The following is a 101,602-nucleotide window of genomic DNA, read 5'->3' as shown; positions in this document are numbered from 1 at the left end:
AAGTGGCTGATTCCGTGCTATAAATGCTCTTGCCATGCGGATCGATCCCGACACCCTTCCGGCCGATGTCGAGGCCTTGCGCGCCCAGGTTCTGGCGCTGGTGGAGACATTGGAGGCCGAGCGGACGGAGCGCCGGCGGGTCGAGGACCTGAACGACCGGTTACGCCACCTCATCCACCAACTGCAGCGCATGCAGTTCGGCCCGCGGTCGGAACGTCTTGATGCCGACCAGCTCAACCTGGCGCTGGAGGATGTCGAGCAGGCCCGGGCTGAGACCGAGGCCGTGGCGGAGAAGGATGCCCCCGCGCTGAAGCGGCGGCGAACCGGTGAGCGCCGCAAGGCACGCGGGGCGCTGCCGCCGCACCTGCCGCGCATCGAGGTGGTGGTGGCGCCGGAGAGCACGGCCTGTCCCTGCTGCGCCGGCGCCCTGCATGTGATCGGTGAGGATCGATCGGAGCGGCTGGACGTGGTGCCGGCCCGCTACCAGGTGATCGTGACCCGCCGTCCCCGCTATGGCTGTCGCGCCTGTTCGGGCGCCGTGGTCCAGGCCCCGGCGCCGGCCCGGTTGATCGAGGGCGGCGTGCCGACCGAGCGGCTGGTGGCGGCCGTTCTGGTCGCCAAATACGCCGATCACGTTCCCCTGTACCGGCAGGCCCAGGGCTTCGCCCGGCAGGGGATCATGATCGATCGCTCGACGCTGGCCTTCTGGGTGGGCTACGCCGCCGCCGAGTTGACGCCAGTCTGGCGGCTGATGCGCGCCGACCTGTTGCGCTCCGGCAAGCTGTTCGTTGACGAGACCAGGGCGCCGGTGCTCGATCCGGGCCGGGGCCGGACCAAGAGCGGCTACTTCTGGGCGCTGGCGCGGGATGACCGGCCCTGGCGGGGCGGCGATCCGCCGGCGGTGGTCTATCACTACGCCCCCGGCCGGAGCGCCAAGCATGCCGCCGGCGTGCTCGATGGGTTCACCGGCGTCATCCAGACCGACGGCTATACCGTCTACAAGACGGTGGCGGGCCGCGCGGGCATCGGGATCGCGCATTGCTGGGCGCATCTGCGGCGGGAGTTCGTCGACGTCACCAAGACGGGGCCGGCGCCCATCGCCGAAGAGGCCTTGCGGCGGATCGCCCAGCTTTATGCCATCGAGGCGGAGATACGGGGCCGCACGGCGGCGGACCGGCGATCCGTCCGACAAACCCGGAGCCGACCGCTGGTCGACGAGTTCAAGCGATGGCTGGAGCAGCAGCTTGGACGCCTGTCCGCCAAATCGACCACGGCGGAGGCGATCCGCTATGCGCTTAACCAGTGGACCGGCCTCGTCCGCTTCCTCGACGACGGGCGGATAGAGATTGATTCCAACACGGTGGAACGGAGCATCCGGCCCTTGGTCCTCAATCGCAAGAACGCGCTCTTCGCCGGTCACGACCGGGGGGCGGAGAACTGGGCGGTCATCGCCTCGCTGATCGAAACCTGCAAGCTGCAGGGCGTGAACCCGGAAGCTTATCTGGCCGACGTGCTGACCCGGCTGGTCGACGGCTGGCCTAACGCGCGGCTGGTCGAGCTCACGCCGTGGGCCTGGGCCGAGGCGCAGGTCGTTGCGATGGGGCCCGCCGTGACGGAGCACGCGGCATGACCATCACCTCCTCATCCACCGCCTGGCTGAGCCTCCTCGCCTCGCCGGCGGCACCGAAAAGCGCGCTGTCGCCGCTGGCGCTGGAGGGGTATCTGACCGGTGTCGTGGTGGCGCCCGACCTGATCCCGCCCAGCCGCTGGATCGCCGCCCTCTGGGGCGACGAGGAACCGGTCTTCGACAACGATGCCGACCTCCACGCGGTGCTCGGCACGTTGATGACCCGTTACAACAGCCTCCTGGGCGACATCGACGCTGGCCTTGAACGGCTGGAAACGGAGCGGGTCTGCGACTACCGCCCGGCCTTCCTGGACGCCGGCGAAAAGCCCACCCACCAGGCCGTCCGGGAATGGGTCTCTGGCTTCTGGCGGGCCATGACCCTGGCGCCCGAGGGCTGGACCGCCTTTGCCGGGGATGAACGGCTGGAGGCGGTCATCACCCCCTTCGTCGGCTTTATCGACCTCGACGACGGCGCCTTCGTCCCCGCCGAGGACATCGATGAACGCCTCAATGAGGCCGCCGGACAAATCCCCCGCGCCATCCTCGTCCTGCACAAGATCGCCAAGATCAGGGCCGCACGCCCACCCGCAAAGCCAGCGCCCATCCGTCAAGCCAAGGTCGGACGCAACGACCCATGCCCCTGCGGATCAGGCAAGAAATACAAGCGCTGCTGCGGTGCCAACTGAACCGTCAACCGCCAAACCGGTGGGGGACGCGCACCGCTTACGCTCCGCAGCGTCAAAAATGACAGGATTTAGGATTACACCTGTGCATCGTCTATGCACGAAGGTTCAACGATGGGCGGTTAGGGTCTTGATTCGGAAGGGGGATTTTGCCTTTAAGCCCAAACCATCACCGGATAGTCTCATCAGGGTGGGCAGCTGTCAGGGGATAACCATCTCTGTGCAGCCGGCGAATAAACGTCGCGGCAAAGTGATCTACCTTGGCTCAATCTCAATCGCATTAATCAGAATATTATTGGTGCGGTCTTTATCACCAATATATTCCTTAACCTTTTCCCAGCATGTGGCCTGAATCTCCCCCAGAGCCCTCTTCCCGCCATTTGCGTATACAAATGATAACTTCCCCGAAGTGTGGGATTCCCCATTATAACTAATCGCAACGCTCTTAATAGAACTCCAGTCTAGCGCATAGAACTGTGGCCAAAACCGAATTAAAGGACCGTCATTCTGAAATTCTATATTTTGAGACCTTCCGTTGTCTTCCTTATCAGACAGATCGCGCATCCATATTGTTAATCGTTTATCATCAAGCGCACAATCCGTTTGCACATACTCATGCCGTCCTGACGACCACCCAACCGTCGCTCCAATAGCAACTACGAGAAAGGTCGACAACATCAACAATTTTACCATTATTTTTCTGCCTTCATAACATTGTAAATGTCGGTCGGCGAGAGTCCTGGCATATAGAACATACCTGGTATCGCGCCAGAATTACTGAGTGCCGTCATAGCTGCCGCAGCACAGTTCTGTGTATCAATACTATAGTGTAGACCATTAAAGGATTTCATGATCCCAACCGCCTTATAAAATACATCTGGACTAACAACAGTTTGCCTAACGGCAAAGTTATTATTTCCGCCTAATGCCTCCTTAAGAAGGGAAGTGTCGTCTCTTATCGCACCAGGGCCACCAAGGGCATTCACTAAACGTTCGGTAGGTGACGCTGTCGCCTCATTCGATTGTGGATAAAATCCCAAGGCAAACGGTTCTTCCCCAGGGGCCTCAAATCCCAAAAACGCATGCCCAACTATACTATGGGGGTTTTTCCGCTCGGCAACAAAGTCAATCACAAACCGACTTTGCGAACCTGAACCACTGCGGCCCGCTTGACTAGAATCTTGCGCCATAACCGCTGCCGCCTGGGCCTGTTGACGCCTCTCCAGCTGGCGATTATCACCACCCGTTCCATCTTTAAACGGCGTGATGCCATCCCCTGCGTAACTCCCGGAGCAGCTTACGCCCCCTGTCCGGCCGCAAGTATTTCCCTCGTTGGCCAATCCCAGCGGATCAAAACCCGACAGCGGGTTGTTCCCCACATAAGCATACCGGTTCAGCCCATCGACCAGCCCCGCCGGGTCCATCTGCAGCCACCTGCCGATGCCTGGCACGTAGGTGCGGTTGGGGGTGACGTAGAGCCCGATCTCGTCATACCGCATGCCGGCGTAGCGATAGGGCGACCCCGTCTGCCCGTCCTGCGCACTCTGGCCAAACTCGTTATAGGAATAGGTGCTCGTCGACTGGCCAGAGCCGTTCAACACCGCGACCACACTTCCCTGCCGGTCGTGCACCGTCAAGAAGCGGTTGCCGCCGCCGTCCACCCAGCCCACGACACCGCCCCCCCCGGGGCCTCCTGTCGCCGTAGAACGCACGTAGCGCCGAAGCAGCCCGCCGTTGCCGTCGTAGTCACCCCATTCCACCCCCAGCGCCTCGAACGTTAGGGTCGTCACCCCGTTCACCTGCTTCCACGCCCGGCCCCCCTCGGGATAGTAACCCATGGTCTGCACCGTGGCCCCCTGCGTGAACCGAGTCAGCATATTGCGACTATCGTAGGTCATCGCCGTGCTGTCGCCCGCGGAGGTCAGATTGCCACGGCCATCATAACCGTAGCTGTTGCCGTTGACCGAGGTGTAGCCGTTGATGGCATTGGCCGCGCCATAAGTCTGGGGCGCCCCCGCTGTCGGCAGAAAGCTATCGCTGTCCACGCCGCGCGAGATCACCTGCCCCGCAGTGTCATAGCTATAACTGTAATTCACCGCCCCGCCGTTCCAGCCACGGCCCAGGCCGGTCAGCCGGCTGGCCGCATCATAACCATAGGAACTGGTGGCCACGGCGGTGCCGTTATTGCCCTGCCAGGCACCGGTATGGCGGCTCAGCGTGTCGTAATTGTAATGTGCCCAGGTGAACGACCCCTCCGTCACGTCCGTCACCCGCGCCAAGCCATCGTAGACCCACGACACCGTTGAGCCGTCCGGGTATCTGGCCGACGTACGGTTACCCGCAGCATCATAGCCGAAGTTCATGGTCACCCCGAGGGAGCTTGCCCCCGGTCGCGGTATATAGGTGGTCGCCGCCGCCAGACGGCCAGCGCTATCATAGGACAGGGATCGCGACACCTCGCTGCCTCCGATCACCTGCCAGTACAAGCGCCCCATATGGTCATAGCCCAACGTCACCGTTTGCAGGCCCGGGCGCGCCACCGTCACCAAGCGGTTGGCCGCATCGTACGTCATCTGCGAGGTCGAGCCATCCCGCTGCGTCGCACTGGTCTGGTTGTCATTGGCGTCGTAGCCATAACTGTCAGACGCCCCGTCCGGGTAGCGCAGCGAGGACACCCGCCCAAACCCGTCATAGACATAGCTCAGCACATTGCCGCGCGGGTCCGTGATCGTTGAGACCAGGCCGTCGGCGTCATAGGCGTAGGAGGCTGACACCTGCTCCACCGCCGTACCCACGGCGCGACGCTCCCGCAGCTTCTGGCCAGCCGCGTCATAATCCGTCACGCTGACCCGGTTCAGCGGATCCGTCGTGCTGATTTGGCGATCCGCCGCGTCATAGCCATAGGTCGTCACCTGGCCCGCCGGGTCCGTCACCGTCGCCTTTTGCCCCGTGGCCGTGTAGGTCGTGGTCACCGTCGACCAGGCGGTATGGCCACTGTCCGCCGCCTGACGCTCCGTCAGCACCCATCCGACGGCGTTGTACGTCCATTCCGTCCGGGCGCCTTCTGGTAGATCCACCGAAATGGGCCGGCCGTTGCCGTCGTACGTGGTAGTTGCCGTCTTGCCCCGGGGGTCCGTCACCGTCGTCGCCTGCCCCTGGGCATCATAGCCGAACGTGGACGTGATCTTCTGGCCGCCGGCGTCCACGATCTCCTGCGTCGGGCTGCCGTTGGCACTGTCGTAAGCAAAGTCCGTCAGCATGTTCCCAGCGTCGCGCACCTCCAACAGCCGGCCCAGGGTGTCATAACCGAAGTTCGTACGTGGGCGAGTCGTCGTTGTCGTCAGGCCGCTGCTCGAATTCGCAATAGCCGCACCAAGCATGTAGGACAATTGGCAATTGCCATCATAATAGAGATCCGACGTATTCCCATTGGCGTCCGCCACATGCGTCGGCTTGTTGCAAGTCCCGTCCCAATCCACATGCGCATGCGAGGTCGACAGCGACGAGCCCGGCCGCGCAACGCGCCACATGTCGGTAGTGTTGTTGCGCGCGTCATAGCCGAACAACTGCTTGCCCCCGGCCGGATAGTCATACTCCGTCATCCGGCCGCGGCCGTCATATTGCGCCGTCGTCGTCCGCCCCACTTCATCTACATAGCGGAACGGCATGCCGTAAGTGTCATACATCACCTCATAACGCCCGCCGGCCGGGTCCGTCCGGAACCCCCGGATACCGTTGGCGATGCGGAAGCCCCAGGCGCCGCGCGCGCCCACTTGGACATGGTTCGCCGTGTCCTGCAGGCTCTGCGCGTCGAAGGCCCACACCACCCGGTTCAGGGTATCGTAGTTGTATTGCAGGAAGGGCGTATTCGGCGTGTGAGGATAATAGATCTGGTCCAGCAAATAGCGCCCACCCACCAGCCGCGCGTTGAATTTGTAGGTGTCCCAGTTCGTGCCGGTGTGCGTCGCCGTGCCTGTTCCGTCCATCGTGACGGTGACTTGGCGGAAGTCGCCCCCGGTGAGGGCATTATCGAAGCCACCATCGCCACTGTTGATAAAATGGATCTTGCGTCCCAGGTTGTTCGAGACGGAAACTAATTCTGGAATATTGCGACTTCCCGTTCCGTCATCATATTTCAACGTGATGGTCACCCCCTGGGGAAAGCTCCAGGACTCCAGGCGAAAACCGCGTAGACTGGAACAAGTGGACTCCGATATATTGTTAGTATAGACGAAACTCCACTGGTTGAAGGTCTGCACATCACCATTGGGGTTGCGAACTTTTATCGACATGCCCGCGTTGTTCCACCCCCGAGTCTGGGGCATGGTCGCCTGGGCTGACGTGTTGGTGCAATCGGTGTTGCGATAGGCCACGCGGCTACCGCTAACCGTCAGGCTAGCCGCCACCGCGGCGCCAGGGCTGATCCAGCTGCCATCGATAAGGCGTACGAACTGTGATGTCCCCACACCCACATTGGTGGTGATGACGTTGCCGATCATCTGATTGATCCACCAGGACCCCACCAGGACGCCCACCACCTCACGCTGAACGCTGGGGCTGGCGGTGTAAACATCCTGCATCGCAGCGAAGGCTGCGACCGAGGTTGCGGCCGCCCTCAGGTCCCCATCCTGCATCATCTCCAAAGCGCTGGAGGAGATAGATGCCATACTGTTCCAATTGGTGGTCCAGGGAGTCTGCGGCTGGGTGTGGATGATAGGGCCGAATCCGCTGGAAACTTGCTCGCCACCCCGCCAGATCAACTGCGCGCTCAACTGATAGGGAAACTTGCCACTGCCCACCTTGAGACTGGCCGGGCTGGTATAGGACAACGCGCCGGACTTGAGGTCCACGCCCAACATCTTTGAGCGGTCGACGAAGCGGGCCTTCAGCACGTCGGCCGCCGTCGACGGGTCATACTGCGACTGATGCTGCGCCTGGACACCGCCGCCACCGCCCTTGGAATTGGCGGTAGGCCCCACCATGATATGGGCGATCTCCAAAGGATCCCCATTGGCATTATAACGGGTCGCCACCAGGGCGCCGCCCCGCTGCTCGCTCTGGCGATGGGTGTAAGTTGTGGTGCTCCCGCTCACCTGCGGGACAAACGCGCCTGCCCGGCCCCCCGGCCCCAGGAACGCCTCTTCCGAGCTTACAACGTCAAAGCCGGCGTTGGTGTAGTTGGTGATGACGGTGGCGAGCGCTCCAGCCCGGCCATTCGCCTCTCCACTGCCGATGGTGACGTTATCGGCACCATGCTGACCGGTGGCGCTGGCATAAGCCGATGGCGCTTGTCCCTCCACCTTGGCCAAGCCCTGAGCCTGACCGGCATTGCCACTGTTAAACCTATAGAAGCGGCGTGCTCCGGCGTTGGAGGGATCCTCGCCATCCGTAGGCGGGGTGTTACCCCAGGCGAAGCGGGTGGCGGTCGAGTTGGTATCCGGTAAATCCGACACCTCGGCGGCCACAGCACCCTCTAACGCCTCCATGGTGGCGGCAATGGCGTGCAGAGCGGCGCGCCGGCGAGTGCCATCCGCCGATTTGCTGGTTAGGCTAATACCCGACTCCACATCGATGCGATCGAAATTGTCGGAGATGGAATAATAGAGTTGGTTGGTCGTCGACGACTTGTCGTTGTCCACAACGTTGATCTGGTTGTCCGCAGTGACAACGCCGATGGAATGGTGATGCCCGTAGGTGGACTTGGCGATGGCGGCGTGCAGCGAGGCCGCCTTGGCCGACTGCACGATCCAACTGGCCGCCAGCTGTTCACGGATGCCGTCGCCGGCGCTGCTGAAGAAATCGCTGCCGCACATGTCACAGCCTTGCCGCGGCAGAGTCGGCACGCTCTTGTCAATGCGCGAGCCCCACTTCTCCACCACCCCCTTGCTGCTGACATCGCCCCAGGCATGGACGATGGTAAATGGCGTGAGAACTTTGACCTTCCGGGTGACAACCGCATCCATATAGGTGCCCGTAACGTTGGCGCTACCGTCCGCAGCCGCAGCGTAGGGATGATTGACCGTCAGATTAATAGTGGCGTCTTGACGGTAGGCAATTTTGTCACCGATCGTCGTGCTTGTTACTAGTGCCTGCGCATTGCCGAACTCATCAACCAACTTCAGCGTGCCCACGAAGTTGTTGAGACTATCGACGTTCCTCCCAGGCCCGGTGAAATTGGTATCGTAGATCAGCTTACGACCGTAAATCTCATCCGCGAACAGGGTCACATCGGCCATCGTGACCGTGTCCAGCGAACCGGTCGTCAAATTGGCGACAGGTCTTGAAATCTGCACCCGCAGCGTGGTGCGGTATTGATCAGGGACACCACCGCTCCAACTGCGGGTGGCCTGCGCGGGATAAGGCAACGACGTCTGCCGTACAGGCCCTTCCTGGCGAACGATGGTGCCACCGCCGACCACATCCTGAATGTGAGCGCCGGAGATGTTGGCGTTGATGGCGTTCAGCAGGTTCTGGGCATACGCTCCGAGGTATAGGTTAAGGGCGTAGCTGTACAAGTTGCGAACGTAGGAGACGCCAGACGCGGTGCCGAATTCAACACTGTTTCCACCACCGGCGACGGCTTGGTTCAGAGGTTGGCCAACCTGCAGTCCCGCATTACCCGGCACGTCGATTCCCGATCTCCAAGAATAGGCCTTATAGCTGGGATCGAATAAAAAGGTGCCGCCGGCGACATTCGCGGAGACCCATATATGCGCCATCTGCACCGAGCTGACGGTACCGCTGACATTGCCGCAGTCCGTGCTTGTGGCGCCGTTGACGTTGCCCGGGATCCCGCCACTGGATAGAAGCTGACACGCGGCCGTGGCGTTGGTGATACCCGTCCAGTCATAGAACTGCTGGCCATTGAGGGTGATGGTGCCCGCCTGATAGCTGGCCGTATAACCGGACTGGCGCAGCAGCTCCACCATCAGCATCGCCTGGTCGAAGGGCGTGCCGGCCCTGTCGACCAAGGCGCCCAAGGCACCCTTTTGCAAGCCATAAAGGAACGTGGTGTCGACGTTGTTGCGGACGTAGTCGTAGATCAGATCCGGATCGTTGCGCAGGGCCAGCGCCAGCTCGATGATCTCGTTGGGTCGCGATACGCTGCCCAGCCCGTTGGTGGAATTGGTAGCAGAGCCGTAATAGCCGTCCGCCGAGGAGGGTGCCAGCAATGCCGCCGTACCGATCTTGACGGACGGCAGTGTATCTGCGCCAGAAGAAGTGGGAATGATGGCGAGAATTAAAAGGAAATAGCCTAAAAATTTAGATGCCAGCGCCCACATCTTCGTCATTAATTCTTTCTTTCGTCTTAGGTAATTTTATCTACCTGCGAGAATAAGCTCGATACATCATTCGCATGAGTGTCGGTGGATGGTGCATCCCGTGCAAGAACTGGCGCCATCGGAATAACCTGATCAAACCCGGGCGATGATTTATCCGAGTTAGTTTAAGCCTATTGGGACACGATGAAGGGCAGTGCCCCGCATCAGGGCCCATAAATCAAATTCAATTAAACAAATAGAGAGACTGCAACCGCGACCCCCAGCCATTGCAACCTGTAACATTTGACACCTCAAGCACCACCTGCTTCTGAGCCGACAATGCCGTGATAGCAGCGCTAAGCATCCCAACCCCACCGGGGCTGTCAAGCGGTATTACAAAATGATCTGTGTTGCATAACGTCGTGTTATTTACTTCTATTATAGCATATGAATACTGTCCAGAATCATAAGACCGAACACTTATGACGCTGGCTTTTGCCCCAGATGGCTCCGCGAGAGATTTTTGCGCCAGAAAAAACTGAGAAATTGCAAGCAAAAATACAAATGCCGTGATGCGTTTCATTTTTACACCCCGCTAAACGGTATATTTTCGCATTGAGAGTGGCTTGTTGATCGACGTTTTCAAATCACACTACCATCCTATTACTGACTTATCCGCAGAAAAATGTACCTCCCGAGACTACCGGCGGCACAAATTGCTTTCCCTGGCAATACCCCATCATGAACCTAGTGGATACAGAATTGGCAACCCATTCAACAGCGGCACAATAAATACCGACTTGCCATAAACGATACTTCTCAGTTGGTTACCACCAGCATCAAACGTAACGTGAGTGAGAAGTTTGCCGCCGGCATCATATGTGTACTGATCTTTCGCCCCGATGGAATTCAAGGTGATGCCGTTCACGGTGTTGAGGCCCGCGTTCAATACAGTCAAGGTCGCGTTCGCGAAACCGGCGACGGCGTTGTTGGCCCCCGACAGCGTAAGGCTTTCTCCGGCTGTCGCCATGGTGATAGTGCTGCCGTTACCATTGACCGTCGCATAGTTACCGGAATTACCCACCAACTTGAGCACGACGGTACTGGCGGAGATCATAGGGCCGTTACCGTTAATCGTGACCGTCGCGCCACCTGCAATCGCCACCGAATTGAAATCACCGTTGATCGTGGCAGTACCACTCACCGCGATTGAATTGCCGGCAGATGTGGTTAGCGTATTGCCAGCCCCAGAGAGGTTGATGGTGTTGCCCCCCGTTGTCACGAAGACGGTGGCGCCGGCAGCGTTGACCGTTTCAGTATATTTATCAGGAGTTGAAATCGTCAGTGTGGCCCTGTCGACGGTAACGTTACTTTGATTGCCGGTAATCGTCGCCGTAGCACCCGCCCAGAGATTCACTGTATTCTGATGGCCGTTAATGGTGGTGTTGCCATTTGCGATGACCAGCGTGCCACCCGCATTGGTGGTGACGACGTTACCGGTCCCTCCCATCCAAATGGCATCCCCACCGCCCGTCGCCAGAACGATGTTATTGTTGCCATAAACACCGATCTGATCGTTCGTGCCGATGGTGACGTGGTTGGAGTTGCTGCCCGGGACAAGATCCGCCCGGGCGTTGTCATCCAGAATAAGCGTGCCATTTGACATGGTGACGTAATTAATGGGGCCGCTCATTCCGTTGCCAGAAATTCGAAGCGTAACGCCCCCATTAGCAACCGTTATTGTATTTCCGCCACCGCTTCCCTTTATATATTCGGTAGAGCCTGAGGCAGCGTTAACGGTTATCGCCGTTCCAGAGACATTAAGTACGTCGCCATTCCCAACAACGATATATTTCTTTGACGAATCTGCAACGGTGTAATTATCGGCATTTATGGTCGTCGTCGAAGTTCCATCCGAATTACTCTGCGTGGTGGTATCCGGATAGGTCACCTTCACATTGATACGGTTACCTGCGGCATCATACTCATATTTTATGGCCGTTCCATCAGGGTATTTTGCTGAGGTCAGCCGCCCTAACGAGTCATAGCCATAGCTTACGCTTCCAGCCCATGCGGGAAACGCGCACAAGCCAATAGAAATGGATAGGAAATAAAGAACATCCGAATAAAATAACTTGGACCTTTTTCTCACATCCCCCCCCGAAAAAAATGATTAACATCGAAAAGCACGGCGGCACCGCGCCCACTTAACAGGATCTCACCCTTATATCTTCTGCCACTCACAAGAAATGAGCCTACAAAACAATACAGGCCGGTCCAGAAGCCTCAATCTAATATCGAATTTTACTGCGGCTTTCGGACATAAACGCCAATCACCTGGGGTCGATCGTTAACGCAACTATTAATGATTAAGGCAACCTCATGGTTGAGGGAGTAGGCAGCAATAATGGTTGATAGAAAGTGGTCGTTGCCAGGCAATGAGTCAGGCACCACATAGCCATCGGTAGAGGCACAATTTTCCGGATTCGCGACAGGTGCCTCGGTATAAAAGCGGAAAGTTTTGTCAACCCAGCCGGTTGCGATAAACGTGACCTTGGTCCAAGGGGTCTGAGTTGCGGCTTGCGCGGTTTTTGCTCCCGCAACCAGCGCAAGGACAACCGCAGCCAAGGCGGCCTTGTATGATCTCATTGCCTTCATGCCCCCAAGAAAAACCACGCGCAGGCGAGAACTTTGCCGTCGCGTATCTTATTTCTGAGTACCCCACAGGTATATCATAGCGGGTAAAAATGCCGCGTTCCAATGCAATCTTGCGATCGGCTTGAGGCGCACAGGGTGCCACTGTCGACCAAATCAAGCATTCACGGGCAATTCACCCCGCCGGTCGGTGCCGGCTTCAACCATTCCAGGATCATCCATGGCGGAGGAACGGGCCGCCCGTTTTCCCCGGGCAACCTCCGGGATACCCCCCGGAACAACGCTATGGTCCGAAACCGCTTGCCCGTCAGGACGTCGGTCGCGACGACCCGCACCATCGTGCCGACGATCAGGCCTCCGTTGGAGCCGAACCCGGTCGTGGCGAAGTCCTGCCTGGTCAGCGCCTCCTTGCCGCCGAACGGCCCGCGCGCATGGACCGTGCCCCATAGGAATAGACAGGCGCGAACCTCTGGTTCCAGGCCGGCGATGGCGTCCAGATCCTCTAGCGACCACAGCGCCGTCCGGCCGTTCATCGCCAGATTCGTGCCATCGGCGCCTGGCGGGTCCATGCCGCGCCATTGGGCGATCTGGTCGGCCGCCTGGGCGGCCCGCCGCTCCGGAAAGCCCAGGGATTGGATAGCTTCCGCCAATGCTCGGCGGGACAGACCATTCAAATCGATGCGCCCCGTTTCCGACATGGCTATCAGGCTCACCGTCTGACCATCCACGGTAAGCTGTCCGGATTTCGCCACCGGCGCCTTGCCCGACGCCGCCGTGCCGTCCAGAACCTGCCACGTGGCCAGGGCCGCCCGCTGACTGGCGCCCGCCGCCTGCGAGGCGGCACGGGTTAGCTTGCGCGCCGATAGACCGTTGCCCACCACCAAGTATCCAACCGCTGTGCCCACCGCCAACAGGAACAGGGTCAACAGCAGCGCGTATCCCCCCTGCCCCCGCCGATGGTCGGCACGGTTCTGGGCGGGCGCGCCATCAGGGTTTGGGCGCATTCGAGCCCGCCAACGCCTCCAGCCGGCCCATGCGGGCTTTAAGCGCCTCCGTCACCTCCCGGGCCTGGACCACGGTCCGCACGATGACCGGGCGCAGGAAGACCAGCAGTTCGGTGCGGCTATGGTCCGTCTTGTTGGTACCGAAGAGCTTGCCCAGTACCGGGATGTCGCTCAGATAGGGAATCCCGCTCCCAGATTTGCTTGAGCTATCACTGATCAGCCCACCCAGCGCCACGGTTTCTCCGTCCTGTACGTTCACGATACTGCTGATCTTGCGCTGTTGGATGGTGGGGCTGTCGATGCCCGAGGTCGTCGTCGTGGCCACGCTGCTGACCTCCTGATTCACGTCCAGGACCACCGCCCCGCTGTGGTTGATGCGGGGGGTCACCTCCAGGATCACGCCGGTGCTTTGGTACTGGACGGAATTCACCACGGCGCTGTCGCTGGTCAGCGTGCTGGTCGCCTGCTGCACCACGATCGGTACCTCATCACCCACCTGCAGGCGTGCTGTCTCATTGTTCAGAACCATCAGCCTCGGCGCCGACAGCACCTGCACGTCGGTGACACTGGACAGGGCGTTCAGCACCACGCGGGTATTGGGTGTGATGAAGGTGTAGTTGAAATTGGGGTAGCTGGCCCCAATGGTGGCGGCGCTACCGTATCCGGCGGTGCTGCTGCCCCGATCCAGGAACCACTGGACCCCAAAGTTGAGGTCGTTGTTCAAGGTGACTTCGGCGATGGTGGCCTCGATCAGCACCTGCTCACGGGGCGCGTCCAAGCGGCTCAGCGCCTGCTCCAGCATGGCGTACTGGCTTGCGGTGCCATAGATCAGCAAGGCGTTGCGCCGTTCATCCGCCACCACCTTGACGCCTTTCAACTCGGGAATGCCTTCGCCATCCCCCGCCGTATCCCCACTGGAGTTGGCGGCGCTGCTGGGCGTGATCGGGCTGGTCGGGCTGGTACTGAGCGCGCCCCCGTTTGACGAGGTCAGGCTGTTGCTTCCCAGGCTGCTGGATGTCTGCCCGAGGGAAGATGAGCCGAAGGTGGAATTGGTCGACCCGGTGCTGCGGGTCGTGGAGCGGCTGCTATCGCTGCCCTGCGTCCGGTCCGTGGACGATGCGCCACCGCCCTTTCCCATCAGTCGGTTCAAAGCGCCAGCCAACTCGGAAGCGGAACCGTTCTGCACATCGTAATAATGGACCATGCGGCCGCCGTCCGTGGAAGTGTGGTCCAGCCGCTCCACCCAGGTGCCGATCGTCGCCAGGAACTCCGGTCGCTTGGCCGCCACCAGCAAGGCGTTGAGCCGTGGCAGGGGCACGAACTCGACCATGCCCTGCAGCGGGCCGGAATTGAGCTGCAAGGCCTGGCGCAATTCCGCCTCAAGCTTGGCTGGCTCCACAGCCTGCAACGTGAACATGGAGAAGGAGAGGCCCGCCAGCCAGTCGACGTCGAAACTGGAGATCAACTGGGTGAATGACTCGATCTCATGCGCCGTGCCGCTGACGATGAAGATATTGCGGTTGGCGTCGGCCAACTGGATCAGACCGGGGCGGGTAAGCGGACGCACGATCTTGTCCAGGTCGCCAGCGGCGACGAAACGCACCGGCACGATGGCGGTGCTGAAGCCCGCCGCCTGCTCCGCGGCCGACAGCCGCTGGATGGGCGCCTGGGCGGGCGCCTCGGCAACGGGCACCACTTGATAGAAACCATCGCCGGAGATGATGGCGTAGCCTTGCGCCCGCAGGACCGCGTCGATCGCCGCCAACGCCTGGGCACGCGGCAAGGGCCGGGTCGTACGGATGGTCACCTGCCCCTGGACCTTCGGATCGACCGTGTAGTTGAGGTTGAGCATGCCGCCAAGGACGGCATCCAGCACGGATCGAACGTCGGCGTTGACAAAATTGACGTCGATCGGCTCGCCATCGCCAGCCGCCAGGCCACGCATCACCCCTGTCGGCCGCACGAACTCGCCACTGCCCCGCACGGTTTCAGGCGGCTGCCGTGGGACCGGCGCCTGCTGAGCGAACAAGGTACTGGTGGGGGCTGACGCCGGGGATGCGGGCGCCGTTGGCAAAGGGACGCTGGGGCCCGTGCCACCAGGCGTAACGGCGCAAGCGGTCAGCGCGGCGCCCGCCAGCACTGAAAAGGGAATGAAAGAACGGATCATGGCGTTGGTATTACCTTGGGGGCGGCGCCGGAGTGATGGGCGGAGGGGTGATAAGGGGATAGTCTTGGATCTGGTCGTCATGGCGTAGACGCAGGCTGGTCCTGGTGATGGCGTCCACCCGCCAATCCCCAAGAGTCTCACCCGTGCGCAGACGAAAGGGCTTCTGCACCTTCTTGTCGGTTCCCGTGGCGATACCGCCGGTGGCGCCGGCGATGATTCCAGTCACCGCCAATTCCGGTGCCGGAACAAGGACGGGCGGCGGCGGGGGAATGGGTTTGGGCGGCGGCGGACGGCGGCTTTGGGCGAAAAGCGGCCGGCGCAGCGCCTCACCCATTTGAGCTGATGGCTGAGCCGATGGTGGTCCTGGCGCCGCCGCCGGGGGGGGCGGCAATGGGGAAAGAACCGGCGGCGGCGCCTTCGACGCCGACAGCACCGCCGCCAGCGCCAAGACAACCCCGGCCACCAGGCCGATAGCGGCCAGGATCAGGGTTGGGCGATCAGGGTGTGACAAGATCGGCATAGGCATCGATGTCCAAATCCACGCTCAGTACCGGTGGCCCATCGCTTGGACCGGTCGTGGCGGCCTTTATGCGCACGTCGCGCGGCAACAACAGCGGACGGGCCGCTTCCAATTGAGCCAATGCGGCGTTGATGGCCTCGAACCCGCCGCTGGCGCTGACGTGCGTCGTCAGCCGGTAATGGGTGCCCCCAATCGTTTCCGTCCTGCTGTCCAAAGCGCGAATGGCCAGGCCCCCGCTTTGCGCGGCGGCGCGGATCGTGCCCTGCACGCTCCCCTGCACCATGTCCGCTGACGCACCGTGATTGAAGAGCGCCCCTTCATCCACGCGGTGTTGCAGGAAGCTGACCCGGCGCTCCAGTTCCTCGCGCTGGGCCGCCGCCGCCCGGGCCATGGCCAGTTGCGCCGCCCGGGCCTGCCGGCGCTCCATCGCGACGGTGGCCCGCTCGAACAACGGGACGGCGGCGGTGTAGACCAGGGCCGACACCACCCCCACGATCAGGAGAATCGCCACCCCCGGCCGCAAGTCTGGACGGGCCATCACCGCATCCCCTTGACTGGGGATGTATCGCTCGGGGTGCCGCTCCCACGCGCTTCCGGGGCCCCATCCAGGCCGCCGGTCCTGGCGATGGAGAAGGTCAGGCTGAAAGCACCAGCCCCATCCACGCCGGCAGGCGTTGAGAGATGGACATCGGTGAACAAGGGCTCATCGCGGAACCGCGCCAACACATCCTCAGCGTTGGCGCTCCGCCCCTGCAGAACCAGGCCATCGGCACTCATGGACAGTTCCTGCAGCCAGGCGTCATCAGGCAGGACGCGCGCAACTTCGTCCAACAGCCGACCGCGGGAAGGCTGCACCAGCAGGCCACCGCTATGGTCCAGCACGTTGCCCAGGACTTCAGCGCGTTCCCGCAACATGCGCACCGCCTTGACGTCTTCCGACAGGGCCTTCAGCTTCTGCTCCATGTGTCTTGTCTGCTGATCCAGGATCCAGGTGGCCAGCAGCAAGGGCACCGGGACAGTCAGCACGGGCACGGCCAACAGGATCAGGATGCGCAGGGCCCGTAGCCGCAGCCGCCGCGGTTCCAGACGCAGAAACTGCGGTTGGGGGCGAACCCCATCCGTGGTGACCTCGATCACCCCGGTGTTGCTCCGCAGGGCGGCATCCAGCACGGCGCGCCGGACCATGGAAACGCGGGCGAACCGTTGGCCTGCCTCCCGCAGTGTCACCAGGTCCCACGCCAAGAGGGCCGGCTTCAAGGGCATGAACCGATGGGCCTGCATTCGCGCCTGCGCCCAAGGATCAACCGAGACGCCGCGCGGCAGTGGCAGATCAATCGTATAGACGTCCTGGGCATCCAGGACCAGCCGGGCCGGCCCCCGCCCGACGGAACCTACCGCCCCCTCCCCGCCCGGCGGCAATCGCACGACACGGGGCAGCAGGCCCAAATAGCGGCTGAACCGTGTCGGCAGGGCCCAGGCGAAACCATCGGCGACGCCATCGACCGTCGATGCCAGCAGGGCCAGAAGGCGGGCGCGTTTCATGTGCCCCCCTGGCGGCAAACGTTGGCGATCGTGTCGAAGGCGCAAAAGACGCCGCCCGCCAGCATGGGGGCGGCGATCAAGGGGGGCCACCAGCCGGTGCCCGGCATCTTCACATCCAGACGGACGAGGTCAGGCAGCGCGTCGGGCGTCGACCATCGCCCCGACCACGTGTTGGTCTTGCGGTCAAAATAGGACCAGGCCAGAGAGGTCGCCCCCTCAATCAACAGTCCTTCGCTGGCGGGGGGGCCATCGGGGCGCAACGGCGTCACCCGCAGCCGTAAAGCTTGGTGGTCCAAGCCACCCTCCGTGCTCATGACAATGCGGTACATCCCCCCCGTGCCCAGGCCCGACGGCAGCGGGGCGAACAGCTCCAACTGACGGGCATCGGCGGTCAGCGGCGGCAGTTCGCCGCCGACGCGGCCCAGGTCGCCCTGTCGAACGGCGTTTTCCACCACGAAGCGGATGAAATCATGGGATCGCCCCATGGCGGCCGCGCCCCGTTGCAACGTGCCGCTGCGGTCGGCCATCCGGCTCATTTGCGGCAGGAGTTCCACCCCGGCCAGTGCCAGCAAGCCCAGCAACATAAGAGCCACCAACGCCTCGATCAGCGTCATGCCATACTGCGCCGGCGTGCGGAAAACCAAGGCCGTCATGGCTGGCTCTCACTGACCGAGCGCGTGATGACCGTGGCCAAGGTCTGGTCGGCCTTTGTGCGCACCTCCACCCGGTACGCCACCCCGCCCGCCTCGACCAAGCGGTCACGCCGGATGCGATAGGGCAAACTGTCAATGGCCGGATCGGAGGCCAGGGCACTCGTCCCCCCTTGAGATGGTAGGGCGCCGCCGGCAGCCGCCACGGACTGCGCCAACCTCAGGGCGGACGTCTCGGCCCAGCCCTGCTGGGCCGCCCAGACGCCGGACCAGGTGGATTGCAACAGCAACGCCGTGCCGAGCCCAAAAATGGTCAAGGCGATCAACATTTCCAGCAGGGTGAAACCGCGGGCCCCCTTCATGGTCGCCGCTCCACCTCAACGGTACCCAAGGGCCAATCGACCCGCACCACCTCTTCGCGGCCACCGTCCTTCAGCGATACCCCCCCCCCCAGGGACCAGCCCCCCGGCAGGAAGCGAACGACGTCCGGCATGCGCGGGTCGGCGCCAATGATCCGCACATCCACAGCCGCGATGCGGCGCAAACGGCGCCCTTGAGTCGTAGTGGCGATGTGCTCCAGGTCAGCCATTGAGAACGTCATTTCACGTCCCGACACCAAGGCCTCCACCTGACGGTTGCGCAGTTCCTCTTCCATGGCGGAAACAGCCGCGTCAAGGCGCAACCCCGGTAGCCGGTTTTGCACCCCCAAGGCCAGAACGCCCCCCGCCAGGCCGATGATCATCAGCACGACCAGCATTTCCACCAGGGTGAAGCCGGCAGACCGCATGGGTCACCAACTCGTCACGTCACGCGCGTCGCCTTCGCCGCCTTCGGCGTTGTCGCTGCCGTAGGAGTACAAGTCATAGGCGCCATGCTGCCCGGGCGCTTTGTAACGGTAGGCGTTGCCCCACGGATCGATCAACGCCTGGCGCTTGCGCAGATAGGGGCCGCGCCAGTTGGGATCGCCGGAGGGGGCGGTCATCAGCGCCTCCAGCCCCTCACTTGCCGAGGGGTATCGCCCCATATCGACGTAAAACAGGTCGACGGCGGACACCAGCGTGTTGATCTGCGCTTGCGCGGCCTCACCCTTGGCCTTGCCCAAGCGGGCGACAAGGTTGGGGGCGACCAGCAGGCCCAGTAGACCGATGATGACCAGCACGACCAACACCTCCACCAGCGTGAACCCGGCTTCGGTATCACGCGGGGCGTAAACGCGCTGGCGGCGGTCAGCGACCCGGAAGCCCCGGGGCAGATCAAATAGCGATGTCATTCAGACTCATTATTCCCGAAATTAGGGCCGCGAATATGGCACCAACCATTCCACCGAGTATGAGGGTTAGCACAGGCGTCAAAAGGGACAAAGCGCGGTCCAACGCCATGCCGCGTTCTCGTTCCAAGACCTGGGAAAGGTCCAGCAAGGCCCGTGGCAGGCTGGCGGTCTGTTCCGCCATGGCCAGCAGTCTCACCAGGCGCCTGGGGAACAGCGGTTCCGCTCCTGTGGCGTGGCTCAAGCTCTCCCCCCCGCGTACCCGCAGCCGCACGCGATCCGACGCGGCCGCCAGGGCGTGGTTGCCCAGGCAGGCCGATGCCGTGGCCAGCGCCGGCGCCAACGGCACCCCACCGCTGAGCAGGCTGGCCAGCGTGCGGGTGTACAGCGCCAACTGCGCGTCGCGCACCAAGCGCCCCAGCGGACCCAGCGATAGGACCAGCCGGTCCACCCGGGCGCGCACCTCACGGTATTTAAGCGCCCGCAGGAAAATCAGGATGCCGCCAGTGGCCGCCGCCAGGAAAAGGGGGCCGTATCGCCCCAGGAAGTCGCCCACCGCCAGGACGGCCAGGGTGGCCGTGGGCAGCTTGGCCTTGCTGCCGGCGAACAGGTCCTGGAACTGCGGCAGGACATACCCCGCCATCACGCCCAAGGCCGCCAGGGTCAACAACGCGATCAGCGCCGGATAGATCATGGCGCTGACCAGGCGCTGACGGAAATGCGACCGCGCCTCCTCCAGCGCCGACAGGTGACCCAAGGCCTCCGCCAGCGACCCGCCCTGCTCGCCCGCCGTCACCAGGCCCAAGAATTCTGGTGGGAACACTGTGGAATAGGCGGCCATGGCCCGGCCCAGCGTTTCCCCCGCCCGCACCCGCTGCCGCAGGCCGGCCACCAGTTCCATCGCGGCCGCCCGGGGCATCTGGTCGCCGACCAGACCCAGGGCCGGCTCCAGGGCGAAGCCGGCCGCCGCCAGGTTGGCCAAGTCGCGGATGAAGGACAGCCGCTCCCCCCGCGTCAGGTCAGCCGAACGGCGCCACCGGCGCCCCGTCGCCTCCGCCTTGAGGGTCAGCGGCGTCAGCCCCCGTTGCAGCAACTGGTCCACCGCCCCGGCGTCGTCGACCGCGTCCAGCCCCCCTTGGCTGCGGCGTCCCTCCGCCGATACCGCTTTGAAGACATATCGGACCATGTCTTAGACCGCCTTCGTCACGCGCAGGATTTCCCCTTACCTGGCTTTACGATGGCCGAACAGCAACACCAATAATACTCGGCCTATCATTAAAGCAGCCTGCGATGGTCAATTGAACCTGATGACCAAGAGAATAAGCAGTAATTAGCGCGGAACTAAAAATGTTAGCCCCACCAAGAGAAGGGTCAATTACATATAAATCTGACAGTTTGCACCCGTCAGGATTGTACACACTGCCCGTAGCAGGTGTTATACTAAATTGTGCACTATACCAACCAGCCCCGAAGGTTCCTATTTTCACCCAAGGAACAACTTGTATTGAAGCATAGGAGACATTTGGCAATGCCAACATCATTACAGACACGAGAAGAGAAATAATATTTTTCATTGACCCGCTCCTTTTGTTAACTCTCAATTGAAAATATACTAATCGGCCTTCGTCACGCGCAGGATTTCCTCCGGCGTGGTGATGCCCTCCAGCACCCGCCGCAGCCCGTCCTGGTACAGCGGCACCATGCCGCCCATTTCCACCGCCGCCGCTTCGATCTCCGCAGACGACGCCCCCTGGCGCACCAGCGCGCGCACCTGGTCGTTGACCGGCAGCCACTCGGCGATAGCCTGGCGGCCGCGATATCCCGTGCCGTTGCAGGCGGCACAACCCACGGCCCGATAAACGGTGGTGGGATGGGCCGGCAGGCCCAGGGCCGCCGCCGCGTCCGCCGCCAACTCGTAGGGCTGGCGGCAGCGGGGGCACAGCGTGCGCACCAGGCGCTGCGCCAGCACGCCGTTGAGGGTGGAGGCCAACAGATAGGGGTCCACCCCCATGTCCATCAGGCGCGGCACGGCACCGGCGGCATCGTTGGTGTGCAGGGTGGACAGCACCAGATGACCGGTCAGGGCCGCCTGTACCGCCACCCTGGTGGTCTCGCCATCCCGCATCTCACCCACCAGGATGACGTCCGGGTCCTGCCGCAGGAAGCTGCGCAGCGCATGGGCGAAGGTCAGGCCGATGCCCGGCTTCACCTGCGTCTGGTTGACGCCGTCCAGCAAATATTCCACCGGATCCTCCACCGTGAGGATCTTGCGGCGGGCGGCGTCCATGCCGCGCAAGCCGGCGTAAAGGGTCGTGGTCTTACCGCTGCCGGTGGGGCCGGTGACCAGCACGATGCCGTGCGGCCGCTCCAACTCGGCGGCCAAGGGCTCCGCCACCCAGGCGGGCAGGCCCAGGCTGTCCAGCGTGCCGCCCGCCGTTTCCTGGTCCAGGATGCGCATCACCACATCCTCACCATGCACCGTGGGCGTGGTGGAAACACGGAAGTCGATCTCCCGGCCCTGCAGGGTCTGGCGGATGCGCCCGTCCTGGGGCAGGCGGCGCTCACCGATGTCCAGCCCGGCCATGACCTTGACGCGGGTGACGAAGCCGGCCGTCATGCGGCGGGGCAGAACCTCCGCCTCGCGCAGGATGCCGTCGACGCGGTGGCGGACGACCAGGCGGTCGGCCATGGGCTCGACATGGATGTCGGTGGCGCCGGCCGCCAGCGCCGACTGGATGGCGTTGCCCACCAGGCGCACCACCGGCCCCTCGCTGGCGAGGTCGCGCAAGCGCTCGGCATCACCTTCCAGCAGGTCGGGCATCTCCTCAACGGTGGTGGTGGCCGGGACCGCCTCATACAAACGCTCCAGCGCCACGGTGATGGCCGTGCCGGTCATGACCACGGGGCGCACCGGCCGGCCGGCCAGGAAGGCGGCCGCCACCAGCGCCTGGCGATCCAGGGGATCGGCCATGGCGAACACTGCCTCCGCCCCATCAGCGGATAGCGGCAGCAGCAGCTTGGCCTTGAGGAAGGCCAGGTTGGCGGTTTCCATCATCACCGGCACTTCGGGCACCTGATCGGCCGGCCACAGCGCCAAGCTCAAAGCTTGGGCGTAGGCCGCCGCCATGCCCTCATCCGACACCAGGCCCAGGTCCATCAGCCGCCGGTCCACCCGTCCGCCCGCCGCCTGCGCCCGGGCCAGGGCCCCCGGCGTCAACTGCCCGTGCGATGAGAGCACCGCCAACACCCGCTCAAGCGCACCCCCCGACATACCCCCGGGCGACGGAGGCTCGACGGGGCTGGAAAGACGGCTCGAAAGAGGCATGCGCTATATCGAACGATAGGGAGGACCATCCCCCCAAAGAGGTGGAACCTTACCTTATTTCGCCTATCGCCCGCTAGACGGTTGAGCGTGAACCGGCGCAGACGGACATGCGTGCTTACGGTCACGTGCAGAGATTTTAACCCGATTGGGTGCTGCCATGAAAAAGTAGGCAATTGCCCCAAGGGGATGGCTACGCCGCGTGCCCTGCGCCGGCAACGTTTGCAAATCTGCGGTCGGCTTGAACACCGATCGGCATAGGGACTGTTTGATTTCCTTAAATTCGACGGCGTAGTTTGATCACACCGATTTACACTGGCTCATCTATAAGAGTCCGTCCGCGAAGTTCCCTATGACTTTCTGTGTCTTGCGATCCTGCGCAGCATGAGCCGGATCAGGGCAAGTCCAGATCGATTTTTTGTCTCGCGCGCTCGGCAAATGAGCCGGGCGGAGAAGCGGGCGATGATCCGTCCCGGGCACCCCGCCCTGTCAATGGCGCGGCAATGCGCGCTGACCGCTCTCAGCCGGTCCAGCTTTTATTACCGGCCGGTCAACGACAATGCGTCGGATCTGGCGCTGATGGAACTGATCGACTGGCAGTTCCTGGAGACCCCCTGCTATGGTTCGCGGCGAATGACGGCGGTGCTGCGCCGGGCCGGTCATGCCGTCAATGGAAGCGGGTGCGGCGGCTGATGGGGGTGATGGGCTTGCAGGTGATCTGGCCCGCGCGTCCGCCGGGTTGAACGCGCGGCATCATGTCCGACATCATAGGCCGTAGCCCGGCCCATGAAACCACGCCTTCCACGCGGCCCCCAGGGAACAAGGTACGGCACCACCGTATTAGCGCGGCGATGCGATCGGCCAGGATATCGCGGTTCTCCCCATTGTATTCCGCGGTGCCGGCGATACGGAACCGTCCAACGCCCAAGCGGCTTGTCACAATTTTTGTGGCATCGTCCGGCAAGCTGACCCCAGGTGGTGTAAACCGGCGCCGAAAGGGAGCCCCGAGCTTGCTCGCGGCCAACAGCCTGCCAAATCAGCAGAAATTGTATTGAGTGCAGAGTCCCCGACCCTGCTGCCGATCTCTGTCAAAGAAATAGGTCCTCCAGATCTGCCGATTCAGCCCCGGGCCCAGGCCCCCTCACTGGCGCCAGGTTCCTTCCAGGAGCAAACCGCTCCAACACCTGACGCTCCCGAGCCATGGTGTAGCTGCTTCCCATCAGGGCGATCAGCGGCTCCGCCTGTTCCGGAACGGCGCCGGATTGAAGCCCTGGAGCCAGGGACGCGAGATCAGTCGCGGCCTGCCGCAACACGGCGCCGATTTTACCATGCGTGGCTGCCCGATCCACCGTGTCCCGCAGCAGGCCCACTACCATCTCGCCATCACGCTTGAGGGTTTGCAGCGCGGTGGCCAAATTATGCCCCGCAGCCCCCAGCCGGTCGATGGACCGCGCCATGATGTCGGCCATGGTCACGGTATCCGCGGCGTTGGTGTCGCGCGCCTGTCCTGACAGGCAGGCGGCGATGGCTGCAATCTGCTCCAGTTCATCCATGACGCCGCTGGCCTCCACGGCAATCTCGTTGGCGTAAACGCGCAATTCCTGCGCAATGATCGACAGTGGTCGGCCAATGGCTCCCAGACGGCCACAGCGAAGGCTGGTGTTCAACCCCATGATGCGAATGTCGGCCTCAAGCGCACGCATGATGCCGATCTGACTGACCAGCCGCGCAGTCGCCTCCGACACCGATGCGGAAACCTCGTCGGCTTGGCGCCGCGCCGCGCCATAGCCATGCAATAGTGCGTCGACCTCCCCGACCTCCCCTTCCAATTCCCCCACGAAGGTACCCTGCTGGCTGCCGGAGGCACCGAAGGCGTCGTGGCCCAAGTCCAAGATGTCCCGCGCGTCGCCCGCCAGCGCGCGCAGCGAAGTCAATATCTCACCAATCTCCAGAGCCAGTTCGTCCGCTGTATCGTCCAACTGCGCCGCCTGCAGGCGACAGCAGAACCGGGCGGCTGCCGCCACGCCGTCGGAGGCGAGGTCGTCGGCATCGTCCGACCAGGGATGGCTGGACTGGCGCACCATTTCCGCCACTAGGCCCAGGGCGTAATCGACATGTTCCATGCGCTGGCGCGTGATGTCGCCCACCTGCAGCGCCATGACCGCCGAACCAATGCGCTTGGCGATATCTTGTGATCGCTGGCCAACGGTTGCGGCAACGGCCGCCGCCCGCCGGCCGCGGTCGATGACCGTGCCGATGCTGTGGGCCAATCGCTGGGGAACGGTGCGGACGGCCGTCGCCTGTCGCACATCCAATGCGGACTGGTCGGCCGCCGCCGCCTGCAACCGGTGGCCGACACCCGCGAGGTCCGCGGCGAATTGGTCCAAGCTGCTCTGCGCCAACCCGAGGGTGCGCCGGATCTCAGTAGCGAAGTTCATGAATTCGGCACTGGTGTCGCCAATGACCGCCGCGGCGATCTTGGCGTTGGTGGCCAGCATGCCAACGCCCTTGATCGATTTGTCCATGCGCACAAGCCTGCTGCCAATGGCAGTGACCAGCCCCGCCAAGGCGCGCAGGGATCCGGCCTCGTCGCCCTGGGTCAAGGTCGAAACGAAGTGTGCCACCTGCGACAGATCCTGGGTGGCCAGGCGCAGGGCCTCCCCCCTCATCTCGTCGGAGAGCGTGTCGAAGGTGTGGGTCAGCGCCGTCAGGATGTCGACCGAGGTTTCCAGGCGATGGCCGATATCCAGGAAACGCGTGTCGGTTGATGTGGATGCGGCCCTGATAGCCTCGGCCACGGTATCCAGATCCCTACCCATGCGTATCCCCAATCAATTTTTCGGCGTGCTGGAGGCCACTTTTCATTAAACAGGTAAATTGGTGGTTAACCCTGAGGCAACCAGTCACCCTCACGGCGATGCAGCGCCATGATGCACCCGCAGACGTTGGATGGCGGCACATCCGCCCCCGTCCGATGAGAGACATAGGCTTGAATATCAACAATGTAAAACGATCGCCTTAAATCGGTAGACATCGATCAGGCACGCGCCATTAATTCCGTATTTACATTGTATTTTATCAAAAATTTCTTTCCTCTGAATTGATGTATGTCAGTTGATTAGCCGCATGGCATTTACACTTTATAAACCAACTACCCATAAGGTGCACCTGTTCGCCGGATTTTGGCGTCAATTTATTGGGGAAATATTCCAGATGGGGAATTTTTCTCACTTTCCAATAAGTTGATGCCTGCCGAATACAGACCGCTACAGGCGGATGCATGTTTTACAAAGTCAACTCGAGCGGGGGTTCATGATGCCGAATGCGTCGGACGACGATGTCGGAAAAATCACTCTTGCGGGCTGCCACACACTCCGCAACGCCGAAGAGACACGCGGCGCCCTCCTGAACGCGATGAAGTCTCATAACGTTCTGGAAATTGATTGCAGCGCGGTAGCTGAAACCGACCTCAGCTTTGTCCAACTGCTGCTCGCCGCACGGAAAGGTGCCAGGGACACCCAACGGATACTCAGGCTGGCTCAGCCGGTTTCCGGGACCCTACGGGAAACACTTCAACGGGGCGGTTTCCTCATGACTGCAGAGCTGGCGGCCGGCATTCCGGCCCCCGCCGATTGCGATTTCTGGCTTCACACGGAGGCACGATGATGGCCAAGACCGTCCTGAGCGTTGATGATTCCCCCAGCGTGCGCCAGATGGTGAAGCTGACCCTGGCGGGCGCCGGATATAACGTGCTCCAGGCCGGTGACGGCGCCGAAGGGCTGGCCAAGGCCAAGGACACGGCCGTCGATCTGGTGGTCACCGATCTCAACATGCCGGTGATGGATGGGCTGGATCTCATCAGGGCGCTCCGTCAGTTGCCCGATTACCGTGGCGTGCCCATCCTGTTCCTGACCACGGAGTCCGATACCGGCCTGAAGCAGGCGGCCAAGGCGGCGGGCGCCACCGGCTGGATCACCAAGCCCTTCCAGCAGGAGCAGTTGGTCGCCGTCGTGCGCAAGGTCCTAGGCGCATGAGCGCGCTGGACCCGTCCGAGATCTTCCGCCAGGAAGCCCAGGAACTGCTGGAGCAGTTGGAGCAGGCTCTGCTGGACCTGGAGCACACGCCTGATGATGCGGACCTGATCAACAGCGCCTTCCGCGCCCTTCATACCGTGAAGGGGTCGGGGGCGATGTTCGGCTACGACGCGGTGGCGGCCTTCACCCATCACGTGGAGACGGCGTTCGATCTGGTGCGCAAGGGCAGTGTGGAGCCGAGCCGGGCGTTGATCGCCGTGGCGCTGGCGGCCAAGGACCATATGCGCCTGCTGATCGAAACACCCGATCTGGCCGAGGCGGCGGACGGGGTCGCCATCCTGCAGACGCTGAAACAGATCGTGGGCGATCCATCGGCGCCGACGGCGCCGGATGACGCGGCCCTACAGGATACGGCCGATGCGGACGCGGCGGCGGAGATCCCAACCACGTGGCGAATTCGCTTCCGGCTGGGCCGTGAGGCCATGGCGATGGGGACCAACCCCCTGCTGTTGCTGGATGAATTGCGCGGCCTGGGTATGGCCACGGTGGTGGCACGGGCCGAGAGCGTACCCCCGTTGGAGGAATTGGCCCCCACGGATTGTCACCTGGCCTGGGATGTCGTGCTCACCACCAGTCGCCCGCGCACGGCAATCGAGGAAGTCTTCATGTGCGTGATTGACGACATGGAGTTGTCCATCGACGCCATCACCATGACCGGTGAAGGCAACCGTATCGGTGAAATCCTGGTGGACCGGGGGGACGTGGCGCAGCATGCTGTGGACGCTGCGGTGGCCGCGCAGATGCCGCTGGGCACCTTGCTGGTCAAATCGGGCGACGTCTCCCCCGATACCCTGGCGTCGGCCTTGGCCGAACAACAGCATGTGCGCGCCGGCGCTGGCCTTGGCGCCGGCGCGGCCTCCGGGGCCAAGGCCCCCGCCAAGGGTGCGGACAGCATCCGGGTCCCGGCTGAGCGGCTGGACGAGTTGATGGACCGGGTTGGCGAACTGGTGATCGTGCAGTCACGCCTGTCGCAGGTCGCCGCGTCCAGCAATGACGTCGAGGTGAAGGCGATCGCCGAAGAGATCGAACGGCTGGCGCATGAACTGCGGGATACCACCATGGGGGTCCGCACCGTGCCCATCGGTTCGCTTTTCGGGCGTTTCCGCCGGCTGGTCCATGACCTGGCCCACGAACTGGGCAAGCGGATCGAACTGGTCACGGTGGGTGAGGAAACGGAACTCGACAAGACGGTCATCGAACGCCTCAACGACCCGCTCATCCACCTGATCCGCAATGCCATCGACCATGGCCTGGAGACGCCGGAGGGGCGCAAGTCCGCCGGCAAGCCGGCGGCGGGATGCATCACGCTGACCGCCTGCCATGCCGGGGCCGAGGTCATGGTGTCCATCAGCGATGATGGCCGCGGGCTGGACCGGGCGCGCATCCAAGCCCGCGCCGAAGACCAGGACCTGATCCCGGCCGGCGCCAAGCTTTCCGATGCCGAGCTGTTCCAGCTGATCTTCCAGCCGGGCTTCTCGACCGCGAAGGAGGTGACCAGCCTGTCCGGTCGCGGGGTGGGCATGGACGTGGTGAAGCGCGCCATCGAGGGACTGCGCGGCAAGATCGACATCGCCAGCACACCCGGGGAAGGCACCCGGCTGACGCTGCGGCTGCCGCTGACGCTGGCCATCATTGACGGCTTGCTGGTCCGCGTCGGCACGGGGCGCTACGCCCTGCCACTGTCGGCGGTGGAGGAGTGCGTGGAACTGTCGCCCGAAGAGGACGCGCGTTCCCGTGGGCGCAGTTTCCTGAACATACGGGGCGACCTGGTGCCGTTCCTGCGCCTGCGGGAACTGTTCCAGGTGTCCGAGCCCCCGGACCGCTATCAGAAGGCCGTGATCGTTTCCTTCGGTGGCCGCCGGGTTGGGTTGGTGGTGGACCAGGTGATCGGCAATCACCAGACGGTGATCAAGTCGCTGTCCAAGTTGCATGCCGACGTCGAGACATTCGCCGGCGCCACGATCCTGGGCGACGGGGCCGTCGCCCTGATCCTGGACATCGCCAATCTGGTCAAGTTGGGAATGGCCTACGAGGGCCGTTTCAAAGCGGCCAGCTAACGGCAAGGGAAACATCATGACCGCGTGGAAAACCGATACGCCGATGGAAGTCCTGACCCTGGGCCTGCAAGGCGAAGTCTTTGCCCTGGAGGCCACGCATGTGCGCGAAATCCTCGACCTTGTCCCCATTACCGGGGTCCCCAACAGCCAGCCCTTCATCGGCGGCCTGATCAACGTGCGCGGCAAGGTGGTGCCGCTGGCTGACCTCTGCCTGAAGTTCGGGATGGAGCTGCAGCCGCCGACCATCGACACGCGCATCGTCGTCACCGAGGTGATGATCGACGGTGACCCCGTGATCGTCGGGATCCGCGCCGACAAGGTATACGAAATCACCCAGGTGGCGGCATCCGCCCTGGAGGAAACGCCGCGCATCGGCATGCGCTGGCGGCCGGAATACATCCGCTGCATCGCCAAGAGAGGACCCGAATTCATCGTGGTCCTGGATCTGGAACGCATCTTCTCTCGCGGGGACGCGCGGGACGACGCGGCCGGCTCATCCCAACGCACCGCAGCCTGACGGGAGAAACTGACATGCGTGCCACCATCAAGCTGAAGCTGGCGTTGACCTTCGCCCTTATCATCGCGCTCAGCACCGCAACGGTGGGGCTGGGCATCAACAGCCTGGCCGCCGTCAACGCCGACATGCGGCACATGGTCAGCGGCCCCGTGCAGAAGCTGCAGTGGGCGGAAGAGGTGCTGGTCGACATGGTCCAGTTGGTGCGGGCCGAGAAGAACATGATCCTCTCGACCAATCCTGAACAGATCGAGAAGTATGACCGCGAGATCATAGGCTTCCGCCAAAATTTCGCCGACCTGGCCGGAAAGGTGATCGCCGTCAGCAGTGTGGAGGCCAAACCGAAATGGCAGGCCCTGGATGGGACCTGGCAACAGTTCCTGGCGGTCGATGACCGGATAAGGGAATTGGCCAAGCGTGGCGAGCAGGCCAAGGCCCAGGAGCTGTCAGTGGGGGCGGCCCGGCCGCTGGTGGAGGAGGCGCAGCGGCAGCTGGCTGATATTATCGAACTCTATCGCACGCAGATGGCCCGCGACGAAGCCGACGCCGTGGCCCAATACGAAAACGCGCGCCTGACACTGGTGATCGCCACGCTGGCGTCGCTGCTGGTCGCTGTGGCGGCCGGGTTCTGGATCGCGCTGGGCATCAGCCGCGGCCTGAACCAGGCGGGCGCCCTGGCCCAGGCCGTCGCCGGGGGCGACCTGACCCGTACGGTCGAGGCGACGGCGCACGACGAGGTGGGGGACCTGATGCGCCATATAAACACCATGGTGGAGAAGCTTCGCGAGGTCGTCGGGGAGTCGACGATGGCGTCGGAGAACGTGTCGTCGGGCAGCCAGGAACTTTCGGCGACGGCGGAAGAGCTGTCGCAAGGAGCGACGGAACAGGCGTCGGCGGCGGAGCAGGCGTCGGCGTCGATGGAGCAGATGGCGGCGAACATCAAGCAGAACGCGGACAACGCCAGCCAGACGGAGAAGATCGCGCGCCAGTCGGCGGCGGATGCGCAGATGAGCGGCGAAGCGGTGACGCGGGCCGTGCAGGCGATGCGGACGATCGCGGACAAGATCACGATCGTGCAGGAAATTGCGCGGCAGACGGACCTGCTGGCGTTGAACGCGGCGGTCGAGGCGGCGCGGGCGGGTGAGCACGGGCGGGGCTTCGCGGTGGTGGCGTCGGAGGTGCGCAAGCTGGCGGAACGCAGCCAGACGGCGGCGGCGGAGATCGGCACGATGTCGTCGCAGACGGTGCAGGCGGCGCAGGAGGCGGGCGAGATGCTGACGCGGCTGGTGCCGGACATCAAGAAGACGGCGGAACTGGTGGCGGAGATCAGCGCCGCGTGCCGGGAGCAGGACATCGGCAGCGAGCAGATCAACCAGGCGATCCAGCAGCTGGACCAGGTGACGCAGCAGAACGCCAGCGCGTCGGACCAGATGTCGGCGACGTCGGAGGAGCTGGCGGCGCAGTCAGAACAGTTGCAGGCCAGCATCGCCTACTTCCGGGTGGATGGGGCGTCGCCCGCACCGGTCGCGGCCGCCCGCCGGCCGTCGCGGCCCGTGGCCAGCGCCGCCAAGCCAGCGCCTTCCCCCACGCGCCCGGCGAGACTGCGGGCGGCGAATGGGCACGGGCCCGGACACAATGGCCGCGTGGTCCCGGCAGCCGGGCGCGTCGGGGCCGGCCGCAAGGCCGCCGCCGCCGGCTTCGCCCTGGACCTGACCAACGGCGCCGGCGATGCCCGCGACGCCGAATTCGAGAAGTACTGAGGTCCCGCGCCTATCATGAACAGCGTGAGCAAAACCACCCGGGAAGCCCAGTTCGTCACGCTCGGCATCGAGCGCGAGATCTACGCCGTCCCGGTCGAAGCCGTGGTGGAAATCCTGGACATGCGCCCGGTGTTCCGTATTCCGGAAACGCCGACCTACCTTGTCGGCTTGATCGACGTGCGGGGCCGGGGCGTGCCGGTGATCGATCTGCGGCTGAAGCTGGGCCTTCCGCCCAACGCCACCTCCGAACATAGCCGCATCCTGGTTCTCCATGTCACCATCAATGGCCGGGAGACGGCCCTGGGCCTGATGGCCGATCGCGTGTTCGAGGTCATGCCCCTGGACCTGCGCCAGTTGGAGGCTCCGCCGGACATCGGGGTGCCGTGGCGGTCCGACTACATCCGGGGCGTGGGCCGCCGCGGCGATGGCTTCGTCATCGTCTTCGACTTGGCGACCCTGTTCACCGCCGACGAGGCGTCGGTCATCAGCCGCAAAGCCCTGTCCGACCTGGCGGCTGGCGCAAGCATTCCGGCCGGTGTCCCGGCACACCCCCTGCCGACAGCCGGCGCTCTCTAAACAATTCGACGATCAAGGATTCTTCGCGATGCGCCTGACCATCAAGTTGAAACTGGGACTGACCTTCGCCGTCATCGTCGCGTTGTCGACCGCCAGCGCCGTTCTGGGCATACAGAAACTGGCGGCCCTGGATGAAAGCCTGCACGGCATGGTCCAAGGGCCGATGCAGCAGATCAAGGTTGCCCAGGACCTCTACACCGACCTCATGACCGTGACGCGGTCCGAGAAAAGCCTGCTACTGTCGGACAGCAAGGACATGGTGAATCAGTATGAGGCGCGGATCGGCAAGGAGCAGCAGGCCCTGGAGGCGGATCGTGCCAAGCTGGACTCCCTGACCACCGGCGAAAGCAACAAGAAGGTGGCGGCCTTCACCGCGGTGTGGAAGCAATTCCTGCCCCTTCAGAATCGGGTTATCGCCCTGGCGAAGGGTGACCAGCGGGACGAGGCCATCCGCCTGTCCCGCGTCGAGGGGCGGCAGGTGCTGGACAGTGCCGACGCCGCGCTGGACGAGGTGGTCGCCCTGGCCCAGGCGAACCTGACCCAGACGGAGGCCGCCGCCACGGCGCAGTATGAAACCGCGCGACAGATTCTGTTCGCCACGGTGGCCATCTCGCTGCTGGTTGCTCTGGCCGCTGCCACATGGATCCTGATCAACATCAGCCGGGGGCTGCAGGGGGCCATCCGCCTGGCCAATGGTGTCGCCCGAGGCGACCTGGAGCAGTCGTTGACTGTCAAGTCGGATGACGAGATCCGGGATATGGTGAGCGCGCTCAACAGAATGATGGACAATCTGCGGGCGACGGCGGGCATCGCCGACACCGTGGCCAATGGCGACCTGACGGTGGAGGCTCAACCCCTGTCCGACAAGGACACACTGGGCATCGCGCTCAAGCGCATGATCGGCAACCTGCGGGCGACGGCAGGGGTGGCCGACACGGTGGCGGACGGCGACCTGACGGTGGAAGCCAAGCCGTTGTCGGACAAGGACGTGCTGGGCCTGGCGCTGAAACGCATGGTTGAGAGGCTTCGGGAAGTGGTCGGGGAGTCGACGATGGCGTCGGAGAACGTGTCGTCGGGCAGCCAGGAGCTTTCGGCAACGGCGGAGGAGCTGTCGCAGGGGGCGACGGAGCAGGCGTCGGCGGCGGAGCAGGCGTCGGCGTCGATGGAGCAGATGGCGGCGAACATCAAGCAGAACGCGGACAACGCCAGCCAGACGGAGAGGATCGCGCGCCAGTCGGCGGCGGATGCGCAGACGAGCGGCGAAGCGGTGACGCGGGCCGTACAGGCGATGCGGACAATCGCGGACAAGATCACCATCGTGCAGGAAATCGCGCGGCAGACGGACCTGCTGGCGCTGAACGCGGCGGTCGAGGCGGCACGGGCGGGTGAGCACGGGCGGGGCTTCGCGGTGGTGGCGTCGGAGGTGCGCAAGCTGGCGGAACGCAGCCAGACGGCGGCGGCGGAGATCGGCACGATGTCGTCGCAGACGGTGCAGGCGGCGCAGGAGGCGGGCGAGATGCTGACGCGGCTGGTGCCGGACATCAAGAAGACGGCGGAACTGGTGGCGGAGATCAGCGCCGCGTGCCGGGAGCAGGACATCGGCGGCGAGCAGATCAACCAGGCGATCCAGCAGCTGGACAAGGTGACGCAACAGAACGCCAGCGCGTCGGAGCAGATGTCGGCGACGTCGGAGGAGCTGGCGGCGCAATCGGAACAGTTGCAGACCAGCATCGCCTACTTCCGCGTGGAGGCATCGTCGCCGGCCGCCGCGCGCCGGCCGTCCCGGCCGGCGACGGCCAGCGCGGCGAAGCCGACGCCATCGTCGGCGGGCGCCGGGCGCCAGGGGGGCGCGCGGGCTGGGAACGGGCATGGCCACAACGGCCGGGCGGTTCCGGCCGCCGTACGTGCCGTGGGCGGCCGCAAGGCTGCCACCGGCGGCTTCGCCCTGGATCTGGCCAACGGTGCCGGCGATGCCCGCGACGCCGAGTTCGAGAAGTACTGAGTGTTGGCCGACCAAGCGGAGGGGGCCTCCTGGACGGCAGCGGTCGCTGCCGTCGACGGCCTCAGCGCGCGGGATTTTCGCCGGCTGGCCGCGTTCATCCAGGACTACAGCGGCATCAAGATGCCGGAGTCCAAAAGGACCATGGTCGAGGGGCGCCTGCGCAAACGCGTGGCGGCGACGGGCGCGGCCGACCTGGCGGACTACTGCGCGCGCCTTTTCGACGACGGCGGTCTGGCGGACGAGGCCGTCCATCTGATCGACGTCGTCACCACCAACAAGACTGAATTCTTTCGCGAGCAGGAGCATTTCCGTATCCTGGAGACGGTGGCGCTGCCACGGTTGCTCGCCGAACGGCGTGCCAGTCCCTATACGACCCTGAAGGTCTGGAGCACCGCCAGCTCGATCGGAGCCGAGCCCTACACCCTGGCCATGGTCCTGGCCGACGCCAGCCAGCGCCACGGCGGCTTCCGGATCGACATCATCGCGACCGACATCTCAACCCGGGTGCTGGAGACGGCGGCGGCCGCCATCTATCCGGAGGAGATGATCGCCCCGGTGCCCCTGGAGATGCGCCAGCGATATCTGCTGCGGTCCAGGGACAGGGCCCAGCGCCTGGTCCGTGTCGTACCCGAGCTGCGCCGCCTGGTCCGCTTCGGCCGGCTGAACCTGATGGATGCGACCTATCCCGTAGACCGCGACCTGGACGTGATCTTCTGCCGCAACATCCTGATCTACTTTGACAAGCCGACACAGCAGGCGGTGCTGGCGCACCTGTGCGATCACCTGCGCCCTGGAGGTTACCTGTTCCTTGGGCATTCGGAATCGGCGGCGGGGTTTGGTTTGCCCATGAAGCCGATGGGCGCCAGCGTTTTCCGGCGGGAGTGATCCATCATGCCGCGCAAGATCCGCGTCCTGGTCATCGATGATTCCGCATCCGTGCGCCAGGTCATGACCGACATCCTGCAGTCCGATCCGGAGATCGAGGTTATGGCGACGGCGTCGGACCCCTTCGTCGCGGCGCGTCGCATCCAGCAGGAGGTGCCGGACGTCATCACCCTGGACGTGGAAATGCCGCGCATGGACGGCATCACCTTCCTGCGGCGGCTGATGGCGCAGCGGCCGGTTCCGGTGGTCATCTGCTCCTCGCTGGCCGAGGCCGGATCGGAAACGGCCAGCCAAGCTTGGGACGCCGGAGCCGTCGACATCATCCTGAAGCCCCGCGTGGGCACGGCCGAGTTCCTGCAAGAAGCGAAGATCCACATCTGTGATGTCGTGAAGGCGGCGGCCCGGGCCCGGCTGAAGCACGTCCCCGCCGCCCTGCGGGTGCGTGAGCCGGAGCGGAAGCTGACGGCCGATGTCGTCCTGCCACCCCCGGTAGCCCGCCACCATGCCATGGCCCGGACCACGGAAACCGTGGTCTGCATCGGCGCATCGACGGGGGGCACGGAATCCCTGAGGGTGGTGCTGGAGAGGCTGCCGGCGGCCAGCCCCGGCATCGTGGTGGTTCAACACATGCCAGAAAAGTTCACCGAGGCGTTCGCCCGGCGGCTCAACGGCCTATGCGAGATGGAGGTGAAGGAAGCGGAGGACGGGGACACGGTGATGCGTGGGCGCGTGCTGATCGCGCCCGGGAACCGCCACATGCTGCTACAGCGCAGTGGCGCGCGGTATTACGTCGCGGTCAGGGACGGTCCCCTGGTATCGCGCCACCGTCCATCCGTCGACGTGCTGTTCCGGTCCGCAGCGACCCATGTCGGCCCGAACGCCGTCGGCATCCTCATGACCGGTATGGGCGACGACGGCGCACGCGGGTTGTTGGAAATGAAGGGGGCCGGTGCCCAGACCATCGCCCAGGACGAGGCCACCTCCGTCGTCTTCGGCATGCCGAGGGAAGCCATCGCACTGGGCGCGGCCGACAAGATCCTTCCCCTCGATCAGTTGGCCATGGAAATCATCCGGACGGGTAATCGGTGATCGGTGCACCGCTCGTAGCGGTCCACTTCCGCCAGGGAACCCGCCGGCACCAGGTGCATGAAACGCAGCCCAGTCCGACAGGCTGCGCCGCACGTTCTCCGCCCCCTCCCCATCGCCATGCACGATGACGGAATAGAGGCGCCCCGCCAGATGGCGGGAATAGGCGTTCCCGTCGTGATAACGTAAAAGTGCCTCACTTACGTCCCGTAAATTCGCTATAGAAAATATCTTCTCGAATATTACCTCGATCTTATCATAAATATTACTTACCGCGCCGAGGCCACTGCGGAAAGGCGCACGGCGAATTATCCAGTCTAGATGACTTATACCAAAGAGCGCTGACTATGACCCATGTGCCACTGCCGCAGTCCAATGGACATGATGCGGTAAGGCTGTTCGACGAGTTTGTTCCATGCGTGGCAGCAGTGGTCGACGATGTCGTCATAGTTCTGGAAGATGCGATTTGAGAGCCAGTTGTCGCGCATGAACTGCCAGAGGTTTTCGACGGGGTTAAGTTCCGGGCAACGGGGCGGCAAAGGCATGAGCGTGATGTTGTCCGGGACGATGAGTTCGGCCGAGTGATGCCACCCCGCCTGATCAAGGATGAGGACGGCCTGCGCGCCGGGCGCGACGTGGACGGCGATTTCCTGGAGATGGCGGTTCATCGCGGCGCTGTTGCAGCGGGGCATGACGATACCAGCCCCTTTGCCCTCGGCGGGGCAGATCGCACCGAAGATCCAAGCCGAGGCCCGGCGCTGATCCTTCGGGGCTGATGGCCTGGTGCCAATCCTGGCCCAGCGCCGGGTGAGTTCGGTCTGCTGGCCGATCCGGGCCTCGTTCTGCCACCACACTTCTATCGGCGTTCCCGGCGGGAAGTGGCGCCGGATGCCCGCCAGTCGGGTTGCGAAGGCTTTTTAAAATCCGTGATGTCTTCGGGCTTCTGACCGCGATGGCGCGGCCGGGCCGAGAGCTTGCGATAGCCCAACGCGCGCAATTCGCGGCCAAGGGTGAAGCGCGTCACCGACACGCCGAACTCGTCCCACAACAACTGGGCCAGGTCGACAAGCCGCCAGCGAACGACGCCGTGTACGGCCGGAATGGGCCCGGCCTCGACGGCTGCGGCCAAGCGCGCGCGGTGCGTATCGTTCAGCAGCGATGCCTTGCCGGGCGCCTTGCGCGTTGCTAAGCCATCCGGGCCACCCGCATTGAAACGAAGGACCCGGTCCCGCACGATCTGCAGCGTCACACCAGCCGTCCTGGCCGCTTCACACCGGCTCCGACCGTCGAGGATCTGCGCCAAGGCCAACAACCGCCGAACCTGATCGGCATCGCCGCACCGGCGGGCCAATTGGCGCAGAGCCGCTGCTGAATAATCCGAACGAACCGCGACTGCCGAACCCATCGCAAGCCTCCTCTGTGCTTGCCCTGGTGAATCAGAAAATCAGCCCGATGGTTGGTATAAATCGGCAAGATCAAATGATCCTGCCGACCTCAATAAAATCAACTGGATACCGCGCTGATCAGCATCCAAACTGGGCTTTGACGCAAACTTGGTGATGGTCAGATCGTCCAACGCTGACGACGCAGGCCTGGAGCAGGTCAATTTTCCCACGGCCATACATCTGGCGTTTGACGAGTTTGAGCTTGTTGAGCTGGCGCTTGGTTTGCCGATTTGACCAAGGACTCGGGGCGGTTCACTTGATGCCCTTCGCCATCCAGCCCACACATTTTACATCTTGCAGACCAACCCGAGGTGGCACAGTGTCGTGTGCATACGCTGATCCACAAAATCCAGCGCCCAATAGCCGTCATTTGCTGTCGCTCAAGTCATCACGCAACTTGATAGCCGGCTAATCGGCCACCGATGATCGCCTCCGCGTCCGCAATTATCCGGTCCATGAGTTCCTTCACCGTGGGGATGTCGTGGATCAGGCCTTGCACCATGCCAGCCCAGAAGATTCCCCGGGAGAGGTCGCCGCTTTCCAGCAGCTCGCGCCCCTTGGCGCCGCTGACCAGGTCGGCGACAACCTCGAACGTCGCGTCCGGCTCGGCCAAGCGGCGGACGACCTCGTCCGAAACGGCGCTCTTGCCCACACGGGCGGTGTTACGGAGCTTCCGGAAAATCAGGTTGGTTCCACGCTCGTCATTGTCCAGGTAGGCCTGTTTGACATTGGGGTGGATCGGCGCCTCAACCGTGGCGCAGAAGCGGGTCCCCATGTTGATCCCTTCCGCCCCCAGTGCCAGGGCCGCGACCAGGCCGCGTCCATCGCCAAAGCCACCGGAGGCGACAAGAGGGACCTTCACCTGGTCCGCCGCGGCGGGGATCAGGATCAGGCCCGGAATGTCATCCTCCCCCGGGTGGCCGGCACATTCGAAACCGTCGATGGACACGGCGTCCACCCCCTTGCGTTCCGCCGACAGGGCATGGCGAACGGAGGTGCACTTGTGGATGATCCTGATGCCATGGGCCCTGAACATCTCCCATATCTCCGCCACCGCGGGCGTGCCAGCGGTCTCGACGATGGCGATGCCGCTGTCGATGATGGCCTGGGCGTAGGCCTTGTAGTCCGGCGACCTGGTGGTGGGAAACACCGTAATGTTCACACCAAAGGGCTTGTCGGTCATTGTCCGGCAACGGGCGATCTCGGCCGCCAGGGCCTGCGGTGACGGTTGCGTCAGCGCCGTCAGAATGCCGAAGCCACCGGCGTTGGAGACGGCGGAGGCCAGTTCGGCCACACCGACGCCCTGCATGCCGCCCTGAACGATGGGGCGTTCCACGCCCAGAAGTTCCGTCAGACGCGTCTTGATCACCTGTCCCTCCCCCTGTTCGCCGGTGTGCGGCCTTGGCCCATTCCTAGGGGAGGGGTGCCGCGATGCCAAGGCCGTCCCAGCATGCGCGGTCGCGCTATCGCGCGTGCGATGGACCACCCCGCATCCACCGGACATCGCCGTCGATCAACGTCGCCGTCACCGCCATCCGGTCTGGACTTTCCGCACCCGCCAGCAGGCAGATGTCAGCGGGGTCGCCCGGCATCAACCGCCAGCGCGGCGTTGAGGGATCATCGGCGCGCCCAAGGTACAGGCCCAGCGCCCGCCGCAGGTCCACACGCTCCGCGCCGCCGAGAACCATGCCGCCGCTCGTGCATCGGGTCATAGCCGCCCGAATGGCGACCAAGGGATCGAAAGCCCCATAAGGCGCATCGGATCCTCCCGCCATCCGCACGCCATGGCGAAAGAGGCTGGCCAACCGGTAGAGATCGCCCCGTTCATCGGCCTCGACCTCGCGAAGATAGCGGTCGCCCCGATCATGGATGAACGCCGGTTGCGTGACGATGGTCAGGCCCCGGTCGGCGATGTCCGGCAGCAGCCCCTCGGGGATGAGGGCGCCATGTTCGATGCGGTCGCCCCGTCGGGCTCCGCCGGCGGCATCAAGGGCAGCAAGATAAATGGCCAATTCGGCCACCGTGACACAGTGGGCCGCGACGGAACGGCCCAGTTGCCTGGCCGTCCCGATAACGCCCGCCACCTCCTCGACCGGCGGCAGGTTCCGGTCATCATAGAGTATCTTCACCGGGCCGACCTCATAGCCGGCGCCCGGCGGCAAATCCGGGCGGCCCATCAGCACCAGGCGTTGCGGCATTTCCCCCCGCGCCCGCGCCGCGGCCAGCACGGCGGCCTCGGCCCAGCCATTGCCGGCGCCGGCATCGGTGACGCCGGTGATGCCACATCGGAGCATCGCGGCCCCCAAAGGCGTCAGGTTCGGCAGTTGGGCACCCAACCTGTCGCGCAGCCAAGCATCCTCGCGCCAGATACGGCCCGACAGGCCGCCGTCCGGCAACCGTTCAACCCCAGACGGAAAAGGCGCCGGCCCCAGCCGGTCAAGCGCCAGCTGGTTCAGAACCCACAAGGCACCCGTCCTGTCCTGCACGCGAACCGCATGATGCGGCACCCAGACCGACAGGCGGGCGGCGTCGGGCAAGCCCGCCGACCGCTCATCATAGCCAATGGCGCGAATCCAGCCTCCCGGCGCCGTAAACGCCGCCGCCTGTCGCAGCGACGACACCACGGATGCTTCGTCCACGCAAGCCGACAGGTCGACGGAGGCCAGTCGCGCGGCCGTCGCCAGCAGGTGCAGATGATGATCGTGGAAGCCCGGCAGCACAATGCCGCCACCGCCGTCCAGCTCAGGTCCCGTCCAGCCCCGTTCACCGCCCCAGGCCAGGACGCGACCGTCATGGATCGCGACCGTGATGCCTTGGCCGTCAATATCAACGACGTTGCGGATGACCAGATCGACCCGGGTCACGGCTCCCGCTCCGCCAGCCGACCAGCGATCCAGGCGGCGGATCCGCCCAGAGACACATCCAGCAGCCCGCCCTGCCCCGCCCGCCGTGCCTCCAGCGCTACGACCGCCGCGATCAGACCGGTGCAGGGATCGGCCAATGCATCCCCCAGGAAGCGGGGCGCCCCGTCGTCCCATCCCAGCAACCCGCCGGCGGCGGCGCAATCGTCCCCGAAGCCGACACGCAAACCCGCGTCACCCATCCAGCCATGGGCCGTGATGGCGATCCACAGCAGGCCGGGATTGGCGGAGAACAGCCGTTCGGGCGTCAGGCCCGCGCGGGCCAAGGCGTGGGGGCGTCCGGCGGTGATCAGGACGTCGGCCTCGTCGATCAGGCCCTGCACCGCCCGGCTGGCCAGGGCGAGGTGCACCCGCCGCTTGCCGCCATTGAGCCAGCGGTCCAGCACCGGGGTTCGCTGGGATGTCGGATCCGGTCGGGCGGAGCTCTCCACCTTCACGACATCGGCCCCTGCCGCCGCCAGCAAGCCGCCGGCAAGCGGCCCGGCCCAGAGCGCGGACAGGTCGACAACCTTAAAAGTGCCCGCTGCCCTTGGCCGCGCGTGGCGCAACACTGGCCAATCGGCCATCGCCTCCCCCACCCGCGTGACCGGCAGGTGCAGCAGGATGGCCCGCGCCAACAGGTCCGTCGTCGCCCGGGTGGGCAGTACGCTGTCAACGGCGGTCCAGGGGTCCATATCCGGCACCGTCTCAAGCCAGGCCGGCACCGTGTCAACGTCCGCCGCTCGGGCGAGGTTGACCGCCAGCCAACCGTCCCGGGTCGCGACCAGCCGGCAGCGGCGGTTGGGCGACCAGCGCCCCGGCAGGCCCAAGCCCAGGCACACGTCCCGGCGCAGCAGCTGGTCCGGCTCTATCGTAGGTCCGCCCGCCTGCGCCAGCTGGCCCGTCAGTTCCGCCAAAACGGAGCGCAGGATCGGCATCATGAGGGCAAAACCCGATGGACCAGGCCCCAGGACAGGGCCCGTCCCACGGTAAGGCGCGCGCCTGACAGGAACATCCAGACGGCGCGATGTCGGCCGATAGCCCGGCTGACGGTGACGGTGCCGCCAGCGCCAGGGATGAGGCCCATGGACAATTCGGGCAACTGAAAGAAGGCACCGCACCGGGCCGACCGGCGTGCGGCGGCGGCGGGCACTTCAAGCCCTGATCCGACGCAGGCGCCATGGAACACCACTTCCAGCCGGCCGCCTAAGGCATGGCAAAGCCGGGCGTTGGCGTGCAGCGACCGGATGATGTGGGCGGCGGCCAGATCCCGGGTGGTGCCGAACTCGGCCAGGCTGCCGCCCGTGGAAAAACAGCGGCCGTCCGCCCGTAGGACCACGTTCGGCAAGCCGGGGTCCTCCAGCGCGTTGGCCAGCGCGGTATAGAGCGCGTCCCGCATCACGGCGGTCATGGCGTTGCGGCGCGGCGTATCGGCCAGGGTCAGGATCAGCGTCTCGCCATCCCTCTCGACCCGGATGGGATCATCCACAGGGGTCAGGGGGGCCTGCGGGGGGCGCCGGGCCAACCAGTCCGCGAACTCACGGCCGCCCAGCAAGGTCGAGTACGCCAGGGATTCCACCAGGAGCGCGTCGTTGAAGGGCAACCGTTCCACCGTCCGCAACACCTGGCACCCGATGGTCGCGGCGAAGGGCCACCTCCCGACCCGATCGGCCAGGTTCTGGGCGGCGGTGACGGAGGCCACACCCACCCACGGCGCGGGCGGCTCCGGCGCCGTGGTCAGCAGCACATCGAAATCGGCGGGATTGACGGCGGGAAGGGCGCCCGCCCCGTCCACCCCGATGACCACGGATTGAAGAGGAACAGGGCCACGCCGATAGTCCGCCGCCGGCACCACCCGGCACGGCGCCGCACCGAGCGCGGAGAATTCGGCAACGTCCAGCAGGTTGGGTTCCCTCATCCGCACGAGCCTATTCCCGCCCCAGCCCTGTTGGAAGTCCGGCCTGGCCTCCTGGCGCGGAACGACGCCCGGGCGATATGAGCGGGCAGGCGCCGTCTTCGCCCTGCTTCCCAATTGCGCCAGCGGAACGATCCCGAAAACATGGCCCGCGTCGACCGTGGGGGAAGGGATCTTCATGACTACCGAATTCGATGAAATCGTGGATTTCCTCATCATCGGCAGCGGCGGAGGCTCGATGTGCGCGGCACTGGTCATGCGCGACGCCGGCAAGTCGGTGCTGATCATCGAAAAATCCAGCCTCGTGGGCGGCACGACCGCCAAGTCGGGCGGGGTCATGTGGATTCCCAACAATGTCTTCCTGAAACGGGACGGCATCGAGGACAGCGCCGAGAAGGCGATGACCTACCTCGATCACGTCGTCGGCGATGCGGCCGATGCGCCCGGGGCGTCGCGCGCGCGCCGGGAAACTTATGTGCGGCAAGCCCCCCGCATGGTGGATTTCCTGCTGCGGCAGGGTGTTCGCCTGAACCGGGCCAAGTACTGGCCGGACTATTATGACGAGCGTCCAGGCGGCCTGAAACCGGGCCGGACCGTGATCGCCGACCTGTTCGACATCAACGAACTGGGCCCTTGGAAGGCCAAGATGAGGCCAGGCTTCATGCCGGTGCCGGCGACGCTGGAAGAAGCCTTCCTGATCCCTTACATGCGCCGCAGCTGGGCATCCCGCCGGATCCTGGGACGGATCGCCCTGCGCGCGCTCAAGGCCAAGCTGACCGGCAAAAGCTATGTTTCCGCCGGCGCCGCGCTGCAGGGCCGGATGCTGCAGGCGGCGCTTCGGGCCGGCGTGGCGATCCGCACGGAATCCCCCGCCCTCTCCCTGCTCACGCAGGACGGCAGGGTGACTGGGGCCGTCACCAGGAAGGACGGTATGGAGTGGCGCATTGGCGCGCGGCTGGGTGTCCTGGTCAACGCTGGCGGCTTCGCCCGCAACCAGGACATGCGGGACCGATACCAGCCCGGCACGCGGGCGGAGTGGAGCAACGTCATCGAAAGCGACACGGGCGAGATGATCCAGGAGATGATGCGTATGGGCGCCGCGGTGGCGCAGATGGAGGAAATGGTGGGTTATCAGAGCACCATCCCCCCGGGGCAGGAACGGGCCGATATCAAGCCCCCGGCCCAGAGCCTGACCGGCAAGCCCCATGCCATCCTGGTGGACCAGTCGGGCCAGCGTTACCAGAACGAGGGCGGATCCTACATGGCCTATTGCAAGGCCATGCTGGAACGCCACCGGCAGGTGCCGGCCGTGCCCAGCTGGGCCATCTTCGACAGCCAATATATCGCGAACTACATGCTGGCCGGCACCATGCCCGGCCGCAAGAAGCCCGACGCCTGGATCGAGAAGGGATATCTGCGCCGCGCCGACAGCGTCGAGGCGCTGGCCATCCAGATCGGAGTGGCACCCGCCGCGCTGGCCGCCACCATCCGCCGCTTCAACGGCTTCGTCGACCAAGGGCGGGATGAGGATTTCCATCGGGGCGAGCGTGCCTACGACGACTGGCTGGGGGATCCCTTCCACAAGCCATCCAAATCACTGGGCCGCATCGACGTCGCCCCGTTCTATGCCGTGCCCGTCGTGCCCGGCGATGTTGGCACCTATGGCGGCGTCGTCACCGACAGCAACGCGCGCGTCCTGCGGCCGGACGGCACCATCATTCCGGGTCTGTACGCGACGGGGGTGTCCACGGCTTCGGTCATGGGCCGGGCCTATCCAGGCGCCGGGTCCAGCATCGGCCCGTCCTTCACCTGGGGCTATGTCGCGGCCCTGCACGCCACGGGCCTGCGCCAGACGGAATGAGGGCCATGGGGGGGCGTCCCGGGCGGGTCAAACAATGGGAGGCGCGCCCGCCGCCACGTCCGAGGGCGCGCGCGGACGGACAGAGCCGAAGGGCTGCTCAAGCCGGCGGCGAACGCGGGACCGTTCCATGGGCAGGTTGAAGGCGTCCGCCTCCCGCTGTGTGGCCAGGTCGGCCTGAGTGAACCGCGCCCGCATGCGCAGATAATCCCCCCATGTCGGACAGTGATATCGTTCGGTCCACAGTTCAGCGTTGCCGATGTCGCGCGCCAGGGACCAGCCGAAGCCACCGTTGCGCAGCCGCGTCCCCTCCACCTTCAGCATGGCCGCGTAAAAATCCACCGCCCGGTCTGGGCTGACGCGATAGTCGATTTCCACTACCAGGGGCCCGGACCGCAGCGCCAACTCCAACGCCAGTTCCGGCTCGTTCCGTATCGCCGCCGGCGACAGGTCGGCATAAGCGTTACGGACCAGGGGGAACACCAGGCCGACCAGCGGCGTCGCCAGCATGACGGCGGCGGAGGCGAACAGGGCGATGTCGACACCCGCTCGGGATGCCACAGCACCCCAGATCCCTGCACCCAGAGTGATGCCACCGGTCAGCGCGCATTGGAACAGGGACAGGGCCCGCGCCGCCACCCAGCGCGGCGACGCGAACTGTGCCGTGACGTTCAGAAGCGCGATGGTCAGGATACTGGCGGCGCCTATGATGAAAAGCCCGAGGCAGGAAAGGGCCAAGCCCCGACTGAGCCCGATCTCCACCAACGCGCCAGTCGTCAGCAAAGCGCAGATGCGCACCGTCGTTTCGATCTCATGCCGGGCCGCCACCCGGCCGACCAGCAAGGCGCCGACGACGGCGCCGCAGCCACTGGCGCCCAGCAACAGGCCGAACGATGCCGCGTCGCCGCCCAGCAGGTCGCGCGCGATCAGGGGCGCCAGCGCCGCCGACGACGCGCTGGAAAACCCGAAAAGGAAGGCGCGGCCATAGACCAGGCGCAGCGCATGGGAATGCACGGTGTAGCGAAAGCCCGAGATGATGGCACGGTCGATACGTTCCGGTGGCAACGGCGACGCTATGGCCGGCCGTCGCCAAAAATAGAAGGCGAGGAACAGCGGCACATAGCAGACCATGTTGAGTCCGAAGGCGGCCTTCGCGCCCAGGGCCAGGACGACAATGCCGCCGATGGCCGGACCGATGCTGCGGGCGATGTTGTAGCTGATGGTGCCCAGCGCGATCGCCGCCGGCAGCCGTGCGGCATCCACCAGTTCCGGTAGCGTCGCCTGCCAAGCCGGAACATAAAAGGCCACCCCGGCGCCGATCAGGCCGCAGAAAAGCAGCAGGATCATGGGGCTCGTCAGCCCCAGCGTCGCCAGAAGGGTCAGGGTTCCGGAAGCGCAGACGGCGAAACCCAAGCCCGTCAGGGCCACGCGCCGGCGATTGAACATGTCGGCGATGGCGCCGGCGGGCACCGCGATCAGCATCATCGGCAGCATCAGGGCGGATTGGACCAGGGCCACCATTCCGGCCGAGGTGCTGAGCCGCGTCATCTCCCACGCCGCGCCGACACCGAGGATAAGTTGTCCGAAGTTGGAGAGCAGGCTGGCCAACCATACCCGGCGGAACAAAGGCGCCCGTAAAGGCGCCAGGATCCCACCACCATCCCCCGTCCCCCCAGTCCCCGCCGCCACGCCATCCCCCGTCCATTCCGCATGTCCCGCGACCCAATCTAGCGCGGGGGTCGCGCCCCGCCATGACGTCCAGGAAAGCGCCAGGAATCAATCGCCTGGGCGATACGGGTCCGTGTGGCGAATCCCAGGCCGCCGTGCCATATCCGGACCCTGGAAACACAAAAATCGGGGAGATCGCATCATGGCCGACGCATTCATCATCGACGCCGTGCGCACACCGCGGGGTATCGGCAAGATGGGCAAGGGCGCGCTGTCCCACCTGCATCCCCAGCACCTGGCCGCCACCGTCCTGAGCGCGCTGCGGGTGCGCAACGACCTGGATCCCGCGGGCGTGGACGACGTGATCTGGGGCACCAGCGCCCAGTTGGGCCTACAAGGCGGCGACATGGGGCGCATGGCGGCCTTGGATGCCGGCTTCGACCCGCGTGTCAGCGGCGTGACCCTGGATCGTTTCTGCGGCAGCGGCCTGACGGCGACCAATTTCGCCGCCGGCCAGATCATGTCGGGGATGGAGGATCTGCTGATCGCCGGTGGTACGGAGATGATGTCCTACATCAACCAATACGGACAGGAACTGCGCACGGCGGGCGTCAAGTCGCCCGGCGGCCTGGGCAGCGGCAATGCGCGCCTCGCCGCGAAGCACCCCCAATCGAACCAGGGGGTCTGCGCGGACGCCATCGCCGCCTTGGCCGGCATCGGCCGGGAAGCGCTGGACGCCTACGGCGCCGAAAGCCAGCGCCGGGCCGGCGTCGCCATGGCGGAAGGGCGCTTCGCCAAGTCGACCGTCGCCGTCATCGGTGACGAGGGCCAGGTGATCCTGGAACGTGAGGAATATCCGCGCCCAGGCACGACGGTGGAGCAGCTGGCAACGCTGGCCCCAGCCTTCGCGGCGGTGGCCGACATGCCGGGACGGGCGGACGGCACCACCTTCCGCCAGCTGATCAACCTGAAATACCCCGATGTCGCCATCGCGCCGCTGCATCACGCCGGCACCTCGTCCGGCGTGGTCGACGGCGCCGCCGCCCTGTTGCTGGCGTCAGAGGCCCAGGTGCGCAAATCCGGCTTGAAGCCCCGTGCCCGCGTCGTGGCCATGGCCAATGTCGGCGACTGCCCCACCCTGATGCTGACAGCACCGGTCCCCGCCGCGCGCAAGGTACTGGCCAAGGCCGGCCTCGCGATCGAAGACATCGATCATTGGGAGGTGAATGAGGCCTTCGCCGTGGTGGTGGAGAAATTCATCCGCGACCTGGACCTTGACCGCGCCAAGGTCAACCCCAATGGCGGCGCCATCGCCCTGGGCCATCCCGTGGGCGCCACCGGGGCCATCCTCATCGGCACGGCACTGGACGAGCTGGAGCGCATGCGCGGCCGCTATGGCCTGATCACCATGTGCGCGGCCGGCGGCATGGCCCCGGCCATCATCATCGAGCGGCTTTAATCCCTGTCCCGTCGGCATTCCCTTCCTTTTGCGCCCCCGAACGCTATGGTGGCCCGAGGAGGGACAGGCATGAGCAATGAACCGTTTCCGGGACGCGGCTTCGGCATTCGGCGCGATCTCTCGATCAAAATCATCGTGATGGCGCGGACGTTGAAAAAGCGCTTCGACCAGCGGGTGGCCGACCTGGGCGTGACCCGGTCGCAATGGACGTTGATCGCCGCCGTCGCCCGCTTTCCCGGGATGACCCAGCGGACCATCGCGGAGGCGCTGGAGATCACCGAGGCATCGGCCGGCCGCCTCATCGACAAGCTATGCCAGGAAGGCATGCTGAGGCGCACCCCCCGCAACGATGACCGCCGAGCCTACAATGTGGAGATCACGGAAGGAACCCGGCCCCTGCTCGACCATTTGGGCACGGTGGCCGAACGCCTGGAATACGAGACCTTCGCCGGCCTGAGCGATGCGGAACTGGCGCAGTTGAGCGTACTGTTGGGCAAGATCGCCCACAATGTCGCGGACACCTGGCCGACAGGACCGCTGCACCCCGACGACCTGTCCGAGACATGAGCGCATCCATCAGCGTGACAGTCAGCGGGGCTGCATCCGGATCGCGCCATCCAGGCGGATGGTGGTGCCGTTGAGATAGCCGTTGCGGACGATCTCCAGCGCCAAGCCGGCATATTCCTCCGCCGCCCCCAGCCGGGGGGGAAAGGGCACCATGGCTCCCAGGGCCTGCTTCATCTCGGCGGGGACCCGCGCCATGGCCGGGGTGTCGAAAATACCCGGCTGTATGGTGCAGACGCGGATAGCCTCGCGCGCCAGGTCGCGGGCGATGGTCAGGGTCATGCCGACGATGCCGGCCTTGGCGGCGGAGTAGGCGGCCTGCCCCATCTGCCCTTCCGTCGCCGCGGCGGAGGCCGTGTTGATCAGCACCCCCCGTTCCCCGTCCACCGGATCCAGGGTCATCATGCCCGCCGCCGCGCGGGTGACACAGCGGAAGGTACCCACCGTGTTGAGCTTCAGGACCCGTTCGAACTGATCCGACGGGAACATCCTGATCTCTCCCGTCGCCTTGTCCCGGCGCACGGTGGGAATGGCATTGCCGCCCCCGGCGCAGCAGACCAGAACACGCTCCTGTCCGTTGACGGCACGTGCCGTGGCGAAGGCGGCGTCGACCGAGTCATCCGTCGACACGTCGCATTTCACGAAGGCGGCGCCCGTCGCTTCCGCCGCCTGCCGGCCCGTCTCCTCGTTCATGTCGAAGATGGCGACGCGGGCGCCCGCGTCACGCAACGCCCTGACAGTCGCGAGGCCCAGGCCGGACGCGCCGCCGGTGACGATCGCCGAAACGGAAGGATCTATTTTCATTCTGGCCTCGCGCGGGAAAGCGGGAAAAGGCGCACAGCCATAATCAGCCCTGGGCGCCATCGTGTCGTATGCAGCATTCCCTTGTTCGATCCACGCACTCAACATGCCAACGCCAATAGAAGCCGAATATCGCCGTGGCGTTAGGTCAGGCGATACCGCCCCCTTGGACGCCATTGCGCTTGCCAAGCAACAAGCGGCACGACCATTTTTCAACAGTTTGGCGACGGCAAGCGGCGAAAGTCCGCGATGTTCAACGGAATACGGGAAGTAAACACCGATGACACAGGTGATGAAGGGGATCAGGGTGCTGGAGGTGGCGCAGTACACCTTCGTTCCGGCCGCCGGCGCCATTCTGGCCGACTGGGGTGCCGACGTGATCAAGATCGAGCATCCATCGCGCGGCGACGCCCAGCGCGGCTTCATCAACCTGGGCGGCATCAAGATCGACCCGAAGCGCAACGCGCTGATGGAACATCCCAACCGGGGCAAGCGCAGCGTCGGGGTCGACATCGCCACGCCCGAAGGGCAGCGGGTGATCTATGAGCTGGCGAAGTCGGCCGATGTCTTCCTCACCAACTACCTGCCCGGCGCGCGCGCGAAACTGAAGATCGACGTCGCGCATATCCGCGCCGTGAACCCGAACATCATCTACGCCCGGGGCAGCGCCTTCGGCGACAAGGGTCCCGAACGCGAGGTCGGCGGCTTTGACGGCACGGCCTTCTGGTCGCGCAGCGGCATCGCCCACAACATGTCCCCGGCCGAGCTTGAGGGGCCCCTGGCGCAGGGCATTCCGGCGTTCGGCGACAGCATCGGCGGCATGAACATCGCGGGCGGCATCGCCGCCGCCCTGTTCCACCGCGTCCGCACGGGCGAGGCGATCGAAATCGACGTCTCGCTGCTCAGCACCGCCTGGTGGGCGTCCGGTTCCGCCATCGACAATTACCTGGAAACAGGCACCGTCATGCGCAACCGCATGCCCCGGTCCGGTGGCAATGCCGGCAACCCCTTCATGGGCAACTTCCGTACGGCCGACGGCGGCACCATCAATCTTTGCACCCTGCAGCCGGGCCCGCACATCCGCAGCCTGTTCACCCACATCGGCCGGCCGGAACTGGCCGAGGACCCCCGCTTTTCCGAAGCCCGCGCCCTGATGCAGAACTGGGAACCGGCCAGCGCCATCCTGGTGGAGGCATTCGCCTCCCGGCCTTTCGACTATTGGCGCCAGCATCTGAGGACCTTCTCCGGCCAATGGGCTCCGATCCAAAGCCTGCTGGACCTCACGACCGACGAACAGGCGCTAGCCAACGATATGCTGTTCGAGGTGGAGGCGGCCGACGGCGGCAAACCCCTAAGGCTGGTGCGCGGCCCCGTGCAGTTCAACGGCGCGCCGGTGACCAGCACCCGCGCCCCCGAGGCGTCGGAACACACCGAGACCGTGCTGATGGAGATCGGCATGGAGTGGGATGAGATCGAAACACTGAAGGCGTCGGGCGCCATCGCCTGACCGCCCCCAACCGAAACGAGCCGACGGCTACGAACCGACGGAACGAGGCGACATGAAACCTGGCATGAAACTGAAAAGCGCCACCTGCGATACCGAGGTGATGGTCATCAAATGCGGCCAAGGCACGGTCGAATGCGGTGGCCTGCCCATGGCGGTGGACAGGCCGCCCGAGCCCGACCCCATCGATCCGGCGCATGCCGCCGGTACAGTGATGGGGAAGCGGTACGTGGATGCCGGCGCCACATTCGAACTTCTCTGCGTGAAGCCGGGCAAAGGCTCACTCAGCATCGACGGGGCACCCCTGACCTTGAAGGACGCCAAGCCCCTGCCCGCGTCCGACTGAAGGGACGTGGCCCATGAACATCTCAATCATCCTGCAGATGGCCGCGGACGCGGCGGAAGATCGCGTCGGCCTGGTCTGCGGCGGGCGGCGCTGGACATACGGCGCCCTGCTGGCCGCCGCCCGGGGGGCGGCCAGCCTGATCCGGGACAGCGGCGCCCGTCATGTCGCGCTGCTGGATGAAAGCAGCGAGGCCGCCGCCATAGCCCTGTTTGGCGCGGCCATCGCCGGAGTTCCCTACGTGCCGCTGAACTATCGCCTGGCGGATGCCGGCCTCGGTCCCCTGATCGACCGCATCGCCCCAGCGCTGCTGATCGGCGATGTGGCGCGGGCGGCCGGGGCCTGGACCCAGGAAGGCCTCCTGCCGCAAAGCCGCGACGCGTTCGTCCGGGAGGCGGAGGGACGGGGAGCCCCGGCGAAAGATCACAAGGAATCCGACGGCGAAACGATCGCCATCCAGCTGTTCACCAGCGGAACCACAGCGGCCCCCAAGGCCGCGATCCTGCGCCATTCCAATCTGCTGTCCTATATCCTGGGAACGGTGGAGTTCGCGTCCGCCGATGAGGCGGAGGCGGCGCTGGTCAGCGTGCCGCCCTATCACATCGCCGGCATCGCCGCCCTGCTCAGTTCCATCTACGCCCAGCGGCGCATCCTGCTGCTGCCCACCTTCGAACCGGCGGCCTGGCTGGCGCTGGCGGCCAAGGAGGGGGCGACCAACGCCTTCGTGGTGCCAACCATGCTGGCCCGCATCATCGAGCATCTGGACAAGACGCCGGACGCCCCGATCCCGGCCCTGAAAGCCATCGCCTACGGTGGTGGACGCATGCCGCTGGAACTCATTCATCGGGCACTGGACCTGTTCCCGGGAACCGGGTTCACCAATGCCTACGGGCTGACGGAAACCAGCTCCACCATCGCCATCCTGGGGCCGGAGGAGCATCGCGCGGCGCATGCGTCCACCGACCCGGCGACACGTGCCCGGCTGGGGTCGGTCGGTCGCCCCCTACCGACGGTCGAGATCGAAATCCGGGATGAGGATGGCCGCGTCCTGCCCACCGGCGAGCGGGGCGAAATCTATGTCCGCGGCGACCAGGTCTCCGGTGAATATCGCGAGCGGTCCGCCCTGGACGCCCAAGGCTGGTTCCCCACACGGGACGCCGGCTGGCTGGACAGTGACGGCTATCTCTTCCTATCCGGCCGGGCCGACGACGTCATCGTCCGGGGTGGGGAGAACATGTCGCCAGGCGAGATTGAGGATGTGCTGCTGACCCATCCCGCCCTAGCCGACGCCTGCGCCGTGGCCATCCCATCGGTCGAGTGGGGAGAAGCCGTGGGTCTGGCGGTGATCGTTCGGGGTGACAAGGCGGCGCCCAGCGACACCGAACTGCGCGACCTGATCCGCAGTCGCCTGCGATCCTCCCGTGTGCCGGAGCGCATCCTGTTCGTCGACGCCCTCCCCTATAACGAACTCGGCAAGCTGTTACGGCGCGAAGTGAAAACCTGGTTCAAGGATTGAGACGATGACGACCCTGGGGGAAAGGGTCGCCGACGCCCTGCGCCGCCATACCGGCCCGGCCATCGAATTCGGTGATGCCTGGACCAGCTGGAGCGAGATTAGCACCTTCGCCGATCAGCTGGACGCGTTGACGGTTGCGGGCGGCGCCGACGCCACCGTCGCCTTCGTTCCCCGCAACCGGCCCTCTTCGCTGGCGGCGCTGCTGGCGCTGCTGCGCCAGGGCCGCACCATACGCATGAGCTACGCCTTCCAATCGCCGGCCGGCATTGTCCGGGATGTCCTGCGCGGGGCGTCTGCCTTCGCCGTGCTGGACAGCATGGATGTCACGGAGGAGGTCACGGCCCCTCTACGCGCCGCCGGTATCGGCCTGATCGCCATCGACACGCTCGCGGCGCCAGTCCTGGTTCTGCCGGCGGCTTTGGGGGCCGCCACCGGGCCCGCGCCGGACGAAGCGGAGATCGAGATCCTGACCAGCGGCACGACTGGACCACCGAAGCCGTTCGCCGCAACCCATGCCATGATCGCCGACCATATCGTGGGCCGCAGCGCGCTCGCGGCGGTGGCGCCGGCGGCGGTATCCGCTCTGCCCCCGGCCCTGCTGTTCTTTCCGATCGGCAACATCTCCGGCATCTACTCGACCTTGCCCCCGTTGCTTCATGGGCAGCGCGTCGTACTTTTGGAGCGGTTCTCGGTCCAGGCGTGGCGCGACTATGTCGTGACCTATCGCCCTCCCCAGGCCGGGATGCCGGCTGCTTGTGTGCGTATGGTTCTGGATGCCGACATCCCCAAGGAAGACCTGGCCAGCCTGAAGGGATTGGGAACGGGCGCCGCGCCGCTGGACCCCGCCGTTCACCACGCGTTCGAGGACAAGTACGGCATCCCCATCCTGTTGTCCTACGGCGCCACGGAGTTCGGCGGCCCGGTGGCGGCGATGACGCCGGCCCTGCACGGCCGCTGGGGCCGGGAAAAATTCGGCAGCGTCGGCCAAGCCATCGGTGGCGCGCGCCTGCGGGTGGTGGAGCCCGGGACCGGCGCCCCCCTTCCGCCCGGAGCGGAGGGCCTGCTGCAAGTGGTATCGCCCCGCATGGGCCCCGACTGGATCACGACCTCCGACCTGGCGGTCATCGACGCCGATGGCTTTCTGTTCCATCGGGGGCGGGCGGACGGCGCCATCATGCGCGGCGGCTTCAAGCTCTTGCCGGAAACGATAGAGCAGGCGCTGCGCCTTCATCCCGCCATCGCGGACGCGGCTGTGGCCGCCCTTCCCGACCGGCGTCTGGGAGAGGTTCCCGGCGCGCTGGTGCAGGTGCGAACAGGGTATGAGGCGCCCGGCGGCGCTTCCTTGGCGACCCATCTGCGGGGGCACCTGCCCGCCACCCACATCCCTGTTTTCTGGGGCTTTTGTGCCGACCTGCCCCGCACGGCATCGCACAAGACAGACAGGGTGGCGGTCAAACGCCTGCTTCAGGGAATCGCTGGATAGCGTCAGAGATTTTCAGCCGGAACAGGGAAACGTTTTTGCGACGCACCAAAAAATGAGACACTATCATTTTTTGTTGACTCGACCCAAAAATGAGCAGACTATCCCAGTAAAACATGGGAGGACTGCGGCATGACCCTTACTCAGGTCGGCAACAAGGCGAAGATCGCCAAGCGAGTCGTCGACATATTTGAATTCATCGATGATGAAGGTCGTGAGGTCACGGTAATGGATATCGTGCGCCGTTATGATTGGCCGCAGTCAAGCACATCTGAATTGCTTGCCAGCTTGGTTGATCTCGGTCTTCTCTACAAAAATCCACTATCAAGGACCTATTCATTGTCCCAGCGGGCGGCGATGCTGGGTTCCGGATTCCAGCCCGCGATCGTGCGCGACGGCCGGCTGACGCACCTGATCGACCAGCTGGTCGTGCAAACCGGCCTGACGGTGGCGACCTTCGGCATCGTCGGCATCCGCTCTCAAATCTTTTCCTGGCGCAGCCGCACCGGCAATCCCTCGTCCGGCGCGCTTTCCAATCTCTACGGGGGTGTGCAGGAGCGCCTGACCGGTTCCGCCGCCGGATGGTTGCTGCTGTCGACCATCGCGCAACCGCGACGGGACGGCCTGATCCGCCGACTGCTGGCCGACCAGGAGGGGGAGAACAAGCCGACCTTCGCGGACATGGCCAGCCGCGTCAGCGCCTGCCAGGCACGCGGCTATGCCCATGGCCCCGTCGGCTGCGGTTCCACGGCCGAGGTCATGGCCCTGCTGCTGCCCGGGCAGCCAGAACGGCATCCACTGGCCATCGGCTTCGTCTATGAGCCGTCCCTGCAAATCGACCAAGCCGCCTTGCTGCAGTGCCTGCAGGAGGCTGTGGAGCCCTATATCCAGGCCGGCGACAGCCGTCCGATCCCGTTCCCCCATCCCACCCGCCCGACCTATTCCGAGCCGGAACTGAAGGCCGTCTGACCCTCCATCTTCTTTTCACGCAGGCACGAGAACTTAAGGGCGCCCGTTGAGGGCGCCCTTTTTTGTCAATGTTCCTTGTCTCCAATGTTCCTTATCCGCCCCCAGGAAAAAGGGGGCGCCAAGGCCCCCTTCCCCGTCATGACGCTGGCTGAGCCGTATCAGGCCGCCGTCTTCTTCGAGTGATGCGCGAACATCTTCATCAGGTCACCGGAGGTGATGGGGCGGGAAACGCCATCCTCCACCGGCTTGGCGCCGCCCGACGATTTCGTGGAGACATCAACCCCGGCAGCCGCGGCGGCGGCCCGCAACGCGCCCACCGTGAGCTCCTCACGTTTGTGATGCTTGAACAGGTCGAAACGGAAGAAGCGCATGGCGTTCTGATGCGTGATCTTGTCGATCTGGGTTTGCGTCAGGTGCTGAACCGAATCCCAGAGATGTTCCGGCACCTCGGGCCACAGGGAGTCTGAATGCGGATAATCGCATTCATAAGCGATGTTGTCCTCACCGATGGCATCCACGTTCTTGAGGCCGAAGCGGTCGTCGATGAAGCAATTCAGGAAATGCTTCTTGAAGATGTCGCTGGGCTTCACCTCCCCCTGGAACACGGAGTTGGTCCAGGCCCGATGCCGCCAGTTGGAAAAATCGGCCCGTTCCATGAAATAGGGAACCCAGCCGATGCCGCCCTCGGAAAGGGCGATGCGCAGCTCAGGATAATCGTGAAGGGCCTTCAGCTGCAGCCAGTCGGCCGCCCCCGTCGAGATCGACATGGGCATGGTGGTGATCCAAGCCTCGATCGGGGTTTCCATTGAAGCGTGCGGCGCCGGGTTGCCCGCCCCGATGTGGGTGCAGATGGTGATGTCATGCTCAACGATGGCCTTCCAGAACGGCTGCCAATAATCATTGTGAATGCTGGGCAGGCCCTGGGAGGTCGGGTTGTCGCTGACCGACACCGCCGTGCAGCCCATGCCGGCAATGCGTTTGATCTCCTCAACCGTGGCGTCCATGTTCCAGGTGGGCAGCAACCCGCAGGGGATGAAGCGCCCCGGATAGGCGCCGCACCAGTCCAGGATGTGCCAGTCGTTGTAGGCGCGCAGGTGGACCAGGGCCGCGTCCTTGTCGGCGGCCTTGTGAAAGCGATTACCGTCGAAGCCGACGCAGCTGCCGAAGTTCAGCGAGGCGGCGATGCCGTTGACATTCATATCCTCGATGCGGGCATGCACGTCGAAGCAGCCAGGCCGCAGCTGCTCCAGCGAGGTCGGCTCCATGCCATATTCCTCCAGGGGGCGGCCGACGACGGCGTTCAGGCCCACGGACGGCAGGTACATGCCCTGGTAGGACCAGTAGCTGGTGCCGTTTTCCGCGACGCAGAACTTGGGCGCGGACGCCAGGGCGTCACCCGTCAAATGGCGTTCGAACATATCGGGCGGCTCGCTGATATGGTCGTCCACGCTGATCAGAATCATGTCATCCATGTGCATCGTCTATCTCCCTGATGTTTTGATTCTCAATCTCTGGCCAAAAGCAGGGCGGCCGCCATGGGACCGCCGCCGGACGTGGCGATCGCCACCCGCGGTGCCCCCGCCACCTGCCGCGCGCCGGCATGACCCCGCAATTGCGTCACCGCCTCATGCGCCATGCCGAAGCCATGCAGCCGCCCGGCGCCCAATTGCCCGCCGCCTGTGTTCATGGGCAACGCGCCGTCCAGGGCGATGCGCGCGCCCCCCTCGATAAAGCGCCCTCCCTCACCGACCTCGCAGAAGCCCAGGCCCTCCAACCAGGTGATAGGCTGGAAGGCGAAGCCATCGTAGAACTGGACGAGGTCGACGTCCGCCGCAGTGTAGTCGGTCTGACGCCACAGGTCCCGGCCAGTCGCATAGGCGCCGGCCCATTCGGCCTGGTCCCAACTGTAGCGGTCGACGGACCCGGCTGTGGCCGCGACGCGGACCGGCACGCCCGTGACCTCGTCCAAGGCGTCGCCGGCCGAAACGATGATCACCGTGGAGGCGTCGGTGAAACGGTCGCAATCATAGAGGCAGAATGGCGTGGAGATCATCCGGGCGGACATGTAGTCGTCCAGGCTCAGCGGCTTCTTCACGATCGCCCGGGGGTTGCGGGCGGCGTTGGCGTGGGCGTTCAGCGCCACCTGCGCCAGTTGTTCGCGCGTCAGGCCATAGCGCTTCATGTGCCGGGTGGCGAACTGAGCCGTCCAGTTGGCCGCCGACAGGGCGAAATAGGGCGCCGTCCATTGCGAGGCGCCATCCACCTCCTTGCGCCGCAACGGGGGATACTCCTCCGGGCGGGCCAAGGCCGCGGCCTCGTACACCGTGCGGAAACAGATGACGTGGCGGGCATGGCCGGCCCGCACGGCCGCCGCCGCCAGGGCGATGGCGCCCAACTGCGCCGTCATCTCTCCGCCCCCCGCATGCCACCGCGTGCGCAAGCCCAGCGTTTCGATCAGATCTTCCGTACCGACAGGGGAGAAGCCCAGGAAAGCCGGCATGCGGCCGGGATATGTGGCGACGCCGTCGATCTGGTCGAAACCCAGCCCGGCGTCGGCCAGGGCCTCGCGCACGGCATCGACCGTCAGCCCCAGGGGCGAACGAGACAGCCGCACCCCAACCTCGGAAAGGCCGATGCCGGTGATATAGGCTTCGTGGCGCATCATGGTCAGACGGCCTTCCCGAACAACGGATACCAGATGTCGTCCTGCTGCTCGAACCTCACCTGGACAGCGTCGCCGATATCGACGGCGTCCACCGGGCAGCCAACGATGTTGCTGGTAAGGTACACGCCGGGCGCGTCGTCCAACGCGACGCGCGCGATGACGAAGGGCGTGTCCAGCCCTGGCATCCAGGGCTGGTGGTTGACGGTGTAGCTGTCGACGCGGCCTGTGCCGGCAACGGACTTGGGGGCCACGTTCTCGGACCGGCAGTGCCGGCAGACCGGCCGCGGCGGGTGGGTGAATTCACCACAGTCCGCGCAATGGGTAATATTCAGCTTGCCCTCCGCCCCCCCGGTCCAGAAGGCGCGGTTATCGGCATCCAGCTTCGGCCTCGGCCGCGGCACGCTCATGCACCCATCCTCCACTTCCGGCCGCCGGCGAACGGCACCGTTCCTGGAATTCATGGTGGGGGCCCGCCCCGGGGGAGACAATGCGGGGATGCGCCGGTTTCCTAGATATCGCGCGAGCGATTGAACCCCGCGTCCGCCCATCGCCCCCACGATTTAGGCACCGCCAGGTTGATCGCCCGCCCGGCCCAATGTTTATTGGTCGCGGACGGGGCCATGAGAGAACCCCGGGGACACAGGGACAAGCCCCAACAGGGATACGCCCCACGAGGGACACGCCGATGAAAATCCGCATTCAGAAATCCGCCTGCGTCGGCAACGCGCGCTGCGCCGCCGTATCGGAGGCGCTGTTCCAGCTGGACGGGGATGGCTACATCGCCACCGACAGCATCGACGTGCCGCCCGGGATGGAACAGTTGGCCAAACGCGGCGCCCGCGCCTGCCCCGAACGCGTCATCACCATTGTCGAAGACAATCCGGAATAAGAGCCGCCTACGGCCCAACCGCCAACAGGAAGAAAGCAAGATGTCAGACCTCCTTGGCTACAAAAATAAGCGCGTCATCGTCAGCGGCTGCTTCTCCGGCATGGGCGAGGCGACGGCCCGGCTTCTGCTGGACCAGGGCGCCGAAGTCCATGGGTTGGACTTCAAGGACTGCGCTCTGGACTTGGCCTCTTTCCACAATGTCGATCTGAGGGACCCCGCTTCCATCGAGGCGGGTGTGGCGGCCATCGGCGGCAAGGTGGACGCGCTTTTCAACTGCGCCGGCCTGCCGCAGACCTGCCCGCCCATGGATGTCATGAAGGTGAACTTCATCGGCACCCGCCACCTGACCGAACAGGTGCTGCCCCTGATGGGGCCGGGGTCCGCCGTCGCCAGCATTTCCTCCACCGGCGGCATGGGGTGGAGCCGGCGCGTGCCGGTGATCATGGGCATCCTTCAGACCCGGGGCTACCAGCAGGCGCTGGACTGGTGCGAGGCGAACAAGGACACCGTGGCGGAGGGCTATTCCTTCTCCAAGGAGGCCGTCAACGTCTGGACCATGCTGTCCGGCGCCCATCTGATCAAGAAGGGCATCCGCATTAACTGCACCATGCCCAGCCCGACGCAGACCCCGATGATGTCCGCCTTCGAGGCGGCCACGCCAGCTGAGGTGCTGCAGGCGGCGACCCAGCCCATCGGGCGGCGTTCCACGCCCGAAGAACAGGCGTCGGCCCTGGTCGTGCTGAACAGCGCGGCAGCAGGTTTCATCAACGGCGTGGTGCTGCCGGTCGACGGCGGCTTCATGGGCGGTGTCGCCACGGGCCAGGTCGACCTCAGCGCCATCATGCGCCGCGCGGCCGGCTGACGCCGCGCGGCGGCGTCCATTCCATCCCGTCATACCCGCCGGCGCGCCAACCCGCGCCGGCGCTGGGTTCGTGCACCCTTCGTGAACGCCGCGACGCGTCGGGGCGTTCATCCCACCCACGCTCACCCCGACAGCCGACAGGGTCTCCGCCCATGAATTTCGCTCTACCCGAGGATCAGGAGATGATGCGCGAAAATTTCGCGCGCTTCCTGAACAAGAACAGCGGGATGGATCGCGTCCGCGCCGCCCGGGAAACCGGTTTCGATGCAGCACTGTGGCGAGGCCTCGCCGACCTCGGCGCTTTCGCCATCCGGGTACCCGAGGAAAAGGACGGCCTGGGGCTGGGCCTGATCGTCGCCACCACCCTGATGGAAGAAGCCGGCCGTACCCTGGTATCCGGCCCGCTGGCAGAATGCCTGGTGGCCGCACGGGTGTTGGCGGCCAGCGAGCATGCCGCCGCCGCCGCCATGCTAGCGGCCGTCCTGGCCGGTGACGCGGTGGTGACGGTGGCCTTGCGCGACGTGGACCGGGAGCCAACGCAGTGGGTCGCCGGAGGCGCAGTCGCGCGGGCTATCGTCGCGCGCCGGGATGAGGAGATCGAGCTTTACGATCTTTCCGAAGCGGCCGCGCAGGGCGAGGCCAACCTGGATGCCAGCACTTTGGCCGAGATCGCTTTCGCCGATCTGCCCGCCACGGTCATCGCCAGCGGCAGCGGCCCCTTGGCCACCTTCGACAGCGCGATCGAGGAGTGGAAGCTGCTCATCGCCGCCGGGCTCTCCGGCGTCGCGCGTGAATCCCTAAGGCTGGCCGCCGCCTACGCCTGCGAGCGCAAACAGTTCGACCAACTGATTGGCGCCTACCAAGCCATTTCCCATCCCTTGGCCGACCTGCTCTGCGATGTCGACGGGGGCAAGTTCCTGGTCTGGAAGGCCCTGCGCGACATCGCCGATGGCGCGCCGGACGCCGCCGCCACCGTGTCCCTGGCCGCCTGGTGGAACATCGACGCCGCGGCCCGCGCGGTGGCCCAGTCCCTGCACACCTTCGGCGGCTATGGCCTGACCACGGAATACGACATCCACCTGTACAACCTGCGCGCCAAGGGCTGGCCGCTGGTCTGGGGCGATCCCCGCGGCCTGCTGGAGGAAGCGGGACGACGGCTCTATGCCGGGGAGGCGGCGGCCCTGCCCGATGTAGGCGATGTGCCCATCGACTTCGATCCCGGCGAAGAGGCCCGCGCGTTGGTGGCGGAGATCGACGCGTTCTTCGAACAAAACATGACGGACGAGATTCGCGCCCAGGCCCATTACTCCTGGGAAGGGCACAACCCGGCCTTCCACAAGAAACTGGCCCAAGCCGGCCTGCTGTTCCTGGGCTGGTCGAAAGACATGGGCGGCCGCGGTTCTTCCCCCTATGCCCGCAACGCGGCCATGGAAGCGTTCGAGCGTCACGGCTGGAGCAACCCTGTCGCCAACGTCGCGGGTATGGTGGGTGCCATCATCCACCGCTTCGGCAGCGAAGAGGTGAAGCGCGAGGTTCTGGACCGCATCCTGTCCGGCGACGCGATCTGCAGTCTGGGTTATTCCGAGCCCGGCTCCGGGTCCGACGTCTTCGCCGCGCAATGCAAGGCCACCCCGGATGGCAACGGCTGGCGCATCGATGGCACCAAGATGTTCACCAGCGGCGCCAACCTGACCGATTACGTGCTGATGCTGACCCGCACCAACCCCAACGTGCCCAAGCACAAGGGGCTGACCATGTTCATCGTACCGCTGAAGGCCGCCGGCGTGACCGTGCAGCCCGTCCACACCTTCCAGGACGAACGCACCAACATCACGTTCTACGACGGCGTGAAAATACCGGACAGCTATCGCCTGGGCGAGGTGGACGGCGGTGTCAAAACCATGAGCGCGGGACTGGAGTTGGAGCATGGCGGGGGCTTCGCCAAGGTGCAGCGGGGGATGCTGCACGCGGCTGAAACGCTGTGCCGGGAGATCCCGTCGGCCGGCCGACCGCTGATCGACCAGCCGCAGGCCCAGATGCGTCTGGCCCGCACGGCGGCCAACGTGATGGTTTCCGATCTGCTGGCGTGGCGCGCCATCTGGGCCGGGGTGAACAAGGTTCCCAACCTGGCCTACGGCCCCATGGCCAAGATGTTCTCCTCAGAGAAATTCCTGAGCGACGCCCGCGACCTGCTGGACCTGACCGCGCCCCTTTCCCTGTCGAAGCGCGAGGGTGCCGCGGCGTTGATCAACCAGTGCTATCGCCATGCCCAGGGCACGACCATCTACGGCGGCACCAGCGAGATCCATCGCAGCATGATCGCGGAGCGGGCGCTGGGCCTGCCGCGCACGCGCGCTTGAGGAGAGGTCCCATGTCCCAGGAAACCCACCATCTTCTGACCACCGTCAGCGAAGGCGTCCTGATCGCCACGCTGAACCGTCCGGAAAAACTGAACGCCCTGTCCGGACAAACCATGCGGCTGTTCGAGGGGGCGCTGCACCGCTTCCGCGACGATCCCGCGCTGAGGGTCATGCTGATCCGGGCGACGGGCCGCTATTTCTGCTCGGGTGCCGACCTGCGCGACCGCAGCGACGGCCCCCCCACCCTCCTGCGTTCGGCCACCGCGATCCGGGAGAACCATCGTCTGCGCCTGCACGGCATGCAGCGTATTTATGACGAGATGGAGCATGTGGAAAAGCCCATCGTGGCCGCCATCCACGCCCCCTGCGTCGGCGGTGGGCTGGAGATGGCCCTGTCCTGCGACTTCCGCCTGGCGGCTGCCGGCGCCTCCTTCGCCTTTCCGGAAGGCCTCATGGGCGTGCTGCCGGCCTCCAACGGGGTCAGCCGCCTGACCAGGATTTGCGGTCCGCACTGGGCCCGCTATCTCATCATGGCCAACAAGCCGGCAACGGCGGAGCGCGCACTGGCGATGGGCCTGGTCCACGAGGTTTATGCCGACGACGGCTTTGAGGAGGAAAGCCTGGCCTTCTGCCGCCACCTGGCCGGGCAGAGCGCCGAGCAGATGGGCGCCGCCAAGATCGCCATCGAACTGGCGTATGAACTGGGCCGCGACCAAGCCCGCCAGGTCGAGCGCATGGCCAACAGCGCGCTCATGCTGAACCCCGCCTACCTGGCACAACTGGAAGGCTATATCTCCAAGATCGGCAAGAAGGCGGACTGAACGGCCCTCATCCCCCGGCGGCGCCGTTCGCCGCATGCCGGCGCAACTCACGGATGCCCAGTTCCATCAATTTCGCCTCCGCCTCGATACGGCGCAGGGCGAGCTGTTCAGTCATCGAGCCGTCGAAGAAACTGACCAGGGTGGTATCGGTCACGATGGTGACGACGCGTTCCACCCCGGTCAGCAATACGGTGGCCATACTGAGGGCGGGTGAATCGATGATCGTCGGATCACCGTCCATCTGACGCACCAACATCGTGATCAGGGGTCGAGCCGCGTCGACGCGTTGCCGCATCATGCGTTCGTCGTATTGGTCCGCCATGCTGTTGCGCAAATGCAGAAGGAAAGAATGCTCCCGCCAGAAGGCGAGATAGGCGTTCAGGAAACGCAGGCAGCAGGCGTTCAAGGCTTCATCCGGCCAGCGTTCCCGTACCAACGACAGGTATGCGGCCTCCGCCGTCTCCATGACCGGTTCCAGGGTGGCCAGCAGCAGTTCCGTCAGATCTTTGAAATAGACGTAGAGCGAGGTCATTTTGAGCTCGGCCTCACGGGCCACGGCGCTCAACGTGATCTGGGTGGAACGCGGACCGGAAAGCAGACTCTGGGCCGCCGCGATGATGCGCTCACGCGTGTTGCGACCCTTCCGACCCAGACGCTGGCCGTTCAGGTTGAAGTTGTCGATCTGCTTGGCCACCGTCGCTGACGCGGCCTTGCGGCCACGTCGCTTCGGCTCGCTGTCGCCACCGGCTTGGCCATCCGGCTCCCGTCCCATGCCCTTTACCTTGTCCCTGCTATCATACCCTGAGCGCGATGACTTTGGATTCGAGGAATTCCTCGATGCCCTCGACACCCCATTCCCGACCTATGCCGCTACGCTTGTAGCCGCCGAACGGCAGATCGCCGGCTATGCACAGGCCGCCGTTCACGCTGACCGAACCGGTACGGACACGCCGCGCCACGCTGATCGCACGCGCCTCTGAACCGGCGACGCCCCCTGATAAGCCATAGTCGCTGTCATTGGCAATGCGGATGGCGTCCTCATCATCCTCATAGGGGATGACGACCAGGACGGGCCCGAAGATCTCCTCACGCGCGATCCGCATGGAGTTCGTCACGTTCACGAAGCAGGTCGGTTCAATGAAGAAGCCCCCGCCCTTGTCGGGGCGGGCGCTGCCGCCGGCCAACAGCGTCGCCCCTTCCTGCTTGCCCAATTCGATATAGGACAACACGCGATCGAGCTGCTTTTGCGAGACGACCGGCCCCATGACCTGGCCGGGATCCTCAGGATCGCCCCATTTGGCCGCGAAGCCGCCGTAGGCCATCTTGAGGGCGCCCAGCGCCTCCTCATACCGGCTGCGCGGCACCAGCAGACGCGACTGCACGGCGCAACCCTGGCCGGCGTGGAAGACCAGCAAGGACTGCATCACCTCCATCGCGAAGTTGGGCGCGTCGTCCAGGACGATCTTGGCCGACTTGCCGCCCAGTTCCAGGAACAACCGCTTCAGCGTGGGCGCACCCTTTTCCATGATGCGCTTGCCGACGGCCGTGGACCCGGTGAAGCTGATGACGTCGACGCGCGGATCGGTCACCAGAATCTCGCCCGCCATCACCGGATCGGCGCTGGTCACCACGTTCAGGACGCCCGCCGGGAAGCCGGCCTCGGCCGCCAGCACACCGAAGATGGCGCCCATGCCCGGCGTGTCGGGCGCCGGCTTCAGCACCACGGTGCAACCGGCCAACAGGGCGGAAACCACCTTGCCCACGTTGACGTACAGCGGCACGTTCCACGGTGTGATGGCCCCAACCACGCCGGCCGCCTCATGGACGACCGTGCGCTTGGAGGTGAAGCCGTAACCCTGGGCCTGGCCGTAGTCCTTCTCCCACGCCAGGCGCGGGAAGACCCGCAGCAGGTCATCCCAGCCGGACAGCGCCGTGCCCACCTGCGCCTTGTCGACGGCGCCCAGGGCGGACCCAGCCTCAAACCGCGCCAAGGCCACCAGCCGGGGCCGATTGGCCTCGAACAGGGCGCGCAGCTTGGTCACCAGCTCAAGCCGCAGCGCGTGGTTGGTCGACCAGTCGGTCTGGTCGAAGGCGCGGCGGGCGGCGGCGATGGCAGCCTCGACGTCGGCGGACGTAGCGTCCGCCGCCCGGCCGGCCACGTCGCCGGTCCAAGGATTGATCACATCGAAACCTCGATCCCCTTCGGCCGGACGCACGATACCGTCGATATAGAGCTTCGCTTCGGGCAGGATGGTCACGGGGGTGGTCCTCACGGCTTGAATTGGGGATGGTCAGGGGACCCGCGATCAGCGGTGCCGCGCCTGCAGATGGACGAATTCAAGGTTCAGGTCGGGCGGCAGGTCGATCAGCTGGCGGAAAATCTTTGCCGGCGACGAGAAATGGGAGATCGGCCGCGACCGCAGGTCCAGACCGGCCCGCGCGCAGGCCGCGCCAAAACGGGCGGCCACCTCGGGCGTGATGTTCCAGGTCATGTCCTCGCCCATCATCTGCCCCGCCCGCACGGTGGTGACGCGGATGCCATCCACCGCCAGCTCGGCCGACAGCGCTTCGGAAAAGCGCTCCAGCCCGGCCTTGCTGGACTGGTAGAGGGAGAACATGGGGAAAGGCAGGCCAACGGACTCGCTGGACACGTTGATGACGTGGCCGCCCTTGCCCATCATCGGGATCGCCGCCCGGACGCAGTAGATCGGGCCGACATAGTTGGTCATGACGGCCGACAGGATCTGCTCGTCCGACGCGTCCTTAACCAGGAAAGGCTGGTAAACCGCCGCATTGTTGATCAGAACGTCGATAGCCGCGCTGCGCCCGGCGATCACGGCGAAGGCGTCGCGGACAGAGTCGGCGGAACTGACATCGCATGCGACGGCATAGGCCCCGCCGCCGATCTCGGCCGCCACCTTTTCCAGTTTTGACAGGGTCCGGCCCAGCAAAACCAGGATATGGCCGTCGGCCGCCAGCTCACGCGCGACCTCACGCCCGAGACCGGTGCCGGCACCCGTGATCACGATGGTCTTCGCCATGTCCCCCCCGCTGTTATCTTGTTTGATTACGCCCAGGCTGCACAGGAAGCACAGGAACCGCAACGGCATCGCGTCGGCGATCCTTCGCTCCCCCCTGAACCGCCAGCCCCCCTAATCCAACGCTTGCGGCGCACCAGTGCCCATATATTCCGCCAGGACACGATGGAAGTTCGTCACGCCCCGTTCCTGCTGCGGGTTGGGGCGGGCCCCCGGGAAACCGCGAGATTTCATGCCCCGCTGCACCTCACCCATATTGGCGAAGTCCTGGCACAGCACCTTGCGCCAGGTCGCCTCGTCCCGGCTAGGCTTGAACAGGTTCTCCGGCTTCGGCTCCTGCCCCTCGGGGTAGCGCTCGATGACGTAGACCTCGAAGACACAGCTGTTGGGATCGAAACCATTGGGGCGCGCACGGTAGCACAGCGCGAAGGTCGGCCCCTGGATCACCACCGTGTTGGGGAACAGATGCCAAACGGTTCCCGCCTTCGCGAAATGCGCGGGATCGATCCGGGGCCACACCACTCCACGGGCGGCATCGTCCTTGGCCGCCTGCGTCATCAGGTGTGCCTGCACCTGCATGGGTGGCGTGCCCGCCGGCAATTCATCCACCAGCCGCTTGGCGGCGTTGACGATGGTCTGCGTCGTCGTCGCGTTCACCTCTTCCCACAACTGGCCGATGACATCGGCCAGGGCGACACGCATGTCGATGTCGCCGGAAACACCACCCGAAGCCCCGCCGAAGCCCTTCTGGGCGGCTGGGCCGAAAACGCTGTGGCGGCCATGGGCCTGGCTCCACGTCGCCTTGGCGCCATACTTCGTCAGCTGGGGGTGGGTGCCGGGAACGTGGTACCCCTCCACGAACGCTTCAATCGCCACCTTCCAATTGCAGGGGAAGGTCAGCCATTGCCGCCAGCGATAGCGCATCCGGTGCAACTCGAACGGGTCGAGCATATCGGCCGCCGTATCGAGATAGGCGCGCAGCGGCGCGCAGTCAGGGTCCATGTTGATAAAGACCCACCCGCCCCAGATGTCCGCCCTCACCTGCCTCAAGGTCAGGTTCTCGTCGGTCAGGGCCCCTTCCCAATCCTCGCGCGCCAGGCAGTCCACGTTCTTGCCCGCCAGATCCCATTTCCATCCGTGGAACCTGCAGGAAAAGCGCTTCGTGTGGCCGCAACCATCTATCAGCCGCCGCCCCCGGTGCAGGCAGACATTGTAATAGGCGGCAACGCGGTCCTCCGCCACGCGGACGACGATGATGGACTCGTCCAGGATGTCGTAAGTGACGTAGTCGCCGACCTTGGCGATCTCCTCCTCCCGGCAGGCGACTTGCCACACCTTGCCCCAGAGCTTCTCGTCCTCCGCGCGGGCATACTCTTCGGAGACATAGGCCTCGATGCCGATGACGACCGGCCGGTCGGTGATCGCCCGCTCGGCCATGCTCATTTCATTCATTGTTGCGGTCTCCCTTCCCGCGCCTCCAGCATTTGGCGAAACCGTAGGCTGCGGCCGGACGGATGAAAAGCGGACGGCGGCCCTGAACGGACGATATCGCCAGGGCGGGTTTTTCGTCGCCCCGCTTTACGCGAACGCGCCGCCTCCCCTATTCCTGGCTTCGACGCCAGCAACGAACGCGGGGGAGGGCCGGCCGATGGGGGGAAGCGAACGAAGCACTTTCCGTGGCCTGGGCGTGGACCTGGCCGCCGACGTGGCCGGACCGACCAGCGGCACGCCCGTGCTGTTCCTGCACGGCAGCGGCCAAACCCGGCGGAGCTGGGGCAAGGCGCTCAACGAGGGCGCGCGCCGGGGCTTCCGCGCCGTCGCCCTGGATCTGCGCGGCCACGGTGACAGTCAATGGTCCCCGGATGGGCGGTATGATCTCGGCCTGTTCGCCGATGACCTGGCGGCCGTGCTGGAACAGTTCCCGGCACCCCCTATCGTCGTCGGGGCGTCACTCGGTGGGCTGGCCGGCATGCTGACGGCCGCCGCCACGCCGCGGCTGGTGCGCGCGCTGGTACTGGTCGACATAACGGCCCGGATCGAGTTCGACGGCACCAAGGAAGTGATGGACTTCATGGGCAGCGGACTCAACGGCTTCGCCACGCTGGACGAGGCGGCCGACGCCGTCGCCGCGTATCTACCGCACCGTGAACGGCCCAAGGACACCCGCGGGATCGCCCGCAACCTGGGCCTGCGCGACGGCCGCTACTACTGGCACTGGGACCCCGCCTTCATGCAGATGGGGAAGGACGCGGCCCAGCGGCGGGGCGCCCCTGACCGGCTGGTGGCGGCGGCCCGCGCGCTGACCGTCCCCACCTTGCTGCTGCGCGGCGGGCGCAGCCGCATCGTTTCCGACGCCGGCGCGCGGGAATTCCTGGAGCATGTCCCCCATGCGGAACATGTCGACATCGCCGACGCCCATCACATGATCGCCGGCGACGCCAACGACGCGTTCAACCAGGCCGTCTTTGATTTCGTCAGCCGCCACTGAGCGATTCACACCCGCCCAGTGACCGGCACCAGCGCCCCGGTCACGGCGGCGGCGGCCGGCGACAGCAGGAAGGCGATCACCGCCGCCAACTGGCCCGGCGCAACCCAGCGTGAGAAATCGGCGTCCGGCATGTCGGCGCGGTTCGCGGGCGTGTCGATGATGCTGGGCAGCACGGCGTTGACGCGGATGCCGGCGTCCTTCTGCTCCTCGGCCATGGCCTCCGTCAGCCGGGCGACGCCGCTCTTGGCCGCCGCGTAGGCGCCCATGCCCTTGCCGGCCTTTATCGACGCGGCGGCACCGACGTTGACGATGGCGCCACCGCCCTGCAACAGCGGCAGCAGCGCCCGGGACGCGACCAGCGTGGTCTTCACATTCATGGTGTAGAGCCGGTCCCAGGTCGCCCCCTCGCCCTCCGCCACCGTTTCCCAGCTGAAGCCGCCGGCGATGTTCACCAGCCCGTCCAAACGGCGGTGGACTTTCCGGATGTGGTCAGCCGCCCCGGCCATCTGCGCTTCATCCGTCAGGTCGACGCCGCCAAGCGCGGGGAGCATCCCGGCGCCCTGCCGCAAGTCGGCACGGTCGATGCCCACGACAACCCACCCGGCCCCGCGCAGCACGTCTACGGTCGCACGCCCCAACACGCCAGCGGCCCCCGTCACCGCGACAATCCCAGCCATGTCCGCGTTCCCCCGTTTGATGTGTCAGCAAATCTCATCGAGCGGAATCCACCAACCCTCGATGGATGATAGGCGCGCGGCCTCCAGAATCCGCTCCACCGCCCAAGCCTGGCCGAAATCCGGCCCGGCGCCGCCCGCGCCCCGGCCGCCGCCAAGGATGGTGTCCCGCATGTGCCGCATGGCGATGCTCATGCCATGGACCGCCTGGGGCTGAGCCTCAGGATCGACATGGATCCCATCGGGCCACATCAGCCGGGCCGGAATTTCCACCGGCTCCAGCACGCGGCTGCCCAGCACGCCGGCATGCAGCGTCGTATCGGAACTGTTGGGAAAGGTCGGCGCGGCCATGACAAGACGGCCGCCGCTGCCGAACGCCTCCAGATGCCAGCCACGCCCAACGGTAGCGCTCCACGACACCTGCAGCTGCATGACCATCCCGGTCCGGAAGCGCAAGGTCAGGTTGGCGAAGTCATTCGTCTGTGGTTGAACGACCGAACCATCGGGGAAGCGCCACTCGGACAGCAGGCGCCGGTCATCAGCCATGACCTCGGCCACCTCGCCAAACAAATGGACCAGCATGTGCAACGCGTGGCTGCCCAGGTTGCGCAGCGCCGACACGCCGTGCCCGGCCTCCGCGAACCAGTTGTAGGGGAACCGGGGATGGGGTTGGTTGAAAAGCCCGAGGTTGAAGATGCAGGTCCCACCGAATGGCTTTCCCAGAAAGCCACTGTCCAGCATTTCCTTCGCCAGGCGGTGCGCCGGCAACCACTGGGAATATGCGTCGACCGTCGCCACGGCCGAACCGACTTTCCAGGCGTCATGCAGTTCCCGCGCCCGGTCGAGATCCGCGGCGAACGGGATGCCGTTGTAGACGTGCTTGCCCGCAGCCAGCGCGGACAGGACCATGGGATGGCGGGTGCTGGGCCGGGTGCCGCAATCGACGATGTCGATGTCCGGGTCGGCGATCATCTCGTCGGCCCGCCAGAAGGCGCGCGGCACCCCCAACCGGGCGGCGGCGGCCTCCGCTGTTTCCCGCCGGGAGGTGCAAATCCCCGCCACCTCGATCCCGGAAACGGCGCGCCAAGCCGGCAAATGCGCGACGGCCCCCCAATTCGCACTGATGATTCCGACACGAAGCACCGCTCCCTCCCGTCGCTGGCCGTTCGCCCATCCCCAGAACTATCAGCCCTGTCCCCATCCACGGCCCCTGACGTTAAGGAGGGCGGTCATTTATCGGTGGGGCGATGGGACTTAAAGAAAGAGAAACGCCCGGCCCAGGTCGATGCCGGGGCCGGGCGCTCATTCCGTCCTTTCAGGCAGGCATATCATCAGTGTCTGCCCAGGACCTCCTTCTTCTTCAGGCTGGTGACGACCTTGCCATCCGCCACCGACAGCGTCGCCGCCGGCACGTTATAAAGCTTGCCGTCGACGATCACCTGAACGGAGCCGTCGTCGCCCACGCGATAGACAGGACCGATGCGGTCACCGTTCGCGTCGACCAGCGGCTTGCCCGCCCCCACCAGGGCGGTGTCGGACGGTGCCTGGGCGAAAGCCGGGACGGCAAGGCCCAAAGCGATCGTGAGCAGGGGCAGAATCTTTTTCAACGTCGTTACTCCTGAACCACGGCAGCCCTCCGGGGCACGGACCGTGTCGTTAATTACTAACCTAGGTTAGTATATGCCGTTGGACTTGTCAAACCCCTTTGCCGTGGTGCAGCAAAGCGGCCCAAGCCCGCTGGCGGCGGCGGGCTGGTGAACAGACTTTTCCACAGATCGGATCAGGTGGGCCGCCGCGGGTCGCAGCCGGGATTCAGGCGCGGCGCCTCAAGCCCTGTCGCAGGCGATGCGGGCGTCACGCAGTTCGTAACTCATCAACGCCGGATTCCAACTCATGTCCGGCACGCGTAGCAGGCGCAAGCCCGGCGTGCGGAATAGACGATCCAGGAAGACACGGGTCTCATGCAGGGCGACCTGGCGGCCGGGACAGGTATGGGGACCGTCACCAAAGCTGAGAGACGCGCCGCCCTGTCGGCGCTGACGCGCCCGCGCGGGATCGATGCGGTAGGGACAGGCGCCTACCGCGGCCTCATCCGTGTTGACGGCGCGGATGTCGATGGCGACCCGCTCTCCCGCCGCGACGGCGGCACCGCAAGACGACGGCGGGTCCGCTTCCATCCGTCGCTGGATCATGGCAGCGACGGGTTCGAGGCGCAGGATCTCCTCCAGAATCTCGAACTGGCCAGCCTCATCCGCGTTCACGAACTGAGCCCTGAGGTCCGGCCGATCAAAAAGATGCCAGGCCGCCATCACAATGAATTCCCGGGTCGTCACCATGCCGGCGGTCGCGTAGGTCATGCATTCGATCAAGATCGCGCGGCCGGAGTAGCCCTTGTCCAAGGTCTGGGAGATGATGTCATCCCCCCGCGCCATCCGCCGTGCCCGAACGGCCGGCCGCACGTCCATCAGATAAAAGCGCAAGGCGTGGAAGGCGCTTTTCGCTTTCAGGACCAGGCCAGGCTTCCCCGACACGCTGCCCAGTGTGCTATCCAGCAGGACGGCGATGCGCGGCGCCATGCGATGGGCCGGCTTCTCCGTCAGACCGACGATTTCGGCGGCCACGGCGACCGCCAGTTCAAAGCTGATCTCATCCAGCCGGGCCTCACCCCGGGCGCGGAAGCGGGCCAGCAGGCCTTCCGTCGTCTGTTCCATGATCCGGCGATAGCGGTTGGCCACCGCCTTGGGCGTGAACAGGCCGGCGATGGCGGAACGCCGTTTGCGATGCGCCTCGCCATCCAGATAGAAGACGGGCACATGCTCCGGATCGCCGACATCCACATACGCCGCCCCTGCCCCATCCTGCCGCGCGGCCGGGCTGCGCAAGATATCGCGGGCGGCGGTGAAACTGTCGACACGGCGCATTCCAGGGTCAACGGCCAAGTGCCGCGCCGCCAGGCCCGCGGATTTGCGTTCGTCTTGATTCCCGTCGATGATCGGGACCATGACATCCTCCCTTGGGCTCGCTTGGCAAGAGTTATGATATACAGTGGATCATAAATTGCCCCGTCAATCACGGTCAATCCAAAAGGACGCCCGGGTCCGGCGCACGCGTGACTCGTTGCGCGCGGCGCTGCTGGCCCTGGTCGAAACCAAGCCGTTCGAAAAGATCACCATCCGCGACATCTGCGCCCAGGCCGGCACCGGCTACGCGACATATTTCCGACACTACCCGGATACCGACACGCTGCTGGATGATCTGGCGGCCGAAGAAATCGCGCAGTTGTTGGCGCACGCCATGCCCATCACCATGTCCGTGGACAGTCGCGCGGGCTGTCGCGCGCTATGCCAATATGTGGCGGGACATCGCCAGCTTTGGTCGACGTTGCTGACTGGCGGCGCCGCCAGCCGCCTGCGAGAGGAGTTCATCCGCCAGGCCCGGTTGGCCGTCCCCGACGCCACGCCATCCCCAGATTGGCTGCCCCTGGATCTGGCCATCGTTGTCGGCACCTCGAGCGCGATCGACGTGCTGGCTTGGTGGCTGGCGCACGGCCACGATCTGTCGATCGAGCAGATCGCGGAAATCCTCGACCGGCTGGTCGTCGCCCCCATGACGAAAGGATGATTGGCTTGCCCACAAGTGCGTTCCGATGAGCGCCTCTGGGGAAACCACTTTAAAATCAATTGATTGCAATAAGCCCCCAATAAACAACAGGCCCTCATTTTTATTGACGCCGACGCAAGCATCGGCAAGCCTCTCGCAAAAATCCGAGGGGGACGGCGATCGCCCCCTCCCCACCCTTGCGACCCAAAGGGGCTTTAATGTTCTCCGCCATCCTGATCACCAAGGACGACGACGGCCAACGGGTCGGCGTCACCCAGCTCGACGAGTCCGCGCTGCCCGAGGGCGATGTGACCGTGGAGGTCGCGTATTCGACCCTCAACTACAAGGATGGCCTAGCCATCACCGGCAAATCGCCTGTCGTCCGGAAGTTCCCCATGGTGCCGGGGATTGATTGCGCCGGTACGGTGGTGGAAAGCACGCATCGCGATTGGAAGGTCGGAGACCAGGTCGTCCTGAACGGCTGGGGGGTCGGCGAAAGCCGCTGGGGTGGCCTGGCACAGAAAATACGGTTGAACGGCGACTGGCTGGTGCCGCTCCCCAGCGCCTTCACCACGCGACAGGCCATGGCCATCGGCACGGCCGGTTACACGGCGGCCCTGTGCGTCGATGCGCTGCTGGCCCAGGGCGTGACCCCGGAACAGGGGGAGGTGCTGGTGACCGGCGCCACCGGCGGCGTCGGCAGCGTCGCGGTGGCAATCCTGGCCAAGAACGGCTTCACCGTCGCCGCCGCGACCGGAAAAGCGTCGGAAGATGATTATCTGAAAGCACTGGGCGCCGCCTCGGTCATCGACCGCGCGGCTCTGTCAGCCCCTGGCAAGCCCCTGCAGAAGGAGCGCTTCGCCGCCGTCGTCGACAGCGTCGGCAGCCACACCCTGGCCAACGCCTGCGCCCAGGTGCGCTACGGCGGCCTCGTCGCCGCCTGCGGCCTGGCGCAGGGCATGGACTTCCCGGCGTCGGTGGCGCCCTTCATCCTGCGGGGCGTCGGCCTGCTAGGCATCGACAGTGTCATGGCGCCGAAGCACAAGCGCCTGGCCGCCTGGTCGCGACTGGCTAAGGACCTGGATCCCGGCTTGCTCGACACCATCGCGACCGAACTCAGCCTCGACCAGGCCATCGCCGCCAGCGCCGACCTTCTCGACGGCAAGATCCGGGGCCGCCTCGTCATCGACGTCAACCGCTGACCGCCTGGAACCAAGACATGATCGACGAAACCACGAAACCCGCCCTGGACACTAGCGACGTCGACCAGTGGATCGGCAAGCCCATCGTCTTCGCCGAGATGTGGGACCCCTGCAACGCCACGGACGTCCGCCGCTGGGTGCAGGCCATGGACTATCCCAACCCCATTCATTGGGACGAGGAGTTCGCTCGCCGGTCCAAGTTTGGCGGGATCATCGCGCCACAGTCCTTCACCGTCGCGATGGACTACGGCCACGGCTGCCACCCGTCCTGCATCGGCAAGGTGCCGGGCACGCACTTGATCTTCGCGGGCGAGGAATGGTGGTTCCATGGCGTCCCCGTCCGCCCCGGCGACAAGCTGTTCCAGGAACGGCAGTTCGCCGGCTACAAGGTGGTGGAGACGGGCTTCGCCGGCCCGACCATGTTCGCGGACGGCGACACGGTCCACCGTAACCAGAATGGCGAACTGGTCGCCAAGGAGCGCGCCACCTCCATCCGCTATCTGGTCGACGAGGCCAAGAAGCGCGGCGTCTACGGCAAAGAGAAGCGCGCGCCCAAGGAATGGACGGATGAGGAACTGGCGGAGATCCACCGGCTGCGCCATGAGTGGATCCTGTCGAACCGTGAGGGCATCTCGCCCCGCCACGCCGTCGTGATGGTTGGCGACAAGCTGCCGCGCCGGGTCGTCGGCCCCCATTCCATCATCAGTTTCGCCAATGAATGCCGGGCGCACCGCCAGAACATCTGGGGCACCTGGCGCTGGAATGCACCCGAAGGGGTTCGCGACCCCGCCACCGATGACGCGGGCTTCGGCCAGGACATGACCTATGATTTCGAGGCCCGCAAGATCGACCCGCGCAGGGGCGACGGCCTCTATTACGGGCCGTCCAGCGGCCACATCAACAAGAAGAAGGGCGAGAACGTCGGCTTGGGCGGGGCCTATGGCTACGGCTCATCCATGAACGCCTGGCACCTGGACACTATCGCCTACTGGGCTGGTCACGACGGCTATATCTGGCATTCCAAGACCCAGTTCCGCAGCCCCGCCTTCGAGGGCGACGTGACTTATGTGGATGGCGAAGTCATCGAGAAGCGGGACACGTCGGACTATGGCTGTCCCATCGTCGTCGTCCAGATCCGCATGACGACCCAGAACGGCGACACCATCCTGACCGGCAAGGCCGACGTCCAGTTGCCCGCGTGAGTGGAAGGGTAAAGGCATGACCAGCGTAAGCGGCCCTGTGGATGATAGCCGCCCATCCATCGTACACGGCGCCCCCCTGGGGGAGGAACCCGGACTGGGTCCCTTGACCATCCCACGCTATGTGCGGGAAGTGACCCACCGCCATGCCGGTCGGGAAGCGGTGGTAATGCATTCCCCCGCCGGTCGGCTTTCCTGGCGTTACGACGATCTGTGGGACCAGTCCGTGGCGGTCGCCAAGGCCCTGATCGCCGCTGGCGTCGGCAAGGACGACCGGATTGGCATCCTGATGACCAACCGGCCGGAATATCTGGCGTCGGTCTTCGGGATCGCCCTCGCCGGCGCGGTGACCGTCTCCTTGAGCACCTTCTCCACGCTGGCGGAACTGGAATACCTCCTGCAGGCGGGCGCCGTCTCGATCCTGCTGTACGACCGGCAGGTGCTGAAGAAGGATTTCGGCGCCATGCTGGCGGAGTTGGAGCCAGCGATCGCCACGGCGGCTCCCGGCACCTTTCGTTCCACCCGCCTGCCCTTCCTGCGCCGTCTGGTCGCCCTGGACAATGTGACGGGCGAAAACACCGGCACCGATGGCACCGCAGTGGAACGGTGGGCCGACTTCCTGGGACTGGGGCGTTCCATCCCCGAAGACTTGGTCGAAGCCCGCGCCGCCGCCGCGAAGCCCGGCGACATTGGCGCGATCTTCTTTTCGTCGGGCACCACCAGCCTGCCCAAGGGCATCATCCACACCCATCGCGCCTTCGCCCTGCAATGGTGGCGATGGCCCCGCATCATGGACATCGACGCCGAGCGCTTCCCCGTGCGCTGCTGGACCGGGAACGGGTTCTTCTGGTCCGGCAACATTTCCATGGTGGTGGGCAACGCCTTTTCCAGCGGAGGTGCCGCCATCCTGCAGCCCATCTTCCAGGCGGACGAAGCCCTGGACCTGATCAAGACCGAGCGGATCAGCTTCCCCATCGGCCGGCCGCACCAGTGGGCCCGCCTGGAAGCGTCGGAGAAGTGGGCAACGGCCGATCTCAGCAGCCTGCGCTACGTCACTTACGGATCGAAGCTGCTGGACCACCCCACCGCCTCCACCACCTGGACGCAGGGCCCCGCCTTCGGTACCACCGAAACCCTGACCATCATGACCGCAGTCCCCGCCAACACGCCCAAGGAGGCCTATCGCGGCAGCTTCGGCCGGCCCCTGCCCGGCAACACGCTGAAGATCGTCGATCCGCTGACCGGCGATGTGGTCCCGCTGGGACAGCGGGGCGAAATCGCCATCAAGGGGCCCACTCTTATGACCGGCTATGTCGGCAAGACGCTGGACCAGTGCTTCGACGCGGAGGGCTATTACCGCACGGGCGATGGCGGCCATGTCGATGACCAGGGCTATCTGTTCTGGGACGGCCGGCTGACCGACATGATCAAGACCGGCGGCGCCAACGTGGCACCGCAGGAGGTTGACGACGCGCTGGCCAACTATCCCGGTATCAAGCGCGCCCAGACGGTGGGGGTGCCGCACGACACCCTGGGAGAGATGGTGGTGGCCTGCATTATCCCGCAGGAAGGCGCCGGCCTCGACGAGGCCGCGCTGACGGCCTTCCTCAAAGGGCAGCTGGCCAGCTTCAAAGTGCCCCGGGCCATCCTGTTCTTCCGGGAGGAGGAGTTCGCCGTCACCGGCAATGAAAAGGTGAAGACCGGAATCCTGCGCGACCTGGCCACCCAGCGTCTGGCCGGCACCGACCTGATGAAGGTGGCATGAAACCTAGGGTCTTTCCGGCTTTCGTTGAATCGCCGGAAAGCCTCCAAGCTTTTGGTCCGTCGGGCGATCCACGGTTCAGATGCTTTCATCTGAACCGATCGCACCTTAGGGCTGCTCGGCCGATGGCGCGGAGCCGTCCAAGCCGGCCAACGGTCCGGGCCCGCTATTGAAGTCGCGCGTGGTCCCGGTGACGTACCGGGCCTCGGGCACAGTCTCCGGCTGGAAGGTATAGCATTGGCCGAGAGGCAGCCGGCTTTTGTCCGTGCGCTTTTCAAACGCCACCACCCGCCCATGGGCCAGCATGGTACCCCAGCGCAGCAGCCGCGCCCATTCCCGCTCCGCCGGGCCAAGTCCGGAAATCCAGGGCCCGATCTGGTCGAGACGCATCCCGGCAAGGGCGTCCGGTGCGGTGAAGGCGCCACGGGACAGGGTCCAGGCCATGACAGCCCTTCCCCCCAACCGCAGTTCCGCCTGAACCACATCGTCGACGGGATCTGAGACCAGGATATCGTACACGGTCGGCGCGTCATCATAGGCGTGCGCCGCCGCCAGCAGCGCCAGGTCGAAAAGATGAGTGCAGTTGCTCAGCTTTTCCCCCCGCTGGACGAAGCCTGCCAGCGCCACGCCGGTGAAGGTGCGCTGGATGACAGCCGCCGCCCCGGGACACGTGGTCCAGGGCACGCGGCGCATCGTCGCCTCCACCCGGGTCGCCACGCCATGGGCATGGTGGAGGATGATGCCCATGCAATGATAATCGTCCTCCACATCGCTCTCGACCCTACCCGGCAGCGGCCGGACGATGAAACGCCGGCGGAAGCCGGGCAGGATGTTGGCGGCGGACATCATGTCCTCCCTTTGCCCCCTTAGGCGTCCCAGAGCAGCCAGAGGGCGTCCGGCCCGACGACATGGCCGCCGTGGTAACGCACCGGCTTCGCGGGATCGAGGCGGAACTCCGGCAGTCGGGCCAGCAATTCCTCGTACAGGACCTGCAACTCGATGCGCGCCAAGTGCGATCCCAGGCACCGGTGCGGCCCGGTGCCGAAGGCGATATGCACCTTGTTCTCACGGTCCAGGTCATACCGTTCCGGCCCTTCGAACTCCTTGGGGTCCAGGTCGGCGGCGGGCAGGAACAGCATGACGCGCTCGTTCGCCTTCAACGTCACGCCATGGAACTCATGGTCCTTGGTGACGCGGCGGGGTGGCACGGTGAAGGTGTAACGCCGCAGCAGTTCCTCGGCCGCTTCCGCGATCAGCTTGGGGCTCTCGCGCAGCTTGCGTTGAAGATCCAGATCCACCGCGAGATGGCGCACGCCGTGGCCCATGCCATTCATCACGGTGTCCAGTCCGGCGAGGAACAGAAGGACGCAATAGTTCTCCATGTCCTCAATCGTCGTCGGCTCGCCACCGATATTGGCCTGCCACAGCAGGCTGATGAGATCGTCCCGGGGGTTGAGTTTGCGCTCCAGGACGGTATCACGCATCACCGCCGTCACCTTGACCAACCGGCGTGCCATTTCACGCGGATCGTTCTGACCAGCCGACAGATGATCCTTCACGAGCGCGCGGTATTCGGCCTGCCGTTCGAGGGGAAGGCCAAATATCTTCAGGAAGACCTGGACCGGCAGGGGCTCGGCGACTTCCGCCATGAATTCAGCGCTCCCCTGCGGCTTGATCTTTTCGATCAGCTCCGCCGCGAGCGCGCGGATACCGTCCTTTAACGCCAACATCGATTTGGGTGAAAAAGCGCCCTGTAAAGGAACACGGTATTGGCCGTGCTCCGGCGGGTCCACGTTGATGGGCACGGGTTGCGGGATGCGGGGGGCACCGGGTGGCAACGCCGCCATCATGGCCTTGATCTGCGCGCGCGGCACGATCTCACTGGAAAAGGTCTCGGGGTCGCGCGACGCTTCGAAATTGGCCGCGTGACTCATCAGCATCCAGTGCCCGCCATTACGCGGCGTCCAGAAAACGGCAGGAACCTTGCCCGCCATCTCCAGGATGCGACGGTGCGGATCCGCCAGATACTCCGGATCATGGAACATGTCGAAATCGAAAACAGCCCAATCCGGCACGTGGTCCGGCTTCGGGACCGCCTGGCTTATCGCCGCTACATCCGTCATCGTGGCCTCCCAGCTGTCAACGTGCCACGGCATTCTCCGCGCCGCGGTCATCGTTCCCACTCCATATACTAACATAGTTTAGTATTTCTAAGCCGAAGTCCCGCCCGGCGCCGCCCCAAACTGGGCCGGAGTCCCGTCGGCCACGGCCATCAGACCATTGATCCCCGGGGCGATGTTTCTTGGAACCGTTCGTCGACCAGTTCCTCGCTGAGGCGCCACAGCGCCCGGGCCCGGGCGGGGTCGACGGCATAAGCGGCGACACCCGGCCCCATGGGTCCGGTGACGGTGCCGGGTGGCAGCACCGGCGCCACTTGGCAGTCCTCGCAATACTGGCCACCCACCTCCGCCGCTGGCGCCACGGCGGCGGCCCAGACCGTCGTCGCCGCCCCCTGCGCCACGGACTTGCGCTGGAACGTCCAGCCACCTGCGCCAGCCGCCGCCGTCAGCTTCTGCCGTTGCGCATCCCGCGTGGCCGGATCCATGTGGCGGCCCAGCCCGGTTTCGACGCCGCCGGGGTGGACCGCCACCGCACGCAGGCCATGATTCCGATGGCGTCGGTCGAATTCGACGGCGAAAAGGATGTTGGCGGTCTTCGAGCCGCCATATCCGGCATAGGGCGTGTAGTCCCGTCGCTGGAAATTCGGATCGTCCAGGTCGATGTCGGCGATGTGATGCGCCGACGACGCCAGGACGATGACCCGCCCCCCGTTGCGCATACGGGGCGCCAGCCGATTCGCCAGCAGGAAGTGGCCCAGATGGTTGGTGGCGAATTGGGTCTCGAAGCCCTCACGTGTCCGGCCCAGGGGCGGCCCCATTATACCCGCGTTGGCGATGATCAGGTCGAAAGGCGCCTGTGCCGCGAGGCGGGCGGCGCAATCCCGCACGCTGGTCAGGGAGGCGAGGTCCAGTTCCTCAAGGTGAAGGGGAACGGTGTTGGCGATCCGGGCCTTGGCCACGTCGCGGGCCGTCCCCACGACCGTGGCGCCATGGTCGACCAGCGCCCGCGCCGTCTCTATTCCCAGGCCGGAGGAAACGCCGGTGACAAGCGCGCGGCGGCCCGTGAGGTCGATACCGGCGAGCACATCCGCTGTGGTCGAGGTGGCGCCGAAGGCCGTCGTCATGCGCCGTTCCCCCGCACCGTCCCCATGAAGCGGGGTGGCCGCTTTTCGGCGAAGGCCCGCGCGCCCTCTCGGAAATCCGCCGTCATCAGACCCGCGACCTGGATGCGGTTTTCCAGCTCCATGGCGGCCTCGCATCCCGTGGCTTCCAGATTGGCCCACATCACCCGCTTGGTTTCGCGAATGGAATAGGATGCGTGGGCGGCGATGCCGTGCGCGATGGCCAGCGCCTGCCCGAAGACCGCACCATCGATCACCACACGGCTGACCAGACCCATCTCGCGCGCCTCGGCCGCGCTGACCGGCCGGCCGGTTAGCATGATCTCGAAAGCGCGGCCGGCGCCCACCAAACGGGGTAAGTGATAACTGATTCCGCATTCACCGGCGGAAAGCCCGATTTTCACGGCCCCGACGTGGAAGGCGGCGGATGCGGCGGCGACGCGCACGTCCGCCGCCAAGGCCAGACCGAAGCCGGCGCCCACCGCCGCCCCCTGCACAGCCGCGATCACCGGTTGGGGCAGGCGGTGCAGTTTAAGGATGGTGCCGGCGAACAGTTCCTGCAGCGCGACGCTGTCCGCCACCCCTTCCGGCGCCTCATCGCCAAAGAAGGCGATCTTCAGGTCCAGGCCAGCGCAAAACGCCGTTCCATCCGCCGCCAAGACCACGACGTGGCAGCCGTCGTCGGCCGCGATGTCGTCGAGGATGCTGTCCAACTGCCGCATCATGCCCAAGGTCAGGGCGTTGCGCGCCTCTGGCCGCGCCAGGCGGATGACGCGGATCCCGGCCTCCACCGTCCCGCACGTGATGAGCGGCGTCATTCGGCGGCTTCCGATCCCGCACCCTGCTTATGATCCCGGGCGCAGGCGGCGATGTCGTTAGCGGCGATGAAGCCGAACACCATGGCCGGCCCGATGGTGCCGCCCGCCCCTGGATAGTTCAGGCCGAAGGGGCTGCCGGCGGCGTTGCCGGCGGCATAAAGGCCGGGGATGGGCCGGCCCTGGCCGTCGAGTACCCGCGCCTTGTGGTCGGCCTTCAGCCCACCCTTGGTGCCCAAGTCGCCCAGATGGATGGGAATGGCGTAGAAGGGTGCTTGGGAGATGGCGCCCAGCGCAGGATTGGGCGTGCAGGTCGGGTCGCCGAAGGCCTTGTCATAGATGCTGCCGCCACGCCCGAATTCGTCATCCCGGCCCACCCTGGCCGCCTCGTTCATGCGGGCGACCACGACCTCGACCTTATGCGGGTCCAGCTTCAACTGCTTGGCCAGGTCCGCGATGCTGCCGGCCTTGAAGATGTAGTGCCCCCACCAATCCACCGGGATCGACCGGTCGGGCATGACGGCGGCCGGCAGGAAACCGCCGGCGGTGAACTTGGCGCGGAAGACGGAATCGAAGATCAGCCAGCAGGGCAGGTTGGCCCCCGTCCTCTTCTGATCCTCGACCATGCCGGCGCCGAAACGATCGTAGGAGCAGCTCTCATTGACGAAGCGGTCGGCCCGGCGGTTGACGCAGACGCTGTGCGGCCGCCCGACATCGAAGATGGCCTGATGCACCTCCTCGAAATTCGACGCACTGGCGCTGGGCATGATCATGGTGGGCGCCCACCACCCCTCTTCCGTGTGCTCGGTCGCGGCACCCACCGCCTCGGCCGCGAGCAGCGCCTCACCCGCGTTGGCGCCCTGGGGCGTGGACGACCACCAGATCGACGTCTTCACCGGGTAGAAGCGGTCCCGCAACTGCTGGCTCCATTCAAAGCCACCGGCACAGATGACCACACCGTGGCGGGCGGTGATGTCATAGGACCTGCCGAACCGGCTGACCCTGACGCCCGTCACCCTGTCGCCGGCCAGCAGCAGCTCATCAAGACGGGTCTCCAGACGGATTTCGACGCCCAGGGTGTCGAGCTGCTTCAGCATGGGGCCGATCAAGGCGTTGCCGGAGGTGAACAGGCGATCGCGCTTCGTCAGACCACGGGTGGAGAAATCGACCCAGTAGCGCCAAATCACCCGCGCGAGCATCAACTTCCACCCCTTCGCCCGGGCGGCAATGGTGAAGGTCTCCTCCAGGTTCATGGAATAGCGGTTGAACAACTTGAAGCGGGGAAACTGCTCGCGCACCAGAGGGAACTTGCCACCCAGCTGGCGCCCATCCCACATGGGCAGAACCAGCGACCGGTCGGTGCGCGAGCCCGGCCGTTCGGCGAAATAATCGGGCCAAGGCATGGGGATGAAATTGATGCCCAGCTCGCTCATGTACCGCAACAAGTCGGCACCGGAATCGACGAAGGCCTCAAGCCGCTGCCGGTTCACCGGCTGCCGGATCACGGCGTCCAGGTAGGTCAGCGTCTGCTCACGCGTGTCGGTCGTCCCGCCCAGGCCATGGTTGGGAATCCAGGCCACGCCACCGGACGTGGCCGAGGTGCCGCCGTATTTGTGCGCCTTCTCCACGACCAGCACCTCCAGGCCCAGGCTACGCGCCCGCAAGGCCGCGGTCATACCGGCGGCGCCGGATCCCACCACGATGACGTCATAGGTCTCGACCATCTCTCCCTGCCCTTTTCTTGTTGGCGGACCCGAGAGTAGCGGCGCGGCCGGGAGACTTCGACGCCATACGGGCCGACTGCGAAATCCGGCTTGCCGTTGTTCTGTCAGGGACAAGCGCTGGAAACGGAGTGGGAGTATGTCTCTTCCATCGCCAAGAACGGGGGCCCACCTTGACCGCGTTGCGTACGATCAGGATCATCGAGCTGGCCGAAGGCGTGGCCGGCGAATACTGCGGCAAGCTGCTGGCCGACTTCGGGGCGTCGGTCATCAAGATTGAGCGGCCCGGGACCGGCAGCCCCACGCGGCATATGGGACCGTTCAAGGACGACGTGCCGGGGACCGACACCAGCGGCCTGTTCGCCTATCTCAACACCAACAAGAAGTCCGTGACGCTGGACCTGGCGATCGAGGCCGGCGTAACCGCCCTGCGGACGCTGCTGGACCACGCCGACGTGGTGATCGACGACCATGACCCGGAATGGCTGGCGGCTATGGGCCTCGACCCCCGCCATCTTGCCGATGCCCGCCCCGGCCTGATCCTCTGCGCGATCACGCCCTTCGGCTTTACCGCCCGGGACAGCCGGCACCGGAATGCGACCGACCTCACGGTTATGCACGCCAGCGGCTGGGCCTATCATACACCCAGCGGCGAGACGGACCGCCCCCCCTTGAAAGGTGCCGGACGGTTCCTGGCCAGCTATGAAGCCGGGCTGGAGGCCGCGATGTGCGTGGCCGCCGCCCTGCATGACGGGCTGGGCCGGTTCATCGACGTATCGGCGCAGGAGGTGATGGCGTCCCGCGTGGACTATGTCCTGGGTCAGATGGTGGCTGGCGACATGGACGTGGACGCCCGCCGCACCCGCTTCGATCTGGGCGGGCCCGCCGGCATCTTCCCGTGCCGCCAGGGCCACGCCTACGTCTGGATGTCAGCGCCATCGCACTGGCAGGCCATCCGCCAGCTTCTGGGCGACCCGGACTGGGTCCGGGCCTTCCCCGACGACTGGCTGGAGCGAGGCCTGACGCCGGAGCGCATCGCCGAATGCCGGACCCGCCTTGGCGACTGGCTGCGGAGCCAGGACAAGGACGAGGTGTCGGCGCGCGCGCAGCAGCGGGGCCTGACCATGGTGCCGGTGAACGATCCGGACGACCTTCTGCGCTCCCCCCAATTCACACACCGCGGCTTCTTCAGGGAACTGGATCATCCTGCCCTGGGCCACGCGGTCTATCCGACCGTGCCTTACAAACTGAGCGCGACCCCTGCCCACCTGGCGGCGGCGGCCCCGCTTCTCGGCCAACACACCGCTGAAACCATAGGGTGAATCATGAGCCATCATCGGCGAGGCGGCCCCCTGCAGGGCGTCCGGGTGCTGGAGCTGACCAAGGTCTGGGCGGGTCCCTATGCCGGCAAGCAGCTGGCTTTCCTGGGGGCGGAAGTCATTCGGGTGGAAAGCCGTGGCTCGCTGGACGTCACGCGTAGCTACGGCGTCCAAGATATCGACAAGGCGCCCGGTTTCATGGCGGTCAACCCGCAGAAGCTGAGTGTGCAGATCGACATGAAGTCCAAGGAGGGCCTGGCGCTGTTGAAGGATCTCGCGGGGAAGTGCGACATCCTGATCGAGAACCTGCGGCCGGGCGCCATCGAGCGGCTGGGCATCGGTTATGCCGAGCTGAAGCGGGAACGGCCGGACATCATCTTCGTGTCCATGGGGATGTACGGGAACACCGGTCCGCTGGCCTACCAGACGGGCTATGCCCCCTGCTTCGTGGCGCTGGGTGGCCTTAGCTCCCTGGTCGGCTACGAGGGGGAAGCCCCACGAGGCATGAACATCCGCTACGCCGATTCAACCTTCGGCACGGCCGCGGCCTTCGCGACCCTCGCCGCCTTGAATCACCGCAAGCGCACGGGCGAGGGCCAGTTCATCGACGTCTCGGCGGTTGAGACCATGACCAGCATGATCGGCGACAGCATCATGGACCACAGCCTCAACCGCCGGGTCGTCGCCTGCGACGGCAACCGCCACGCGGAGATGGCGCCGCACGGCGCCTATCCGTGCGCCGACGGCGACTGGATCGCCATCTCCATCCCCACGGACACCGCCTGGGCGGCACTGGCGGGGCGGATGGGCGTGGCGGACGGCCGTTTCGCCACCCTGGCCGGCCGCAAGGCGCATGAGGCGGAACTCGACCGGATCATCGCCGCCTGGACCGCCGGCCAAACGGCGGCCACCCTGGCGGAGACACTGCAATTCGCGGGCATCGCCGCCACGAAAAGCGCCAACTCCGTCGACCTCGTCTCCGACGCCCACCTGTGGGAGCGGGAGTTCTTCCGCACCGTGACCGACGCGGACGGGGAAAACCGGGTGATCGTCGGCCCTGGGCACCGCATGACCCACGGGGCCGCCATCACCGATGGCGCGCCGAAACTGGGTCAGCACAACGCCTATGTGTTCGGCGACATCCTTGGCCTGTCCGTGGAGGAACAGCGCCGCCTGGCAGACGCCGGCGCGATCCGGTGATGCGCGCCGCCTTCGCCCGGGGTGGCGCCGGCATCGGGTCGGTCGAGATGCGGCACGTGCCCGTCCCAGACCCGGGACCGGGAGAGGCCTTGGTGCGGATCACCGCCGCCACCCTGAATTACCGCGACCTGATCATGCTGAAGGGGCTGCTGCCCGGCCTGACGAAGGCGCCGGACTACGTGCCCCTGTCCTGCGCCGCCGGGGTGGTGGCCGCCACCGGCGACGGGGTCACCCGGGTCAAGGTCGGCGACCGGGTCAGCCCACTGCTGGCCCAAGGCTGGATAGACGGACCGCCCGATCCACGGCGCATGCTGGGCGCCTCACTGGACGGTGTCGCCCGGCCGCTGGCGGTGTTCGATGCCGAAAGCCTGCTGCCCATCCCCGACACCTTGACCGACCAGGAAGCGGCCACCCTGCCCTGCGCCGGCCTGACCGCCTACAACGCCCTGTTCGATGACCAGGCCCTATCGTCCGGCCCCCTGCGACCCGGGCACTGGGTGCTGGTCCAGGGCACGGGCGGCGTGGCCATCGCCGCCCTGCAATGGGCCAAAGCGGTCGGCGCGCGGGTGGCCATCCTCTCAGGCTCCGACGAGAAGCTGGCCCGGACCGCCGCCCTGGGTGCCGATCTCACCATCAACCGCCACGCCACACCCGACTGGGCCCCCGCCGTGCGGCGCAGGCTGGGCCATGGCATTGACATTGTCGTGGATGTCCTCGGCGCTGGCAGCCTGGATGCCGCCGCCCGCGTGCTGACGGAGAACGGTACCATCGCCGCCATCGGCATGCTGGACGGCCCCTTCAACTGGGGGCGCCAGAGCCACGAGGGCCGACGTATCCGCGCCGTCACCCTGGGCGACCGGGCCCGGCATGCGGCCATGCTGGCCTTCGCCGCCCGGCACGACGTCCATTCCATCGTGGATGCGGTTTATGACCTTGAACAGCTGCCCGACGCGCTTCGCCACCTGGAAAGCGGACGCTTCTTCGGCAAGATCGGCATTCAAATCAAGGAACAGGGAGAACGACCATGACCCAACAGGCGGACCGCCCGCCGGCGGAGGATATCATCCTTTATGAGAAGGTGCCGGAGACCAAGATCGCGACCATCACCTTCAACCGGCCGGACGCCCTGAACGCGCCCACCATCGCCGCCCGCCAGCGCTACGCGCAGCTGATCCATCGGGCCAACGTGGACGACGACGTGAAGGTACTGGTCGTCCGAGGCGTCGGCAGCAATTTCGGCGGCGGCGCGGATTTGGGCGAGCAGGCCGACATGCTGGGCGACAACCCGGACTTCTCGCTGCTGCATGAGTTCGGCATCGGCCCAGACGAGGGCGTCAAGTATCCGCCCAAGGGCTCCTACCGCTATCTGGCGCAACTGACCCAGCTGTACGCCAACGCCGCCTTCGGCTGCCGCAGCCTGCAGGACTTCAAAAAAATCAGCATCGTCGAGACCAAGGGCTATTGCTACGGCTGGCACTTCTACCAGGCGGCCGACGCCGACCTGGTGGTCGCCGCCGACGACACGCTGTTCGGCCATCCCGCCTTCCGCTATGTCGGCTGGGGTCCGCGCATGTGGCAGTGGGCCACGATGATGGGCATCCGCAAGTTCCAGGAAATGGTCTTCACCGGCCGCCCCTTCACCGCCCAGGAGATGTACGACTGCAACTTCGTCAACAAGGTGGTCGCCCGGGCCGAGCTGGAGGCGGAGGTGGCCAAGTACGCCCAGGCCTGCGCCAACACCCGGCCGACCGACGTGGTCTACATGCAGAAAACCCTGTTCGAGGTGATGAAACAGCAGCAGGGCGAATACATGGGCAGCATCATGACCGCCTGGCTGGAATCGATGCTGCCGCTGGTCAGGAACGACGGACAGGAAGTCACGCTGGGCGATGAGGCCTTTGACAAGGGCATCAATAACGTCGTCAAGGACAACGACACCCTGTACCCGCCCGACTGGCGCCTGAGCAAGGGGGGCCGCCGGCAGTCATAAGGCTGCGGCCGCACGGGACGGATGGTCACGGGCGCATCCCGTGCGCCATCCGTTCCCACCTCATACCAACGGCATTTGATCGTGACCTCAAACGCCCCCTCAATCGCCGGGCGCCGCCATCCGGCGGCTTGGCTGATCCTCGATTTCCAGTCCGCCTTCGGCTCCCCAGAAATCTCCGGCGCCCGCAGTCGCGGGCTACCGCGGCACGAGTCAGAAACTCGTGCCGCCAGTATCATGCGGCCAGAAGGGCCGCCACCCGCTGCCGCCAGGCGGCTACGCCCGCGTCCTTCACCGGCCCGAAGCCGGCGATCAGCCGGGCGGCGCCCGCGATCTCCGCGGCCCGGTCCACGGTCACGTCCGACAGAGATTCCGCCAGCGACCACGCCAGATCGCGGTATTCGTCGATCAGGCGGCGTTCCATGCGCCGCTCAGCCGTATAACCGAAAATATCGAATGGGGTGCCGCGGAGACCCTTCAGCGCCGCCAGCACCTTGAAGACCGGGAAGATCCAGGCGCCGAATTCGATCTTGCGTGGCCGGCCCGTCTTCGCGTCACGGCGAAAGGCCAACAGGGGCGGCGCCAGGTTGACGGCGACCTTGATCTTGCCATCGAAGTCCGCCGCCAGCGCCTCACGGAAGGCCGGCAAGGTGTACAGCCGCGCCACTTCATACTCGTCCTTGTAGGCCATAAGCCGCGCCAGCTGTTCCGCCACCTGCGTCAGGAAGGCGCCCGGGGCGGCGACGCCGACCACCTTGGCCTCCAGCCCAGCCATGAAGTCGCGGTAGCGCCTGGCGTAGGCATCGTCCTGATAGGCGGTGAGATGGCGGGCGCGGCTGTCGATCAACGCCAAAAGGTCAGCCGGGGCGCTGGTCCCGGCCAGATGCGCGAACGCCAGCAGTTCGTCCGGGTTCCAGGCGGCCAGGCGACCCAGGGCGAACGCCCGCAGGTTGGCCTCCACCGCGGCGCCGTTCAGGCGCACCGCCTGCTGGATGGCCCCAACACCGACCGGCAACAGGCCCCGCTGCGCCGCGTATCCGACCATCATCAGGTTGGTGAAGATGGTATCCCCCAGCAGCCGGACCGCCAGCTCGTTGGCCCGCAACAGTGCCACATTCCCAGGCCCGACCCGGCCCGTGAAGGCCTGCAGGAAGGTGGCGGGGCGCAGGTCCAGGTCCTTGCGCGTCTGGAACTCACCGGTCGGAACCACGTCCTCGTTGGCGATGACATGGCTATCGGCGCGCAGGGTACGCACCACCTCCGGCCCCGAGGCGACAATCAGGTCGCAGGCCACCAGCAGATCCGCCTGGCCGGCACCCAGGCGGGCGCTGGGGATGTCCCTGGCATCAGCGGCGAAGCGGACGTGGCTCATGACGCCACCACCCTTCTGGGCCATGCCCGTCATGTCCAACACCTTGGCCGCCGTGCCCTCGATGTGGGCGGCCGTGCCCAGGATGGCGCCCACGGTCAGCACGCCGGTGCCGCCGATGCCCGTCACCAACAGGGAATAGCTGTCCGACACGTCCACTACCGACGGCTCGGGTAGCTGGTCGATCAGGGCCTTCAGGCCCGTCATGTCGCGACCACGCTTCGCTGGCTTCGCCCCGCGCAGGGTGACGAAGGATGGGCAGAAGCCCTTGACGCAGCTGTAATCCTTGTTGCAGTTGGATTGGTCGATCACACGCTTGCGGCCAAACTCGGTTTCAAGCGGGGTCACGCTGACGCAGTTGGACTGCACCGAGCAGTCGCCGCAGCCCTCGCACACCGCCGGATTGATGTAGAGCCGCATGTCGGGGTCGGGATAGGTGCCCCGCTTGCGCCGGCGGCGCTTTTCATTGGCGCAGGTCTGCTCGTAAACGATGGCGGAAACGCCCTTCACATCGCGCAGCTCCCGCTGAACGGCGTCCAGCTCATCACGATGCAGGATGCGCAAATCCGCCGGCAGGTCAGCGCGGCGATGCTTGGCGGGATCGTCGCTGACCAGCACCACCGGGTCCACACCCTCGGCCCGCAGCTCTTTCACGATCATCTCGACGGAAACATCGGCCTCCAGCGGCTGGCCACCCGTCATTGCGACCGCGTCGTTATAAAGAATCTTGAAGGTGACGTTGGCCTTGGCCGACAGGGCGGCCCGAATGGCCAGACTGCCGGAATGGGTATAAGTGCCGTCACCCATGTTGGCGAACATGTGCGGCGTGTCCACGAAATGCTGGGCGCCGACCCAGGTCAGCCCCTCCGCCCCCATCCCCACCACGTTCATGGTCCGGCGCTCGGGCATGAAGGCAGCCAGGCCGTGGCACCCCGTGGCCCCCATGGCCATGCTGCCGTCCGGCACAACGGTGCTGGTGTTGTGCGGACAGCCGGAACAGAAATAGGCTGGCCGAATGGCCGCCGCCGGTGCCGCCGGTGCCGCCGCCATCGCCTCCATCGCCAGCAGGGCGGCGGCACGCGCCCGTGTCCCCGCGTCCAGCATGCCCAGCCGATCCAGTTGGCGGACCAGGGCACGGCGGATCGCCCCTGGTTCCAGCACGCCGTCCAAGGGGAAAAGCGGCCGGCCCGTCTCATCCCGCTTACCCAGGATCTCCGGCCGGTCACCCGGCAGACCGTAGAGCGCCACCGCCAACTGGTCCTCGAGCACCGGCCGCTTTTCCTCCACGACCAGCAACGCCCGCGCGCCGGCACAGGCCCCCCGCGCGAAGTCTTGATCCAGCGGCCAGGTCATGCCGAACTTCACGACGCCCAGCCCGATGTCCCGGCATTCCTTATCACCCAATCCCAGATCGCGCAGCGCCTGCCGGACGTCCAACCAGGATTTGCCGGCGGTGACAATGACAAGCCGGGGCACCGGCGGGGCGATGTCCACCCGGTTCAGGGCATTGGCGCGGGCGAAGGCGATGGCTGCCGGCAGCCGTTCATTCAAGACCAACGCCTCCTGCCGCAGGGCCGGCAGCCCGCGCTGCAGGTTTAGCGGGCCGCCGCCACTCAAATCAGGACGCACGAACCGTGGCTCCGGCAGCAACACGGATGAGGTAAGGTCCAATGTGTCCGTCACCGTCTTCAGCCCGACATAGAGCCCGCTGAAGCGCGACATCTCCCATCCCGCCAGGCCGAATTCCAGGATCTCGTCCGTCGTCGACGGCGCCAGCACGGGAATGAACCCAACAATCAGGGTGTGCTCGGATTGGTGCGCCGAGGCGGATGACTTGGCCGCATGGTCGTCGCCGGCCACCACCAGGACGCCGCCCTTCGCCGCGGTGCCTTCAAAGTTGGCCAGCTTCAACGCCTCGCAAGCGCGGTCGACGCCCAGCCCCTTGGCGTACCACAGGGCGAAAACGCCCTGATATTGCGAGGGGCCAAACCATAGGTGCTGCTGGGTTCCCCGCAGGCTGGTGGCCGCCAATTCCTCATTCAATCCGGGCTCGAAATGAATGTGATGTTCCTCCAGCAGCGTGCGGGAAGCCCAGAGCTGGGCGTCCAAGGTCGTGATCGGCGATCCGCGATAGCCGCTGACATATCCAGCGGTACGCAGACCCGCCGCCTGGTCCCGGCGCGCCTGGTCGATCGACAGGCGCACCAGGGCCTGCATCGAGGAAAGAAAGACCCGGCCCGACCGCTGATGATAGCGGTCGTCGAGCGTCACGACGGTCTTGGTCACGAAACCGGCTCCCTATGGCTTGGCTCGCAGGTTGAGGGCGGATGTCCCACCATCCCGCCCCCAACCCGTCAGTTGAACTTGACGGTCAGGCGGGTCCACAGCTCCCGCCCGCGATCGGCGAAGCACAGCAATTCGTCGGTCCCGGCGGGTCCGACGGCGTTGCTGCCCGTCAGCTGACCACCCAGGATCTGGCCATACGCGAAATTGCCGTTGGTGCAGTTGCCGGTGGTAATCTTGTCGGTCAGGTTGTTGCCGATCAGCGCCACTTCCCAACGGCCGCCCACGCCAGAGAGCGTGACGCTGGCGTCGGTTTTGAAAAAGGCAGCCTGATAGAAATCGTCACGGGCCAGCAGGTTGGTGAGGTAGCGTGATGAATACTGGCCCGAGGTGCTGAAGGTCAGGTTCTTCCCCTCCCAGACCGGCATCGTGTAGTCGAAGCCGACGCTCGCCTGCCAGTCGGGCGCCCGCACCAGGGGTTTGCCGTCCAGGTTCTGCGAGGTGTAGCGGCCCGTGGCCGGATCCATCACCTCGTTGCAGCCCTGCGCGATGGTCTGCCCGCCCCAGCAGGGCACCTTGTCCAGAGCCGTGAAGCGCGCGTGGTTCCAGTTCACAGAGCCGCGCAACGTCAGGCCGGCCACCGACGGCGGCTGGTAGTTGACATCGAAGTCGATGCCGTAGACTTCGGCCGCGCCGGCGTTGATGGTACGCAACACAATGGGGCCCGTGCCGCCCTGCGGCGGCTCGTTCGCCCCCACCTGCAAACCTTTGTAGGAGTAATAATAGCCGGCCAAGTTCAGGGACAGGCTGCGGTCCAGCCAGCGGGACTTCAGCCCGACCTCGCCGCCGTCAACCTTCTCGTCTCCGAAGGAATTGTCGCTGCCCGCCGCGGTGATGGTGGTGATGCTGAAGGACCCCGACTTGTAGCCACGTTTCAGCGAACCGAAGACCGTCAGGTCGTCGGTCGGCATGTAGGAAACGGTGAACTCCGGCGAGAAATTGTCCGATCCGATATTGGGCTTGGCCAGCGGCACGACCACGTCCGTTCCGGTGATGGCGTTGATTTCCCGGTCGCTACGCCGTTCGTCGGTGAAACGCACGCCGCCCGAGACTTCGACCTGGTCGATGGGCCGCCAGCGCAACTGGCCAAAGGCGGAAGCGGATTCAATGTCCACATGGTGCGACCCCAACTGCAGTGTCGCCGGCAGACCCAGCTTGGTATTGCCCATCACCCAGATGCGGTTGGACATTTGCCCGTTCTGGTAAAAGCCGCCGGCCGTGAAATTGATCGGGCCGGAGAAGTCGGAGCTTAGCCGGAGCTCTTCCGTGAAATCTTCGCGCGTGAAGTGGTTGTCGGCGTCAAGCGCCGCGCCAGCCGCACCGGTCGCCGTGCCGTTGATCAGGCTGTCCTGCCGCAGGTGGTAATAGCCGCTGACGGAGGTGAGCGCGAGCGCGTCCGTCAGGTTCACGTTCATCTCCAGCGTGCCGAACTTCTGGCCCTGATCGGAAAAGCTGACGCCGCTGTTGCGGATGCCGGGAAAGGCCGCCGGGTCGGAGTTCACGACCCACATGTCCCGGTTCAGGCGGCAGTCGTCCTTGGGGTTGATGAACGGGATGCCATTTGGGCCCGCCACGCCATCCGGGCAGGATGCCATCTGCTGGATGCCGCCGTCGGCAACCCGGTCGTGTGCGATGTTGACCTTCAGGCGCGCATCGAAAACCTCGGAGGGCTTCCATACGGCCGTGCCGCGCAGAATGTAGTTCCTGGCGGCGGCGAAGCGGCCATCGGTGGCGGCACCACCCAGACCGGGAACGGCCGCGCCGTGGTTGTCAAAGTAGCCATCCGTCGTGTCGTACATGCCGGCCAGCCGGATGCCCAGCGTGTCCGTCAGCGGGCCGGAGACGATCACCTCGTTGCGCCACTCCCGGGCCTCGGCCTCATAACCACTGCGCGCGATCAGCTCGACCCTGTCGCCAGGGTCCGCCGACCGCAAGGATATGACGCCACCCGGGCTGTTCTTGCCGAAAAACAGCGACTGCGGCCCCTTCAACACTTCGGCTTGGGCCAGGTCGAACAAGCCGACCTTATAGGCCAGGCCCTGGGTCAGTTGCAGCCCGTCGATATTGAGGGACACCGACTGGTCGACACCGGCGTCGAGGCTGGTGGTGCCGACACCGCGGATCGAGACCTGATTACCCACTGAAAGGGTGCCGGCCCCCATCACCAGGCCGGGCACGTGGGCGGCGATACTGCGCAGATCCACCGCCTGCGCCCGATCCAGGGTCGCTTCCGTCAGCGCCGTTTCCACCACCGGCACCTTGAGGATGGACTCCTGGCGCTTGCGCGCCGTCACGATGATCTCCTCCACATCGGGCGCCGTGGCCGGCGACGCGGCGTCCGGTTGGGGCACCCCTTCGGCGTGCGCCGGCGCCGATGCCGGCAAGACGGCCCAGAAGGCGGCGGCGGATAGCGCCCAGGCCACCAGCATTGGTTTGCATTTCGTCATCGTTTCCCCCAGCCCCATGATCGCGGCTCCCTGACCGCGGTGGCGCGTTCCCGCGTCGTTTGTTCTTGTCAAAGCACAACCGCACCGCCCCATCGCCGCCCCCCGGCACGGGGACGGCGGATGCTTCAGACCGGTGGATCGGTCACCGCTCAGCGGTGCAGGCAGGGCTTCTTCGGTGGCAGAGCCATGTATTTGTCGACCGCCCGCTCGAAATGGCGGACGCGGATTTCCTGGTAATTGCCCAGGGTCAGCCCGTGCTTGGCGCTGGCCTCCAGCCCTTCCTGCTGGGCGAAGAGATTGTCGGTGTCCTGGTCCAGGATACGGCCGAACCCAGGGTCCATGCCGTCGGCCTCGGTGAAGGACTGCTCATCCGTCAGCACCACCGGTTCCGCCGGCGACGGGCGGACGCCGTCCTTGGGCACCGGTCGCAGGAACATCACCTCATAGATGCAGCGCCGGTGGTCGCGCGGGTCGGGCCGGAAGCGGTAGACCATGGGCAGCGAGATGCCGGGAAACAGGAAGGTGTTGGGAAAAACGGTGTAGGAGAAGCAGTCGAGAATCTCGGAATCCGACACCGCGCTGAGGTCGCTGTTGGTCGCCTGCGAGAACCTGGCCCGGAACATGTCGGCCATCGCCTGCCGGGCCGTGCCGTCGCCCACCTTGGGCCGCCCCTCGCCCAGCATGGAACTGTCGCCCACGGTGAACTGGTCCAGGATGTCCTGCTCAGAATACTGGCCGCCCAGATGCGGGCTGCAGACGCCCAGGGGCGAGATGAAGCGATTCACATGGTCGCCGTAGACGTCGTACTGCGAATTCGCGTCAGCGTTGGACGGCGCCACCTGCGGATGGGTCTCCAGCACATGATAGGCCTCCATGAAGGCCTCCATGGTCAGCTTCCAGTTGGCGGGGAAGCTCTTGGTCACATGGACATGGATGTAGCGGTGCTCCAGCCGCCAGGCCTTGATATGGGCCAGCGCCTCCGGCCCCAGATAATCCTCCAGGCTGGGCGCATCGGGGTCCATGTTGACCCAGACGAAACCGCCCAGGACCTGCACCCGCGCCTCAGGCAGGCGGAACTTTTCCCGATCGGCGTGGGGGAAGTCCCAGGCACAAAGGATGTTCTTGTTGGAGCCGTCCAGGTTCCAGCTCCAGCCATGGAAGGGGCATTTGAACTCAGCGGCGCTGCCTTCCGTCCCCGACGGCCGCAGCTTGGTGCCCCGGTGCAGGCAGGCGTTGAAGTAAGCGCGAATGTCGTTCTCGCCCACCCGGGTCACGATGAAGCTGTAGGGGCCGACATCGTAGACCGAATAATCGCCCACGTTGGGGATGTGCTCTTCCCGGCAGGCGAACTGCCAGGTCCGGGTCCACAGCCGCTCGAACTCCCCCTTCGCATAATCGGGGTCGATGTAACGATCCGTCGACACGTCCCCGTCGCCCAGGAAGGCGTAGGATTCCGAGCGCACCCAGCCGGGCGCCGCCACCTTATCGCGAGCGATGATGTCCTGCGTGCTGTCCGCCGGGCAGCGTGCCGCGCCGGGCTGCGTTTTCTCAGCTGCCATGGTCATGTCGAGCATCTCTCCGATTTATATCAGGGTCGGCCAGGCGGCGTTGACGCGTGCCGGGGCCATGGTCGTGTTCTTGTGGACTTGGCCGTCCGTCATGATGAGAAGCAGGCGTGCGGAATCGGTCATGATCGAAACGTCCGCCAAGGGATCACCATCCACCAGCAGCAGGTCGGCCAACGAGCCCGGGGCGAGCGTTCCCAGGTCGCCGCCATCGCGCATGGCCAAGCCGCCGTTGCGGGTGGCACAGGCCAGCGCCCCCTCGGGGGTGTAGCCGTAGTAGTCGACGAAGAATTTCAGGTCGCGGGCGTTAGTCCCCTGCCGGCTCCAGGCGAAACCATAATCGCCGCCGATCAGGTGGCGGATGCCGCGCTTGCGCAATTCCGTATGGGTCTTCACCGACTCTTCCAGCAGACCGGGAATACCCATGTAGCCGCCCACCTCCGGTGTCAGGCCGTGGCCGGCAGCCTCGCCGCTGACGATGGTGTGGAACAGGCTGACGGTCGGCACGACGAAGAGACGGTCCTTTGCCGTCTCCAGCAAATCCAGCAGTTCGGGATCGGAGTATTCGACATGGAACAGCGCATCGACCCCGGCGCGGACACAGGCCTTGGAGCCCTCGGCCGACCGAGTGTGGGCGACGACCTTGCGCCCATAGGCGTGGGCGGTTTCCACGGCCACCCGAATCTCATCGAAGGTCATGGGCGTCGTGTGGCCCGGCGTGTTCGGATAAAAGGGGTCGCCGGACACGTCCAGCTTGATGTTGTCGCACCCTTCACGGCAGCAGAGGCGCACGGCCTTGCGCATCTCCTCCACCCCGTCGACGATGAGCGACGGCCCACCCGGGCGGGGGTCGTGGTTGCGACTTTCATCCCCCATGGCGCCGGTGACGGAGATCTCAAGGGAACCGGCGCGGATGCGGGGGCCGGGCAGGCGGCCTGCGTTCACCTCATTGCGCACGGCGACAGCAAGGCGCAGCTTCGCCTCCGACGCGCCGTAAGCACTGGTGAACCCGGCGTCCAGCAACGCCTTGGCGCCGCGTGCGGCCGCAAACACCTGCTCCTCCGGCGCGGGCTTGATCAAGTCCTCCGTGGCGGCCACCGCCTCGAACGACAGGTGCGCGTGGCCCTCCGTCATGCCGGGCATGAGAAACAGCCCGGTGGCGTTGACCACATCGCCGCCGTCGGCGCTCAACCGCCCCGGCTCCCAGCAAACGGCCTCGATGCGATTGCCGACGACCAGGGCGTCGCCCTTGCGGGCCGGCGCGCCGGTCCCATCCCAGATCGTCGCGCCGACGATAAGCGTCCTCCCCATCATCCATCCTTTCAGTCATCGACTTTGGCCCCAACCATACCCGTGTAAGTCCGGGGCCCGAATGACGGGGCGCGCAACCGCAATTGTCTGCGCCTGCCAGTAGCGCCATTGGCGTTGTCCGCCGGAGGCCGCCGGATCATGGTCGGTTTGAAAACATCGAACAGGACCGTCGAACAGACTGGGGAGGCAGTACGATGATCAGGGGCATCCACCATGTGGCCGTCCATTGCCGCGACCTTGACCGCATGATCCGTTTCTACCGCGACGCCTTCGGTTTCGAGGTGGTGGGCGAACCATTCGCCTGGCAAGACGCGGAGATGATCGACCAGTTGATCGACGTGCCCGGGTCGGCCGCGCGCGGCGCCATGCTGCGGGCAGGCGCCTGTTACATGGAGCTGTTCCAGTTCCGTGCGCCCATAGGCGAGACCCGCGCCCGCGATCCGCAGGACAAGGGCTACACCCACATGTGCATCGACGTGACCGACATCGAGGCGGAATACCAGAGGCTGACACGGCTGGGCATGACCTTCCGCCAACCGGGTCCCATCGACATGGGCCATGTGAAGTCGATCTACGGCCGCGATCCGGAAGGCAATGTCATCGAGATCCAGCAGACGGCGGACAGCTGCGACTTTCGGCTGGACCAACTGCAAGCGTCCGCCTGAAGGACAGCCAGGGGGGGCCGGCTTTGAAGCACCGGCCCCTTTCCAGGGCGGTCAGGCGTAAGGCGCCACAGCCACCCTGAGGCCGTTCAACCGGTCGGTCAGGCGGATCTGGCAGGCCAGGCGGCTGGTGTCCCGCCGCACGTCGGACACCATGTCCAACATCTCCGCCTCGACGTCGTCAGGCGCGCCGACGGCCTCCAGCCAATCAGCGTCCACATAGACATGGCAGGTGGCGCAGGCGCAGGAACCGCCGCAATCGGCCAGGATACCCACCACGCCATTACCCTTGCCGGCCTCCATGAGGGTTTGGCCGGCGTCGGCCGCGACGGTCCTGACCGTGCCGTCCTCTTCCACAAACGTGACTTCAAGCGCGCTCATCTTTGCTGTCCCCCTCAATTCCCCGCGACGACGGCCGCCTGCGTCGCCAGCAGTTCCTGCAGATGATTGACCGGGTCGCCAGCGGAGATGCCGCCGTCGATCGGAAGGATCGCCCCGGTGATCTGGGCGGCCCGGTCCCCGGCCAGGAAAAGCGCCGCCTGCGCGACATCCTCGGGCACACCGTCCCGTTTCAGGGGTTTGTTGGAATCCCACACCGGCTTCAGCGCCACCTCGATCCGTTCCTGCAATTCCATGGAAACGGCACTGCTCGTCATGGACCGGATCGGTGTGCGGATATGGCCGGGCACCAGGCAGTTGACCCGGATGCCGTACTGGGCCAGGTCGATGGCCAGGCATTTGGTCAGATGGATAACCGCCGCTTTGCTGGCGCGATAGCTCATCAGCGCCTGCCCCGCCATCACGCCCGCGATGGAGGCGTTGTTCAGGATCACCCCGCCCCCATTGCGCGCCATATGCCGGGCGGCGCGCTGGGTGCCGGCCATCACGCCAAACAGGTTGATGCCGATGACTTGGTTGAAATCCTCAAGGTCGTCGTCCAGGAAATGCGGATGCCGGCCCCCGGAAATGCCGGCATTGTTGAACATGATGTGGAGGCCGCCGAAACACTCCACCGCCGCGTCGACCAGTGCCTGGACATGGTCGGCGCGCGACACATCCGCGTGCTGGTAGCGCGCCGCGGCGCCCAGCCCGGCGGCCAGCGCCGCGCCAGCGCTGTCGTTGATGTCGGCGATCAGGACCTTCGCCCCTTCCGCGACAAACCGTTCCGCCGTGGCGCGGCCGATGCCGCTGGCGCCACCGGTAACGATGGCGACCTTGCCCTCCAGTTCCTGGGCCACCCGCCCCTCCCCGTTCAAACGCGCCGGGAGAAGCTGACGGGCAGCTTCTCGATCGAATGGGTCGCCACCGTCGGCAGGTAGCGGATTTCCTCGACAGGGATGTCCAGCTTGAAATGGTCCAGCCGGCGGATCACCTCGCGGGCCGCCACCCGGATCTCCATGCGGGCCAGCGACAGGCCGATGCAGCGGTGCGGCCCGCCGCCGAAGGCGACATGCCGGCCCAGGTTGGACCGTTCCATGTCGAATTCGCGCGGACAGGGGAAGACATCCTCCTGGTCGTTGGCCGAAGCGTACATCAGCAGCAGGTGCGCCCCCTTGGGCAGCAGCTTGCCGCCGACCTCGACCTCCTTCGTCGTCATGCGCGACAGGCCGCGCACGGGCGGTTCTATGCGTAGCAGTTCTTCCACGAAGCGGGAAAGCAGCCGATCGTCATCCGCCGATCGCTTCAGGATCTCGGCCACCTTGGGCTGCGTGGCCAGGATGTAGAACATGTTGGTCATGGCCGTGGCGGTCGTCTCGTTCCCCGCGATCATCAGGGCGCGGACCAGGGAGACGACCTCCTTGAACGTCAGGGTCGGTTCCGCCTGGTCGTCCGTGCGGGCATGCACCAGATCCGAGATCATATCCTCCTTGGGGTGATCCTGACGGTCCCTGATCTGCGCGATCAGGAAATGCTGCAGTTCGCATAGGCCCTTGGCGTTCTCGATCATCTGCTCGCGGTTCTGCATGCGGCCGATCTGGGCGGTGACGGCCAGCGACCAGCGCTGGATGTTGTCCGCGTTGTACTGGGCGATGCCCAGCTGTTCGCAGATCACGCGGATGGTGACAGGCACCGAGAACGCCTTGACCACATCCACCTGGCCTTTGTCGGCCATGCCTTCCAGCACGTCGACCACGATCTCGGAAATACGCGGCTCCAGCTCACGCACGCGATGGGCGGAGAAGGCGTTGTCCATCAGTTTGCGGATGCGCGTGTGGTAGGGCGGGTCCGACATGATCGCGTCGGGAAAATAGCCGCCGCCGTCACGTTCGAGGATCTGCTTGAACTCCTCGAAATAGCCCTTGGCGTATTGGGCGTTGTAGCCCTCATACACCGAAAAAGTGATGGGATCGCGCTGGATGCTCTGGATGTCATCAAAGCGCGAGACCAGGTACATGCCCAGCTTGGGATCCAGATGGATGGGATCATCGGCGCGCATGGCGTCGTAATACGCCTTCGGGCGGGCAGATATTTCCGGATCGATCAGCGAGCCCGTCTCAAGGATGGGGCCGCCCTTGCCGGTGAACGGGCAGCCAGCCGCCTCGGTTGTCGCAACCATGTTGGGGGTCCTTTCTGTCAAGCACGGGCGGGAGGGACACGTTCAGCCGTCAAGGCTTCGACGCTCAGGTACTTGGTCGTGGTCCATCCGCCATCCAGCGCGATGCTCTGGCCGTTGATGTAGCCGCCCTCAGGCGAGGCCAGGAAATAGACGGTGTTGGCCACGTCTTCCGGCGTGCCGTCGCGATCGAAGGGGGTCATTTCCTGGTTCAGCCGCTGGAAGGGGGCCGCATCCCAATAGTCCCGCGTCATATCGGTCTTGATGACACCGGGCGCCACCAGGTTGGCACGGATTCCCTGGGCACCATATTGCGCGGCCAAGGTTTGCGTGAGGCCGACCAAGCCGGCCTTCACCGCGCAGTAGGCCCCGCCGTTCAGGCCACCGACCAGACCGAAGGTCGAACCGACGTTGATGATCGAGGAACCGGGGGCCATGACGCCCAGGGCCGCCCGGCAGAAGCGGAATGGCGCCTTGAGACTGATCCCGATCACCTCATCCAGGGTGGCGTCGTCGGTCAAATGCACAGGCGCCCACTTGCCGGCCCCCGCGTTGTTGACCAGGCAGTCCAGCCGGCCGAACCGTGTCATCGCCAAGTCCACCGCTTGGTCGGGCACGCCCGGCGCCGACACGTCACCCGCCAGAGTCGCGACCTGGGTGAGGTCGGCCAACGCCGCCGCGAGGCCGGCCAATTTTTCCGGACGGCGCGCGACAGCGACAATGCGGAAGCCCCCGGCCGCGAAACGCCGCGCGATGGCCTCGCCGATGCCGGCGCTGGCGCCGGTAACGAGGACGACTGGCGCCCCCTCGGCCGCCATCCCCTGGGCCACAGTCCCTTTGGGCTCTCCCATAGCCACTCCCATAAACTTGGTGTGTTTTTGTGGAAGGGCTCTGCCGGGCCACCCCGGCGCACCGGTCCAGCCCACCTGTCGGCTTACCGGACAGGCCGCCCCACGAAATCCGTGATAGCGCCGCGCTCTTGCGCCACGCCAATGGAAACAGCCGGAATCCGCGGCCTTGGCGGTCCCGATCAAGTCGCGCATCAGTCCTGGGCAACTGGGGACCAGACGGGTGATCGCGAGGGACGGCGGACATCTCCTCCAGAGGTTCGTGACGCCGCCATCCCAGGCATTGACCGGGCGGGGCGCCCCCGTAGCCTTGTCGGGCAACAAGAAAGTCGCGGCGGACGGACGTCGCCGGCCAGGGTCCGCCGACTTCGCGCCCGCGCATAAAATCTTCACGGGGAGACCAGGGAATGACCAGGACGCTTGCGCTTCGCGCACGCCGCAACCGGCTTGCGCGCGTCACCACCCTACTTGTCGGGCTGCCCGTCGTGGCACCCGCCTGGGCGGATGAGAGACCCGCGGACGACACGAAAGCGGCGGCCATGGACGAAATCATCGTCACGGCCCGGCGCCATGCCGAAAGCCTGGAGCGGGTACCCATCGCCATCACCGCCATTGGTGGTGACCAGTTGGTCGATCGCCAGATCCGGACGGATTCGGATTTGCAGCTGTCGGCACCTGGCCTGACGATACGCCAGACCCAGGGCAACAACTCGCTGACCTATTCGATCCGTGGACAGAGCGCGGACACCTTCTCCGGCTCCCCCTCGGCGGTGGTGACCTATCTCAACGAGGTGCCCCTGTCCATCAGCGGCGCCTCCAGCTTCTATGATCTCGATTCCGTGCAGGTGCTGAAGGGACCGCAGGGGACACTGTTCGGCCGCAACGCCACGGGCGGCGCCGTGCTGTACACCAGCGCCAAGCCCACCGACGAGACTAACGCCTTCGTGCGCGTCCGGCTCGGCAACCTGAACCTGCGCGAGGTGGAAAGCTGGGTCAACGTGCCTCTGGTCGAGGACAAGGTGCTGTTGCGCATCGCGGGCGATCTCATCCGCCGCGCGGGCTACATCCATAACGTCTACAACGATGAATATCTGGGGGACATGCGGCGTGACGGCGTGCGCGGTTCGCTGACGGTGAAGCCGTCGGAGCGGATCAGCAACACCACCGTCTTCCAATTCGGCCATGCCAACGGCACCAACACAGGCGCCTCCTATACCTATAGCGTCTATGGCTGCGGCCAGACCAATAACGGCTTCCCCCTGACCTGTTCCGCCGGGCTGCTGTTCGGCCCCGGCCTGGACAGCGTCGCCGGATCCGGTGCCTGGGCGGCCTATCTGGCGGCCCATCCCAAGGCCTACGCCAGCGGGCTGCTGGCCTATGTGGCGGAACAGCGGAAGCTGGGCCCGTATGTCACCGACCATCCGGGCGGGGCCGGCCATACGGGTACGGACTACAACCTCAGCAACACGACCATTGTGGATTTATCGGACGACACCCAGGTCAAGAACATCTTCGGCTGGGCCAAGTCCGACGTGATTTCACAGCAGCCGCAGCTGGGCGCCCCCTTCGTCACCATCCTGACGGAAAACGTCAGCACCGGGGAGAACGGGAACGAGGTTCACCTGGATTCCTGGTCGGATGAACTGCAACTGCAGGGCAAGGCCCTGGGCCGGAACCTGACCTACATCGTCGGCGCCTATTTCCAGCGCCAGCGGACCGACACCATCTGGCCGCAGACCTATTTCGACGTCAGCCCGGTCATCGCCCCGTCCGCGGTGACGAACGCCTTCCGCCTGATGAACGACACCGACGCCGTCTATACCCAAGGCACCTATGACCTGACGTCCGCCGGGCTCAGGGACGTGCACTTCACCGCCGGCGTCCGCTACACTTGGGAGCATGTCGGCATCTCTCAGCTGCCTCGATCCACCTACACCTACGGTCAGCCAGACCAGCACCGGACATTCCAGGACCCCAGCTGGGAAGTCGGGCTGGACTACCAGGCGACGCCCGAACTGTTCACCTATGTGAAGACACGGGGCAGCTTCCGCAGCGGCGGCTTCAACGGCGCCGCACCAGCGGTGAACGCCGACGCGACCCAGGGCGGCAACGTCTTCGCCTCGGAACACACCCAGGACATCGAGGCCGGGGTGAAGTACCGGGGCGAGGTGGCCGGGCGCCCGGCCACCCTGAACATCGCCGTCTACAACCAGTGGATCCAGGACGTGCAACGGGTGGAATTCCCGGATCCGGACGGCGTCGGCGGCCTTTCCTCCATCGCCGTCACCGCGAACGTCCCGTCTGAGGAAGTGCGGGGCATGGAGCTGGAGGCATCGGTGCTGCCGACCGACTGGCTTAAGATCGGCGGCTCACTCGCCTATACCCAGGCGGAATTCACCGACGGCAGAATCCTGCTGTTCGGCCAAAACTATCTGTACGGCCCGGTCGGCGACACGCCGCGGTGGTCGGGCGTGGGTTATGCCGAGGTCACCCTGCCCACACCAGCGCGCCTGGGCGATATATTGGCCCGGGTTGAGGTCTACACCCAGGCCAGCCAATATTTCT

Annotated in this window: 84 protein-coding genes and 1 pseudogene (1 of these 85 cut by a window edge); 36 read left to right on the top strand and 49 right to left on the bottom strand. The window is 65.4% G+C overall.

Annotated elements, in window-relative coordinates:
• Positions 1-34 precede the first annotated feature (34 nt).
• Together tnpC and FHS74_RS19650 are read left to right on the top strand one after the other, a co-directional pair.
• Entirely contained in the window at positions 35-1,630 is a 1,596-nt protein-coding gene (gene tnpC / locus FHS74_RS19655; RefSeq protein ID WP_184803823.1) for an IS66 family transposase, read from the top strand.
• Entirely contained in the window at positions 1,627-2,313 is a 687-nt protein-coding gene (locus FHS74_RS19650) for a UPF0149 family protein (RefSeq protein WP_184803820.1), read from the top strand. Before tnpC ends, FHS74_RS19650 begins: the two co-directional genes overlap by 4 nt.
• 689 nt (positions 2,314-3,002) lie before the next feature.
• On the opposite strand, the gene FHS74_RS19640 is transcribed toward FHS74_RS19650, so the two are convergent.
• The 16 genes from FHS74_RS19640 to FHS74_RS19565 all read right to left on the bottom strand — a co-directional run bounded on the left by FHS74_RS19640 (position 3,003) and on the right by FHS74_RS19565 (position 22,615).
• Positions 3,003-9,602, bottom strand: a complete 6,600-nt coding sequence (locus tag FHS74_RS19640; protein WP_184803808.1) for an RHS repeat protein — start codon at positions 9,600-9,602, stop codon at positions 3,003-3,005.
• A 214-nt stretch (positions 9,603-9,816) separates the two neighbouring features.
• A complete protein-coding gene (locus FHS74_RS19635) occupies positions 9,817-10,155 on the bottom strand; it encodes a hypothetical protein (RefSeq protein ID WP_184803805.1) in 339 nt (112 codons plus the stop codon).
• Between the two features lie 156 nt (positions 10,156-10,311).
• A complete protein-coding gene (locus FHS74_RS19630) occupies positions 10,312-11,724 on the bottom strand; it encodes a hypothetical protein (protein WP_184803803.1) in 1,413 nt (470 codons plus the stop codon).
• Positions 11,725-11,876: 152 nt separating this feature from the next.
• Entirely contained in the window at positions 11,877-12,221 is a 345-nt protein-coding gene (locus tag FHS74_RS19625) for a hypothetical protein (protein WP_184803801.1), read from the bottom strand.
• A 170-nt stretch (positions 12,222-12,391) separates the two neighbouring features.
• The gene (locus tag FHS74_RS19620; RefSeq protein ID WP_184803799.1) at positions 12,392-13,231 is read right to left on the bottom strand and encodes a hypothetical protein; all 840 of its coding nucleotides are present in this window, start codon (positions 13,229-13,231) and stop codon (positions 12,392-12,394) included.
• A complete protein-coding gene (gene gspD / locus FHS74_RS19615) occupies positions 13,215-15,176 on the bottom strand; it encodes a type II secretion system secretin GspD (protein WP_184803797.1) in 1,962 nt (653 codons plus the stop codon). The genes FHS74_RS19620 and gspD overlap by 17 nt, the downstream gene beginning before the upstream one ends.
• Before the next feature lie 232 nt (positions 15,177-15,408).
• Positions 15,409-15,624 (bottom strand): hypothetical protein, encoded by a 216-nt coding sequence (locus FHS74_RS19610; RefSeq protein ID WP_184803789.1) that lies wholly within the window; start codon positions 15,622-15,624, stop codon positions 15,409-15,411.
• Between the two features lie 271 nt (positions 15,625-15,895).
• Positions 15,896-16,456, bottom strand: a complete 561-nt coding sequence (gene gspM / locus FHS74_RS19605; RefSeq protein WP_184803787.1) for a type II secretion system protein GspM — start codon at positions 16,454-16,456, stop codon at positions 15,896-15,898.
• On the bottom strand, positions 16,456-17,460 hold the full coding sequence (locus FHS74_RS19600) for a PilN domain-containing protein (protein WP_184803785.1): 1,005 nt from the start codon (positions 17,458-17,460) through the stop codon (positions 16,456-16,458). Before FHS74_RS19600 ends, gspM begins: the two co-directional genes overlap by 1 nt.
• On the bottom strand, positions 17,457-18,113 hold the full coding sequence (locus FHS74_RS19595) for a prepilin-type N-terminal cleavage/methylation domain-containing protein (RefSeq protein ID WP_184803783.1): 657 nt from the start codon (positions 18,111-18,113) through the stop codon (positions 17,457-17,459). Before FHS74_RS19595 ends, FHS74_RS19600 begins: the two co-directional genes overlap by 4 nt.
• Positions 18,110-18,472, bottom strand: a complete 363-nt coding sequence (locus FHS74_RS19590) for a type II secretion system protein (protein ID WP_184803781.1) — start codon at positions 18,470-18,472, stop codon at positions 18,110-18,112. The genes FHS74_RS19595 and FHS74_RS19590 overlap by 4 nt, the downstream gene beginning before the upstream one ends.
• Positions 18,469-18,897 (bottom strand): prepilin-type N-terminal cleavage/methylation domain-containing protein, encoded by a 429-nt coding sequence (locus FHS74_RS19585; protein ID WP_184803779.1) that lies wholly within the window; start codon positions 18,895-18,897, stop codon positions 18,469-18,471. The genes FHS74_RS19590 and FHS74_RS19585 overlap by 4 nt, the downstream gene beginning before the upstream one ends.
• Positions 18,898-18,900: 3 nt before the next feature.
• Positions 18,901-19,380 (bottom strand): type II secretion system major pseudopilin GspG, encoded by a 480-nt coding sequence (gene gspG / locus FHS74_RS19580; protein WP_184803777.1) that lies wholly within the window; start codon positions 19,378-19,380, stop codon positions 18,901-18,903.
• Positions 19,364-20,563: a type II secretion system F family protein gene (locus tag FHS74_RS19575; RefSeq protein WP_184803775.1), complete on the bottom strand. Its 1,200-nt coding sequence runs from the start codon at positions 20,561-20,563 to the stop codon at positions 19,364-19,366. Before FHS74_RS19575 ends, gspG begins: the two co-directional genes overlap by 17 nt.
• 46 nt (positions 20,564-20,609) lie before the next feature.
• On the bottom strand, positions 20,610-20,951 hold the full coding sequence (locus FHS74_RS19570) for a hypothetical protein (protein ID WP_184803773.1): 342 nt from the start codon (positions 20,949-20,951) through the stop codon (positions 20,610-20,612).
• A 38-nt stretch (positions 20,952-20,989) separates the two neighbouring features.
• Positions 20,990-22,615, bottom strand: coding sequence for a GspE/PulE family protein (locus tag FHS74_RS19565; RefSeq protein WP_343066959.1), 1,626 nt, complete (start codon positions 22,613-22,615; stop codon positions 20,990-20,992).
• Between the two features lie 546 nt (positions 22,616-23,161).
• Between FHS74_RS19565 and FHS74_RS19560 the strand changes: the two genes are divergently transcribed.
• Positions 23,162-23,392 carry an IS3 family transposase gene (locus tag FHS74_RS19560; RefSeq protein WP_184803769.1) on the top strand — a complete coding sequence of 77 codons (231 nt, stop codon included), beginning with the start codon at positions 23,162-23,164 and terminating at the stop codon, positions 23,390-23,392.
• Here FHS74_RS19560 and FHS74_RS30995 read toward each other — a convergent pair.
• Entirely contained in the window at positions 23,367-23,663 is a 297-nt protein-coding gene (locus FHS74_RS30995) for an FAD-dependent oxidoreductase (RefSeq protein WP_425491329.1), read from the bottom strand. The two genes, FHS74_RS19560 and FHS74_RS30995, sit on opposite strands and share 26 nt — an antisense overlap.
• A 124-nt stretch (positions 23,664-23,787) precedes the next feature.
• Positions 23,788-25,497 carry a chemotaxis protein gene (locus FHS74_RS19550; protein WP_211106423.1) on the bottom strand — a complete coding sequence of 570 codons (1,710 nt, stop codon included), beginning with the start codon at positions 25,495-25,497 and terminating at the stop codon, positions 23,788-23,790.
• Between the two features lie 514 nt (positions 25,498-26,011).
• Between FHS74_RS19550 and FHS74_RS19545 the strand changes: the two genes are divergently transcribed.
• The 9 genes from FHS74_RS19545 to FHS74_RS19505 are packed head-to-tail and all read left to right on the top strand — an operon-like array spanning position 26,012 to position 35,676.
• Complete coding sequence (locus FHS74_RS19545) at positions 26,012-26,365, top strand: STAS domain-containing protein (RefSeq protein ID WP_246463235.1); 354 nt, start codon at positions 26,012-26,014, stop codon at positions 26,363-26,365.
• On the top strand, positions 26,365-26,733 hold the full coding sequence (locus FHS74_RS19540; RefSeq protein WP_184803765.1) for a response regulator: 369 nt from the start codon (positions 26,365-26,367) through the stop codon (positions 26,731-26,733). Before FHS74_RS19545 ends, FHS74_RS19540 begins: the two co-directional genes overlap by 1 nt.
• The gene (locus FHS74_RS19535; protein WP_184803762.1) at positions 26,730-28,850 is read left to right on the top strand and encodes a chemotaxis protein CheA; all 2,121 of its coding nucleotides are present in this window, start codon (positions 26,730-26,732) and stop codon (positions 28,848-28,850) included. The genes FHS74_RS19540 and FHS74_RS19535 overlap by 4 nt, the downstream gene beginning before the upstream one ends.
• A 16-nt stretch (positions 28,851-28,866) precedes the next feature.
• A complete protein-coding gene (locus tag FHS74_RS19530; protein WP_184803760.1) occupies positions 28,867-29,367 on the top strand; it encodes a chemotaxis protein CheW in 501 nt (166 codons plus the stop codon).
• A 14-nt stretch (positions 29,368-29,381) separates the two neighbouring features.
• Positions 29,382-31,124: a methyl-accepting chemotaxis protein gene (locus tag FHS74_RS19525; RefSeq protein ID WP_184803759.1), complete on the top strand. Its 1,743-nt coding sequence runs from the start codon at positions 29,382-29,384 to the stop codon at positions 31,122-31,124.
• Between the two features lie 15 nt (positions 31,125-31,139).
• Positions 31,140-31,700, top strand: coding sequence for a chemotaxis protein CheW (locus FHS74_RS19520; RefSeq protein WP_184803757.1), 561 nt, complete (start codon positions 31,140-31,142; stop codon positions 31,698-31,700).
• A gap of 28 nt (positions 31,701-31,728) precedes the next feature.
• Entirely contained in the window at positions 31,729-33,702 is a 1,974-nt protein-coding gene (locus FHS74_RS19515; RefSeq protein WP_184803755.1) for a methyl-accepting chemotaxis protein, read from the top strand.
• Positions 33,703-34,587, top strand: a complete 885-nt coding sequence (locus FHS74_RS19510; protein ID WP_184803753.1) for a CheR family methyltransferase — start codon at positions 33,703-33,705, stop codon at positions 34,585-34,587.
• Positions 34,588-34,593: 6 nt separating this feature from the next.
• Positions 34,594-35,676 carry a protein-glutamate methylesterase/protein-glutamine glutaminase gene (locus FHS74_RS19505; protein ID WP_184803750.1) on the top strand — a complete coding sequence of 361 codons (1,083 nt, stop codon included), beginning with the start codon at positions 34,594-34,596 and terminating at the stop codon, positions 35,674-35,676.
• A 323-nt stretch (positions 35,677-35,999) separates the two neighbouring features.
• Here the strand turns inward: FHS74_RS19505 and FHS74_RS19500 are convergent.
• The 5 genes from FHS74_RS19500 to FHS74_RS19480 form a co-directional block, all read right to left on the bottom strand.
• Positions 36,000-37,078 (bottom strand): IS630 family transposase gene (locus tag FHS74_RS19500; protein ID WP_184803748.1). Its coding sequence is split into 2 segments (ribosomal slippage): positions 36,000-36,586 and positions 36,586-37,078, totalling 1,080 coding nucleotides; the frame shifts between segments, so codons are not numbered across the junction.
• 428 nt (positions 37,079-37,506) lie between these two features.
• The gene (locus FHS74_RS19495; protein ID WP_425491327.1) at positions 37,507-38,487 is read right to left on the bottom strand and encodes an NAD(P)H-dependent flavin oxidoreductase; all 981 of its coding nucleotides are present in this window, start codon (positions 38,485-38,487) and stop codon (positions 37,507-37,509) included.
• 94 nt (positions 38,488-38,581) lie between these two features.
• Positions 38,582-39,982, bottom strand: a complete 1,401-nt coding sequence (locus FHS74_RS19490; RefSeq protein ID WP_184803744.1) for an amidohydrolase family protein — start codon at positions 39,980-39,982, stop codon at positions 38,582-38,584.
• Positions 39,979-40,959, bottom strand: a complete 981-nt coding sequence (locus FHS74_RS19485) for a CoA transferase (RefSeq protein WP_184803742.1) — start codon at positions 40,957-40,959, stop codon at positions 39,979-39,981. Before FHS74_RS19485 ends, FHS74_RS19490 begins: the two co-directional genes overlap by 4 nt.
• Positions 40,956-41,936, bottom strand: a complete 981-nt coding sequence (locus FHS74_RS19480; RefSeq protein ID WP_184803740.1) for an enoyl-CoA hydratase/isomerase family protein — start codon at positions 41,934-41,936, stop codon at positions 40,956-40,958. The genes FHS74_RS19485 and FHS74_RS19480 overlap by 4 nt, the downstream gene beginning before the upstream one ends.
• A gap of 175 nt (positions 41,937-42,111) precedes the next feature.
• On the opposite strand from FHS74_RS19480, the gene FHS74_RS19475 reads away from it, so the two are divergent.
• Entirely contained in the window at positions 42,112-43,794 is a 1,683-nt protein-coding gene (locus FHS74_RS19475; protein ID WP_184803738.1) for an FAD-dependent oxidoreductase, read from the top strand.
• 27 nt (positions 43,795-43,821) lie between these two features.
• Here FHS74_RS19475 and FHS74_RS19470 read toward each other — a convergent pair whose 3' ends face one another.
• Positions 43,822-45,480 (bottom strand): MFS transporter, encoded by a 1,659-nt coding sequence (locus tag FHS74_RS19470; protein ID WP_184803736.1) that lies wholly within the window; start codon positions 45,478-45,480, stop codon positions 43,822-43,824.
• Positions 45,481-45,661: 181 nt separating this feature from the next.
• Between FHS74_RS19470 and FHS74_RS19465 the strand changes: the two genes are divergently transcribed.
• Both FHS74_RS19465 and FHS74_RS19460 read left to right on the top strand, forming a co-directional pair.
• Complete coding sequence (locus tag FHS74_RS19465; protein ID WP_184803734.1) at positions 45,662-46,918, top strand: acetyl-CoA C-acetyltransferase; 1,257 nt, start codon at positions 45,662-45,664, stop codon at positions 46,916-46,918.
• 69 nt (positions 46,919-46,987) lie between these two features.
• Positions 46,988-47,485 (top strand): MarR family winged helix-turn-helix transcriptional regulator, encoded by a 498-nt coding sequence (locus FHS74_RS19460; protein ID WP_184803733.1) that lies wholly within the window; start codon positions 46,988-46,990, stop codon positions 47,483-47,485.
• A gap of 21 nt (positions 47,486-47,506) precedes the next feature.
• On the opposite strand, the gene FHS74_RS19455 is transcribed toward FHS74_RS19460, so the two are convergent.
• On the bottom strand, positions 47,507-48,286 hold the full coding sequence (locus FHS74_RS19455) for an SDR family NAD(P)-dependent oxidoreductase (RefSeq protein ID WP_184803731.1): 780 nt from the start codon (positions 48,284-48,286) through the stop codon (positions 47,507-47,509).
• 277 nt (positions 48,287-48,563) lie between these two features.
• Here FHS74_RS19455 and FHS74_RS19450 point away from each other — a divergent pair, with 277 nt between their 5' ends.
• From FHS74_RS19450 to FHS74_RS19430, 6 genes and pseudogenes are all read left to right on the top strand, one after another.
• Positions 48,564-49,790, top strand: coding sequence for a CaiB/BaiF CoA transferase family protein (locus FHS74_RS19450; protein ID WP_184803728.1), 1,227 nt, complete (start codon positions 48,564-48,566; stop codon positions 49,788-49,790).
• 64 nt (positions 49,791-49,854) lie between these two features.
• Positions 49,855-50,133, top strand: coding sequence for a hypothetical protein (locus FHS74_RS19445; RefSeq protein WP_211106420.1), 279 nt, complete (start codon positions 49,855-49,857; stop codon positions 50,131-50,133).
• 13 nt (positions 50,134-50,146) lie between these two features.
• Complete coding sequence (locus FHS74_RS19440) at positions 50,147-51,646, top strand: class I adenylate-forming enzyme family protein (protein ID WP_184803724.1); 1,500 nt, start codon at positions 50,147-50,149, stop codon at positions 51,644-51,646.
• A gap of 4 nt (positions 51,647-51,650) precedes the next feature.
• Positions 51,651-53,129 carry a class I adenylate-forming enzyme family protein gene (locus FHS74_RS19435; RefSeq protein WP_184803722.1) on the top strand — a complete coding sequence of 493 codons (1,479 nt, stop codon included), beginning with the start codon at positions 51,651-51,653 and terminating at the stop codon, positions 53,127-53,129.
• Between the two features lie 129 nt (positions 53,130-53,258).
• Positions 53,259-53,435: pseudogene (locus tag FHS74_RS31330) on the top strand (helix-turn-helix domain-containing protein); the annotation flags it as partial.
• Between the two features lie 30 nt (positions 53,436-53,465).
• Positions 53,466-54,095: a hypothetical protein gene (locus FHS74_RS19430; protein ID WP_246463234.1), complete on the top strand. Its 630-nt coding sequence runs from the start codon at positions 53,466-53,468 to the stop codon at positions 54,093-54,095.
• A gap of 158 nt (positions 54,096-54,253) precedes the next feature.
• On the opposite strand, the gene FHS74_RS19425 is transcribed toward FHS74_RS19430, so the two are convergent.
• The 3 genes from FHS74_RS19425 to FHS74_RS19415 are packed head-to-tail and all read right to left on the bottom strand — an operon-like array spanning position 54,254 to position 57,167.
• On the bottom strand, positions 54,254-55,567 hold the full coding sequence (locus tag FHS74_RS19425; RefSeq protein ID WP_211106419.1) for an amidohydrolase family protein: 1,314 nt from the start codon (positions 55,565-55,567) through the stop codon (positions 54,254-54,256).
• A gap of 32 nt (positions 55,568-55,599) precedes the next feature.
• Positions 55,600-56,760 (bottom strand): thiolase family protein, encoded by a 1,161-nt coding sequence (locus tag FHS74_RS19420; protein WP_184803715.1) that lies wholly within the window; start codon positions 56,758-56,760, stop codon positions 55,600-55,602.
• Between the two features lie 2 nt (positions 56,761-56,762).
• Positions 56,763-57,167 (bottom strand): Zn-ribbon domain-containing OB-fold protein, encoded by a 405-nt coding sequence (locus FHS74_RS19415; protein ID WP_184803713.1) that lies wholly within the window; start codon positions 57,165-57,167, stop codon positions 56,763-56,765.
• Positions 57,168-57,445: 278 nt separating this feature from the next.
• Between FHS74_RS19415 and FHS74_RS19410 the strand changes: the two genes are divergently transcribed.
• The 4 genes from FHS74_RS19410 to FHS74_RS19395 all read left to right on the top strand — a co-directional run bounded on the left by FHS74_RS19410 (position 57,446) and on the right by FHS74_RS19395 (position 61,692).
• Positions 57,446-57,649, top strand: a complete 204-nt coding sequence (locus tag FHS74_RS19410) for a ferredoxin (RefSeq protein ID WP_184803704.1) — start codon at positions 57,446-57,448, stop codon at positions 57,647-57,649.
• Between the two features lie 40 nt (positions 57,650-57,689).
• Complete coding sequence (locus tag FHS74_RS19405; RefSeq protein WP_184803702.1) at positions 57,690-58,511, top strand: coniferyl-alcohol dehydrogenase; 822 nt, start codon at positions 57,690-57,692, stop codon at positions 58,509-58,511.
• A 152-nt stretch (positions 58,512-58,663) separates the two neighbouring features.
• Complete coding sequence (locus FHS74_RS19400; protein WP_184803700.1) at positions 58,664-60,871, top strand: acyl-CoA dehydrogenase family protein; 2,208 nt, start codon at positions 58,664-58,666, stop codon at positions 60,869-60,871.
• A gap of 11 nt (positions 60,872-60,882) precedes the next feature.
• Positions 60,883-61,692, top strand: a complete 810-nt coding sequence (locus tag FHS74_RS19395; protein WP_184803698.1) for an enoyl-CoA hydratase/isomerase family protein — start codon at positions 60,883-60,885, stop codon at positions 61,690-61,692.
• Positions 61,693-61,699: 7 nt separating this feature from the next.
• Here FHS74_RS19395 and FHS74_RS19390 read toward each other — a convergent pair whose 3' ends face one another.
• The 4 genes from FHS74_RS19390 to FHS74_RS19375 all read right to left on the bottom strand — a co-directional run bounded on the left by FHS74_RS19390 (position 61,700) and on the right by FHS74_RS19375 (position 66,182).
• Positions 61,700-62,464 (bottom strand): TetR/AcrR family transcriptional regulator, encoded by a 765-nt coding sequence (locus tag FHS74_RS19390; RefSeq protein WP_184803696.1) that lies wholly within the window; start codon positions 62,462-62,464, stop codon positions 61,700-61,702.
• A gap of 22 nt (positions 62,465-62,486) precedes the next feature.
• Positions 62,487-63,950 carry an aldehyde dehydrogenase family protein gene (locus FHS74_RS19385; RefSeq protein ID WP_184803694.1) on the bottom strand — a complete coding sequence of 488 codons (1,464 nt, stop codon included), beginning with the start codon at positions 63,948-63,950 and terminating at the stop codon, positions 62,487-62,489.
• Positions 63,951-63,998: 48 nt separating this feature from the next.
• The gene (locus tag FHS74_RS19380) at positions 63,999-64,733 is read right to left on the bottom strand and encodes an SDR family NAD(P)-dependent oxidoreductase (protein ID WP_184803692.1); all 735 of its coding nucleotides are present in this window, start codon (positions 64,731-64,733) and stop codon (positions 63,999-64,001) included.
• 111 nt (positions 64,734-64,844) lie between these two features.
• The gene (locus FHS74_RS19375) at positions 64,845-66,182 is read right to left on the bottom strand and encodes an aromatic ring-hydroxylating oxygenase subunit alpha (protein WP_211106418.1); all 1,338 of its coding nucleotides are present in this window, start codon (positions 66,180-66,182) and stop codon (positions 64,845-64,847) included.
• A gap of 196 nt (positions 66,183-66,378) precedes the next feature.
• Here FHS74_RS19375 and FHS74_RS19370 point away from each other — a divergent pair, with 196 nt between their 5' ends.
• The gene (locus FHS74_RS19370) at positions 66,379-67,218 is read left to right on the top strand and encodes an alpha/beta fold hydrolase (RefSeq protein ID WP_184803690.1); all 840 of its coding nucleotides are present in this window, start codon (positions 66,379-66,381) and stop codon (positions 67,216-67,218) included.
• 5 nt (positions 67,219-67,223) lie between these two features.
• On the opposite strand, the gene FHS74_RS19365 is transcribed toward FHS74_RS19370, so the two are convergent.
• From FHS74_RS19365 to FHS74_RS19350, 4 genes are all read right to left on the bottom strand, one after another.
• Positions 67,224-67,895 carry an SDR family NAD(P)-dependent oxidoreductase gene (locus tag FHS74_RS19365; RefSeq protein WP_184803688.1) on the bottom strand — a complete coding sequence of 224 codons (672 nt, stop codon included), beginning with the start codon at positions 67,893-67,895 and terminating at the stop codon, positions 67,224-67,226.
• A gap of 24 nt (positions 67,896-67,919) precedes the next feature.
• A complete protein-coding gene (locus FHS74_RS31180) occupies positions 67,920-69,035 on the bottom strand; it encodes a Gfo/Idh/MocA family protein (protein ID WP_184803686.1) in 1,116 nt (371 codons plus the stop codon).
• Positions 69,036-69,223: 188 nt separating this feature from the next.
• Positions 69,224-69,499, bottom strand: a complete 276-nt coding sequence (locus FHS74_RS19355) for a hypothetical protein (protein ID WP_184803684.1) — start codon at positions 69,497-69,499, stop codon at positions 69,224-69,226.
• 219 nt (positions 69,500-69,718) lie between these two features.
• Positions 69,719-70,894, bottom strand: coding sequence for a cytochrome P450 (locus FHS74_RS19350; RefSeq protein ID WP_184803681.1), 1,176 nt, complete (start codon positions 70,892-70,894; stop codon positions 69,719-69,721).
• Between the two features lie 115 nt (positions 70,895-71,009).
• Here FHS74_RS19350 and FHS74_RS19345 point away from each other — a divergent pair, with 115 nt between their 5' ends.
• The 4 genes from FHS74_RS19345 (at position 71,010) to FHS74_RS19330 (ending at position 75,658) form a co-directional block, all read left to right on the top strand.
• Positions 71,010-71,513 (top strand): TetR/AcrR family transcriptional regulator, encoded by a 504-nt coding sequence (locus FHS74_RS19345; RefSeq protein WP_211106417.1) that lies wholly within the window; start codon positions 71,010-71,012, stop codon positions 71,511-71,513.
• A gap of 197 nt (positions 71,514-71,710) precedes the next feature.
• A complete protein-coding gene (gene acuI, locus FHS74_RS19340) occupies positions 71,711-72,694 on the top strand; it encodes an acrylyl-CoA reductase (NADPH) (protein ID WP_184803676.1) in 984 nt (327 codons plus the stop codon).
• Between the two features lie 17 nt (positions 72,695-72,711).
• Positions 72,712-73,896 (top strand): FAS1-like dehydratase domain-containing protein, encoded by a 1,185-nt coding sequence (locus tag FHS74_RS19335; protein WP_184803674.1) that lies wholly within the window; start codon positions 72,712-72,714, stop codon positions 73,894-73,896.
• Between the two features lie 16 nt (positions 73,897-73,912).
• Positions 73,913-75,658 carry a class I adenylate-forming enzyme family protein gene (locus FHS74_RS19330; RefSeq protein WP_184803672.1) on the top strand — a complete coding sequence of 582 codons (1,746 nt, stop codon included), beginning with the start codon at positions 73,913-73,915 and terminating at the stop codon, positions 75,656-75,658.
• A gap of 105 nt (positions 75,659-75,763) precedes the next feature.
• On the opposite strand, the gene FHS74_RS19325 is transcribed toward FHS74_RS19330, so the two are convergent.
• The 5 genes from FHS74_RS19325 to FHS74_RS19305 all read right to left on the bottom strand — a co-directional run bounded on the left by FHS74_RS19325 (position 75,764) and on the right by FHS74_RS19305 (position 81,435).
• A complete protein-coding gene (locus FHS74_RS19325; RefSeq protein WP_211106416.1) occupies positions 75,764-76,504 on the bottom strand; it encodes a DUF2889 domain-containing protein in 741 nt (246 codons plus the stop codon).
• A 17-nt stretch (positions 76,505-76,521) separates the two neighbouring features.
• Entirely contained in the window at positions 76,522-77,829 is a 1,308-nt protein-coding gene (locus tag FHS74_RS19320) for a cytochrome P450 (RefSeq protein ID WP_211106415.1), read from the bottom strand.
• A gap of 98 nt (positions 77,830-77,927) precedes the next feature.
• Positions 77,928-78,899 (bottom strand): SDR family NAD(P)-dependent oxidoreductase, encoded by a 972-nt coding sequence (locus FHS74_RS19315; RefSeq protein ID WP_184803668.1) that lies wholly within the window; start codon positions 78,897-78,899, stop codon positions 77,928-77,930.
• Positions 78,896-79,714, bottom strand: coding sequence for an enoyl-CoA hydratase/isomerase family protein (locus tag FHS74_RS19310; protein WP_184803666.1), 819 nt, complete (start codon positions 79,712-79,714; stop codon positions 78,896-78,898). Before FHS74_RS19310 ends, FHS74_RS19315 begins: the two co-directional genes overlap by 4 nt.
• Positions 79,711-81,435, bottom strand: a complete 1,725-nt coding sequence (locus tag FHS74_RS19305; RefSeq protein ID WP_184803664.1) for an FAD-dependent oxidoreductase — start codon at positions 81,433-81,435, stop codon at positions 79,711-79,713. The genes FHS74_RS19310 and FHS74_RS19305 overlap by 4 nt, the downstream gene beginning before the upstream one ends.
• A gap of 170 nt (positions 81,436-81,605) precedes the next feature.
• Here FHS74_RS19305 and FHS74_RS30160 point away from each other — a divergent pair, with 170 nt between their 5' ends.
• From FHS74_RS30160 to FHS74_RS19290, 4 genes are read left to right on the top strand one after another with little or no spacing between them, the layout of a single operon-like run.
• Positions 81,606-82,754: a CaiB/BaiF CoA transferase family protein gene (locus tag FHS74_RS30160; RefSeq protein ID WP_211106414.1), complete on the top strand. Its 1,149-nt coding sequence runs from the start codon at positions 81,606-81,608 to the stop codon at positions 82,752-82,754.
• Between the two features lie 3 nt (positions 82,755-82,757).
• Positions 82,758-83,951, top strand: coding sequence for a CaiB/BaiF CoA transferase family protein (locus FHS74_RS30155; protein ID WP_211106413.1), 1,194 nt, complete (start codon positions 82,758-82,760; stop codon positions 83,949-83,951).
• The gene (locus FHS74_RS19295) at positions 83,951-84,979 is read left to right on the top strand and encodes a zinc-dependent alcohol dehydrogenase family protein (RefSeq protein ID WP_184803662.1); all 1,029 of its coding nucleotides are present in this window, start codon (positions 83,951-83,953) and stop codon (positions 84,977-84,979) included. The genes FHS74_RS30155 and FHS74_RS19295 overlap by 1 nt, the downstream gene beginning before the upstream one ends.
• Positions 84,976-85,941: an enoyl-CoA hydratase/isomerase family protein gene (locus FHS74_RS19290; RefSeq protein ID WP_184803660.1), complete on the top strand. Its 966-nt coding sequence runs from the start codon at positions 84,976-84,978 to the stop codon at positions 85,939-85,941. Before FHS74_RS19295 ends, FHS74_RS19290 begins: the two co-directional genes overlap by 4 nt.
• Before the next feature lie 232 nt (positions 85,942-86,173).
• Here FHS74_RS19290 and FHS74_RS19285 read toward each other — a convergent pair whose 3' ends face one another.
• The 4 genes from FHS74_RS19285 to FHS74_RS19270 form a co-directional block, all read right to left on the bottom strand.
• Positions 86,174-89,593 (bottom strand): indolepyruvate ferredoxin oxidoreductase family protein, encoded by a 3,420-nt coding sequence (locus tag FHS74_RS19285; RefSeq protein ID WP_184803658.1) that lies wholly within the window; start codon positions 89,591-89,593, stop codon positions 86,174-86,176.
• Between the two features lie 68 nt (positions 89,594-89,661).
• Positions 89,662-92,097, bottom strand: coding sequence for a TonB-dependent receptor (locus FHS74_RS19280; RefSeq protein WP_184803655.1), 2,436 nt, complete (start codon positions 92,095-92,097; stop codon positions 89,662-89,664).
• Between the two features lie 149 nt (positions 92,098-92,246).
• Positions 92,247-93,662, bottom strand: coding sequence for an aromatic ring-hydroxylating oxygenase subunit alpha (locus FHS74_RS19275; protein WP_184803653.1), 1,416 nt, complete (start codon positions 93,660-93,662; stop codon positions 92,247-92,249).
• 18 nt (positions 93,663-93,680) lie between these two features.
• Positions 93,681-94,973 carry an amidohydrolase family protein gene (locus FHS74_RS19270; protein WP_184803651.1) on the bottom strand — a complete coding sequence of 431 codons (1,293 nt, stop codon included), beginning with the start codon at positions 94,971-94,973 and terminating at the stop codon, positions 93,681-93,683.
• A gap of 194 nt (positions 94,974-95,167) precedes the next feature.
• On the opposite strand from FHS74_RS19270, the gene FHS74_RS19265 reads away from it, so the two are divergent.
• The gene (locus FHS74_RS19265; RefSeq protein ID WP_184803644.1) at positions 95,168-95,638 is read left to right on the top strand and encodes a VOC family protein; all 471 of its coding nucleotides are present in this window, start codon (positions 95,168-95,170) and stop codon (positions 95,636-95,638) included.
• A gap of 51 nt (positions 95,639-95,689) precedes the next feature.
• Here FHS74_RS19265 and FHS74_RS19260 read toward each other — a convergent pair whose 3' ends face one another.
• Genes FHS74_RS19260 through FHS74_RS19245 form a run of 4 tightly spaced genes read right to left on the bottom strand, consistent with a single transcriptional unit; the run spans position 95,690 to position 99,040 of the window.
• Positions 95,690-96,016: a 2Fe-2S iron-sulfur cluster-binding protein gene (locus FHS74_RS19260; protein WP_184803642.1), complete on the bottom strand. Its 327-nt coding sequence runs from the start codon at positions 96,014-96,016 to the stop codon at positions 95,690-95,692.
• Positions 96,017-96,030: 14 nt separating this feature from the next.
• Positions 96,031-96,873 (bottom strand): glucose 1-dehydrogenase, encoded by an 843-nt coding sequence (locus FHS74_RS19255; RefSeq protein ID WP_184803640.1) that lies wholly within the window; start codon positions 96,871-96,873, stop codon positions 96,031-96,033.
• 14 nt (positions 96,874-96,887) lie between these two features.
• A complete protein-coding gene (locus FHS74_RS19250) occupies positions 96,888-98,192 on the bottom strand; it encodes a cytochrome P450 (protein ID WP_184803638.1) in 1,305 nt (434 codons plus the stop codon).
• Between the two features lie 17 nt (positions 98,193-98,209).
• Positions 98,210-99,040: an SDR family NAD(P)-dependent oxidoreductase gene (locus tag FHS74_RS19245; protein WP_211106412.1), complete on the bottom strand. Its 831-nt coding sequence runs from the start codon at positions 99,038-99,040 to the stop codon at positions 98,210-98,212.
• Between the two features lie 404 nt (positions 99,041-99,444).
• Here FHS74_RS19245 and FHS74_RS19240 point away from each other — a divergent pair, with 404 nt between their 5' ends.
• Positions 99,445-101,602, top strand: the 5' portion of a protein-coding gene (locus tag FHS74_RS19240; RefSeq protein ID WP_184803636.1) for a TonB-dependent receptor. Its footprint extends 239 nt past the window's final position; only the first 2,158 of its 2,397 coding nucleotides appear in the window; its start codon is at positions 99,445-99,447; the stop codon falls past the right edge of the window.

It is taken from the genome of Nitrospirillum iridis (assembly GCF_014205765.1).
Taxonomy (GTDB): domain Bacteria; phylum Pseudomonadota; class Alphaproteobacteria; order Azospirillales; family Azospirillaceae; genus Nitrospirillum; species Nitrospirillum iridis.
Note: the sequence above shows the minus strand (reverse complement) of the source record. Positions and strands in the feature narration are given on the sequence as shown.

Bases quoted from the DNA above. Each gene is read 5' to 3' on its own strand.
- FHS74_RS19290 (WP_184803660.1), top strand. From the start codon at position 84,976: ATGACCCAACAGGCGGACCGCCCGCCGGCGGAGGATATCATCCTTTAT.
- FHS74_RS19325 (WP_211106416.1), bottom strand. From the start codon at position 76,504: ATGATGTCCGCCGCCAACATCCTGCCCGGCTTCCGCCGGCGTTTCATC.
- FHS74_RS19395 (WP_184803698.1), top strand. From the start codon at position 60,883: ATGTCCCAGGAAACCCACCATCTTCTGACCACCGTCAGCGAAGGCGTC.
- FHS74_RS19380 (WP_184803692.1), bottom strand. From the start codon at position 64,733: ATGGCGAAGACCATCGTGATCACGGGTGCCGGCACCGGTCTCGGGCGT.
- FHS74_RS19540 (WP_184803765.1), top strand. From the start codon at position 26,365: ATGGCCAAGACCGTCCTGAGCGTTGATGATTCCCCCAGCGTGCGCCAG.
- FHS74_RS19330 (WP_184803672.1), top strand. From the start codon at position 73,913: ATGACCAGCGTAAGCGGCCCTGTGGATGATAGCCGCCCATCCATCGTA.
- FHS74_RS19480 (WP_184803740.1), bottom strand. From the start codon at position 41,936: ATGAGGGAACCCAACCTGCTGGACGTTGCCGAATTCTCCGCGCTCGGT.
- FHS74_RS19415 (WP_184803713.1), bottom strand. From the start codon at position 57,167: ATGAGCGTGCCGCGGCCGAGGCCGAAGCTGGATGCCGATAACCGCGCC.
- FHS74_RS19250 (WP_184803638.1), bottom strand. From the start codon at position 98,192: ATGGTTGCGACAACCGAGGCGGCTGGCTGCCCGTTCACCGGCAAGGGC.
- FHS74_RS19535 (WP_184803762.1), top strand. From the start codon at position 26,730: ATGAGCGCGCTGGACCCGTCCGAGATCTTCCGCCAGGAAGCCCAGGAA.
- FHS74_RS19260 (WP_184803642.1), bottom strand. From the start codon at position 96,016: ATGAGCGCGCTTGAAGTCACGTTTGTGGAAGAGGACGGCACGGTCAGG.
- FHS74_RS19280 (WP_184803655.1), bottom strand. From the start codon at position 92,097: ATGACGAAATGCAAACCAATGCTGGTGGCCTGGGCGCTATCCGCCGCC.
- FHS74_RS19585 (WP_184803779.1), bottom strand. From the start codon at position 18,897: ATGCGGTCTGCCGGCTTCACCCTGGTGGAAATGCTGGTCGTGCTGATG.
- FHS74_RS19625 (WP_184803801.1), bottom strand. From the start codon at position 12,221: ATGAGATCATACAAGGCCGCCTTGGCTGCGGTTGTCCTTGCGCTGGTT.
- FHS74_RS19245 (WP_211106412.1), bottom strand. From the start codon at position 99,040: ATGGGAGAGCCCAAAGGGACTGTGGCCCAGGGGATGGCGGCCGAGGGG.
- gspD (WP_184803797.1), bottom strand. From the start codon at position 15,176: ATGCGTGGCCTGGCGGCTGGCGATGGCGAGCCGATCGACGTCAATTTT.
- gspG (WP_184803777.1), bottom strand. From the start codon at position 19,380: ATGACATCGCTATTTGATCTGCCCCGGGGCTTCCGGGTCGCTGACCGC.
- FHS74_RS19650 (WP_184803820.1), top strand. From the start codon at position 1,627: ATGACCATCACCTCCTCATCCACCGCCTGGCTGAGCCTCCTCGCCTCG.
- gspM (WP_184803787.1), bottom strand. From the start codon at position 16,456: ATGGCCCGTCCAGACTTGCGGCCGGGGGTGGCGATTCTCCTGATCGTG.
- FHS74_RS19465 (WP_184803734.1), top strand. From the start codon at position 45,662: ATGGCCGACGCATTCATCATCGACGCCGTGCGCACACCGCGGGGTATC.
- FHS74_RS19370 (WP_184803690.1), top strand. From the start codon at position 66,379: ATGGGGGGAAGCGAACGAAGCACTTTCCGTGGCCTGGGCGTGGACCTG.
- FHS74_RS19265 (WP_184803644.1), top strand. From the start codon at position 95,168: ATGATCAGGGGCATCCACCATGTGGCCGTCCATTGCCGCGACCTTGAC.
- FHS74_RS19460 (WP_184803733.1), top strand. From the start codon at position 46,988: ATGAGCAATGAACCGTTTCCGGGACGCGGCTTCGGCATTCGGCGCGAT.
- FHS74_RS19410 (WP_184803704.1), top strand. From the start codon at position 57,446: ATGAAAATCCGCATTCAGAAATCCGCCTGCGTCGGCAACGCGCGCTGC.
- FHS74_RS19515 (WP_184803755.1), top strand. From the start codon at position 31,729: ATGCGCCTGACCATCAAGTTGAAACTGGGACTGACCTTCGCCGTCATC.
- FHS74_RS19620 (WP_184803799.1), bottom strand. From the start codon at position 13,231: ATGCGCCCAAACCCTGATGGCGCGCCCGCCCAGAACCGTGCCGACCAT.
- FHS74_RS19310 (WP_184803666.1), bottom strand. From the start codon at position 79,714: ATGACGCCGCTCATCACGTGCGGGACGGTGGAGGCCGGGATCCGCGTC.
- FHS74_RS19335 (WP_184803674.1), top strand. From the start codon at position 72,712: ATGATCGACGAAACCACGAAACCCGCCCTGGACACTAGCGACGTCGAC.
- FHS74_RS19640 (WP_184803808.1), bottom strand. From the start codon at position 9,602: ATGACGAAGATGTGGGCGCTGGCATCTAAATTTTTAGGCTATTTCCTT.
- FHS74_RS19350 (WP_184803681.1), bottom strand. From the start codon at position 70,894: ATGGTCCCGATCATCGACGGGAATCAAGACGAACGCAAATCCGCGGGC.
- FHS74_RS19270 (WP_184803651.1), bottom strand. From the start codon at position 94,973: ATGGGGAGGACGCTTATCGTCGGCGCGACGATCTGGGATGGGACCGGC.
- FHS74_RS19405 (WP_184803702.1), top strand. From the start codon at position 57,690: ATGTCAGACCTCCTTGGCTACAAAAATAAGCGCGTCATCGTCAGCGGC.
- FHS74_RS19375 (WP_211106418.1), bottom strand. From the start codon at position 66,182: ATGAATGAAATGAGCATGGCCGAGCGGGCGATCACCGACCGGCCGGTC.
- FHS74_RS19445 (WP_211106420.1), top strand. From the start codon at position 49,855: ATGAAACTGAAAAGCGCCACCTGCGATACCGAGGTGATGGTCATCAAA.
- FHS74_RS19450 (WP_184803728.1), top strand. From the start codon at position 48,564: ATGACACAGGTGATGAAGGGGATCAGGGTGCTGGAGGTGGCGCAGTAC.
- FHS74_RS19525 (WP_184803759.1), top strand. From the start codon at position 29,382: ATGCGTGCCACCATCAAGCTGAAGCTGGCGTTGACCTTCGCCCTTATC.
- FHS74_RS19485 (WP_184803742.1), bottom strand. From the start codon at position 40,959: ATGATGCCGATCCTGCGCTCCGTTTTGGCGGAACTGACGGGCCAGCTG.
- FHS74_RS19420 (WP_184803715.1), bottom strand. From the start codon at position 56,760: ATGATGCGCCACGAAGCCTATATCACCGGCATCGGCCTTTCCGAGGTT.
- FHS74_RS19505 (WP_184803750.1), top strand. From the start codon at position 34,594: ATGCCGCGCAAGATCCGCGTCCTGGTCATCGATGATTCCGCATCCGTG.
- FHS74_RS19275 (WP_184803653.1), bottom strand. From the start codon at position 93,662: ATGACCATGGCAGCTGAGAAAACGCAGCCCGGCGCGGCACGCTGCCCG.
- FHS74_RS19400 (WP_184803700.1), top strand. From the start codon at position 58,664: ATGAATTTCGCTCTACCCGAGGATCAGGAGATGATGCGCGAAAATTTC.
- FHS74_RS19570 (WP_184803773.1), bottom strand. From the start codon at position 20,951: ATGAAAAATATTATTTCTCTTCTCGTGTCTGTAATGATGTTGGCATTG.
- FHS74_RS19455 (WP_184803731.1), bottom strand. From the start codon at position 48,286: ATGAAAATAGATCCTTCCGTTTCGGCGATCGTCACCGGCGGCGCGTCC.
- FHS74_RS19425 (WP_211106419.1), bottom strand. From the start codon at position 55,567: ATGGATGACATGATTCTGATCAGCGTGGACGACCATATCAGCGAGCCG.
- FHS74_RS19305 (WP_184803664.1), bottom strand. From the start codon at position 81,435: ATGGTCGAGACCTATGACGTCATCGTGGTGGGATCCGGCGCCGCCGGT.
- FHS74_RS19590 (WP_184803781.1), bottom strand. From the start codon at position 18,472: ATGAAGGGGGCCCGCGGTTTCACCCTGCTGGAAATGTTGATCGCCTTG.
- FHS74_RS19530 (WP_184803760.1), top strand. From the start codon at position 28,867: ATGACCGCGTGGAAAACCGATACGCCGATGGAAGTCCTGACCCTGGGC.
- FHS74_RS19435 (WP_184803722.1), top strand. From the start codon at position 51,651: ATGACGACCCTGGGGGAAAGGGTCGCCGACGCCCTGCGCCGCCATACC.
- FHS74_RS19295 (WP_184803662.1), top strand. From the start codon at position 83,951: ATGCGCGCCGCCTTCGCCCGGGGTGGCGCCGGCATCGGGTCGGTCGAG.
- FHS74_RS19315 (WP_184803668.1), bottom strand. From the start codon at position 78,899: ATGACGACGGCCTTCGGCGCCACCTCGACCACAGCGGATGTGCTCGCC.
- acuI (WP_184803676.1), top strand. From the start codon at position 71,711: ATGTTCTCCGCCATCCTGATCACCAAGGACGACGACGGCCAACGGGTC.
- tnpC (WP_184803823.1), top strand. From the start codon at position 35: ATGCGGATCGATCCCGACACCCTTCCGGCCGATGTCGAGGCCTTGCGC.
- FHS74_RS19320 (WP_211106415.1), bottom strand. From the start codon at position 77,829: ATGACCGCGGCGCGGAGAATGCCGTGGCACGTTGACAGCTGGGAGGCC.
- FHS74_RS19365 (WP_184803688.1), bottom strand. From the start codon at position 67,895: ATGGCTGGGATTGTCGCGGTGACGGGGGCCGCTGGCGTGTTGGGGCGT.
- FHS74_RS19595 (WP_184803783.1), bottom strand. From the start codon at position 18,113: ATGACGGCCTTGGTTTTCCGCACGCCGGCGCAGTATGGCATGACGCTG.
- FHS74_RS19545 (WP_246463235.1), top strand. From the start codon at position 26,012: ATGATGCCGAATGCGTCGGACGACGATGTCGGAAAAATCACTCTTGCG.
- FHS74_RS19475 (WP_184803738.1), top strand. From the start codon at position 42,112: ATGACTACCGAATTCGATGAAATCGTGGATTTCCTCATCATCGGCAGC.
- FHS74_RS19560 (WP_184803769.1), top strand. From the start codon at position 23,162: ATGATCCGTCCCGGGCACCCCGCCCTGTCAATGGCGCGGCAATGCGCG.
- FHS74_RS19440 (WP_184803724.1), top strand. From the start codon at position 50,147: ATGAACATCTCAATCATCCTGCAGATGGCCGCGGACGCGGCGGAAGAT.
- FHS74_RS19635 (WP_184803805.1), bottom strand. From the start codon at position 10,155: ATGAAACGCATCACGGCATTTGTATTTTTGCTTGCAATTTCTCAGTTT.
- FHS74_RS19520 (WP_184803757.1), top strand. From the start codon at position 31,140: ATGAACAGCGTGAGCAAAACCACCCGGGAAGCCCAGTTCGTCACGCTC.
- FHS74_RS19600 (WP_184803785.1), bottom strand. From the start codon at position 17,460: ATGAAACGCGCCCGCCTTCTGGCCCTGCTGGCATCGACGGTCGATGGC.
- FHS74_RS19390 (WP_184803696.1), bottom strand. From the start codon at position 62,464: ATGGGACGGGAGCCGGATGGCCAAGCCGGTGGCGACAGCGAGCCGAAG.
- FHS74_RS19575 (WP_184803775.1), bottom strand. From the start codon at position 20,563: ATGGTCCGATATGTCTTCAAAGCGGTATCGGCGGAGGGACGCCGCAGC.
- FHS74_RS30155 (WP_211106413.1), top strand. From the start codon at position 82,758: ATGAGCCATCATCGGCGAGGCGGCCCCCTGCAGGGCGTCCGGGTGCTG.